The organism is Streptomyces sp. NPDC002467 (assembly GCF_042889825.1).
Taxonomy (GTDB): Bacteria; Actinomycetota; Actinomycetes; order Streptomycetales; family Streptomycetaceae; genus Streptomyces.
Window position 1 is genome coordinate 529324 of record NZ_JBIARJ010000001.1, and the last position, 109052, is coordinate 638375.

Genomic DNA, 109052 nt, shown 5'->3' on the forward strand with positions numbered 1-109052 from the left:
GGCCTCGCGGAACAGGGCCCGGTCATCGCTCGCCTCGGCCGCCCCGGCCAGTGCCTCGGCGTGCGCGTTGCGCGCGGAGCCGTTCGGCGCTTCCCGGTTCTCGGCCAGACCCCGCACGATGTCCTCGCGCGTCATGGTCGTCACTTCTGGTCCTCCTGGGCGTCGCGGGCGTCGGTGTCGTCGACGGCGGGGGCCGTCGGGTGGGTCGCCCACTCCAGGAGCCCGAGGAAGGCCCGGTTGAGCAGGGTCGAGTCGGCCGGGCGCAGCGGCCGCTGGGACATCAGCAGGGCCTGTCCGTACAGCGATTCGACGGCGGTGCCGGTCAGCGCCTCGTCGGGGAGGGCGGAGATCCTGCGGATCAGCGGGTTGTTGTGGTTGAGGACCAGGCGTGCGCGGGGTGCGGAGCCGCGCAGCGCGCCGAGGATGCCGCTCCACAGGGAGTCGGCGCTCTCCAGTGCGGCGGTCCGGTCGCGTTCCTGGCGGGCCTGGCGGTCGTCGAGGTAGAGCGCGGGGACGGCGACGGGCTGGAAGGCGCGCAGCACCACGTCACAGCCCTGGGGTTCCAGGCGGGTGCGGGCGGTGGCGAGGAAGGGGGCGAGGGCCAGTTCGGCGGAGGTCGGAACCGGGTCGAGCCGCTCGGTGACGGCTCCGGCGTCGAGTTCGGTGACCTTCAACTCCGGGCGTACGGAGGGCAGCAGGGCCAGCAGGTCGGCGTCGTAGGTGTAGCCGGCGTTGATGACGCCGAGGCCGTGGGCCGCGGCGATCGGGGCGATCTGGCGGAACTCCTCGACGGTGCGCGTGAAGTGGATGTCGGTGTGGGCGGCCGCGAATTCCTGGAGGCTCATCGAGCCGTCGCTGGTCTCGAACGGCAGCCACGGCAGCATCAGTCCGAGCAGTTCGGAGTCGTGCCGGGCCATGGACTTCACACCGAGGTGGTGGACGCGGAGGAAGGCGGCCAGGCGTTCCGGGTCGCTCGCCGCGAGCTCGGCGAGCCAGCCGCGCACGCGGGATCCGAGGGCCTCGCGTACGGCGGAGAGGGTCTCGTCGTCGTACAGGTTCTCGCGGGAGGCGGTGGGGCGCAGGGTGTCCGTGTCGAGGACGACGCGCACGAAGAACGCCCAGTCGGGCAGCAGGTTGTCGGCCCGGTCGGTCAGCAGCATGCCCTTGAGGTGGACGCGGTGTCCGGCCCGGTGGGCGGGGCTGGTCGGCTCGGGGAGCACGTACGCGACTCCGCGCACCCCGGCGACGGGCAGGTCGAGGTCGATGCTGTCGAGCGGGGTGAAACCGAAGAGCGCGGAGCAGTGTCCGGCGAGTGCGACGCGGCGGGCGGCAGGGGTGGGGAAGGGCCGGTCCCACACGGCGGGCAGGTCGGTGATCGGGCGCGGCTCGCCGCCCTGGCCGTCGTCGAAGGTGATGTCGTACGGGAGGAGGGAGCCGTAGTCGCGGGCCAGTTGCTCGACCTTGGCAGGTACGGTCCATTCCGCGGCGCCGGGGCGGGCTTCCAGAACCACGGTGGTGCCGGGCTCCGGGCGTGCCTCGTGGGGCAGTTCGCGGACCGTGTACGAGCCGTCGTCCGTGGCCAGCCATTCGACGGGTGCGGCGTGGGGGTCGCGGGCGGAGCGGGTGACGACGCGGATCCGGCGGGCGACGACGAAGCAGGCGAGGAGTCCGATGCCGAACTGGCCCAGGAACTCGCGGCGGGCGGCCTCCAGTCCGTGGTCGCCGCCGCGCTTGGAGCTGCGGCCGATGGTGGCGAGGAGGGAGTGGGCCTCGGCGGCCGTCAGGCCGATGCCGCTGTCCTCGATGGTCACCCGGCCGCCGGTGGCCGACAGCCGGATGCGGACCTGCGCGCCGGGGTCGAGGGCGTGGCGGGCGGTGACCGCGTCCACGGCGTTCTGCAGGAGTTCGCGGACGTAGACGCGCGGGCTGGAGTAGAGGTGGTGGGAGAGGAGGTCCACCAGGCCGCGCAGATCTACCTGAAAGCTGTGGGATTCGGTTTCGGTTTCGGATTCGGACGTCATGGTGCGTCACCTCGCGTGCGTGCATGGTTGGTTCGGTGATCGCGAGGTGCCCCCCCTCACGGATCCCGGAGTGGGACACACATTAGGGGGATGGTCCGACAATCTCAGCGTGAATTCCCTCGGCCCCCGCGTTACCGGAAGCGCAGGAAACGCGGGGGTACGGAGTCGACCAGCCACACGCCGTTGGCGCTGATCATGAAGACGTGGCCGGCCTCGCGCATGGCCGCGGCGTCCACGCCGAGCACCACCGGCCGGCCGCGCCGGGCGCCGACCCGGGTGGCGGTCTCCCGGTCGGGGGACAGGTGTACGTGGTGGCGGGCCATGGGGCGCAGGCCCTCGGCACGGATGGCGTCCAGGGCGGCGGCGACGGTGCCGTGGTAGAGGTACGCGGGCGGCTCGGCCTCCGGAAGATCGAGGTCCACGGGAACGGTGTGGCCCTGGCTGGCGCGGATCCGGGTGCCGTCGACGGCGAACCGCTTCTTGTCGTTGGCGGCGACGACGTGGTCGAGCTCGGCGCGGGTGAAAGGGAACCCGTGCGCGGTCGCCGCACGCAGAAGATCGTCGATCTCCACCCAGCCGTGCGGATCGAGCACCAGTCCGATCCGTTCCGGCTGATGGCGCAGGTGTTTCGAGACGTATTTGGAGACCTTGACCGTGCGTCTTTCATCCATACGCCCAGCGTGCCGGGTGGAGGACCTTCCGAAAAGGGATTTTCGTGGTACCCGGAGGCGCCGGACACCGCTATCGTTTTTCCAAGATACGGAATATCTTTTCCGCTGCCACTTCTGCCCAGGGGGAGAAAACATGACAGCCCGTACCTCTCTGCCACGCCGCGCAGCCGCCGAGATCATCGGAACCGCCGGTCTCCTCGTGGTCGTGATCGGTTCCGGAATCAAGGCCGCCCAGCTCAGCGCCGACACGGGCGTGGCCCTCATCGCCAACTCGCTGGCCTCGGCCATCGGCCTCGGGCTGATCATCACCCTCCTCGGGCCGCTGTCCGGCGCCCACCTCAACCCGGTGGTCACCCTGACCAGCTGGTGGGCCCGGCGCACGGGCGGCGACGGGCTCACCGGCCGGGACGCGCTCGTCTACACCGCGTCCCAGACCGCGGGGGCCATCAGCGGCGCCGTCCTCGCCGAGCTCATGTTCGGCAGGACCCCGGGCGCCTTCGCCACCCAGGTCCGCGACGGCGGGAACCTGCTCCTCGGCGAGGTGATCGCCACCGCCGGGCTCGTCCTGGTCATCCAGGGCCTGGGGCGCATCGGGCGCCCGAAGCTCATCCCGGCCGCGGTCGCCGCGTACATCGCCGCCGCGATCTGGTTCACCTCCTCCGGGTCCTTCGCCAACCCGGCCGGCACCATCGGGCGCTCCTTCAGCGACTCCTTCACGGGCATCGCGCCGGAGTCCCTCCCCGGGTTCGTGGCCGCCCAGCTGATCGGCGGGGTCCTGGGTCTCGCCCTCGCGAGCATCCTCTACGGGAGCGCGCGCACCACCAGGACGGTGCCGGCCGAGATCGCGCCGACCGCCACCTCCCCGGCCAAGGGCGAGTTCGAGACCATCGGTTGAGACGCCGGCTCCGTTGCCCACAGGCGAAGTGGACTTGTCCACAGCCGATTGGGCTGGTTTTGACGGCAAACGAGTGATCCGCCCTGTGGACTACTGAACGGGCGGACGCACATCCTTCCGTACGCCCTACGGCGTGCCCTGGCGCTCACCCCTGCGCGCCAGATCGTTCATCGTCCGGGCCTGCAGCTCCCGCTCGGTCGCCGCCCGGACGAACTCGGCGACGTGTTCCGCGCCGACCAGCTCCTGCACCGCCCGGACCGTCCCGGCCGGCAGCACCACCGGTGAGGGACCCGACGGCTGGGGCGTCCCGGACGCCCCCAAGTGCCGCTGGAGGTGCCGTGTGGCGAACAGCCGCATCGCCCGCGCCAGCTCCGCGTCCACCGTCTGCTGGGCCAGTGGCCGCAGCCGCCGCACCATCGTCGCCGCCTCCGCCGCGTCCGCGTCGGTCGGCGGGACCTGCCCGAGGTAGCGCGCGAAGACGTGCTCGGTGGTGAACTCCAGGAACCGCGAGGCGATGTGCTCGACCTGCCCGCGCAGTTCCCGCAGGTGCCCGGTGATCGCCGACAGCGGCACACCCGCCGCGTACAGCTCGGCGGCCACGGCAAGCTCCTGCGGGGAGGGCACCAGGAACTGGTCCGGGCGGCCCGGGATCCGCTCCAGCACCCCCAGCTCGCACGCCTCGCCCACGGCGTCGTCGTCGGGCCTTCCGCCGAACCGCTCGTTCAGCTCCTCCCGGGTGATCCGCGCGGCCTCCTCGTCGGTCCACGGCCCGTGCACCTCGGCGACCAGCCCCAGTACGCCGCCCAGCCCGCGCCCGGCGTCCCAGGCCTCCAGCAGTTCCTTGATGGAGGCCAGGGTGTAGCCGCGGTCCAACAGGTCCGCGATCTGGCGCAGCCGCGCCAGATGCGTGTCCCGGTAGACGTTGGAGCGGCCCCGCCGCTCCGGCTTCGGCAGCAGCCCGCGGTCCTGGTACGCACGGATCGTGCGCACCGTGGCCCCGCTGTGGTGCGCCAGATCCTCGATCCTGTACTCGGCTACCGCCTGATCGGACAATCCCGGCTCCCTACGACATCGCGGCTCGGCCGACCGCGCCCGCCGCGGCCCGGGCGGCGGGTGAGGCCGCAAGGTGCTCGACCGCCCTGCGCAGCGAGCCCTCCTGCGAGGGATGGTACGACCGCCGGATGTAGGGGGGTATGGCCGTGCCGAGCTCTCTCCTCGTGGGGAGCGGCCCGTTGGCCACCGCTCACAGCCGGGGCTCCAGCCTCGCGATCCGCCGCAGGGTGCGCGGCGCGAAGCGGGACATCCACAGGGCGCCCTTGGACTCCGGAGTCACCGGCACCACCGCCTCGTTGCGCACCACGGCCCGCAGGATCGCGTCGGCGACCTTCTCCGGCGGGAAGTTGCGCAGCCCGTACAGCCGCGAGGAGCGTTCCTGGCGGCGCTTCTCCTCGGCCGCGTCCACCCCGGCGAAGCGTGAGGTGGCGGTGATGTTGGTGTTGACGATGCCGGGGCAGATCGCCGAGACGCCGATCGACTTGGAGGCCAGTTCGGCGCGCAGGCACTCCGACAGCATCAGGACCGCGGCCTTCGACGTGCTGTAGGCGGGCAGGGTCCGCGAGGGGAGGTAGGCGGCGGCGGAGGCGGTGTTGACGATGTGTCCGCCCTGGCCGCGCTCGGCCATCTGCTTCCCGAATATCCGGCAGCCGTGGATGACCCCCCACAGATTGACGTCGAGGACCTTCTTCCAGTCCTCGGCGCTGGTGTCGAGGAAGGACCCGGACAGGCCGATCCCGGCGTTGTTGACCAGGACGTCCACGATCCCGTACTCGGCGGCGACCTTCGCGGCGAGCTTCTCCATCGCCTGCTCGTCGCTGACGTCCACGCACTCGCCCCAGGCCTCCGGGGCGCCGACGAGGCGGGCCATGTCGGCCGTGCGCGTCGCGCCCTCGCCGTCCCGGTCCACGGCCACCACGCGGGCCCCGGCCTCGGCGAAGGCGAAGGCGGTGGCCCGGCCGATGCCACTGGCCGCGCCGGTCACCAGCACCAGTTGGCCGCCGAAGCGATCGGCGTACTTGCCCGGGGCCTTCAGCTCCGGTGCGCGGGTCGCCGGTTCCTCCCGGGCCGTGACGAACTCGGTGACCCAGGCGGCCAGCTGGTCGGGGCGGGTCCGCGGAACCCAGTGCTTGGCGGGCAGCGTCCGGCGCAGCAGGTCCGGGGCCCACCGCTCCAGGTCGTCGTAGAGCCGCTCCGAGAGGAAGGCGTCCCCGGTCGGGGTGATCAGCTGCACCGGGGCGTGCGCGAAGGCGTCCGTGCGGGGCCGGCGCAGGCGGGGGCGTACGTTGTCCCGGTAGAGCCAGGCCCCGTGCGCCGCGTCCGAGGGCAGCGAGGCCGTCGGGTAGGAACCGGAGGGGATCTTCTCGACGCGCTCCAGCATCTTCGGCCACCGCTTGCCGAGGGGCCCGCGCCAGGCGAGCTCCGGCAGCACGGGCGTGTGCAGCATGTAGACGTACCAGGACTTGGCGCCCTGGCCGAGCAGCTGCGCCGCCCGGCGCGGGGTGGGCCGCGACATCCGCTTCTTGATCCAGTGCCCGAAGTGGTCGAGGGAGGGCCCCGACACCGAGGTGAAGGAGGCGATGCGGCCCTCGGTGCGGGCGACCGTCGCGAACTCCCAGCCCTGTACCGAGCCCCAGTCGTGGCCGACCAGGTGCACCGGCCGGTCGGGGCTGACCGCGTCCGCCACGGCCAGGAAGTCGTCGGTCAACTTCTCCAGGGTGAAGCCGCCGCGCAGCGGCTGCGGCGCGCTGGAGCGCCCGTGGCCTCGCACGTCGTACAGCACAACGTGGAAGCGTTCGGCGAGCCGCTCGGCCACCTCCGACCAGACCTCCTTGCTGTCCGGATAGCCGTGCACCAGCACCACGGTCGGCCGGTCGCTCTCGCCGAGCTCGACGACGCACAGTTCGATGCCGCCGGTACTCACCCGGCGCTCGCGCGCGCCGGCCAGTGCCGCCGCGCCCGCTCCGCCGGCGCCGTTCATACGGTTCATGCCGCTCATGCTGCCTTCTCCTCGGCCCAGCGCCGCACGTGCGGCAGATCGTCGTCCAGCCAGAACGCGCTCTCCTCGGGATCCCGGGAGTCGGTGACGACCAGGATCTCCTCGAACTTCGCCCCCGTGCCCCGGAAGCCCAGATGCGGCTCCACCGCCCACAGGCCGGGCTGCGGCGCGTGGTCGGAGAAGTGGTACGGGCTCCACAGCGGGGACCAGCCCTCACGGTGTCCGTGCAGGGCGTCACTGGCCAGCCCCTTGAGGGACTGCGTGCCGAAACCGAACGCGGTCGGCGACCAGCGCCGCTCCTTGACCCGGTCGATCTTGTGGGCGATGACGCCGAAGGGATACGCGCGGTGCCGGTTGGCGTACCCCTGCCGGGTCATCAGCCGCTCGACGTTCTCGTAGATCTCGCGCAGCGACCGGCGCTCGCGCACCTGCTCCAGGATCAGCACCCGGTGTTCGCGCAGGTCGGACATGAGCCGGTCCTGCACCGGATTGAGCCCGAGGCTGCCCGAGTACCCGATGTCGGCCGCGTACCCCTTGTAGACCGGGGCCATGTCGAGGATGAACGGCATCCCCGGCTCCAGCTTCCGGTTGGTGGGGAAGAACTGGAGCGGGATCTTGAAGTTCACGAACGCGGTGCGGTCACCGAACCAGGCGAACGGCAGGTGGAACCAGTCCCGTACGCCCCGCTCGCGCAGCCACTCGCGCTGCATGCGCGCGGCCTCGCGCTCGGTCACCCCGGGCCGCAGTTGGGCCGCGACGGCCTCCGCGCACTCGTAGGAGAGGCGTTGCACTTCCCTGAACCCGCGCAGGTCGGTGTCGAGCCGCGCGGTGCGTTGCTTGGTGTCCCCAGCCATGCCAGCAGTCCCGTCCCTGTAGCCGTACGCGCCCGTAAGTTGACACTGATGAATGTGACAATGGCTGGAGATCACGTCAAGGCCCGTGCACGGACCTGTGGACAAACTTGTCCGGGTCACATCAGCCTCCAGTACGGGTGCATACGCCGGAAGGCGGAGACCGGATACAGCTCAAGGTCTGACGATTCACGAGGCCCACGCCACTAACGTCGAACCCGTGACTGTCATCGCGACCGAAAGCCTGAGCAAGCGGTACCCCCGAGTGACCGCCCTCGACCGGCTCTCCCTGGACATCGGGCCCGGCGTGACCGGCCTCGTGGGCGCCAACGGAGCCGGCAAGTCCACGCTGATCAAGATCCTGCTGGGACTGTCCCCCGCCACCGAGGGCAGCGCCGCCGTGCTCGGCCTCGACGTCAATACGCATGGCAGCGCCATCCGTGAACGCGTCGGCTACATGCCCGAGCACGACTGCCTGCCGGCCGACGTGTCGGCCACCGAGTTCGTCGTCCACATGGCCCGCATGTCCGGGCTGCCACCGACCGCCGCCCGCGAGCGCACGGCCGACACCCTGCGCCACGTCGGGCTGTACGAGGAGCGCTACCGCCCCATCGGCGGCTACTCCACCGGCATGAAGCAGCGCGTCAAGCTCGCCCAGGCGCTGGTCCACGACCCCCAGCTGGTCCTCCTCGACGAGCCGACCAACGGCCTGGACCCGGTCGGCCGCGACGAGATGCTCGGCTTGATCCGGCGCGTCTACACCGACTTCGGCATCTCCGTCCTGGTCACCTCCCACCTCCTCGGCGAGCTGGAGCGGACCTGCGACCACGTCGTGGTCGTCGACGGCGGCAAGCTGCTGCGCTCCAGCTCCACCAGCGACTTCACCCAGACCACCACGACCCTCGCGGTCGAGGTCACCGACACCGACGCCCACCCGGACGGCACCGCCGCCCTGCGCAAGGCACTCGGGGCGGCCGGCCTCACCCTCCACGCGGGCGAGGAGCAGGGCCTGCCCGGCGCCGGCCACATCCTCCTCGTCGAGGCCACCGACGAGCGGGCGTACGACACCGTCCGCGACACCGTCGCCGACCTCGGCCTCGGCCTGGTCCGCATGGAGCAGCGCCGCCACCACATCGCGGAAGTCTTCCGCGACAACGACCAGCCCGCGCACCTCCTCCAGCAGAAGGGAGCCGGTTCCGATGGCGCCTGACACCTCGACCCAGATCCACAACATCGGCTACCGGTCCTATGACGGGCCCCGGCTCGGCCGCGGCTACGCCCGCAAGTCGCTGTACTCGCAGTCCCTGCGCGGCGCCTACGGACTGGGCCGCTCCGCCAAGTCCAAGGTCCTCCCGATGATCCTCTTCGCGGTGATGTGCGTTCCCGCGCTGATCCTCGTCGCGGTCGCGATCAACCTGCCCGGCTCCACCAGCCTGCCGATCAAGTACACGACGTACGCCGTGACCACGCAGGTGATCGTCTACCTCTACCTCGCCTCACAGGCCCCGCAGTCCGTCTCGCGGGACCTGCGCTTCAAGACGGTGCCGCTCTACTTCTCACGGCCCATCGAACGCGTCGACTACGTCGTGGCCAAGTTCGCCGCCATGGCCTCGGCCCTGTTCGTCCTCACGGCCACCCCACTGCTGATCATGTGGATCGGCTCGCTCCTGGCGAAGTTCGACTTCGCCGAACAGACCAAGGGATTCGGGCAGGGACTGGTGTCGGTTCTGCTGCTGTCGCTGCTCTTCGCAGGCCTCGGCCTCGTCATGGCCGCGCTCACCCCGCGCCGCGGTTTCGGCGTCGCCGCCGTCATCGCCCTGCTGCTCATTCCCTACGGTGCGGTCACCGCGGTGCAGGGCGTCGCCTACTCCACCGGGAACACCGGAGCCATCGAGTGGATGGGCCTGTTCTCCCCGATCACCCTCATCGACGGCTTCCAGACCGCCTTCCTCGGTGCCGACTCCGCCTTCCCCGGCGGTGAGGGTCCCTCGGCCGGTGCCGGTGTCGCCTACCTGCTCGTCATCCTCGCCCTCATCGCCGGCTCCTACGCCGCTCTGATGGCCCGCTACCGGAAGGCCGGGCTGTGACAGTCATCGACATCGACCACACCTCACGCTGGTTCGGGAACGTCGTCGCCGTCAACGACGTGACCATGCGCATCGGCCCGGGCGTCACCGGACTGCTCGGCCCCAACGGCGCCGGCAAGTCCACGCTCATCAACATGATGGGCGGCTTCCTCGCCCCCTCCACGGGCACCGTCACCCTCGACGGCGCACCGATCTGGCAGAACGAGCAGGTCTACAAGCACGTGGGCGTCGTACCCGAGCGCGAGGCCATGTACGACTTCCTCACCGGCCGTGAGTTCGTCGTCGCCAACGCCGAACTGCACGGCCTCGACGACGCGGCCGCCCAGCGGGCACTCGCCACCGTCGAGATGGAGTACGCCCAGGACCGCAAGATCTCCACGTACTCCAAGGGCATGCGCCAGCGCGTCAAGATGGCCTCCGCGCTCGTCCACGACCCGTCCGTGCTGCTCCTGGACGAGCCGTTCAACGGCATGGACCCGCGCCAGCGCATGCAGCTGATGGACCTCCTGCGGCGCATGGGCGACGAGGGACGCACCGTCCTGTTCTCCTCCCACATCCTGGAGGAGGTCGAGCAACTCGCCTCGCACATCGAGGTTGTCGTCGCCGGTCGGCACGCGGCCTCCGGCGACTTCCGCAAGATCCGCCGCCTCATGACGGACCGCCCGCACCGCTACCTGGTCCGCTCCTCCGACGACCGGGCCCTCGCCGCGGCCCTGATCGCCGACCCCTCCACCGCCGGCATCGAGGTCGACGTGAAGGAAGGCGCGCTGCGCATCCAGGCCGTCGACTTCGGCCGGTTCACCGAACTGCTGCCCCGGGTGGCCCGGGAACACGGCATCCGCCTCATGACGGTCTCGCCCTCCGACGAGTCCCTCGAGTCGGTCTTCTCCTACCTCGTCGCGGCCTGAAAGGAGCTGGCACCCATGTACGACCCCACCGTCGCCCGGCTCACCTACCGGGCCCTGCTCGGCCGACGCCGCGCAATGATCCTCTTCGCGCTGCCCGCCCTGCTGATCGTCATCGCGATCGCCGTGCGCGCCTTCGCCGGAGTGGACGACAAGGTCGCGGCCGACCTCCTCGGAAGCTTCGCCCTCGCCACCATGGTTCCGTTGATCGGCGTCATCGCCGGTACCGGTGCCATCGGACCCGAGATCGACGACGGCTCGATCGTCTACCTGCTCGCCAAGCCGGTGAAGCGCCCGACGATCATCATGACCAAGCTGACCGTGGCCATCGCCGTCACCATGGCCTTCTCCGCGATCCCCACCCTGATCGCCGGATTCATCCTCAACGGCAACGGCCAGCAGATCGCCGTCGCCTACACCATCGCCGCCCTCGTCGCCTCGATCGCCTACAGCGCGCTGTTCCTGCTGCTGGGCACCGTCAGCCGGCACGCGGTCGTCTTCGGCCTGGTCTACGCCCTGATCTGGGAGTCCCTCTTCGGTAGCCTGGTCTCCGGTGCCAAGACCCTCAGCGTCCAGCAGTGGGCCCTCGCCCTCGCGGAGAAGGTCGCCGGACCCGGCTACGTGGACGCCACCGTCGCCCTGCCCACCGCCGCGATCCTGCTCGCCGCGGTCACCGTGGGCGCCACCGTCTACGCCGGCCAGAAGCTGCGCCGCCTCACCCTGGCGGGCGAGGAGTAGACCCGCGAAAACGCTTCGTCCGCTGTGCCCCGCCCGGCCCATTCGGCCAGGCGGGGCACAGGTTTTGGGGCCATGATCGGGTCATGATGGAGCAGAGCGACCCGGAGCCGTCCAGGCCACTGAGGTCCTGGATACGTTCCTCCCCCGGAACGCACATATGGCTGCTCATCATCGCCGTCACCAGCATCGTCGTGGCGATCGCCCCCGACCGGGTCGAGCACGTCCTGCTCCACCGCAACAGCAGCAACATCCACCAGCTCGTCAAGTACCCGATTCGGGCGCTCCTCAGCAGCGCGTTCTGGATCGAGGACCCGGCCTCACTCGCCCTGTACGCCGTGCTCTTCGAGGTCTTCCACGCCCCCGTCGAACGCTGGCTCGGCACCCTGCGCTGGCTCGCGATCGTCGCGACCGCCCATGTCGTCGCCACCCTGATCAGCCAGAAGGTCCTGTTGACGGCCATCCAGGCCCACGAGGCTCCGCGCAGCATGACCCACGTCGTCGACATCGGCGTCAGCTACGGACTCGCGGCCTCCGTCGGAGTCCTCACGTACCGGATCCCCAGCCCCTGGCGATGGTTCTACCTCGCCGGAGCGGTCGCCTTCTTCGGGATCCCCCTCGTCACCGGCGGCAACTTCACCGACCTCGGCCACGCCATCTCGCTTGCTGTCGGGCTGCTTGCCTGGCCCCTCACCCGCCATGTCGTTTCACGTGAAACCGGGTCACGTTTCACGTGAAACCGGGTCACGTTTCACGTGAAACACGACCGGTCGCCCTCTGTGTCCGCGGCGAGCGATCAGTCGGCCTATGTGTCCGCGGCGAGCGGCTACTCGCCCTCCGTGTCCGCGGTGACCAGCCCGTGCTCCCACGCCCAAGCGGCGATCCCCACCCGGTTGCGCGCCCCGAGCTTCGACTGGACGTTCGCGATGTGGGTCTTCGCCGTCCCCGCGCTGATGAACAGCTCCGCCCCGATCTCCGCGTTCGTCAGCCCCCGCGCCACCAGTCGTACGATCTCCAACTCCCGCCCCGTCAGCGGATGGGCCGCGGGTCGGGCGACCGGACCCGCCTGGGTCAGCCGGCTCAGCAGCCGCACCGTGATCTGCGGACTGATCAGCGTGTCCCCGGCCATCGCCGCCCGTACGCCCTCGATCAGCAGCGCCGGGCCCGACCGCTTCAGCAGGAAGCCGCAGGCACCGTTGCGCAGCGCGGTCTGCACGTACTCGTCCAGGTCGAAGGTGGTCACCACCACCACCCGGGTCTGCGGGGCGAGCAGCCGCGTCACCTCCAGCCCGTCCAGGCGCGGCATCCGGATGTCCGCCAGCACCACGTCCGGCCGCAGCTCACGGGCCAGCGCCACCGCGCTCTCCCCGTCCCCCGCCTCGCCCACCACGGTCATGTCCGGCTGTGAGTCCAGGATCAGCCGGAAACCGCTGCGGATGTCCTCTTGATCGTCGGCTATCAGGATGCGTGTGGTCACGCCGCCATGATCACCCGAGAGGGTGCCCCTGTGTCGGGAAGACCGCACAAACCCGCCACCCGCCGTCCGGGTCCGGACCGGCCGACAGGGTCCCGCCGACCGCTTCCACCCGCCCGCGCAGCCCGGCCAGCCCGGTCCCGCCCCGCCTCCGGCCGGTCAGCAGCCCGCCCCCGCCGCGAGGGGTCGCGGAGTTGGCCACGCTGAGTTCCACGCCGCCCTCCGCCCGGCTCACGGCCACCCGCACCGCGACGGCCCCGGCCGCGTGCCGGCGTACGTTCGTCAGGGCCTCCACGGCCACCCGGTACGCGGTGGTGTCCGCCTCCCGTGAGAGCTCCCGTAGCGCCTCCGGGTCGGCCTCCAGTGTCCCGCCCTCGAACCGCTCCACGACCGACGGGAGTTCGGCGAGCCCCGGCACCGGGTCGGTCGGACCGCCCGAGGCCTCCCGGAGCGCGTGCACGGTCCGGTCCAGTGACTCCAGCGCGCTCAGCCCCGCCGCCTCGATGCGTTCGAGCGCCCGGACCGCGTGACCGGGATCCTGCGCGGCCACGAACCGGGCGGCCTGGGCCTGCACGACGATCGCGCTCACGTCGTGGGCCACGAAGTCGTGCAGATCGCGCGCCAGTTCGACCTGCTGGTCGCGGCGCGCGTCCCGTACGGCCCGCCGCATCAGTCTCCACTGGTGGCGCAGATGGCAGCCGAGGCCGACCGCACCGAAGGCGGGCACCGCCCAGAAGGCCGCGGCCCCGCACACCTCCAGCCACGAACCGTCCGCCCACACCATCGGGACCGGCCACAACGCCACGGCCGCCACGCCCAGGGCGCCCGCGAGGCTCCCGGACCGTACCGGGGACCACCGGGCCACCAGGGCCAGCAGCGGCAGCAGGACGGCCATCCACGCCAGCGTCCAGGTGTTCGGCAGCCCCACGGCCGAACCGGCCAGGGACAGCAGGCTCGCCACGGCCAGCGCGGGGGCGCAGAACGCTCTCGGTCGCAAGGTCACGCTCCGACCCTACGAGCCGACCCACCCCTTCGGAATCCGCCGATCGGCAGATCCCGCGGCGGCCGCCCGCTCCCACGTCATGCCGATCGGCAGATGGTTCCGACGGGCCGGCCCGACCAGGCTTGAGTCATCACCGACGGCCTTCCGAAAGGGACTTGGACGATGACCACGCTCTCCACCACACCCGCCGCACCCACCGAGCGCGTCCGCGCCACATCCACCGTTCCCGGCGTGAGCCGCCCGGTCGGCTGGGCCGCCCACGCGGCCGCCCTCACCCTCCTGCCCAGCGGACTGTGGAGGATCGCCATCGCGGTCGGCATCGACGTCGGCTGGGGACCGGGGAGCGGCCTGGAGGCCGAACTGTTCCCCGGCGTGTGGTCCTTCTACCTGGTCGGTCTCAGCATCTTCGCCGAATGTCTCGGCCTGCTCACCCTCGGCCTCGTCCAGCGCTGGGGCGAGGTGCTGCCCGGCTGGGTCCCGTGGCTCGGCAACCGCCGGATCCCGCCCCTCGCCGCGGTCGTCCCCGCGGCCCTCGGAGCGACCGCCGTGACCACGCTCGGCGTGCTCGGCCTGTTCACCTGGGGCTCCAACATGGCCGATGCGAACGCCCCCACCGGCGCCGACTGGTGGCTCATGACCCTCTGCTACGCGCCGTTGGTGCTCTGGGGCCCGCTGCTCGGGGTCGTCACCGCCGCCTACTGGCGCCGCCGCCGGCTCCTCGGCTGATGCGCCGAAATTCGCTGGTAAGGGGCTTCCGACAGGGGCACAGTTGGTCGTGCGGGGAGCAACAAAAGGTCCGGGACAGCCACTTCGAGCGCGCCTCACGGCGCGGGCTGTCCCGGACCTCTCGTACGTCCGTACCGGTTACGCGGCGCCCAGCAGGCGCTCCAGCACCACCGCGATGCCGTCCTCCTCGTTGGAGGTCGTCACCTCGTCGGCGACCGCCTTGAGTTCCGCGTGGGCGTTGGCCATGGCCACCCCGTGCGCGGCCCAGCCGAACATCGGGATGTCGTTGGGCATGTCGCCGAAGGCGATGGTGTCCGCCGCCTTCACTTTCAGCCGGCGGGCGGCGAGCGACAGCCCGGTGGCCTTGGTCAGCCCCAGCGGCAGGATCTCCACGATGCCCGGACCGGCCATCACGATGTCGACCAGGCTGCCCACGGTCTGCCGGGCCACCTGGACGAGCGCGTCGTCGCCCAGCCCGGGGTGTTGGATGTACAGCTTGTTCAGCGGGGCCGTCCACATGGCGGCGGTGTCCTCCAGGTAGAGGGCCGGGAGGCCCTCCTGCACCTGGTAGCCAGGCCCGAAGAGGACCTCGCCGTCGACCCCGTCTCGGCTGGCGGCCAGGGCCAGCGGACCGATCTCCGCCTCGATCTTCGACAGCGCCAGCCCGGCCAGCTGCCGGTCCAGCGTGACCGAGGTCAGCAGCCGGTGCGCACCGGCGTCGTAGACCTGCGCGCCCTGCCCGCACACGGCGATCCCCTTGTAGCCGAGGTCGTCCAGCACGTTCCGGGTCCAGGGCACGGCCCGGCCGGTGACGATGATGTGCGCCGCGCCCGCCGCGGTGGCCGCGGCGAGCGCTTCACGGGTGCGCTCCGAGACGGTGTCGTCGCCACGCAGCAGCGTGCCGTCGAGATCGGTCGCGACGAGTTTGTACGGGAACGGGACCGGGCTCACTTGTTGATCGGCTCCAGGACCTCGCGGCCGCCGAGGTACGGACGCAGCACCTCGGGCACCCGCACGGAACCGTCCGCCTGCTGGTGGTTCTCCAGGATCGCGACGATCGTGCGCGGTACGGCGCACAGCGTGCCGTTCAGCGTGGCCAGCGGCTGGGTCTTCTTGCCGTCCCGGTAGCGGATCGACAGTCGGCGGGCCTGGAACCCGTCGCAGTTCGAGGCGGAGGTCAGCTCGCGGTACTTGCCCTGCGTCGGGATCCACGCCTCGCAGTCGAACTTGCGGGAGGCGGAGGCGCCCAGGTCACCGGTGGCCACGTCGATCACCTGGAAGGGCAGCTCCAGGCTGGTCAGCCACTGCTTCTCCCACTCCAGGAGCCGCTGGTGCTCGGCCTCGGCGTCCTCCGGCGCGACGTACGAGAACATCTCGACCTTGTCGAACTGGTGGACGCGGAAGATGCCGCGGGTGTCCTTGCCGTACGTACCGGCCTCACGGCGGAAGCACGGCGAGAAGCCGGCGTACCGCAGCGGAAGCTTGTCCGCGTCGATGATCTCGTCCATGTGGTACGCGGCGAGCGGGACCTCGGAGGTGCCGACCAGGTAGTAGTCGTCCTTCTCCAGGTGGTACACGTTCTCCGCGGCCTGACCGAGGAAACCGGTGCCCTCCATGGCGCGCGGGCGGACCAGCGCCGGGGTCAGCATCGGGATGAAGCCCGCGGCGGTGGCCTGCGCGATCGCCGCGTTGACCAGGGCGAGCTCCAGCAGGGCGCCCACACCGGTCAGGTAGTAGAAGCGCGAGCCCGACACCTTCGCGCCGCGCTCGACGTCGATGGCGCCCAGCGACTCGCCGAGCTCCAGGTGGTCCTTGGGCTCGAAGCCCTCGGCGGCGAAGTCGCGGATGGTGCCGTGCGTCTCCCGGACGACGAAGTCCTCTTCGCCGCCGACGGGGACGTCCTCGTGGACGATGTTGCCGAGCTTGAGGAGCAACTGCTTCGCGACCTCGTCGGCCTCGTTCTGCTCGGCCTCGGCCGCCTTGACGTCCTGCTTGAGCTGCTCGGCCTTCTTGAGCAGCTCGGCACGCTCCTCGGGGGAGGCCTTGGGGATGAGCTTGCCCAGCGACTTCTGCTCATTGCGCAGTTCGTCGAAGCGCATGCCCGACGACCTGCGGCGCTCGTCGGCGGAGAGCAGTGCGTCGACGAGTTCGACGTCCTCCCCACGGGCGCGCTGCGAGGCGCGGACACGGTCAGGGTCTTCACGGAGCAGCCGGAGGTCAATCACCCCTCCAGGCTACCGGGCTGGGGTTCCTGGGATCACACCGATATCACGCTGCGTGTCGCTATGTCCTAATTGCGGCGAAAGGATAAGTCTTGGCGGGCGGCCGGAAGTGATCGTTCCCCGGCGGTCGATAAAAGCGGCCCATTCCCCGAAAAGGGACAGGGGTCGACCTGGCGGTCGACCCCTGAGCAGGGCCGGAGCCCTTCCTTGTCCACAGGAATTCACAGCCGGCCGATCTTATCCACAGGCTGTGCGCTGCGTCTGTGGACACGGGAATAGATCATTCCCGATCGGTGGGCGACCAAGGTGAATCAGGGTTCAAACCGCCCTCACACACTCATTCGGGTGGGAATGACTCGCCCCAAAGAGTTGATCGGTGATACGGGGGTGACGCCGTTCACCTTCCGCTCTCCAGCGCGAAACCTGAGCCCTGCGACCGATATGTCGACCTTGTCGTGCCGCTCTGTCGACTTGTCCCCAGGTTCACGCCTCGACCTGTGGATAACTCTGTGGACAGTGGACGGCGGGCTACGCGCGGCCGTCGAGGCAGCGAGTCAGCCAGTCGGAGGCGTCCGTGAAGTCACCGTCGGAGGTCCCCGGCCTGGGCGCGCCGACGTCACCCAGAGCGACACCCGCCCGTGGGTAGGAACCGAGGAAGCGGACCTGGGGACAGGTCCTCTTGAGCCCCATGAGCGCCTCCCCGACCCTCCGGTCGGAGATGTGTCCCTCGGCGTCGACGGCGAAGCAGTAGTTGCCGATGCCGGCACCGGTCGGGCGGGACTGGATCAGCATCAGATTGACCCCGCGCACGGCGAACTCCTGGAGGAGCTCCAGCAGCGCACCGGGACGGTCGTCGCCCATCCACAGCACGACGGAGGTCTTGTCGGCGCCCGTCGGGGCGGCCGGCCGGGCCGGGCGTCCGACGAGCACGAACCGGGTCTCGGCGTTCTCCGCGTCGTGGATCTCGGTGACGAGCGGTACGAGCCCGTAGGTGGCGGCCGCGAACTCGCCGGCGAAGGCCGCGTCGAAACGGCCCTCCTGGACGAGCCGGGCGCCGTCGGCGTTGGAGGCCGCCGATTCCCACACCGCGTCCGGCAGGTTCGCCCGCAGCCAGTTGCGCACCTGCGGCTGGGCCACCGGGTGCCCCGTGACGGTCTTGACGTCTGACAGCGCCGTACCGGGCCGCACGAGCAGCGCGAAGGCGATGGGCAGCAGCACTTCGCGGTAGATCATCAGGGGTTCGCCGGAGGCGAGCTCGTCAAGGGTGGCGGTGACCCCGCCCTCGACCGAGTTCTCGATCGGGACGAGGGCGGCGGCGGCCTCGCCGTTGCGCACGGCGTCCAGGGCCGCCGGAACGGACACCATCGGGACGAGCTCCCGGGTGGCGGCTTCCGGGAGCGTACGCAGGGCGGCTTCGGTGAAGGTGCCCTCGGGACCGAGATACGTGAAGCGGGTGGCCGACATGCGGTCAGCCTAATGCCGCGGTGCCCGCCCCCGTGGTGCCGTTCACCCTTCGAGCAGCCGCTGTCCCACGTACTCCCCGGAGCGCGGGCCGGGGGGCGCGGCGTACAGGCCGCTGGACTCGTGCCGGATGAACTCCGACAGCGCGTCGCCGCGGTCGAGCTTGCGCTGGACGGGTACGAATCCGCGCAGCGGATCGGCCTGCCAGCAGATGAAGAGGAGCCCCGCGTCGGGGGTGCCGTCGGCGGCGATCCCGTCGTGGAAGGAGAAGGGGCGCCGCAGCATGGCGGCCCCGCCGTTCTGCGCGGGGGCGGAGATCCGCGCATGGGCGTTGGACGGGATGACGGGTTTGCCGTCGGCCCCGAACTTGTTCAGGTCCAGCGGGGTGGTCTCGGTGCCGCCCGTCAGCGGGGCACCGGTGGCCTTGGTGCGGCCGATGACCTGCTCCTGCTGTGCGAGCGACTGCTTGTCCCAGTCGTCCAGGAGCATGCGGATGCGCCGGACGACGGCGTACGAGCCTCCCGCCATCCACGCGTGTTCCGCCGGTCCGGGGCCCGCGGCGGGAACGAAGATCCGCTTGTCGAAGTCGGGCTGCGCGGGCTTCGGGTTGCCCGTGCCGTCGATCTGGCCCATCAGGTTGCGGGCGGTCATCGGGGTGCCGGTGGCACCGGGAGACCGGTTGAAGCCGTTCATCTGCCAGCGGACTTTGGCGGCGTCCCCCGCGTCCTTCTGCAGGGCGCGCAGGGCGTGGAAGGCGACGAGTCCGTCGTTCGAGCCGATCTGGATCCACAGGTCGCCGTTGCTGCGCTGGGGGTCGAGCCGGTCGGAGGAGAAGTCCGGGAGCGGGTCGAGGGCCGTGGGGCGCCGGGCCGTGAGACCGGTCCGGTCGAAGAAGGAGTGGCCGAAGCCGAAGGTGACGGTGAGGGACGACGGGCCGGCGTCGAGGGCGATGCCGCTGTCGGAGTTCGGGGCGGTCTCGCCCGCCATCAGCCGCCGGGCCGTCTCGGACCAGCGCCGCAGCAGCGCCGCCGCCTCGGTACGGCCGGCGCCCGCGGCGAGGTCGAAGGCGAGGACGTGGCCCTTGGCCTGGAGGGGGGTGGTGATGCCGGCCTGGTGGTCCCCGTCGAAGGCGACCTGGGTGGCACCCAGGGAGGACAGGCTCCCGGATGCGCCCGCGGGGGAGCCGGGAGCGGAGTCGGTGAGCGCGGAGTGCGCGAGGGCGCCGCCCGCTGCGCCCAGCGCCAGCCCCGCGGCGCCTGCGGCACCGACGGTGCCCAGCAGCCGGCGCCGGGAGATCTCGATGTCGGAGTTGCTCTCGGTCACGCTGTTCAGCCGATCTTCACGTTCTTCTGGACGGTCGTCTGGTCGATGTCGGAGGTGCGGACGGTCACGTCGATGCGCCATTCGCCGGCGAGCGGCAGTTGGACTCCGGACGCGGTCCAGTGTCCCGGAGTGGCGTGGTCGGGGACGAGCGGCAGGGGGCCGATGTCCTTGGCGGGGAGGGTGAAGGCGATCTTGACCTCGGGGAGGTCGAGGGGCTTGCCGTCCTCGGAGTCGGCCCACAGGTGCAGGGTGTTGGCACCGACCCGGCCCGGGTCGAGCTCCAGCCGGACGGATCCCTTGCCGTTCGGACCGCCGGTGTCGAACGGCAGGGTGATCTTGACCGCCCGGTCGGGGACGGCGGGGGCGGCGGAACCGCGGGCTGCCTCCCGTTCTACGGTGCGCCCGGGCTCGGTGCTGGTGAGGACCGTGGTGACGGCGAGCAGGATCACGGCGACGGCGGCCTCTGCGAGGACGGAACGACGCAGGCCCACGCGGTCCGTGTCCGCGTTGCGGACCAGCTTCTCGCGGGCGTTCTCGCGGGCGGCTCGCTGGCGGGCGAGCTGGGCGGCCCGCTTGGGGTCGGCCGGGACGGTGACGGCCTCGGTTTCACGTGAAACATCGGTGGTCGCTGCGACGGCGGTGGCCGTTTCACGTGAAACGTCGGCGAGCCGGCCGGTCCACTTGCGGGACACGTAGGCGAGGGCGACGAGGACGGCGACCAGGCCGACCTTCAGGAGCAGCAGCCGGCCGTAGTCCGTTCCGGTCAGTGCGGACCAGCTGCCGATCTGGCGCCATGACTGGTAGACGCCGGTGACGGCCAGGGCCAGGACGCTGACGAAGGCGACCTTGGAGAAGCGCTGGACGGCGGCCCGCTCGATCCCGGGGACCTTGTGGAGGGCGATGAGCAGGGCGGCGAGACCGCCCAGCCAGGTGGCCGCGGCCAGCAGGTGAACGATGTCGACGGGCATGGCGAGGCCGGGCTGGATGCCGGTCGAAGCGTGCTCTGACAGGGCCCAGGTGGCGGCGATGCCGGCGGAGACGACCGTGCCGCCGATGGCCAGGCCGAAGGTGAGGTCGTCGGTGTCCCGGGTCCCCTCCGATTCTTCCGTCGAGTCCTCCGCGGTGTTTTCGGATTCCTTCTGGCGGCGGGCGTAGACGCCGAGGAGGACCGCGATGAAGAGGGCGGCCGCGCCCAGCAGGAGCAGCCGGGAGACGAGGGAGGCGCCGGTTTTGGTCGCCAGGACGGCCCGCAACCCGTCGAGGTCGAAGGCGTCGGCGAACTTCCCGGACCCGGTGTAGGGGGTGCGGAGCACGAGCATCACGAGGGTGGCGGCGGTCAGGGTGACCCAGGCCCGGACGACGAGCTTCTGGAGCGGCCGCTGCGCCGCACCCCGGCGCCAGCACAACAGGATGAAGGCGGCCGCACCGACGAGGACGGTGAAGCCGGCGTAGGCGGCGTAACGGGCGATCCCGTAGGCGATGCCCACCGGGCCTCCGCCCGCTTGCTGGGCGGCCGGCTTGACGGTGGTCGCGGAGGGGGCGCCGATGGAGAAGGTGAACGCACCGGAGATGGGGTGGCTGTCGGCGGAGACGGCCTGCCAGGCGACGGTGTACGTCCCGTTGGGCAGGCCGCTGCGCAGGGCGGTGCCGTAGCGGACGGTGTTTCCGCTGCACAGGTCGCGCAGTTCGCCGGTGTCCACGCGCTTGCCCTGGGGGTCCAGGATGCGGATGGAGTCGCCGCCCATGGCGACCTGCTCGGAGAAGGAGAGCGTGACCTGGGCGGGGGCCGTGGCGACCACCGCCCCGTCCTTGGGGTCGCTCGCGGTGAGTGCTGCGTGTGCCGTGGCCGGGGCGGCCGCGGTGAACAGGGTTGCCAGCAGGGCTGCGAGGACCAGCGTGAGCCGCGGCAGGAGAGCCGTGGCGCGGACGCGGGCCGCGGAGGGGGCGGGGGCGGTGGTCGTCATGGCGTGTCAGTCCCTCGGTGCGGGTCCGTCAGTGACCGTTGCTGTTCTGGGCGTTGTACGTCCGTTCCTTCACGTCCAGCTCGACCTTGACCGGGTCGGCCTTCTCGAAGTGCAGCTCGACCGTGACCTTGTCGCCGACCTTCGGGGTGTTCTTGAGGCCCATGAACATGACGTGGTTGCCGCCGCGCGCCAGAGCGAGTTCGCCGTTGGCAGGCACGTCCATCGAGTGGACCTGCTGCATCTTCTGGTCCTTCGTCTCGTGGATCTGGAGATCGTCGGAGAGCGGGGAGGTGACGCCGGTCAGCTTGTCGGCGGTCTTGGAGTCGTTCTTGATGACCATGAACGCGCCGGCCATCTTGTCGTTGACGGGCTCGGGCATGTACCCGCCGCTGACCGTCATCTTCGGCTTGCCGTCGGCGGAGTCGGCGGAGCCGCCTGAGTCGGAGGAGCAGCCTGATATGGCGAGCGCTGCCGTCAGGGAGAGGGCGGCGGCGAGGGTGCGGGTGGTGCGGGCGTTCACGGGTTCTCTCCCTTGATGATCTTCGGCAGGTCCTTGGTGTAGTCGTCGACGGTGGCGCCCTCGCCGTAGAGGACGTAGCCCTCGTCGGTCTTGGGCGAGAACGCGATGACCTGGGCGCCGTGCATGGAGACGACGCTGCCGTCGGCCTCCTTCTTGGCTGCCTCGATACCGATGCCGAGCGTGCGCGCGGCGGCCTGGATGGTGGCGAAGTCCCCGGTGAGTCCGACGAACGCCGGGTCCTGGGACTTGAGCCACGCGCCGAGGGATTCGGGAGTGTCCCGGTCGGGGTCGGTGGTGACGAACACGACCTGGAGCTTGTCCTGGTCGGCCTTGGGGAGTGCCTTCTTGGCGACGGCGATGTTGCTCATCGTCAGGGGGCACACGTCGGGGCAGTTGGTGTAGCCGAAGTAGATCAGCGTGGGTCGGCCCTTGGTCTGCTCGCGCAGGTTCCACGGCTTGCCGGTGGTGTCCGTGAGGACGAGTTCCGGCTTGGTGAAGGGTCGGTCGAGAACGGTCGCGGCCTTCGCGCTGCTCTGGCCGCCGGAGATCTGGGTGACCCCGCCGGGCTTGGTGGGCTCGCTGCCGCAGGCCGTCAGGGTGAGTGAGGCCGCCGCGAGGAGGGCGGCGACCGTCACACGTGTGGTGCGCATGGAAGAGGTGTCCCTGTGATCGGGGATGGTTCGGACGGGTCAGGAGGAGCGGCGGCGCGAGGCGACGCCGAAGGCGACACCGCCGAGCCCGACGAGGATGCCGGCGATGCCGAGGGCGCGCGCCGTGTTGTCGGCGCCGTGCTCGGAGCCCGCCTCGTCGTGGCCGTGGGCGTCCTTGTCCGTCTTCGCGTCCTTGGCGTTCTTGTCGTCGTGGTGGTCGTCCGCGCCCTTGGCGGCGGTCAGCTTCAGGACGGGCGCCGGGTTCTGCGGTTCCGCGGCGCCTTCCTTGGCCTCCTCGATCCAGCGGACGACCTCGCCGTTGTCGTAGGTCTGGATGGACTTGAAGACCATCTGGTCGGCGTTCTCGGGCAGCTTGCCGACGGAAACCGGGAACTGCTGGAACTTGCCGGCCTCGATCTTGCCGCCGGTCCAGGTCACCTTGGTGACGACCTCGTTGATCTGCTTGCCGTGGACGGTGAGCGGCTTGTCGAGCTTGGTCTTCTCGACGGTGGACGTCCAGCCGGGGATGTCCTGCGGCATGACGGAGGTCAGCGGCTGGTCGATCGGGAAGTTGACCTCCAGCTGGGTGGTGGAGGCGTTGTCGCGCTCGTTGGGGACCTTGAAGTTGAGGGTCGCGTAGCCACCCTTGGCGGCCTCTCCGATGGGCTGTACGCCGACGTGGGCGAAGGCGGTACCGGACAGGACGAGGACGGTACCGGCGGCGAGGGCGGCGGCGAAGGAGACGCGAGAGGTCTTCATGGCAGAAACACTCCACGGAAGCAGTGGTGACGTCGGCTCCGCGCACGGGTGCACGCGGAGTTCGCGGCACCGGTGTTCCCGTCGGGTGTCGGGGGAAGGCGGGTGCCGCGTCAGGCTGCGAGGGCGAGCGCCGTGGGCGGCCCGCGCCTGATCACCGTGTGCTGGAGTGCCTCACGGCCGGTGGCGGCGGTGGGGTCGGTCCCGGTCCGCGGGGCCTGCCGGGCCGGGGACGGCGCGACAGCGAGCCCGGTCCCGAGGGCCCGTACGAGGGCCAGCGCGACGCGCAGCGGTCGTACCGGGCCGCCTTCGGCGGAGAGCCGGGACAGTTCGAGGAGCCGGGAGAGCGCGGCATCGCCGCGGCCGAGCAGCCAGCCGGCGGCGAGCGCCGCCAGCAGGTGGCCGACGAGCATGCCCGGGGTGAGCAGCGCGGTGGCGGGTCCGCCGGTGGCGGCATGGGCCAGGTGCGCGTGCCCGACGTGGCCCTGTGCGGCGAGGTCCCCGGCCTGTACGGCCAGTGCCGCCGGGTCCAGGCCGGCGCTCTCCAGGACTTGCCGGGCGTCGGCCGGGCTGAGCGGTACGGAGTTGCCCCCGCACACCAGGCGGGCGGCGAGCGCGGCGAGCGAGGCGTCGCCGGTGGCGGCGCCGACCGGTGCCTGCTCGGCGGCGGCGCTGTGCTGGCCGAGGCCGAACAGCGTGTGCAGGGCCAGTTGTCCGGTGGCGAGCGCGGCGGTGATGCCGGGCAGTGTGCGGCGGCGTCCCGCGAGCGGGGCCGCGACCGCGAGGACGGCGACGAAGCCGACGCACAGCGACCACCAGGGCACGGTGGCGCAGGACGCCAGGGCGTGCCCGGCCCCGGACAGCACGACACAGACCGCGGTGAACACCGCGGCCCGGATCATCCGGAGGCCGGCTCCGGAGTGTGTCGTGTGGGGGGCAGTCATGGCCGGGCCATCATCGCACTGGGCTTGGGCGGTTCATACGGCAGGTCCGGAAGGTCCCTTGAGTCCGCTCTGGGGATGGCTCGAGGCCGGTCCGCGGAGGGGGCCGGGTGCCCGCATACACCGCTGCTCGGGAGAGTCGCCATCGGCCGAACGGGGGCATTGCGTGTCCGGGTGCCTGCGGAGCGCTTACGACCGCTCGCGGGCGGCAATACGTAACCGTATGAGCATCTGGTGGTCTCTCCACTTGAGGCGCGAAGCCGCGAGCGTGCCGCTCGCCAGGCGACTGCTGCTCGGGACGATGGAGACCGCGGGGGTGGACCCGGACATCTCCTTCGACCTCTCCGTGGCCCTGGGCGAGGCGTGTGCGAACGCGGTGGAGCACGGAGGGCACGGCGATCTTCCGCACGAGGCCGAGGCGTACCACGTCACGGCCTATCTGGATGGGGACCGCTGTCGCATCGAGGTGAGCGATTCGGGGCCGGGTTTTCCCGCCGCGACGGTGGCCCGTCGCAGACCCTCCCTGGCCGAGAGCGGCCGGGGTTTGCACCTGATCGCGGAGCTGGCCGACCACGTCCGTTTTCGCAACCGGCCGGGCCGGGGTGCGGTGGTCAGCTTCGACAAGATGCTGAAGTGGCGCGACGACTCGCTGCTCAAGGTCTCCTAGGCCGTTTCGGAGAGGCCGGTCCCGGGCTCGGCTCGGTGCGTGACGTGCCGGTGGGCGGGACCCCGTACGGGATCCCGCCCACCAGGACGTGCGGAAGGGGGGCGTCAGCCCTTGAGGCGTGCCATCCAGGCCTCGACCTCGACCGAGGTGCGGGGGAGCCCGGCCGACAGGTTCCGGTTGCCTTCCTCGGTGACGAGGATGTCGTCCTCGATCCGGACGCCGATGCCGCGGTACTCCTCGGGCACGGTCAGGTCGTCGGCCTGGAAGTACAGGCCGGGCTCGACGGTCAGGCACACGCCCGGCTCCAGCGTGCCGTCGACGTACGCCTCGGTGCGTGCGGCGGCGCAGTCGTGGACGTCCATGCCGAGCATGTGGCCGGTGCCGTGGAGGGTCCAGCGGCGCTGCAGGCCGAGCTCCAGGACGCGCTCGACCGGGCCCTCCAGCAGGCCCCACTCGACGAGCTTCTCGGCCAGCACGTGCTGGGAGGCGTCATGGAAGTCGCGGAACTTCGCGCCCGGCTTGACGGCGGCGATGCCGGCTTCCTGGGACTCGTAGACCGCGTCGTAGATCTTGCGCTGGATGTCGGTGTACGTGCCGTTGATCGGCAGCGTGCGCGTGACGTCGGCGGTGTAGAGGGAGTGGGTCTCCACGCCGGCGTCGAGCAGCAGCAGGTCGCCGGAGCGGACGTCGCCGTCGTTGCGGACCCAGTGCAGGGTGCAGGCGTGCGGGCCGGCGGCGCAGATGGAGCCGTAGCCGACGTCGTTGCCCTCGACGCGGGCGCGCAGGAAGAAGGTGCCCTCGATGTAGCGCTCGGAGGTGGCCTCCGCCTTGTCGAGGACCTTCACGACGTCCTCGAAGCCGCGGACGGTGGAGTCGACGGCCTTCTGCAGCTCGCCGATCTCGAACTCGTCCTTCACGGCGCGGGCCTCGGAGAGGTAGACGCGCAGTTCCTCGTCGCGCTCCTTGGTCACCTTGTCGGTGAGGGCGGACTCGATGACGGCGTCGTGGCCGCGTACGTTGCGGACCGGGCCCTCGGCCTCGGTCAGGGCCTCGGCGAGCTCGCGCACGTCCTTGGCCGGGATGCCCAGGAGCTGCTCGGCCTCGGCGAGCGAGTGGCGGCGGCCGACCCACAGCTCGCCCTGGCCGGAGAGCCAGAACTCGCCGTTCTCGCGGTTGGAGCGGGGGAGCAGGTAGATCGTGGCGGTGTGCCCGGTCTCTCCCGAGGGCTCCAGGACGAGGACGCCGTTCTCGGTCTGGTCGCCGGTGAGGTAGGCGTACTCGGTCGAGGCACGGAAGGGGTACTCCGTGTCGTTCGAGCGGGTCTTCAGACGGCCGGCGGGGACGACGAGGCGCTCGCCGGGGAAGCGGGCGGACAGCGCGGCGCGGCGGGCGGCGGTGTGCGCGGCTTGGGCGATGGGCTCCAGCCCGTGCAGCTCGGTGTCGGCCCAGCCGGTGCGCATGCTTTCCGCGAGTTCGTCGCTGACGCCCGGGTACAGACCGTTCTTGCGCTGCTTGTGCGTCTTCTTGGGCTGCTCTTCTTCCGGGGTCTCCGGGGTGAGCTCGTCAGCCACGTCTTCTCCTCAGCTACGACAGACACGGACCTGGGTGTGGACCCCATCCATCGTATGTGTGAGCGGAAGGCCCCCGGAGACTCTGTGCCATATCGCACAAATGGCAGCAAATACCCAATGCTCGCAAATAGCGACATTCGGGTCAGTCGGCGGGGGCGCCCGTCACGGAGCGCTCCGGATCATTCGAAGCGAGCGGCGAGCAGTACGACGTCCTCGGGTGCGTCCTCCAGCTCCGTTCCGGGCAGCAGGGTCCGCAGGATGTGGTCGCAGATCGCTCCCGGATCCTCCCGGGCGATCCGGGGGACCCCGGCGGCCGCGGCATGCAGCCGGGCGTAGGCGCGGTCCATCGGGTCACCGGTACGGCGCAGCAGTCCGTCCGTGTACAGCAGCACCGTTTCTCCGGCGGCGGGCTCGATCTCCACGCTCGGCGCCTCCCAGCAGGAGAGCATGCCGAGCGGTGCGGAGAGGGAGGTCTCGACGTACTCGGTGCGGCGCTCGCCGATGAGGAGCGGCGGGGTGTGCCCGGCGCCGGCCAGGATGATCTTGCTCGGCTGCCCCCCGCCGGGTCCGCCCGCAGGCTCGCAGTACGCGAAGAGCGCGGTCGCCGAGCGTGCGGGCTCGGTCAGGCGCAGCAGCAGCTCCAGGTCGGACAGGACCGCGACCGGGTCCTCGCCCTCCATGACGGCGTACGCGCGCAGGGAGGCGCGCAGCCGTCCCATGGCGGCGATGGCGCTCGGTCCGGAGCCGGTGACGGAGCCGACGGCCAGTCCGAGGGCGCCTTCCGGCAGCGGCAGGGCGTCGTACCAGTCGCCTCCGCCGAACGGTCCCGTGTGGTGGCGGGCCGCGAGCTGGACGCCGGGGATCCGGGGCAGCCGGCTGGGCAGCAGTTCCTCGGCGACGGTGGCCAGGCGGGAGCGGGAGCGCTCGACGTCCAGCATCCTGGCCAGGTGCTCGGCGGCGTGCCGCACGTAGAGCCCGACGAGGTCGCGCTGGCGGTCGTTCGGCTCGGCCTGCTCGTCGTAGAGCCAGACGGCCGCTCCGAGCAGGCCGGTCGCCTCGGCGGTCAGCGGCAGCGCGTAGCTGGCGGCGTAACCGAGGCGGGCGGCGACCTCGCGGTGGCGGGGGTCGAGGGGGGTGGCGAAGCCCCCGGTGCCGGCGGGCGCGTCCGGTTCGGGGAGCACCTCGGAGCCGCCGTGGGCGTCGGGCAGTCCGTCGAGGATCCGCCCGTACGAGGTCGCGCTGCGCGGCACTGTCTCGATGTGGCCGAGGTCGGCGTGGCCCAGGCCGAGGCCGATCGTGGTGGTGGGGCCGAGTCCGTCGGAGGGCTCCAGGACGACCAGCCCGCGGCGGGCTCCGACGAGGGAGGCTCCGGCCCTCAGGAACTCGTGGAGCGAGGCGTCGAGACCGCTGGTGCGGGCGATGCGCTCGGTGAGTTCGTGGAGCGTGGTGAGGTCCGAGACCATGCCCGCGAGCCGGTCCTGGATGAGGCTGCCCGGGGCGGCCGCGGCGGGCGGCGCTGCCTGGGCGGGGGTGGTCCGCGCGGGTGTCGGCGCAGCAGTGTGCGGTGACGCGGTAACTGCTGGATCGATTCCAGCCACTTTCGGCAGATGCGGAGCGTTCACGGCGTCCGCCTTTCCACCTGGTGCGATTCGCCATATAGCATCGCAAACCCCCAGATCGTGCTGCGTCGCCATCAAGGAATCCACATCTACACGCACACACGGATCCATGTCCAGCATTGCCCAGGTGGGAATCCTGGTGTCCGTGGGACGGCAACTCGCTGTCCGGCCAAGGCTAGAACTTGGCTGGAAAAAGCTGGAACCGGACGGTTTTTACGATCGACTGGACGGGCCCGGCGAGGGGTCCGGGTACGTAACCGGTAGCGCCCGGGGCCAGTTGGAACCGCTCGGCGCAGGTCGCCGTCCTTAGCGGCGGCAGCCGGTCTCGCTGCCGGCGCGGGTCGAGCTCCAAGCTCGCCGGACGTTTGATGGACCCGTAAGACGACTGCACGAGCCGTGTGAACCTGCTTCTGGTGGACAGTGACGCGAAACGTGTACGTGTGGTGAGACACCCGTTACGTGGTGTGATGTGGCCCTCGGCGTTCAACGGAAAGGAACGAGCGCTCATGCGCGAGATCCTCGGAAGGCGTCTCCAGCGGCTCCGCGACCGCTTTCGATCCCTGCGACCCGACCCCGGACGGACCGCCGCCCCGCCGGCCCTCCTCGACGCGGCGCTCCACTGCGCCACCGTCCGGCAGTGGCCCGTCCTGCCCGGCGTCGGCCGGTCCGCCGCGGACGGTTCGCGCTGTGCCTGTCCCGACCCCGACTGCGTCGTTCCCGGTGCGCATCCCTTCGACCCGGGGCTGCTCGCCGCCACCACCGACCCCCGGATGGTGGCCTGGTGGTGGACGCGGCGGCCCGCCGCTCCCGTGCTCCTGGCCACGGGCGGGACGGCCCCGTGCGCGGTGAGCCTGCCGGCCGGCGCGGCGGCGCGTGCGCTCGTACGGCTGGACGCGCAAGGGCTGCGGCTGGGGCCGGTCGTGGCCACGCAGACGCGTTGGTCGGTGTTGGTGGCGCCGTATTCGCTGGAGCGGCTGGGCGAACTGCTCTACGCCAAGGACCACGTGCCCTCCTCGCTTCGCTTCCACGGCGAGGGCGGGTACTTGCTGCTGCCGCCCTCGGCCGCGTCCAGCGGTGGACCGGTGCGCTGGGAGCGGGAGCCGGGCGCGGGTGGCGATCTGCATCTGCCCGAAGTCGAGGCGGTCGTGGACGCGCTGGTCGAGGCGAGCAGCGGTGCACCCGGCGGCGGCAGCAGACTTGCGTACTGATCACTCGTACGGGTGTCGGCGGGGCGGGTTTCCACGGGAATTGGGCGCGGGCATCTCCGGGCCCCATTCCCGCATCGCTATCTTCGGCGAATGAATCTCCGCCTGATCGGTATCGGCGCCGGTGTGTTGATCATCCTGTCCCTCCCACTCGCGGGAGCGATCGCCGGGCCGGATTTTGCCGGTCAGGACGACGGAAAAGGCGGCGGCCTGTTCTCGACGCTGGGCCTTTCGGACTCCTCGAAGGGGTCTTCCCGTTCTCACGGGTCTTCCGCGGGGGCTCCGCGCGACGCGGCACCCGGTGCCGCCGGGCAGCAGCCCGGGCCGTCCGTCGCGCCGCGTTCCGACGCGCGCTGCGGTCCCGAACTGTCCTCGCCGCACGGGGTGGAGGCGCAGACCTGCGTCCTGGTGGGCGAGGGGCAGACGTGGGGCCGTAGTTACTACCGGAACACGAGTGGTCGTGCACTGGATGCCGTGCTGACGGTGATGGGTCCGGCGGGGCGCACCGTGCAGATCCGCTGCGTGGTCGGCGCGGGGGACGAACCGGGGCTGTGCGAAACGCCGAGGGAGACCTCTTCCGGGGCGCCGGACGGCTACTCGGCCGTTGCGGAATTTGCACTTCCGGATGACGAAGGGAAGCTGTTGCTGCGGTCCGGGAGCAACTCACCGGCACCGGGTGACGGTTGAGCACCGCCTGAAAAACAAGGGCCCGGTCGCTGGCGACGGGGGATGCACCAGCGACCGGGCTACAAGAACGGTAACAAGAGATCGCCTGTTCGCAAATTCGATCTCCGATATTCAGACACCGATTTGCAGACGATTAGCGGGAGTTGTGACTCCTGTCACCGGGTCCGCGCGGGGCGCGGGGGCGGGCGGAGCGTCAGCTGAGGGTCACCTGACGGTTGGTGAGCCCGCCGCGCGCGCGGCGCTCCTCCGTGGTCAGCGGTGCGTCCGTGGCCAGGGCCCCGGCCAGCCGCTCCGCGAACTCCGCCGCGGGCTTCTCCACGTCGTCCGCCGTGACACCGGTGGGCAGGTCCCAGACGGGGACCATCAGGCCGTGCGCGCGGAAGGACCCGACGAGCTTCGTGCCCTCGCCGAGCGAGGAGGTGCCGGCCGCGTGCAGCCGCGCGAGGGCGTCGAGCAGCTTCTCCTCGGCGTGCGGCATGACCCAGCGCAGGTGGTTCTTGTCCGGGGTCTCGCACCAGTAGGCCGCGTCCACACCGGTCAGCTTGACGGTGGGAATGGCGGCGGCGTTGGCGCGCTCCAGCGAGGCGGCGATCTCCGGGGAGGCGTTCTGAGCGCTCTCCGATTCCGGAATCCAGAATTCGAAGCCGGTGTGCACAACCGGCTCGAAACCGCCGTCGGCGTCCAGGAGATCCTGAAGTCGCGGACCCTCGGCGGGAACCCGGCGGGCCGGCACGGGAGTACCCGGTTCGGCGGCGAGCGCGCGCTCCAGCGTGTCGGCCAGGTCGCGGCCGAGGTCCCCGCTGGAGGATTCGTTCTGCAGGCCGAGGAGGACGGAACCGTCCTCGCGGCGCAGGGCCGGCCAGGCCATGGGCAGTACGGTCACCAGCGTCACGGAGGGAACGCCCTCGGGCAGCCCGCCCTTGAGTGTCAGCGGCACGGTGGCCGCGGGCACGAGTTCGCGCAGCGCGACCCAGTCGCACTCGCCCGGCAGGCCCTCGAAGGGGCGCCGTACGTGTTCGGTGACGGCGTGCGCGGCGGCTGCGCCGTGGCATGCCTTGTAGCGGCGCCCGGATCCGCAGGGGCAGGGCTCGCGGGCGCCCACCACGGGGATTTCGCCGTTGTCGAGCTGCGGCTTTGCAGTCTTGGCTGCGGGGCGCTTCTTGGCCATCGTGGGTGTCTCCCGGTTGCGGCGGTACGGCGTCGTGTCTGGGCGCGAGCCTAGCCGTTCGTACCGCCGGAACCGGTGGGTGCGGCCGGGAGCACGGTCGGCGTGCGCTCCCGGACGGCCGCTTGTCTCTTCCCGCGTGGTCCAGTTGTCTTCGAGCGGTGTTCTGTTGGTTTTCGGTTGTGTCGATCTGTTGTCGTGTTGCTTCGTGTCGTGTCGTCTGTCGTGTCGTATGTCGTATGTCGCGCTGTGCGTCGTGCCGTGTGCCGCCTTCAGAGATCGAGATCGTCGAAGGCGGTGCCGAAGTCGATCGCCGGGGCCGCAACGCGCGTAGCGAAATCCTCGTGCCGGGGCCCGCAGGCAACGATCACCCACACGGTGACCTCACCCGCCGCTCCGTCCCGGACACCCCAGTCCTGGGCGAGGGCGCTGATGATGTTCAGCCCCCGGCCGCCGCGCGCGGTGACCGAGGGCGTGGCCGGAACGGGGCGAGTGGGACCGCCCCCGTCCGTGACCTCGACCGTCAGTCGCCCCGCTGTGTCGAAGCGCCATGCGGCGCGTATCTCCCCGTCCCCGACTTCCCGAGCGCCCAGCGGCCTGCCGTGTCGGCATGCGTTGCTGAGCAGTTCGGAAAGGATCAGTACGGCATCGTCCACGACCGATTCGGACACCCCGCTGATGCGCAGTTGCTCACGCATCCGGTGTCTCGCCTCGCCCACGCCCGCAGGACCATGGCGTACATCCATGTACGACGACGTGGGCACTTCCTGTGCCACCACCAACGCCACCCCCGGAACCTCCTTAGCCCCACGCATGGTCTGGATGCCCCAATGGCCTGGACCGGAAACCGCCGGCGCGGGGCCCTCTGACGCATTCGCACCGGCCGAATGCGGAGCGGATGCGCCGGTGCACACCCTGTTACGAATGGGGTGTGGGTGGCGAGTGGGCAAATGGGGACGTCAGCGGCCCAGTTGGGACAGAACCTGACGGGGTCTGTTCGTGATGATTGCTTCCACGCCGAGATCAGCGCAGAGCTGAACGTCTTCGGGATCGTTCACGGTCCATACGTGTACGGAGTGGCCCGCGTTCTGCAGCTTGCGGATGTAGCCGGGGTGGTTGCGTACGATCCGCATCCCCGGCCCCGCGATGTGGACGCCGACCGGCAGCCGCCCGTCCCGCATGCGGGGCGAGATGAACTGCATCAGGTACACGGTCGGGATCGTCGGGGCCGCCGCCCTCACCCGGTGCAGGGAGCGTGCCGAGAAGCTCATGACGCGGACCGGGTGCGGCCCCTCCAAGGGTGGGGTGTCCAGGCCGAAGCGCTTCAGGAGGAAGAGGAGGCGCTCCTCCACCTGTCCGGCCCAGCGGGTCGGGTGTTTCGTCTCGATCGCCAGCTGGACGGGCCGGCCGGCGTCGGAAACGAGTTCCAGGAGCCGCTCCAGGGTGAGGACGGAGGTCCGCTCGGGGTCCGCGTCCCAGTCGGGGGACTCCTCTCGGTCCTTCCAGGAGCCGAAGTCGAGGGCGGCGAGGTCGGCGAGCTCCAGGGCGGAGACGGCGCCGCGGCCGTTGGAGGTGCGGTTCACCCGGCGGTCGTGCACCAGGACCAGATGGCCGTCGGCGGTCAGCCGGACGTCGCATTCGAGGGCGTCCGCGCCGTCGTCGATGGCCCTGCGGTAGGCGGCCAGCGTGTGCTCGGGCGCGTCCTCCGAGGCTCCCCGGTGGGCGACGACCTGGATGGGGTGCGGCGTTGCGTGGGTCACCGGGTCATGGTGCCACCGCGGGAGCCCCCGGCGTCGAGGTCCAGTCCTGCGAATGTGTCGAAAATGTCGGATATAAAGAATGGGGAGAGACGCACAGGTCCGGCTTACAGTGCTCTGACGGGTGATGGGAAAGGCTTTGCCCAGGAACTTGTGTGGCCAGTCGAACGTTCAGTCGGACCGACTGACACGAGATGTGCCGAAGATTTCTGAAGCCGTGTGTGACGAGGAGAGAGCGCTGTGAGCACCGAGAACGAGGGCACCGCGGCCCCCAAGCAGCCCGCGGCGCCGTCCGCACCACCTGCTCAGGCCTCCGAGACCCAGGCGGCGGAGTCCGCGGCGGCCCCGCGGCCCGCCGACGCGCCGCCGGCGGCCCCGGCCACCGAGCCCGTCCCGGAGACTTCCGCGGCCGTGCCCGCCGCCGAGCCGGTGACCCAGCAGCTTCCGCCCACCGCCCCGGCGCCGGGCACCGAGCACACCCAGCAGCTTCCGCCCACCCCGCCGGCCGAGGCCCCGTCGCACCCCGCCCCCGGCTACGGCCAGGCCCCCGCGACCCCCGCGCCGGGCTACGAGCAGGCCCCCGCCGCCCCCGCCCCGGCCGCGCACGGCGCCGAGGTCTGGCCGCCGGCGCCGCCGGCCGTGCCTGCGTACGGCATGGGCGGCGGCCAGGGCGGCCACGGCGGCTGGGGTGCTCCCCCGATGGCGGACGGCGCCCCGCAGGGCAAGCCCAAGGGCAGGGGCGGCCTGATCGCGGGCGTGCTCGTGGCGGCCCTCATCGCGGGCGGCATCGGCGGCGGCGTCGGCTACTGGGCCGCGGACCGCAGCAACAACGGCACCGGCTCGACCACGATCTCCGCAGGCAACACCCCGAAGGACGTCAAGCGCGAGGCCGGTTCGATCGCGGGCCTGGCCGCCGCCGCGCTGCCGAGCGTCGTCACCATCGAGGCCTCGGCCGGCGACGGCGAGGGCGGTACCGGCACCGGCTTCGTCTACGACCAGCAGGGCCACATCCTCACGAACAACCACGTGGTGGCCTCCGCCGCCAACGGCGGCAAGCTCTCCGCGACCTTCTCCGACGGCAAGAAGTACGAGGCCGAGGTCGTCGGCCGGGCCCAGGGCTACGACGTGGCCGTCCTCAAGCTGAAGAACCCGCCGGCCGGCCTCAAGCCGCTTGCCCTCGGCGACTCCGAGAACGTCGCGGTCGGCGACCCGACCATCGCGATCGGCGCCCCCTTCGGTCTGTCGAACACGGTCACCACCGGCATCGTCAGCGCCAAGAACCGTCCCGTCGCCTCCGGTGACGGCTCCGGCGGCAAGAACTCGTACATGAGCGCGCTCCAGACCGACGCCTCGATCAACCCGGGCAACTCCGGCGGTCCGCTGCTCGACGGGCGCGGCGCCGTCATCGGCATCAACTCCGCCATCCAGTCGGCCGGCAACGGCGGCTTCGGCGGCGGCCAGGCCGGTTCCATCGGCCTCGGCTTCGCCATCCCGATCAACCAGGCGAAGAACGTCGCCGAGTCCCTGATCAAGACGGGCAAGCCGGTCTACCCGGTGATCTCGGTCTCCGTGGACCTTCAGGCCAAGGCCGAGGGCGCCAAGATCTCCGAGCAGGGCGCGGCCGCCAACGAACTGGTGGACCCGAACGGCCCCGCCGGCAAGGCGGGCCTCAAGCCCGGCGACATCATCACCGCGTTCGGCGGCAAGCCCGTCGACAGCGGTCCGACCCTGATCAGCATGATCTGGACGTACAAGCCCGGCGACACCGTGAAGCTCACCTACCTGCGCGGCGGCAAGCCGACCACGGTGGACATCACGCTCGGGTCGCGGGTCGGCGACAAGTAGGCCGGAGGGCCCGCTGTCGCAGCCGCGGCAGCGGCCCGATGGATCTCCTGGGCCTGCTGTGCTTCTCAGGTCTGATGGGCCTGATGGAGAGGGGCCGTAGGCGGAATTCCGGCTACGGCCCCTCCCAACGTCCGCTTATGCTTCGCTGGTGTTCGATTCCCGGCACATACGGACGTTCCACCAAGTGGTCGCCTCCGGTTCCTATTCGGCGGCCGCGCGCGTCCTGGGGTACACCCAGCCCGCCATCACCCAGCAGATGAAGGCGCTGGAACGCGCCGTCGGAACCCCGCTGTTCACCCGCGTCGGCCGCAGGATGCAGCTCACCGAGGCCGGCGAGTCCCTGTCCCGGCACGCGGAGACGATCCTCGGCAGCCTGTCCGCCGCCGAGGCCCAGCTGAAGGCGTACGCGCGTCTGCGCACCGGGCGCGTACGGCTCTGCGGCTTCCCCAGCGCCAACGCCACCCTGGTCCCGGAGGCCCTGAGCGGGCTGGCCAAGGACCACCCGGGCGTGCAGGTCGAACTGCTGGAGGGGGAGCCCCCTGAGTCGCTGCGCCGACTGGAGCGCGGGGAGTGCGACATCACCCTGGCCTTCACCTATCCCGGGCTGCACGAGGAGATCCCGGAGGAGGTGACCGAGGTCAGGCTGCTGGAGGACCAGCTGACCGTGTTGCTCCCCACCGGCCATCCGCTGGCCCGGCGCAGGGCCGTGCACCTGGCCGACCTCGCCGAGGAGCGGTGGATCGCCGGCTGTCCGCGCTGCCGGGCCAACCTGCTGCACGAGTGCGCGGAGCTGGGCTTCGTACCGGACGTCCGCTTCGCGACCGACGACAACCTGGTGGTGCAGAGCCTGGTCGCGCAGGGCCTGGGCGTGGCGATGATGCCCGCGCTGGTCCTGCCGTCCCTCTCGCTCAGCAAGGTCTGCGGGCGGGCGCTGGAGCCGGCCGCACGCCGCCACATCTCCGCCTACGTGTACCGGGACCACCTGCGCATCCCGGCGACGGCCGTGGTCCTCGACGCACTCAAGCAGGTGGCGGCGAACCGCGTGGGCTGCTGACCCGACCTCGCCCAACCCATAAGCAGCGCTTGGGATTTCGGGTCGGAACTGTCGTTGGACGTGATGGATCGGCGGCAGGACGCTGCCAGCATGACCACCACCACGCCGGCCCGCACCACCATGAGGATGGCCGCCCTCGTCAGCGAGATCCGCACGGTCGTCGAGCGGGGGCTGGCCCCGGACCTGACCGCCTACCTGGTCGGCGAGCGAGTGGCCCCGCATCTGGGCGCCCCCGATCTGCTGACGCCCGCGCAGTGCGAGGGCGACCCGGAGCGGTACCGGCAGCACATCCTGCACGCAGAGTCCGACGGCAGCTTCTCGGTGGTGGCGCTGGTGTGGCTGCCCGGTCAGGAGACCTGTATCCACGACCACGTGTCGTGGTGCGTGGCCGGGGTGCACCAGGGCGAGGAGAGCGAGCGCCGCTTCCGGCTGGCGCCGGGCGCCGGTCCCGCGCGACTGGTGGCCACCGAGGACGTGGTCAACGTACAGGGCGAGGTCTGCGGGTTCGCGCCGCCCGGTGACATCCACAAGGTGCGCAACTCCTGTGCCACGAAGGCGATATCCCTGCACGTGTACGGAGCGGACGTGTCCCGACTGGGCACCAGCATCCGCCGCGTCTACCAGCTCCCGGTCGACTGATGGCCCTCCTTCACCGTCCTCAGCGGGTGGCGGTCGGGCATGTTTCACGTGAAACGTCCACCTCCTGGCCCGGGTTGGCGATGGCTGCGGGCGGAGCGTCGGCGGCATGGTGCGTGCACCGGCTTCTGCCCGCCGTGCCCATGCTGACCGCGTCCGTGGTGTTGGGCATCGCGGTGGCCCATCTCCCCGGGCTGCGGTCCTTCGCACGCGGCACCGCCCGCCCGGGCCTGTCCCTGGCCGGTCGTCGCCTCATGCGCATCGGCATCGTCCTGCTCGGGCTCGGCCTGGGCCTCGACCAGGTGCTGAGGCTGGGCTGGGGGACCGTCGCGATGGTGGCCGGGGTGGTCGCGGCCACCTTCTTCGGCACGCTCTGGCTGGGCCGGCGCCTCGGACTCCCGGGTGACCAGCCGTTGTTGATCGCCACCGGTTACTCGATCTGCGGGGCCTCGGCGATCGGAGCGGTGAGCGAGGTGTCGGGCAGCGACGAGGAGGACGTGGCCGCCTCGGTGGCCCTGGTCACCCTGTGCGGGACCCTCGCGATCGCTGTCCTGCCCCTGCTCCAGGGGCCGTTGGGGCTCTCGGACCCCGCCTTCGGCAGGTGGGTCGGCGCGAGCGTCCACGACGTCGGCCAGGTGGTGGCCACCGCACAGACCGCAGGTCCGGGCGCCCTCGGCGAGGCGGTGCTGGTCAAGCTGATGCGGGTGGCACTGCTCGCACCGCTGGTGGCGGCCGTGGCCTTCTCCGTACGGGCCCGGCGGCGTGGGGTGCGTACGTCCTCGGGGCGCAGGCCAGCTCCGGTGCCGCTGTTCGTGGCCGGTTTCCTGGCGGCGGCAGCGCTGCGTGCGACCGGCGTGCTGCCGGAGGCGGCGCTGGACTGGGCGCACACGGCGCAGGAGGCCCTGCTCGCTGCGGCCCTGTTCGGCCTGGGGACCGCGGTGCACCTGCCGACGCTGGCCCGGACCGGCGGGCGGGCCGCCGTCCTGGGGCTCGGGGCATGGCTGGTGGTCGCCGGCGTCTCGTACGGAGGGGTGCTCCTCACCGTGTAACGGAGGGGAGTTGGCCATTTCTGGCCGGAACCGACCGAACGTTCCGACTGCCCGCTGACATTGCGACCCGCCCGTGCCACCCTCCTCCCGGCAACTCGAACAACCGATCCGCACCGACCGCTCTTCACCCCCACCCTGCCCCGGCGGCCACCCCGCCCTCGGGCACGGCAGAAGGAGTCATGCGTGAATCGTCATCGAACGGCCTTATCCATCCTGCTCTCGACGGGCGCCCTCATCGCGGGCGTCCTGACGGTCGCCACCCCCTCCGTCGCGGCTGAGGGTCCCGCGTCCTTCCGCCAGCAGCACACCGAGGGCTTCTGGACCGCCGAACGGATGCGGGCGGCCACTGCGCTGGACATCACGGCGGCCCCCGGCAGGGCCCGCACCCCCGTCGCCACCTCGGCCGCCCCTACGAGCATCGCCCCGACCGCGGCCTCCGCCTCGTCCGCGGCATCGCCCACGGCATTCCCGCAGGCGGGCGGCGCCTGGACGGGTGGCGGCGCGGTCGTGAAGACCTCCGGCCGGGTCTTCTTCACCATGGGAGACCGGACCGCCTCCTGCTCGGGTGACTCGATCACCAGCGCCAACGGCAGCACGGTCATCACGGCCGGCCACTGCGTGAAGTACCAGGGCGCCTGGCACACGAACTGGGTCTTCGTCCCCGCGTACAACAACGGCAATGCGCCCTACGGCCAGTGGTCGGCCACCAAGACCTTCGCCACCGACCAGTGGGCCGCGAGCGAGGACATGAACATGGACGTCGGCCTTGCGGTGGTCGCCCCGCAGAACGGCCAGACGCTCAGCCAGGTCGTCGGAGCCCAGGGCATCCTCTTCAACGGCGGCTACAACAAGAAGATGTACTCGTTCGGCTTCCCCGCGGCCGCCCCGTACGACGGCACGAAGCTGGTCTACTGCAGCGGCAACAGCGGCAAGGACTTCCTGCTCACCAAGGACCACAGCCTGTCCTGCAACATGACCGGCGGCTCCAGCGGCGGCCCCTGGTTCCAGGACTTCAACGAGGCCACCGGCCTGGGCACGCAGGTCTCGGTGAACAGCTTCGGCTACAACTTCCTGCCGAACCGCATGTACGGCCCGTACTTCGGCAACGAGGCCAAGGCGGCCTACGACAAGGCCCAGACGTCCTGACCGGCGGACCCGCCCGGCCCGGGACCGCCCCCCGCCGATAACGCAGCCCCCTACACCCCTGACAGCCGGTACTCTGGTGCCCGCTCCGCCGCTGATCGGCAGGGGCGAGGGTGGGTTGCCCGAGCGGCCTAAGGGAACGGTCTTGAAAACCGTCGTGGCGCGAGTCACCGTGGGTTCAAATCCCACACCCACCGCCAGGTCAGAGAAATAGCAGGTCAGAGGGCGGGCACCCGATCGGGGTGCCCGCCCTCTCCGCTCGTCCGGTCTCACCTTGATGCACCCGTATCCCGGTGTCGACCGGAGCGTATGGGCCGTCTGTGGGCCAGGGGCACGGTGCTAGACCTGCGCACTCCCGGCGTCGCGCCGCCGCGACACGTAGCGGAGCAGGGCCCAGATCGCCGCGGCGTTGACCAGGGCGCTGACCAGGACCGCGCCGTAGAAGCCGAATTCGGACCACATGTCGAGGTTGGGTTCGACGGACGTGTCCGGTGCCACCCAGTCCGAGGGGTACGGGGCGGACTCCGGTACGAACTCCGTGGGCAGCGGCTCGGGAGGCGGCTGAGAGCCTTCGTAGGTGGGCCCCATGACCGGGGCCGACTCGTCCAAGGCGCCTGCGGCGGGTCCGAAGGTGCTCAGCAGGAGGAGGCTGACCGGTGCCGTGGCGAGGATCGGCCAGACTCCGAAGAGCCCGATGTCGCCCGTCCGGCCGCCGACCGCGACGTAGACCAACATCGCGACCACCAGGGCCAGGTATCCACCGGGCACCCACATCTCGGGCTTCGACCAGCGCCGCACCATGACGTTCCCCGTTCCGTTCCGCTTCGTTCGACCTGCGCCCAGTCTCGAAGCTGCCGGGGACCGCCACCTGAGTACGCCTACTCATCCTGCTCGGCTCTGGATACCTGGTCAGAGCCGTGCACGGCAGCACGCCGGGCTCAGCCGAAGCCGGCGACCAAGCGGACGGCATCGTCGCCGTGGATGGCGGCCAAGGTGCGCATGACCGACCAGATGGGCTCCCATTCGCTGTCCACGGCGTCCTTGCGGCGTAGGCGGCCGATGCGGAAGAGGCGGTCGCCGTCGTGCCACTCCGTGCCCTCGGGGTGGCTGCGGCCCGCGCGGTGCAGGGCGCGCGGGTCGGTGATGCCGGACAGCTCGGCGAAGCGGGTGAGGTTCGTGTTGCGCCCGTACATCTCCCAGGCGCCCTCGGCATCGCGGCGGTATTCGAGGACGCAGTCGTCGACCTCGGTCGCGGGCTCGTCCCAGTCCGTTGCGGAGAGCTCCGCCCAGGTGATCCAGGAGTCGCCGTAACGCCCGTCGCCGAACTGGGCGCGGACCTCCTCCGAGGCGTCCGGGGGCAGGCCGCGGTCCGCGGCGAGGGGGCGGAAGGTGTTGTCGCGTACGCCGAAGAGGCACCCGAAGGCCAGGTAGGAGCGGCCGTTGTACAGGTGCATGGTGTCGATCGCCATGTGCCACTCGCGGTCGTCCTCGTCCCACCAGCGGTCCCACCGGGCCTCTACGTACCCGAACATGTCCGTTCCCATGGCCCGGATTGTTCGGGGTGCGGGGCGGGGTGCGCGAGCGGTTTTCCGGGTGTTCGCGGGGCACGAGAGAGGGCTTTGCGCCTTTTGGGTGGTGTTTGTCAGAAGATCGGCGTGCGTGGTGGGAGTCGTGCGGTTGCATCCGCATCATGACGAATGTATGCAGATCCGCCCGTCGGAACATCGCGAAATGAGGGAACCCGTCATGGCTCAGCGCAGTGTCATCTCGTCGATCTGGACTTCCGTCCTCGCCGCCCTCGTGGCGCTCCTCGCCTCCCTCGGGCTCGTCGGCAAGACCGCCCCGGCCCTCGCCTCCGCTGCCGCTCCCGCCGCCCCGGCCACCAAGCTCGGCACCGTGCGCCGGGCGGGTGTCCAGGCCCCGCGGAGCTGGCGGGAGATGATGCGGGGCGGTTCGCTCCCGCCGACCATCAAGCAGCGGATCCGCGCCGAGGCGCACGGCAAGTCCCCGTCCGTCCGCCGATCCACCACCGCCGCTGCCTTGGGTGCCGCCTTTGCTGTCGCACGCGCTGCCACGTTCGCACCCGCTGCCGCATCTGCCACGTCTGCCGCATCCGCAGCCACATCCGCCGCCGTACCCGCTGCGGCGTCTGACGCCCCCGCGGCTCGTGACGGGCTCGCGCTCGCGGCGTAGAGAGGTATCCCGTACGGCGCAGTCACCCCGGCGGGCGCCGGGGGCGTGCAGGGGGCGTGAATCTTGGTATTGCAGGGCCGCAGGGCCGGGAGACGGTGGGGTTCCCGGGCGACGCGGCCCTTTTCGGCATGTCCGGGCGGGCTTTTTTGGCTGAACGCTTCATCCCTTGTGCGGCAAGGGTTTCGGCAGGTTCCGGGGTGCTGACCTGCGGCGCAGGGGGCGTGAATTGGGTTTATCCGGAGTTGGTCATGCTTGCGGGGGAATCGCAGACTCCGGGGTGGTTCGCCGGGGATTCGGTGGGCAACTCTGGTCTCGCGACGTCGTCACCACACGGAACGACCGAGGCGGTCGGCCAACTGCCTTGGAATAAAGCCCACTTCGGTTTTCTGGAGGATTCACACATGGCAAGCATCCGTACCGCCCGCGCCATCGCCGCCGTCGCCGCTCTTCCGCTCGCCGTCGCCCTCTTCGGCGGCGTGGCATCGGCCGACAACGGCGCCCTCGCGAACGACGGATCGAATGCGAGCGTCGCCGGCATCGTCGGCAGCGGCGTCGGTGGTGACAACAACGGCAACTCCTCCACCTCGCAGCAGGTGGCCACCGGCTCCGGAGCGTCCAACCAGAACAACACCGCGCAGGTCAACGGCTCGGCCTTCACCGCGATCCACCAGTCCAACGTGGCGGTCGACTTCCACCCCTGGTGGTAGCCGTGGCCTGAGCCGCACCGACTGTTGAGGGCGCCCGTACGACCGGACCGGCTGGGGTCCGGTAGTGCGGGCGCCCTCGCGTGCGCCTTCCCGCGTGTGCCTTCCCGTGTGTGCCTTCCCGTGCGTGCCGGAGCGGCTCGCCTCCCGACCTTGACACCGACAGTGAATCTGACGGACAGTCAGGTTCACTCGATGTTGTGATGCCGGGAGGCCAGCGCCGTGCACCTCGCCCCGACCGAAGGCCAGTTGCGGCTCCGCGCCGAACTGCGTGAGTACTTCCAGGACCTGCTGCCGGACGGGGTCCCGGAGGACCCGGCCCGCCAGCGCGCACTGCTGCGCCGCATCGGCGCCGACGACCTGCTCGGACTCGGCTGGCCCGCCGAATACGGAGGCCAGGGCCGGGGCCCCGACGAGCAGTTCGTCTTCTTCGACGAGGCCTACCGGGCCGGCGCGCCCGTCTCCATGGTCACGCTCAACACCGTCGGTCCGACCCTGATGAAGTACGGGACCCAGGAGCAGAAGGAGTACTTCCTGCCCCGCATCCTCAAGGGCGAGATCGTCTTCGCCATCGGCTACTCCGAGCCGGAGGCGGGCACCGACCTCGCCTCGCTGCGCACCCGGGCCGTCCGCGACGGCGACGACTGGGTGATCGACGGGCAGAAGATCTTCACCTCCAACGCCCAGAACGCGGACTGGATCTGGCTCGCCTGCCGCACCGACCCCGACGCCCCCAAGCACAAGGGCATCTCGATCATCCTGGTGCCCACCGGCGACCCGGGGTTCTCCTGGACCCCCATCGAGACGGTCGGGGGGCTCACCACCACGGCGACGTACTACGACTCCGTCCGCGTGCCCGCCGGCAACCTCGTCGGCCCCGAGCACGGCGGCTGGGGTCTGATCACCAACCAGCTCAACCACGAGCGCGTGGCCCTCGCCGCCATCGGCATGCAGGCAGAGGACTTCTACACGTACGCGCTCGACCACGCCCGCACCCCCGACCCGGTCACCGGCGAGAGGCCCGCGGACCTGCCCTGGGTGCAGTCCCGGCTCGCCGAGGCGCACGCGCGACTGGCCGCCGTACGCCTCCTGAACTGGCGCCTCGTCCAGGACGTGGGGGCGGGCACCCTCGCCCCCGGCGACGCCAGCGGAGTGAAGTTCCTCGGCACCGAGTCCACCGTCGAGGTGTACCGGATGTGCCAGGAAGTGGTGGGCGAGGAGGCGCTCGTACGCGGTCCCGAGGCCTTCGCGGGCGGCGAGCTGGAGCGGATGAACCGCGCCGCGCAGATCAACACCTTCGGCGGCGGAGTCAGTGAGGTACAGCGGGAGATCGTCGCCATGATGCGGCTCGGCATGAAGGGGAGGAAGCGATGACGGCGCAGGCGGCCGACACGGACGGGGAGGCAGCCCGGTTCCACGCGCTGCTGGCGGCCTTCGAAGGGCAGCCGGCCGCCACCGCGGGCCGGGGCAAGGACGCGGTCAACGAGCCGATGATCCGCCACTGGTGCGAGGCGATGGGAGACGCCAATCCGGCCTACACCGGCCCGGACGCCATCGCGCCGCCCACCATGCTCCAGGCCTGGACCATGGGCGGGCTCTCCGGCCACTCGGACCGCTCCTCCTGCTACGACGACCTCTTCGCCCTCCTCGACGGCGCCGGCTTCACCTCGGTGGTCGCCACCGACTGCGAGCAGGAGTACCTGCGCCCGCTGCGCCCCGGGGACGCCATCACCTTCGACGCGGTCATCGAGTCCGTGTCCCCGCGCAAGACGACCAAGCTGGGCACCGGTCACTTCGTGACCACGCGCATGGACGTCCACGCGAACGGGGAACCCGCGGGCACCCACCGCTTCCGGATCCTCAAGTACGCGCCCGCCGGCACCCGGGCGAAGAAGAAGGCCCCGGCCCTGCGCCCCCGGCCGGTGATCAACCGCGACAACCAGGGCTTCTGGGACGGGGTCGCGGAGCACCGGCTCCTGATCCAGCGCTGCACCTCCTGCGAGACCCTCCGCTTCCCTTGGCTGCCCGGCTGCAACGTCTGCGCGAGCCAGGACTGGGACACCGTCGAGGCCTCCGGCTCCGGGACCGTCTTCTCGTACGTGGTCATGCACCACCCGCCCTTCCCTGCCTTCGACCCTCCGTACGCGGTCGCGCTCGTCGAGCTCGCCGAAGGGGTCCGGATGATCAGCAACATCACCGGCGTCCCGTACGACAAGGTCCGCATCGGAATGCCCGTCCGGCTGGAGTTCCTGCGCGTCGACGACGGCCTCGAACTCCCCGTCTTCCGCGGGAGTGAAGGCTGATGGACTTCCACCCCACCGAGGAACAGGCCGCCGCGGCCGGCCTCGCCGCCCGGATATTCGGCGACCTCGCCACCCACGAACGCCTCGGTGCCGCCGGCACCGGCAGCGACGCCGAGCTCTGGAAGGCCCTCACCACGGCCGGGATGGCCGCCGCCGTCGAGGAGGTCGGCCTGCTCGGACTGGTCCTGATCCTGGAGGAGCAGGGCCGCACCACCGCACAGGTCCCCTACGCCGCCACCTGCGCGTACGGGATCCTCCCGGTGGCCGCGCACGGCACCGCCGAGCAGCGCGCCCGCCTGCTCCCCGCCCTCGGGACCGGCGAGGCCGTCGCCACCGGTGCCTTCCCGGCGCGCGGTCGGATCACCTCCGAGGACGGGCGGCTCACCGGTACCGCCCCGGCCGTGCCCTGGTTGCGCGATGCCACCCACGTACTGGTCCCGGACGCGGACCGGGCCCTGTGGCTCGTACCGACGGACGCGCCCGGGGTGAGCACCTCACCGGTGGAGACCACCGCCCCCTGGTCGGCGGGCCGGCTGACGTTGACCGGGGCCGAGGGAGAGCGCCTCGGGGACGAGGACGCGTACGAAGCGACCCTCGCCGCCGCCCGGACGGCCTTCGCCGGGCTCCAGGCGGGCGTCTGCGCGGGCTCGCTCGCCCGGGCCGTGGAGTACACCTCCACCCGCGAGCAGTTCGGCCGTCCGCTCTCCACCAACCAGGCGGTCCTGCTGCGCGCGGCCGACGCCCACATGGACACCGAGGCGATCCGGGTCACCGCGTACGAGGCGGCCTGGCGCGTCGACCAGGGCCTTCCGGCGCGCGAACACGCGCTGACGGCGGCCTGGTGGGCCTCGGAGGCGGGCAAACGCGTCGTGCACGCGGGCCAGCACCTGCACGGCGGCATGGGCGCCGACCTGGACCACCCCGTCCACCGGCACTTCCTCTGGGGGCGCCAGCTGGACGCGTACCTGGGCTGCGGCAGCGAGCTGCTGGCCGAACTGGGCGCCGTGCTGGCGCAGGAGGGCTGAGCCATGGGAACCGTCGCCATGAGAGTCGGCGAGGAACTGCCACCGCTGGAGATCCCGGTCACCCGCACCCTGATCGTCGCGGGCGCGATCGCCTCCCGCGACTACCAGGACGTGCACCACGACGCGGCGCTGGCCCAGGAGAAGGGCTCCCCGGACATCTTCATGAACATCCTGACCACGAACGGCCTGGTCGGCCGGTACGTCACCGACCACCTCGGGCCGCGGGCCGTCCTGCGCAAGGTCGCCATCCGCCTCGGCGCCCCCAACTACCCGGGGGACACGATGACCCTCACGGGCACCGTAACCGCCGTCTCCGGGAACACCGTCGAGATCCGAGTCCTCGGAGCCAACGGCATCGGGCACCACGTGTCGGGGACGGTCACCGCGGAGGTGCCGGCATGAGCGTCCGCACCCGCGACGAGCTCGGTGGCAAGGCCGCCATCGCCGGCATCGGAGCGACCGAGTTCTCCAAGGACTCGGGCCGCAGTGAGCTCAAGCTCGCCGTCGAGGCCGTACGGAACGCCCTCGACGACGCCGGGCTCACCTCCGCAGACGTCGACGGCATGGTCACCTTCACGATGGACACCAGCCCCGAGATCACCGTCGCGCAGGCGGCCGGCATCGGGGACCTGTCCTTCTTCTCCCGCATCCATTACGGCGGCGGCGCGGCCTGCGCCACCGTCCAGCAGGCCGCCCTCGCCGTCGCCACCGGGGTCGCCGAGGTCGTGGTCTGCTACCGGGCCTTCAACGAGCGCTCCGGACGTCGCTTCGGCTCCGGCGTCCAGCAGCGCGAACCCTCGGCGGAGGGCGCCGCGCTCGGCTGGTCGCTGCCCTGGGGGCTGCTGACCCCCGCCTCCTGGGTGGCCATGACCGCCCAGCGCTACCTGCACGCCTACAACCTCACACCCGAGGCCTTCGGGCACGTCGCGGTGACCGACCGCCGGCACGCCGCGAACAACCCCGCCGCCTACTTCCACGGCAAGCCCATCACCCTCGCCGACCACGCCGCGTCGCGTTGGATCGTCGAGCCGTTGCGGCTGCTGGACTGCTGCCAGGAGACCGACGGCGGACAGGCCATCGTCGTGACCACGCCCGAGCGGGCCCGGGACCTGCGGCACGCGCCCGCGGTGATCACCGCCGCCGCGCAGGGCGCCGGACGCCGGCAGGAGGGCATGACCTCCTTCTACCGCGACGACCTGACCGGGCTGCCGGAGATGGACGTGGTCGCGCGCCAGCTGTGGCGCACCAGCGGACTGCGGCCCTCGGACATCGACGTCGGGATCCTCTACGACCACTTCACCCCCTTCGTGCTGATGCAGCTGGAGGAGTTCGGCTTCTGCAAGCCCGGCGAGGCCGCCGATTTCGTGGCCGCGGACGCGCTGCCGATCAACACCCACGGCGGCCAGCTCGGGGAGGCGTACCTGCACGGGATGAACGGCATCGCCGAGGCCGTCCGCCAGCTGCGCGGCACCTCGGTGAACCAGGTGGCGGGGGCGGAGCACGTACTCGTCACGGCCGGTACGGGGGTCCCGACCTCCGGGCTGATCCTGGGAGCCGACGGCTGACGGCCGGAAGCCGCCGTTGGAGGCCGACCGTCCGAAGCCACCGCCGACGGCTCGACGCTCGGGTCTGACGGATTCGTGCCGGTTGGGCCCCACCTCCTCCACCTTCAGGAGGTGGGGTCTTCCCCACTCCTACAACCTGAGACGGACCCCGCTTCGGCACTTGCGGCCGATCCCATGACGGGCGGGCGCTCCTAGCGTGGACACATGACCACGCCTGTGTGCACGCTCGCCTCGAACCCGACGCCGTACCCGTCGTTCTCGGCGTACGTCCGGACCCGCGGCACGGTCCTGATGCGCACGGCGCGCTCCCTCACCGCCAACCCGTGCGACGCCGAGGACCTGCTCCAGACGGCCCTGGCCAAGACGTACATGGCCTGGGACCGCATCGAGGACCACCGCGCGCTGGACGGCTACGTCCGGCGGGCCCTGGTCAACACCCGCACCTCCCAGTGGCGCAAGCGCAAGGTGGACGAGTTCTGCTGCGACGAGCTCCCCGAGACCGAGGACGCCCCGGCCGCCGACCCCGCGGAGGCGCAGGCCCTGCGGGACGCGATGTGGCGCGCGGTGACACGGCTGCCCGACCGGCAGCGGGCCATGGTCGTACTGCGCTACTACGAGGACCTCAGCGAGGTGCAGACCGCCGAGCTCCTGGGCGTTTCGGTCGGCACGGTCAAGAGCGCCGTCTCCCGGGCGCTGGGCAAGCTCCGCGAGGACCCGGAGCTCACCACGGTTCGCTGACACCCTGGTCGCCACGCTCGGCCCGGCCGTGTTTCACGTGAAACATCACCCCGTGGTGGCTCCGAAGAAAGCTACCGAGACGTAGTGACATACCAAGTGGTACGTGCGCAGAATTCTCCCACCCGTCGAGACGAGTGACAGCGCCCATCGGGAGGACGCCCGTGCTCAGCACCATGCAAGAAGTACCGCTCACCATCAGCCGGATTCTGGAGCATGGTCGGAGGGTGCACGGCAGGTCCACCGTGACGACGTGGACGGGCGAGGCCGAGCCGCACCGCCGGACGTTCGCCGAGATCGGCGACCGCGCCGCCCAGCTCGCCCATGCCCTGCGCGACGAACTGGGCGTCGAGCCCGGAAGTGTCCTGGCGACGCTGATGTGGAACAACGCCGAGCACGTCGAGGCGTACTTCGCGATCCCGTCCATGGGCGCGGTCCTGCACACCCTCAATCTGCGGCTCCCTCCCGAGCAGCTGGTCTTCATCGTCAACCACGCCGAGGACCGGGTCGTGCTGGTCAACGGCACCCTGCTGCCGCTCCTCGCGCCGCTGCTGCCGCACCTGCCGACGGTCGAGCACGTCGTCGTCTCCGGCATCGGCGACCGCTCGGTGCTCGAAGGACTGAACGTCCGCGTGCACGAGTACGAGGAGCTGATCGCGGGCCGCCCGGTCACCTACGACTGGCCCGAGCTGGACGAACGCCAGGCCGCGGCCATGTGTTACACCTCCGGCACCACGGGCGACCCCAAGGGCGTCGCCTACTCGCACCGCTCGATCTACCTGCACTCCATGCAGGTCAACATGGCCGAGTCGATGGGGCTGACCGACGCGGACACCACTCTCATCGTGGTCCCGCAGTTCCACGTGAACGCGTGGGGCCTGCCGCACGCCACCTTCATGACCGGCATCAACATGCTGATGCCGGACCGGTTCCTCCAGCCCGCCCCGCTCGCCGAGATGATCGAGCGGCAGAAGCCCTCGCACGCGGCGGCCGTCCCCACCATCTGGCAGGGCCTGCTCGCCGAGGTCACCGCCAATCCGCGCGACCTGACGTCGATGAAGCAGGTCACCATCGGCGGCGCGGCCTGCCCGCCCGCCCTGATGGAGGCCTACGACAAGCTCGGTGTCCGGCTCTGCCACGCGTGGGGCATGACCGAGACCTCCCCGCTCGGCACGATGGCGCACCCGCCGGCCGGCCTGGGCGCCGAGGAGGAGTGGCCGTACCGGATCACCCAGGGCCGTTTCCCGGCGGGCGTCGAGGCCCGCCTGGTCGGCCCGGCCGGCGACCACCTGCCCTGGGACGGAGAGTCCGCGGGCGAACTGGAGGTGCGCGGCACCTGGATCGCGGGCGCCTACTTCGGCGGCGCCAACGGCGAACCGTACCGACCCGAGGACAAGTTCAGTGCGGACGGCTGGCTCAAGACCGGGGACGTCGGCGTCATCAGCCACGACGGCTACCTCACCCTCACCGACCGGGCCAAGGACGTCATCAAGTCCGGCGGCGAGTGGATCTCCAGCGTGGAGCTGGAGAACGCCCTGATGGCGCACCCCGAGGTCGCCGAGGCCGCCGTGGTCGCCGTCCCCGACGACAAGTGGGGCGAGCGCCCGCTGGCCACCATCGTGCTCAAGGCGGGCGCCACCGTGGACTACGCGGGCCTGCGCGAGTTCCTCGGTCGGTCGGTCGCCAAGTGGCAGCTGCCGGAGCGCTGGACGGTCATCACGGAGGTGCCCAAGACCAGCGTCGGCAAGTTCGACAAGAAGGTGATCCGCAGGCAGTACGCGGACGGCGAGCTCGACGTCACGAAGCTCGACTGACCGGAAGCGGGGCGGCCGGGGCCCGGGCGGCCGGAGGCGGGCTCACCCCTTGGTGAGCCACGGTCGCAGCAGCCTGCTGACGGTGGGCATGGCCACGTAGGTCATCAGGGTGCTGAACACGACGGTGAAGGCGGCCGTGCGCAGCACGAACGGCAGATCCACCAGGAACGGCCCGAGCACCGCGTTGCCGACGAGCGAGATCGGGAAGATGGCCAGCCCCGAGCTGATCGCCATCTTCCACCGCGGCGGCGCGGGCCGGGTCGTGCCCGGCTTGGCGAACCAGGTCTCCATGCCGTGCAGTTCCCGGCGGGCTATCTCCTGGTGGTGGTGACCCAGGCAGTTGGAGAACCACTGGGCCCGCTCCGGCGAGTCCTGCCAGCGCTGGAACGCGGCCTCGTTGCGGAAGCGGTGCACCAGGAACCACGGCCCGCCCTCGGTCGCCGGGCGGAACAGCCCGTACCCCAGGTGGTCCGGGAAGCTCGCGGCCGTGTCCAGGATCCCGTGGGCCCAGGCCTCGAAGGTCTCCTCGTACCCGGGCTCCACCTGACGGGCTATGAGCAGGTTCACCTCCCCGTTGTCCGCGGGGACGGTCTGCTCGGTCGTGTCGATGATGGCCATCGGGCCAGGATGGCTAGTTGGTGCCGATCTTCGCCAGTAGGTCCACGATGCGGCCCTGTACGTCGTCCGTGGTGGCCCGCTCGGCGAGGAAGAGCACGCTCTCCCCCGAACCCAGCTTCGGCAGCTCCGCCGCTTCGATGCCCGTCGCCGTGTAGACGACCAGCGGGGTGCGGTTCAACTGCCCGTTGGCGCGCAGCCAGTCCACGATCCCGGCCCGGCGGCGACGTACCTGCATCAGGTCCATGACGACCAGGTTGGGCCTCATCTGCGTCGCCAGTTCCACCGCGTCGGTGTCGGCGCCCGCCCGGGCGACCTGGAGGCCACGCCGTTCCAGGGCCGTGGTGAGCGCCGTGGCGATCTCGTCGCGCTCCTCGATCAGCAGGACCCGCGAGGGGTGCTGCTCGCTGTCGCGCGGCGCCAGCGCCTTGAGCAGGACGGCCGGATCGGCTCCGTACGCGGCCTCGCGCGCGGCGTGCCCCAGCCCGGCCGTGACCAGTACGGGCACCTCGGCCGCCACCGCGGCCTGCCGCAGGGACTGCAGGGCGGTACGGGTGATCGGCCCGGTCAGCGGATCCACGAACAGCGCGGCGGGGAACGCGGCGATCTGCGCGTCCACCTCCTCGCGGGAGTGCACGATCACCGGGCGGTAGCCGCGGTCGCTGAGCGCCTGCTGCGTCTGCACGTCGGGCGCGGGCCACACCAGGAGCCGGCGGGGGTTGTCCAGCGGCTCGGGCGGAAGCTCGTCGTCCACGGGTACGGGCGCGGGCCGGTTGACCACCTCGACGGCGCCGCCCGGACCGTCCAGCGGCTCGGGGCCCTCGTCGGCACCGGCCTCGGGCGCGCCTATGGCGAAGGCCCGGCCCTGCGGAGCGGGCTCGGCGAGCCGGCGCCGGCGGCCGGAACCGGAGGTGCCGGTGCCGGGGGCGGTCGCGCTCGGGTCGACGGAGATGCCCTGGCCGAGGGTGCCGAGGGCACGGACGTTGATCGCCGCCTGCCCCGTCTGGCCCTCTGCGGGGGTCTCCTTCGGCTGCCGGGCCCCGGGGAGCGCGACCTGGCCCGACTCGCCGTCCTCGGGCGCCGTCCGCGCCGCCGGGACCGGCCATGCCGGGGTGCCGGGCAGCGCGCGCCGCCGCCCGGTCGGGGGTACCGGTTCCTCGGCGGGGGGCGCGGCCGCGGCCTCGGGTTCGGCGGCGGGCGCGCTCAGCACCCGGCGTCCCCGCCGCCCGCCCGGAGCGTCGGAGTCCGCTTCGGCGGGAGCGGGGGCCGAGCCGGCCATCGCGGGGGCCTGCGTCGGTCCGGCGGGCAGGGCGAAGCCGCCCTCGGGGGCGATCGGCCGCGCGGGAGCGGGGCTCAGGCCGGTGGCGGGTACGGGACCGCCGGGCTGCACGGGACCGGCCGGCCCCAGCGCGCGGCGCCGTCCGGCGGGGTGCTGGGTCACGGGTACGGAGGGCACGGCCGGCAGCGCGGGCATACCGGTGCCCTGCGGCGGCACGGGTCCGGCGATCCCACCGGGTGCGACGACGCCGCCCTGAGCGGCGATGCCTCCGGGCGCGACGACCGCGCCGGGCCCGTTCGGGCCGGCGATGCCGCCGGGCGGCACGACGCCACCCTGGCCCGCGATCCCGCCGGGCGGTACGACCCCGCCCTGGCCGGCGATGCCTCCGGGCGGTACGACGCCGCCGGGCCCCCCGGGCCCGCCCGGGGTCGTGCCGTCCTCGCCGCTGCCGTCTCCGGCGCGGCCGCGCCGGCGCCCGGTGCCCAGACCCGCCGGGTTCACCGGGGACTGCGCGAGCTCCGGGCCCGCCTCCGGGCCCGCCTCCGGCGCGGGCGCCTCGGCTCCCCGCCGCCGCCCGGACGGCAGCGCCAGCGCGCCCCCGCCCTGGCCGGACTGCGCGGCTCCGGGGCCCGCGGCCTCGTCCTCCAGGAAGGCGTCCACACCGCGTCGGCCGCGGCGCCCGCCGGAGACCTTCCCCGGGGCCGCGCCCGCACCCGCGTCGTCCCCGGCCGGACCCGCCGCGGGATCCGGCTCCTCAGCCGGCTCCGGCAGGGTCACCGTCCCGGCTCCCGAGCCCAGCGGCAACTCCAGTACGTACGCCCCGCCGGGCGCACCGGGCACCTCGACGGTCTGCAGCACACCGCCGTGCGCGGCCACGATGCCCCGCACGATCGGCTCGTGCACCGGGTTCCCGCCCTCGTACGGCCCGCGCACCTCGATCCGTACGACATCGCCCCGCTGTGCTGCGGCGACGACGATCGTCGAGTCGCTGTAGCCGCTGCCCTGGCGGGTCTTGCCGGTGGCGTCCACCCCGGCGACGTCCGCGACCAGGTGCGCGAGCGCGGTCGCGACCCGCTCGGCGTCCACCTCGGCCTCGATGGTCGGCGCGTGGACGGCGAACTGCGCGCGGCCCGGTCCGATCAGCTCGACCGCGCCGTCGACGCCGGCCGTGACGACGCCGTTGATCAGGACCTTCTTCTTGCGGAGCTTGTCGCTGCCGGCGTCCAGGCGCTGGAAGCCGAGCACGTTGTCCACGAGCGTGGTCATCCGCGAGTACCCGGCGGCCAAGTGGTGCAGCAGCTGGTTGGCCTCGGGCCACAGCTGTCCCGCGTCATCGGCGGCGAGCGTGGCCAGCTCCCCGCGGAGCTCGTCCAGCGGTCCGCGCAGCGAGTCGCCGAGGACGGCCAGCAGCTGCGCGTGCCGCGCCGCGAGGGCGTCGTACGGCCGCCGGTCGGTGAAGGTCATGACGGCGCCGACGAGCTGCTCGCCGTCCCGCACGGGAGAGGTCGTCAGGTCGACGGCGACCGGCTGACCGGCCTTGTTCCACAGCACCTGTCCGCGCACCCGGTGCTTGCGGCCGCTGCGCAGGGTGTCGGCGAGCGGGGACTCGTCGAAGGGGAAGGGTGAGCCGTCGGCTCGTGAGTGCTGCACCAGGCCGTGCAGTTCGCGGTTGCCGAGGTCGGTGGCCCGGTAGCCGAGGATCTGGGCGGCGGCCGGATTGACCAGCACCACCCGTCCGTCGGTGTCGGTGCCGACGACGCCCTCGGCGGCGGCGCGCAGGATCATCTCGGTCTGCCGCTGGGAGCGGGCCAGCTCGGCCTCGGTGTCCACGGTCTGCGAGAGGTCCCGTACGACGAGCATCAGCAGCTCGTCACCGGTGTAGGAGGGTTGCGGCTCGCGGTAGGCGTCGCGGCCGTCGAGGTGGGCAGCGGTGACCTCGACGGGGAACTCGGAGCCGTCGGTGCGGCGCGCGATCATCCGCTTGGGCGTGGCGCGGCCGCCCTCGTCCTCGCCGGGCCGGCGCATGGAGCCGGGGATCAGTTTGGAGTCGAACTCGGGCAGGAGGCCGAGCACGCCCCGGCCGACGAGCCCGGTTCCGGGGCTCTCCATGACCTCAAGGGCGATCGAATTGGCGTTGACGACCGTGCCGTTGGTGTTGACGAGCAACAGCGCGTCCGGAAGAGCGTCGAGTATTGCTGCGAGGCGAGCAGCGCCTCGGGATGGCCTGCTGCTCACGACGAGCTTCCTCCCTGACCACAACTACCGGCATGTCACGGGAGGAGTCTAAGCGCACAGCCCCGTGGTGGGACGGCCGAAGTTCGGTGCATATCGCCCGCCCCGTGCATTTTTCCAGGTCAGGAACGCCCAGTCGGAAGCAGAGGTTCCAACTCGTCCCAACGGCTGATTTCGCAGCCGTCCGTGCGCCGGAAGGTCGCGTCGACTTTGCGCCCCTGCCAGGTTCCGGTGATCCGCGCGGTGGCCGGGCCGCCGTACTTCATGCTGCAGATCTGCCGCTTGGAGACGGGAGCGAAGGGGTCCTTCCCCTCGGAGGCGAGCTTCTGCAGCTTCGCGCAGGCCTGCTCCCGCCAGGGGTGGTCGCCGCCCACGGGGTCGCACTCGAGCAGGTACTCCCGGTCCAGCCTGTGGTTGCCGGTGTCGGCCATGGCGATGGTGAGGCTGTCGGGCCCGTTCAGCAGCCGCCCGAGGGGCAGTGGTGGCAGCGGCCCGGCGGCCGCGGCGGCCAGGGCGGAAGTGACGGCGAAGGCGGCGAGACGCAGCATGGGGCACTCCAGGTCGTCCGTACGTCGTACGCCTGCCCAACGACGGCGGCGCTCCTACGTTCCGTCCCGACGCTTTTGGCGCTTGGTCTTAAGGCTTTGCTCTCGGGCCGCCGCTCCTAGTACCGTGGGAGCGGATTGGTGAGGGGCCCTGCGCCTGTGTCATCATCTGCACGCACCCTCGTACGCGGGGGTGAGCTGGAGGCGTCGCCTAGTCCGGTCTATGGCGCCGCACTGCTAATGCGGTTTGGGGCTTACACCCCATCGAGGGTTCAAATCCCTCCGCCTCCGCACCTCATCGAAGCCCCGGTCCTGACGGACCGGGGCTTCGATGCTTTTCCGGGTCGATTCGATGCGGATCGACGCCGAAGGAGCCGGGCGGGCGCTCGATGGACCGCGATGGACCCAGGCGGACTCGGATGGCGCCCGATCGGTGCCGATCAACCGGCACGGCTGCCCCTCCACCTCTTCGGGTCAACTCATCCGGACGATCTACATCCGGAGCGTTTCCGCAGGTCAGAGGTGGTTTGGCTAATGGATTTCGCGTCCCGGCGAGGTCCATGTATTGTTGTTCTCGCAAGGCCAACGGGGCGAAAAACCCCGGGAAGCCCAAGCACTCGTAGCTTAACGGATAGAGCATCTGACTACGGATCAGAAGGTTGCAGGTTCGAATCCTGCCGAGTGCACAGCAGGCCAGAGGCCCCGGACGAAAGTCCGGGGCCTCTCGCGTTATGCCCGTACGGCAGCGAAGTGCGGCAACCCGCCGGCCTCCTCCTTGGTGGGGAGGGATCCCCCAGAGGTACTCAGGGATGGGATGGCTCTGGAGAGGGACGCGGGTTGCGGGCCGGGCTCGATACGGTTCTGGAGATCGTTCGAAGCTATTGGCGGGGGGCTCTCATGGGACTGTTCGGGAATGCGCACACGGTCGACCCGGTGTCGGCGCAGCGGGACTACGCGCGGCTGATGGGGCAGGGCGAGCAGGTGCACGCCGCGTACCTGCTGATCCGGGACACGATCCTGTTCACCGACCGGCGGCTGGTGCTCGTCGACAAGCAGGGGCTCACGGGGAAGAAGGTGGAGTACCACTCCATCCCCTACCGGAGCATCACGCACTTCGCGGTGGAGACGGCGGGGCACTTCGATCTCGACGCCGAGCTGAAGATCTGGATATCCGGCAGCTCGACGCCGATCGAGAAGACCTTCACCAAGGGCGTCGACATCTACGAGGTGCAGGCGATCCTCACGCAGTTCGTCGCCCGCTAGCCGGCGCCGTCACAGGACGCGGGGGAGGCCGGTCACGGACATCACCATCGAGTAGAGCGAGGTGGTGGCCGTGATGAAGACGCGGTTGTTCTTGGGGCCGCCGAAGGCGAGGTTCGAGACCGGCTCGGGGACGCGGACGCGGCCGATCAGGGTGCCGTCCGGGGCGTAGCACTGGACGCCGTTCTCCATCGCGGCCGCCCACAGCCGGCCCTCGTCGTCGAAGCGGATGTTGTCGACGCCGGGGCAGCCGGCGAAGACCCGGTCGTCCTTGAGGGTGCCGTCGTCGGAGACCTTGAAGGCGCGGATGTGGCCGGCGCGGGTGTCGGCGGCGTACAGCTCGCTCTCGTCGGCGGAGAAGACGAGGCCGTTGGGGCCGAGGAATCCGTCGGCCACCATGCTGACGGAGCCGGTCGTGGGGTCGGCGCGGTAGAGGTTGCAGGCGCCGATCTCGCTCGGTGCGCGGTGGCCTTCGTAGTCGCTGGTGATGCCGAAGTCCGGGTCGGAGAACCAGATGGAGCCGTCCGAGCGCACGACCGCGTCGTTGGGGCTGTTGAGCCGCTTGCCGTCGTAGCGGTCGGCGATGACGGTGAGGCGGCCGTCCGGTTCGGTGCGGGTGACGCGACGGTTTCCCTGCTCACAGGTGATCAGACGGCCTTCGCAGTCGAGGGTGTTGCCGTTGGAGTGGCCGGCCGGGGAGCGGAAGACGGAGACCGCACCCGTGGCCTCGTCCCAGCGCAGCATCCGGTCGTTCGGGATGTCGCTCCACACCAGTTGTCGCCAGGCCGGCAGGTAGAGCGGGCCTTCGGCCCAGCGACAGTCGTCGTAGAGCCGCTCCAGTCGAGCGTCGCCGTTGGTGCAGCGCCCGGTCTTGAAGCGGTCATCCAGGATCTCGTACAAGGTGAGGTCGGCTATGGCAGACATCATTCCCCCTGAGGGCAGATTGCCGAATTATGTTCGGCGTGATGTTGAGATTGCAGGATCCGGTACTGTCTTCGCAAGGGCCGACGGGCCCATGAGAGGAACTTCGCGTGGACGACATCGACCGGGCGCTCGTCCTGCGCCTGCAGCAGGACGCGGGGCAGTCGTATGCCGCTCTCGGTACGGCGGTCGGGCTCTCGGCGGGGGCGACCCACGAGCGGGTCCGCAAGCTGCGCGAGCGCGGGGTGATCCGGCGGACCACCATCGACGTGGACCCGGCCGCGGTCGGCAGCGGGGTCCTGGCCTATGTGATGGTCGACTCCAACGCGTGGATGGGTGAATCCGCCGCCGACTTCGAGGCGATCCCCGAGATCCAGGAGGCGCACATCATCGCGGGCAGCGCTTCGGTGTTGGTCAAGGTGCGCACGGCCTCGACGGAGGGGTTGCAGGACGTCCTGCGGCGGCTCTACGGGATCGAGGGGGTCAGCGGAACGCACGCCACCGTCGTCCTGGAGACCTTCTTCGAGCGGCCGCTCCCCCTGTGACCTGGTGGTGCACCGGGATCCGGTGGGGCGGGGGCCGGCCGGCCATCGGGTGGTACGGCGAAGGGCGCGGCGAGCGGGTGAGCGGGCTCGTCCACGGGCAGAGCCTGGCCTTCGTGGCGCGCGGGGAACGGCACTGCCTCGGTGTGCGGCGGGCCGGGAAGCGGACGGCGTGCCCCACCGCCGCCGGCGTGCCGGGGCGGGCGGGGAACGCGCAGTGCCCCGAGTGCGCCCGGCTCGACCGGTCGTTCTCAGTGGCGGCCGACACCAATGCGGCCGATCCGCGCACCTACCGGGTCTACCTGGCCTGGTTCGGGCCCGGCCTGGTCAAGGTCGGCATCACCGCCGAAGAGCGCGGTTCCGTCCGGCTGCTGGAGCAGGGGGCCGTGACCTGGGCGTGGCTGGGGCGGGGGCCGCTGATGGCCGCACGGCGCACCGAGGAATTGCTGAGGGCGGCGCTCGGGGTACCGGACCGGATCGCGTACGCGCGCAAGCGCGGGGTGCGGGCGCACCTGCCGCCTGTGTCCGAACGGACACTGGCTGTCGCCGAGTTGCATGCGCGGGCGACGGAGCTGGCTGGCTGGCCGGACTCGTTGGAGCGGCTCGCGTGCGAAGTCGTCGACCATGCTGGGGTGTTCGGGCTGGACGGGTGGGCCGGGTTGCCCGTACCGGCCCGGGTGGTCACGGCGATGGTGCCCGGCGGGGCCGTCGGGGGCACGCTCGTGGGCGCGGCCGGGCCGGATCTGCACCTCGCGGACGGGCTCGTCGTGGACACCCGGTTGCTGGCCGGCTGGGAACTCGTCGCTCCGGAGGCCGAAGCGGGCGCTCGGGCCGTTGTGCCGGTGGCGGAGATCCCGGCTCCCGTCGATCCCGCCGCCGGGCAGGACGGGTTGTTCTGAGGGAAGCGGCTTCGGGTGGCCTGGGGGCTTGGTCAAAACTTGGATCCCTTTGGGCTCCCGGGGCTGATTGTGGTGGACATGGCGGGGGAGCCCGGCCGAGGGTGGTGGGCATGAGCATTCAGCCGGTACAGGCCTTTGAACCGCCTTATGTCATGTCCGTTTTCACGAGCGTCCGCACCGAGGAAAGCAGTGGATACGCCGAGACCCTCGCCCGGATGGAGGAGCTCGTCCGCGCCAATCCCGGCTTCCTCGGGTACGAGTCGGCACGCACTCCGGGCGGGCTCGGGATCACCGTCGCGTACTTCCGCGACCACGAGTCGATGGCGACCTGGCGCCGGGAGCTGGAACACCAGGCGGCCATGAAGCAGGGTCGCGCCGACTGGTACGAGAGCTACACCCTGCACATCGGGACCGTCGAGCGGAGCCACGGCTTTGACCGCGACGCCTGAGGCGGTCAGGGCCTTCCGGGAACGGCTCGGGCTGCCCGGACTGGTCGACGTCCACACGCACTTCATGCCCGAGCGGGTCCTGGACAAGGTGTGGGACTACTTCGACGCGGTCGGCCCGCTGACCGGTGTCGAGTGGCCCATCGTCTACCGGCACGAGGAGCAGCAGCGGGTCGCGCTGCTGCGGGAGTTCGGCGTCCGGGCCTTCACCGCCATGCTGTACCCGCACAAGCCGGCCATGGGTGCCTGGCTCAACTCCTGGGCCGCCGACTTCGCCGCCCGTACCCCCGACTGCCTGCACACCGCGACGTTCTTCCCGGAGGAGGGCGTGGGCCCGTACGTCCGACAGGCCGTCGAGGCGGGGGCGCGGATCTTCAAGGCGCACATCCAGGTCGGCGGGTACGACCCGAACGACGACCGGCTGGAGCCGGTGTGGGGGCTGCTGGCCGAGGCCGGGATCCCCACGGTGATCCACTGCGGCTCCGGGCCCGTCCCGGGCAAGTACACCGGGCCCGAGCCGATCGCCCGGCTGCTGGCCCGCCACCCGCGGCTGCCGCTGATCATCGCCCACATGGGCATGCCCGAGTACGCGGACTTCCTCGACCTCGCCGACCGGTACGGAGAGGTCCGCCTGGACACCACGATGGCCTTCACCGACTTCGCGGAGCAGTTCAGCGGCTTCCCCGCCGGTGACCTCGGGCGGCTCGCGGACCTCGGTGACCGGATCCTGTTCGGCACCGACTTCCCGAACATCCCGCACCCGTACGAGCACCAGCTCTTCGCCCTCGAACGGCTCGGCCTGGGCGACGACTGGCTGCGGGCCGTCTGTCATGACAACGCCGCCCGGCTGTTCGGTCTCGGGCGCTGAGCGCGGCCCCTGAGCGCGGTCCCTGATCCGTTTCTCAGGGAATTCACAGGAAGGGGCAAGAAGGCTCTCAGAGGCTCGGGACAACGTAGGGGTATGACTGCGACGACCAGCTTCCACGCGTCCACGTCCGCCAACACCCCCACGACCCTGGTGCGGCCCGACGGCGGGCCCTGTCGGGTGCTCGTCGTCGACGACGAGGCCTCGCTCTCCGAGCTGCTGTCCATGGCCCTGCGTTACGAGGGCTGCGAGGTCCGCAGCGCGGGCGACGGGGCGGGCGCGGTCCGGGCGGCGAAGGAGTTCCGGCCGGACGTGGTGGTCCTCGACATCATGCTCCCCGATATGGACGGACTGGCCGTCCTCGGGCGGCTGCGCAGGGAGATCCCCCAGGTCCCCGTACTGTTCCTGACCGCCAAGGACTCCGTCGAGGACCGCATCGCCGGTCTCACCGCCGGGGGCGACGACTACGTCACCAAGCCCTTCAGCCTGGAGGAGGTCGTGGCCCGGTTGCGCGGGCTGGTCCGGCGCTCTGGCGCGGCCCAGGCGGCGCGCGGGGGTTCGGTGCTGGCCGTCGGCGATCTGCGGCTCGACGAGGACAGCCACGAAGTGGTGCGGGACGGGCGGGAGATCCATCTGACCGCCACCGAGTTCGAGCTGCTGCGCTACCTGATGCGCAACCCGCGCCGAGTGCTCAGCAAGGCGCAGATCCTTGACCGCGTGTGGTCCTACGACTTCGGCGGCCAGGCCAACGTGGTCGAGCTGTACATCTCCTACCTGCGCCGGAAGCTGGAGAGCGGCCCCGGCCTCGCACCGATGATCCACACCCGGCGGGGCGCCGGCTACCTGATCAAGCCGGCCGAGTAGTGGCCGTCCGCCCCGAGCGGCCGCGCCCTCGGCCACGGCGGCGCCGGCCCTGGTCGCTGCGGACCCGGCTGGTCGTCTCGGCGGTGGCGCTGATCGCCGTCGTGGGGGCGGCCATCGGGACGGTCACCACCCTGGCGCTGCGTTCGTACCTGGTCGACAAGCTCGACCAGCAGCTGCGGATCTCCGTCGACATGGCCACGCGTCCCGGGCTGGGGAAGACGATCAGAGACGGGAGGTCGGTGGTCGGCGGCCCCGGTACGCCGCTGGGCAGTGTCGGGTTCCGCGTCGACTCCGACGGCAAGGTGTTCGAGGCCGACCGCAGCGTGCGCCGCGAAGACCCCGAGCTGGGCGACCGCCAGCCCCTCACCGAGACCCAGACCGCCGTCCTCGCCAAGGCCGCCCGCCCGTCCGGCCTGGGCCGCACCGAGCCGGTGAACCTGGACGTGCCTGGGCTCGGGGAGTACCGGGTGCTGGCCGCGCCCGACGGGAGCGCCGTCCTCGGCTTCCCGCTCACGGAGGTCGACTCCACCGTCCGGACCCTGGTCGTGGTGGAGGTCTGCGTCACGCTGGCCGGGCTGATCGCCGCCTCCCTCGCCGGGCAGGTCCTGGTCGGGGTCGCCCTGCGCCCGTTGCGCCGGGTCGCCGCGACGGCCACCCGGGTCTCCGAACTCCCCCTGCACAGTGGCGAACCCGCCCTGCACGAGCGGGTTCCCGACGCCGATCCCCGCACCGAGGTGGGTCAGGTCGGCGCGGCCTTCAACCGGATGCTGGGGCACGTCTCCTCCGCACTCACCGCACGCCAGCAGAGCGAGATGCGGGTGCGGCAGTTCGTCGCCGACGCCAGCCACGAGCTGCGCACCCCCCTCGCCTCCATCCGCGGGTACGCCGAACTGACCCGACGCGGCCGGGAGGAGCCGGGCCCCGACACCCGGCACGCGCTGGGCCGGATCGAGTCCGAGGCCACCCGGATGACCGGCCTGGTCGAGGACCTGCTGCTGCTGGCCAGGCTCGACGCCGGCCGCCCGCTCGACGCCGGGGACACCGTCACCGACCTGGCGCCACTCGTGATCGACGCCGTCAGCGACGCCCGCGCGGCCGGTTCCGAGCACCATTGGCGGCTGAACCTGCCGGAGGAGCCCGCGCCCGTACGGGGCGACCCGGCACGGATCCAGCAGGTGCTGGTCAACCTGCTCGCCAACGCGCGTACGCACACCCCGCCCGGAACGACCGTGACCGCCCATGTTTCACGTGAAACAACCGAGGGCGCGGTCCGATTGCGGGTCGAGGACGACGGGCCCGGCATCCCGCCCGAACTGCTCCCCCACGTCTTCGAGCGCTTCGCCCGCGGCGACGCCTCGCGTTCCCGCGCGGCCGGCTCCACCGGGCTGGGCCTCGCCATCGTCCAGGCCGTCGTCACCGCCCACGGTGGGCAGGTCGACGTGGCGAGCGAACCCGGGCGGACCTGCTTCGAAGTCCTTCTGCCGCACGCCTCCGAGGGGGCGGTCACGGACTCACAGTCGGGGCACAGGCTCAGCACACATCGGTGACAGGGCACCCGGCGAATGTCGGACCATGCCAACCGACACCTCTCCCGGGGCCCTGCCGGCGCGGGCGCCCCTCGCGCCCGTTCCCGGCCGGCCCGTCCTCGACGTGGTGATCCCGGTGTTCAACGAGGAGAAGGACCTCGGCCCCTGTGTGCGCAGGCTGCACGAGCACCTCACCCGCACCTTCCCCTACCCCTTCCGGATCACGGTCGCCGACAACGCGAGCACCGACCGCACCCCCGAGGTCGCGGCGGCGCTGGCCGAAAGCCTGGACGGCGTACGGAGCGCACGGCTGGAGGAGAAGGGCCGGGGAAGGGCCCTGCGCACCGTCTGGTCGGCCTCCGACGCCCCCGTCCTCGCGTACATGGACGTGGACCTCTCCACCGACCTCAACGCGCTGCTGCCGCTGGTCGCCCCCCTGATCTCCGGCCACTCCGACCTCGCCATCGGCACCCGCCTCGCCCGCTCCTCGCGGGTGGTGCGGGGAGCGAAGAGGGAGTTCGTCTCCCGCGCCTACAACCTCCTCCTGCGTTCCTCCCTCGCCGCCCGCTTCAGCGATGCCCAGTGCGGGTTCAAGGCCATCCGGCGGGAGGTCGCCGAGCGGCTGCTGCCGCTGGTGGAGGATTCGGGCTGGTTCTTCGACACCGAGATGCTCGTACTCGCGGAGCGGGCCGGACTGCGGATCCACGAGGTCCCGGTGGACTGGGTCGACGACCCCGACTCCACCGTCCACATCGTCCGGACCGCCACCGAGGACCTCAAGGGCGTCTGGCGGATCGGCAGGGCGCTCGCCGTCGGCGCGCTCCCGCTGGACCGGCTCGCCCGCCCCTTCGGCGACGACCCGCGCGACCGCGCGGCTCTGCCCGGGGTGGAGGGCGGGCTGGCCCGCCAGCTCCTGGGCTTCTGCGCCGTCGGGGTCCTGTCCACCCTGCTCTACCTGCTCCTGTACTCGGCGTTCCGGGTCGGGACCGGGTCGCAGCTCGCCAACGGCGCGGCCCTGCTGCTCTCCGCCGTCGCGAACACGGCCGCCAACCGGAGGCTCACCTTCGGCGTGCGCGGCCGGGACCGGGCCGTACGCCACCAGGCCCAGGGCCTGGTGGTGTTCGCCATCGGGCTCGCGCTGACCAGCGGCTCCCTCGCCGCCCTCGGAGCTGCCACCGCCGATCCCGCGCACAGCACCGAGCTGGCCGTGCTGATCACCGCGAACCTCGCCGCCACCGTGCTGCGCTTCCTGCTCTTCCGTGCCTGGGTCTTCCCCGAGCGCCGCGACACCCCCGTGAAGGACGACATTCGATGACCACGGCCGCACCTCCGCTCCACCCCGTCCCCGAGGCCCGGCCGCACACCGGCCGGCACGCCGTCGACAGGCCCCGCTGGGAGCGGCCCGCCTTCGCCGGGCTGCTGATCGCCACAGCCGTCCTGCTGCTGTGGGACCTGGGCTCCTCCGGCTACGCCAACTCCTTCTATTCCGCGGCCGTGCAGGCGGGCAGCGAGAGCTGGAAGGCCTTCTTCTTCGGGTCCTCGGACGCCGGCAACTCGATCACCGTCGACAAGCCCCCGGCCTCGCTGTGGCCGATGATGCTGTCCGTCCGGCTGTTCGGGCTCGGCTCCTGGCAGATCCTCGTCCCGCAGGCCCTGATGGGCGTCGGTACGACGGCCGTGCTGTACGCCGCGGTGCGCCGGCAGTTCGGTCCGGGTGCGGCGCTGCTCAGCGGTGCGGCCTTCGCGCTCACGCCCGTCGCCGCGCTGATGTTCCGCTTCAACAACCCCGACGCGCTGCTGACCCTGCTGCTGACCGTCACCGTGTACTGCGTACTGCGCGCCCTCGACGGGGCCCGTACCAAGTGGCTGGTCTGGGCGGGTGTCGCCGTCGGCTTCGCCTTCCTGACGAAGACGCTGCAGGCCTTCGTCATCCTGCCGCCGCTCGCCGTGGTGTACGCGGTCTGCGCGCCGACCCGGCTGCGCAGGAGGCTGGGCCAGCTGCTGCTCTCCGGGCTCGCGATGGTGGTGGCCGGCGGTTGGTGGGTGGCCATCGTCGAGCTGTGGCCCGCGTCCTCCCGCCCGTACATCGGCGGTTCGCAGAACAACTCCTTCCTGGAACTGACCCTCGGCTACAACGGTCTGGGCCGGATCAACGGCAACGAGACCGGCAGTGTCGGCGGCGGCACGCGGACGGGCGGGGCCGGCGGCGCCGGAGGCTACGGCCTGTTCGAGGGCGGGCCGGGCATGAGGGGCGGAGGCGGCGGGGGCTGGGGCGAGACCGGCATCGACCGGCTCTTCTCCGGCAACATCGGCGGTCAGATCTCCTGGCTGCTGCCGGCGGCCCTGGTGCTGCTGGTCGTCGGACTCGTGGTCACGTGGCGGGCCCGCCGGGCCGCCGATTCGCTGGAGGGCATGGCCCGGGCGGCGTTCCTGGTCTGGGGCGGTGCGCTGCTGATCACCGCGGTGGTGTTCAGCTTCATGCAGGGCATCTTCCACGAGTACTACACGGTGGCGCTGGCGCCGTTCGTGGCCGCGTTGGTCGGCATGGGCGTGGCCGTGCTGTGGGAGGAACGGGGCGGCAAGGCGGCCGTGTTCACCCTGTCCGGGGTGCTGGCGCTGACGGCGGTCTGGTCGTGGGTGCTGCTGGGCCGGGCCACCGGATACCTGCCGTGGCTGCGCTGGACGGTGCTGGTGGTGGGGCTGCTCGTCGCGGCGGCGCTGCCGTTCGCCGGGGTACTGGGGCGCAGGGGCCTGCAGGCGGTGGCGGCGGTCGGCCTGGGCGCGGCGCTGGCGGGGCCGTTCGCGTACTGCCTGACGACCGTGAGCACCGGGCACACGGGGTCGATCGTGACGGCAGGGCCTGCGGTGGCGGGCGGTCGGGGCGGACCGGGCGGCATGCGGTTCGGCCAGGCCGGTGGACCGGCGGCCGGAGGCTCCGGCGGCGGTCAGGGCGGCGGCCTGCCGGGCGGAATGCCCGGCGGAATGCCGCAGGGCGGCCCCGGCGGTCAGGGTGGCATGCCCCAGGGAGGCGTTCCCCAGGGCGGCATGTCGCAGGGCCAGGGCCAAGGCCAGGGCCAGGGCCAGGGCCAGGGTCAAGGGCAAGGCCAGGGCAGGGGCCAGGGGTTCGAGCGCTTCGGCGGCGGTCAGGGTGGTCCCGGCGGCCTGCTGAACGGCGCCCGGGTCGGCGCCGAGGCGAAGGCGGCCCTGCGGGCCGACGCCGGCAAGTACACCTGGGCGGCGGCAGCGGTCGGCTCGCAGAACGCGGCGAGCTACCAGCTGGCATCGGGCGAGCCGGTGATGGCGCTCGGCGGCTTCAACGGCAGCGATCCCTCGCCGACGCTGGAGCAGTTCAAGAAGTACGTGGCGGAAGGGAAGATCCACTACTTCATCGCGCAGGCAGGAGCCGGTGGCGGCAACGGCGCGGCCGGCGAGGCGGGCGGTGGCCGCGCCGGTGGCGGTGGCCCGGGCGGGGGTACCAGCACCGCGATCGAGAGTTGGGTCAAGGCCGGCTTCAAGACCTCCACGGTCGGCGGCGCCACCTTCTACGACCTGACGGCCCCGGTGTCCGGAACCTCCTGATCCGACCCCACCGGAGCAACACCCCCTAGCATCGAGAGGGCGGACCGGGCATTCCGGACTGATCCACCTGTCATGAGGAGGGTGCCTCCATGATGACCGCGGCCGATTCCGGTGAGATCCGGTCCAGTGTCTGGCTGGCCGACAGGTCCGCCGCACCCGCAAGACGCCGTAGCGAGGCACCCTCCGGGCTGGACCGGGAACGGATCACCGCCGCCACCGTGCGGCTGCTCGACGCCGACGGTCTGGCCCGGTTCTCGATGCGGCGGCTGGCCGCCGGGCTCGGGGTCACCGCGATGTCCCTGTACTGGTACGTGGACACCAAGCACGATCTGCTCGAACTCGCCCTGGACAGTGCCCTGGGCGAGCTCGCGCCCCCGACCGGGCCGGACGGGTCCGACGGCTGGCCCGGTCGGCTGAGGGCGCTGGCCCGCGGCTACCGGCGGGTCCTGGCGGACCACCCCTGGGTGGCTCCGCTCACCGCCGCCTACCCGAACATCGGCCCGCACGCCCGGGCCTTCGACGCCGACCTCCAGCGGCTGCTGGACGCGACCGGTCTGGCGGACGCCTCCCGGACCGGCGCCCACCTGGCCGTCACGCAGTTCCTGCACGGGTGCGGGGGCACGATCCGGCGGGCGCCCGAGGGCGACTTCTGCCTGGCGCTCGACGTGCTGATCGCGGGCATCGAGGCGAAGTCCACCCCCTAGGCACCGCGCGGGCGGCTCGACCAGGCCACAGCCCGGTCGAGCCGCCCGCTCAAGCCGCCCGCAGAGGCCCGCCCTTCCGGGCCGGCCGCTCAGGCCCGCAGCGAGGCCGTCTCCGCGGGGGAGGTCCCGCCCTCGGCGTTCGACTCGCCGGAAGCCGCGGCCGGGGCGTGGGCCGCCGGCTTCGACTTCAGCGCGACCTCCTTGATGAACACCACCAGCACCAGCGAGAGCAGCGCGAACGGGGCGGCGTAGAGGAAGACGTCGCCGACGCCGTGTCCGTACGAGGACTCCACGACCGTGCGGATCGGCGCGGGCAGCTTGTCGAGGTCGGGGATCCCGCCACCGGCGGTGCCGCCGTGGCCCATGGCGGCGGCGGCCTTCGGGCCGAGCGCGGCGATCCCGTCCTGGACGTAGTGCGTGACCCGGTTGGCCATGACCGCACCCAGCGCCGAGACGCCCATCGCACCGCCGAGCGAGCGGAAGAACGTCACGACCGAGCTGGCCGCGCCCAGGTCCTCGGGGGCCACCTGGTTCTGCGTGGCGAGGACCAGGTTCTGCATCATCATGCCGAGGCCGAGGCCGGTCAGCGCCATGTAGATCGCGATGTGCCAGTAGGGGGTGTCGTAGCGCAGGGTGCCGAGCAGACCCAGTCCGGCCGTCAGCAGCACGCCGCCGGAGACCAGCCAGGCCTTCCACTTGCCGGTCTTGGTGATCACCTGACCGGAAACGGTGGAGGAGACGAAGAGCCCGCCGATCATCGGAATCGTGAGGATTCCGGACATCGTGGGGGACTCGCCACGGGCCAACTGGAAGAACTGGCTGAAAAACACGGTCCCCGAGAACATCGCGATGCCCACGAAGAGGGATGCGGCCGAGGCGAGGCTGATGGTCTTGTTGCGGAACAGCCGCAGCGGGATGATCGGGTCGCTCGCGCGGGACTCGACGAGGACGAAGAGCAGGCCGAGCAGAACGGCGCCGCCGGTCATCGTCCAGGTCTGCCAGGACATCCACTCGTAGGAGCTGCCGGCCTGCGTGACCCAGATCAGCAGCAGCGAGACGGCGCCGCTGATCAGGAAGGCGCCCAGCCAGTCGACCTTCACGTCACGCCGGACGACGGGCAGGTGCAGCGTCCGCTGGAGCACGATCAGCGCGATCACCGCGAAGGGCACGCCGACGTAGAAGCACCAGCGCCAGCCCAGCCAGTCGGTGTCGGTGATGACGCCGCCGAGCAGCGGTCCGCCGACGGTGGCGACGGCGAACACCGCGCCGAGGTAGCCGCTGTACCGGCCGCGCTCGCGCGGGGAGATCATCGCGGCCATGACGATCTGGGCGAGCGCGGACAGGCCGCCGACGCCGATGCCCTGGACCACGCGGCAGGCGATGAGCGTGCCGGTGTTCTGGGACAGACCCGCGACGACGGAGCCGAGTACGTAGATCACCAGGGATATCTGGACCAGCAGCTTCTTGCTGAAGAGGTCGGACAGCTTGCCCCACAGCGGGGTCGCGGCCGTCATCGACAGCAGGGCGGCGGTCACGACCCAGGTGTACGAGGACTGGGTGCCGCCGAGGTCGCTGATGATCTGGGGCAGGGCGTTGGAGACGATCGTCGAGGACAGGATCGCCACGAACATGCCGAGCATCAGCCCGGACAACGCCTTCATGATCTGCGGGTGGGTCATGGACGGGGTGTCGGGGGCGGTGCCGGAGGCGGTGGTGGACGTGCCGCCTGTCGGCTTCTCCGTCGTGGCCATGTGTTTCCTTTGGTCTAGAAGCTCGATCGGAGTCGGGCCAGCAGGGTGTTGAGTACGTCGATGTCCTCGGCCGACCAGTCGGCCAGTGCCTTTTCCAGCGCTGCCGTGTACCGGGCTCCGAGCTCGGCGAGGAGCGCGTGTCCGGACGGGGTGAGCCGCAGGATCCGGCAGCGCCCGTCCCCCGGGTCGGTCTCCCGCGCGATCCAGCCACGTTCGGCGACGTGCGTGACGTGCCGGCTGGTCACGGAGATGTCGACGGCCATGAGCTCGGTGAGCCGGCTCAGCCGCATCTCGCCGTGCCGGTCGAGGACGGTGAGGACGGCGGCCGCGCCCGGCGGGCAGTCGGGGGGCAGGACGCGGGCGAGGTCGCGCTTGACCGCGCCGATCCCGGTGAGCCGGCGGGCCAGCTCCTCGTACCGAGTGGTGGTGGTCACCGCACGCCCTCCCCATCTTGTTGCTTCAAGCAACCATAGAAGCGGATGGTTGCTACAGGCAAATGAATTCGGAGGGTGGAGCGGTAAAGGAATCGGAAAACCCGCTAGGGTCCTGACCCATGGCTGCGAACCACACCCCACAGGGCCCCGAGGGCGACTACGACCCCGCGGGCAGCACTCAGATGTTCCGGGCCTTCGTGGAGGAGGCCGCGCCGGTCTCGCCGACGGGGGCGGGCTCACGGCGGCAGCGCCGCGAGGCGCAGGCGCAGGAGCGGTCCGGGACCCCGGTCGCGAAGATCGCACTGGTGATCGCGCTCGTCGTCGTCATCGGCGCGGTGGCCTGGGCCGTCCTGCGCTGACCGCACTGACCGCACTGACCGCACTGACGGCACTGACCGCACTGACGGGGCTGACGGCGCGGGAGGCACCGGCGGCCCGAGGCCTCAGTTCCAGGTGGCCGTGACCTTCTGGGTCTCCACGTGCATGCCCAGCGGCACCCGCCAGGCCTCCACGCACACCGTGTAGCCCTGGGTCTTCGAGCTGCCGCCCGCGATGGGCGCGGGCAGGGCCTGGGTCGTGGTGATCGTGGCCCAGTCGACGCCGAGGGCGCCGATGACGTGGGTCGCGAAGCTCACCGTGCCCGAACGTGCCGCCGTGGTGCCGGTGTTGGTGAAGGTCACGGTGACCCGCTCGCACCAGCGGTCGCCGGCGGCCGACCGGGTCGGCGTGGACAGCGTCAGCTTCGCGGGGGTCGTGGGCGGCGCCGGAGGCGTCGTGCCGGGCTTCGTCGGCGTGCCGCCGCCCGAGCCCGGAGTGCCGGCGCCAGAGCCCGGCGTGCCGCCCGTCCCGGACGGGGCGCCGGGGGTGGTGCCGGGAGAACCCTGGCCCGGTGAAGCGCCGGGGGCGTTCGCGGAGCCTCCGGGAGCGGCGGGTGCCGCCCCGCCCGGGGTGGAGCCGCCGGGCGACCCGGACCCCGCCGGGCCGGTCGACGTACCGGCCGACGTACTGGCCGAAGCGGACGAGCCGCCCGCCGGCGACGGGCCGCCGAGCTGCTGGAACTCCACGGCGCCCTGGGGAGCCACGTTCTCGCCGGCCCCCCGCTCGGGGCCCGGGGCGGCGGCGCCCACGGCGACGTAGCCGTCCCGGGCCGGGCCCCCGCAGCCGGTGAGGGCGGCGACGGCGGTGCAGCACAGGGCGAGGAGGGCGGCCGGGGCGGCCGTACGGGATCCCGTTCGCATCGCGCCAGTTTTACTGACGCTCCGTCAATTGGGAACCCGTACGGCTCACTCGGAGCCGGACCGACACCGCGTCACTCTCCGATGAGACCCGCGCGCAGCTGCGCCAGCGTGCGCGTCAGCAGCCGGGAGACGTGCATCTGGGAGATGCCGACCTCCTCGCCGATCTGCGACTGGGTCATGTTCGCGAAGAACCTCAGCATGATGATCTGCCGTTCCCTGGGCGGGAGTTTGGCGAGCAGCGGCTTGAGGGATTCGCGGTACTCGACGCCTTCGAGCGCGGTGTCCTCGTAGCCGAGGCGGTCCGCGAGCGAGCCCTCGCCGCCCTCGTCCTCGGGTGAGGGCGAGTCGAGCGAGGAGGCGGTGTACGCGTTGCCGACGGCGAGGCCGTCGACGACGTCCTCCTCCGAGACCCCGAGCACGGCGGCGAGCTCCGGCACGGTCGGCGACCGGTCCAGCTTCTGCGCGAGTTCGTCGCTGGCCTTGGTCAGCGCGAGGCGCAGCTCCTGGAGCCGGCGCGGAACGCGCACGGACCACGAGGTGTCCCGAAAGAATCGTTTGATCTCGCCCACGACGGTCGGCATCGCGAACGTCGGGAACTCCACCCCGCGTTCGCAGTCGAACCGGTCGATCGCCTTGATCAGGCCGATGGTGCCGACCTGGACGATGTCCTCCATCGGCTCGTTGCGGCTGCGGAAGCGGGCCGCCGCGTACCGCACGAGCGGCAGGTTCAGCTCGATCAGGGTGTCGCGTACGTACGCCCGTTCGGGGCTGTCCAGGTCCAGGGTGGCAAGTCGCTGGAAGAGGGAGCGGGAGAGAGTGCGGGTGTCGATGGCTTCCGAGCGGTTGGACACTGCCGGCGGCGCCGCGCTCTTGACGAGCGTGAGCACCTTGGAGCTGCCCTGGTCTACGGACATGCCACCCCCTTGAGGTCGCGGACGGACGCGTACTGCGCGCCCGTCGGAGGAACGCAGCCTCCACCTGAATACCGGAGGCGGGGCTGCGGCAAACGCGGTTCCAGCAGAATGTCACATGTCGGCAACGCGCTGTAGCGCCATATCGACATATGTCTCCAGCGACAGAACAGGTCAGAAGGGGATCGGCCGGTTCTGTCGGGAAAACGGGTGGATGATCTCCACCCGTTCCGGTTACGCCTCGATCCTGTTTGCGGATCGCAGTCGGGCGAAGCTGCGGGCGAGCAGCCGGGAGACGTGCATCTGCGAAACGCCCAGCTCGGCACTGATCTGGGACTGCGTCAGATTGTTGTAGTACCGCAGGAGCAGGATGCGTTGTTCGCGCTCGGGCAGTTGTACGAGGAGATGGCGTACGAGGTCGCGGTGCTCGACCCCGGCCAGCTCGGGGTCCTCGTACCCGAGGCGGTCGAGCAGCCCGGGCATCCCGTCGCCCTCCTGTGCGGCCTCCAGCGAGGTCGCGTGGTAGCTGCGCCCCGCCTCGATGCAGGAGAGCACCTCGTCCTCGGTGATGCGCAGCCGCTCGGCGATCTCGGGGGTGGTCGGGGTGCGGCCGTGGAGGGTGGTGAGGTCCTCGGTGGCGGCGTTGACCTGAACCCACAGCTCGTGGAGGCGGCGCGGGACGTGCACGGTCCGGACGTTGTCGCGGAAGTACCGCTTGATCTCGCCCACGACGGTCGGCATCGCGAAGGTCGGGAACTGTACGCCCCGGTCCGGGTCGAAGCGGTCGATGGCGTTGATCAGGCCGATGGTGCCGACCTGGACCACGTCCTCCATCGGCTCGTTGCGGCTGCGGAAGCGTGCGGCCGCGTAGCGGACGAGGGGGAGGTTGGCCTCGATGAGGGCCCCGCGCACCCGGTTGTGCTCGCTGGTGCCCGGTTCCAGGGCCTTCAGCTGCCCGAAGAGGACCTGGGTGAGGGCCCGGGTGTCCGCGCCCCGGCTCTGCGTCCGCTGGGCGCCGGGAGCGGGCGGGGGCGTGGCCGTGGCCGTGAGAGTGGCCGTGGGCGTCACCGGGTTGGTCGTCGAGCCGGACGCCGGGGTCGGCGCCGGGGGCTCGTCCTGCTGGGGCGGGACCTGGGGGTCCTGGAGGGCCTGGTGGGCCTGGTGGGCCTGATGAGCCTGGTGGGCCTCTTGCTGGGGGTGGGGGTCCTGCTGGGGTGGCACCTGAGGCGCTGTACTGGCCGGCACGGTCACGCCACCCCTTCAGTCAACTTCAGTCAACGCATCCGTCAAAAGCGGTCATAGCATCACAAGAGATGTGCACTGTGTGCAAGCACCGTATATCGCCGTGTTGAGGGCAAGTTGGGCATATCGTGGCATTCCATCCGGCTGCGGGTACGCAAAAAACCCCCACCCGTCGGAGTGGGGGGCCGGAAGTCCGGGAACCGCTTCAGCCTACGGGTCAGCGCACCAGTTCGGTCATGAACTCGCCGATGCCGGAGGCCGCGTCCGATATCCCCTGGAAGCCGATTTCCACGATCTCGGCCGCCCTCTTCGGCTGGGTGATGATGACGAAGAGGACGAAGACGGTCAGGGCGCTCGTGATGAGCTTCTTGGTGTCCACGGGCGCGCGGCCTCCCCAACCGGTCCTTTGTGAGTCGGGTGAGTCTAACCGGTCAGGATTGGGCACTCACCTGTCCTTTAAGGACCAATGACCCGGTGGGACGGGTCCTTTGCCGCTGGGGCGACCTTCGCACGGGGCGCATGCTTGTTGTGAGCCCACCGGTTCTGGCAGGAAACCGGTGGGTGAGGGACAGGGCCTCACTGCGGGGTCCGAGCCGCAAGCTTCCCCCCTGACTGCGGCCCGGGTCGGCAGGTTCCGTCCTCAACGGGGGAAGTGGCTTGTCCCCCCGATGCCACTTCCCCCGTCCCATACGTCGAAGGTCCCGACCCCCGCGGTCGGGGCCTTCTTCGTGTGCGCCCGTCTTCTTCCCGCCGTTCCGCGCGTCCTACTCGATGCCGCCGGCGAGGTCCGTGATGGGCTGTACGGGGGCGATGACGGGCGCCAGCTGGTTCGGCAGCTCCATGAGCTGGTTGAGCTGGTTCGCGCCCTCGCTGAGCTTCGCGCCGATCTCCTGGACCGAGGCGGGCGTCGCGCCGGCCGGCATGCCGGGGGCCGCCGTCGGCAGGTCGGGGAGGGAGAGGGGCGAGATCGGGGCGTCGGCGGCGGAGGCGGCGGGAGCGGCGAGGCCCGCGGCGGCCCCCGCGAGGGCGATGGCGGCGAGCATGCGCTGGGTCTTGGTCATGCCGTGACAACGGCCGAGGGGGCGGGCGGTCACGCCGGTGTCCTCCGGACAGGCGGGCGGTTGCTCCGGGGGGTGCGGGTCGTGGGCCGGTGCGGCACCGCTGCCGGGACTCCGCCCCGGACCCGCGCCTCACACGCCGGCGGGGCTGGATTCACCCGGATACGCCGAGAGCCCCGTCCCTTGCGGGACGGGGCTCTCGATCGGAGCGGTAGTGGAGGGATTTGAACCCCCGATGGGTTGCCCCATACTCGCTTTCGAGGCGAGCTCCTTCGGCCACTCGGACACACTACCGAGATGGATCCTAGCCTACGGAGAGGCATCCTCTGAAATCGGCGTCCGGCGAGCCTGTGAAACCGGGCGAAACCCGCATCAAAGGGTGCGGAAGAAGTCCGTCAGCTGCCGAGCGCACTCCTCCGCGAGGACGCCCCGGACCACCTCCGGCCGGTGGTTGAGCCTGCGGTCCCGTACGAGGTCCCAGAGCGAGCCCGCGGCGCCCGCCTTGTCGTCGTCCGCGCCGTAGACGACCCGGGCGACGCGTGACTGCACGAGCGCGCCCGCGCACATCACGCACGGTTCCAGGGTCACCACGAGGGTGCACCCCGGAAGGCGCCATTCCCCGAGCGCGGCGGCCGCCCGCCGCAGCGCGACCACTTCGGCGTGCGCGGTCGGGTCGCCGGTCGCCTCGCGCTCGTTGTGGCCCGTGGCGAGGAGCTCCCCCGCCGGGCCGAGCACGACGGCGCCGACCGGCACGTCGCCGGCCGGCACCGCCAGGGCGGCCTCCTGGAGCGCGAGGCGCATGGAGTCCCGCCAGGGATCCCGTACGGGATCCGGAGTGTGCGCGTCGTGCATGTGGATCACTAGCGGACGGCCTCCAGGACCTCGGTGGCGCCGAGGGACTCGGCGATCTCCGAGAGAGCGTCCCCGTCGAGGGTCATCAGCTGCTTGTTGGTCACCCCGAGGTCGTCCAGCAGCCGGGGGTCACCGAGCGGACCGGCCGGAACCGGCTCCGAGCCGCTCCCACCCGCCTCGCCCTCGTCGGCGTCCTCGTCCGCGTAGGCGGACACGGAGTCCTCCTCGCCGTCCTCGGTGCCGTCCAGGTCGAGCTCGTCGAGTTCGTCGTCCTCCTCGTCGTTGCCCAGCAGCTCTTTGGTCAGCATCGAGCCGTAGGAGCTGCGGGCGGCCGCGGCGGCGTTCGATACGAAGTACCGCGGGTCCTCCTCGCCGTCCACGCGGACGACGCCGAACCAGGCGTCCTCCTGCTCGATGAGGGCGACCACCGTGTCGTCGTCGACAGCGGCGGAACGGGCGAGATCGATCAGATCACTGAGGGACTCGACGTCGTCGAGTTCCATGTCGCTCGCTTCCCACCCGTCTTCGGTGCGCGCGAGCAGTGCGGCGAAGTACACCGTGACTCTCCCACTGGTCTTAGGCGTGCCGGTTGGAGGTCCCCCCGGCCGGAGGTTGGGGCGGAACGGCTGTGGTGCGTCGTGCGGTGCTGCATCGCCGTCCGTGCCCCGCCCAATCGGCATCGTGGCAGAAACGGCGGCTTTGCGAGAGGTCTTCCGCGGTTGCGTCGTGCCGTGGCGCCTCCCGGCCGGGGTCGTACAGGCTTTGCGGGGCGGCGTGTCGGGCGGCCGGTGCGGCGCCGCTGCCGGGGCTCTGCCCCGGACCCCGCGCCTCAAACGCCGGCGGGGCTGCGTGGGCCGGCGGGGGCGGACGGGTCGGATGGAGCGGCGGGCTGGGTCGGCACTACCAGCGGAAGGTGCGCATGCGCATCTGTTGGCGCATGCGGGCCGCGCGGGCGCGACGGGGCTGGACCCGGTCGCGCAGGGCGCGGGCCTCCATCAGGTCGCGCAGGAACTGCGCTCGGCGCGCTCGGCGCTGTGCGGCGGTCTCCGGCGGTTCCGCCGTGTTGTCGCTCGGCTGCGTGTCGGGCATCGGCCACCACCCCGTGCTGGTCGGTCGTCCCCCTCGCACCCACTTTCCCCCGAACAGCCGGTTTGATGCCACCCAAGTGCAGGTCAAGCGGGTCAGCGGGGTCGGGGGGAGGGCCGGGAGCGCGGTCAGGAGTCGTCCGTCAGGGTCGGTACGACGGCCACCGGCCCGTGGGCGTGGTGGAGCACCGCGTGCGCCACCGAGCCGATCTGGAGGGACAGCGCGGTGCGCCTCGGGTGGTGGCGGCCGACCACGATCAGGGCCGCCGACCGGGAGGCCGTGACGAGCCGGCCCGCCGGGTCGCCGGGCACGGCCGTCTGCTCGACCCGGACGTCCGGGTACAGGGTCCGGAAGGGCGCCAGCCGCTCCGTCTGGGAGCGCAGCATCTCCAGCTCGGCCGGTACGGCGTCCTCCCCCTCCTCCGGCAGCCCCTCGGGCGGGATCACCACGAAGGGGGCGTCCACCACCATGGTCGGCACGGGCGGGATGACGTACGCGGAGACCACCTGGACGGCGGTCCCCCGCGCGGCGGCCTCCGCGAAGGCGAAGGCCAGTACGTCGTCGGGGGTCTCGGAGGCGTGCAGGCCGAGCACCACCCGCCCCGCCGACTCCTCCGTCTCGGCCCCCGCCGCGCGTTCCGCGTGCGGGACCACCACGACCGCGCAGGGCGCCGTGGAGGCCACGGCGCGGCTGTTGGAGCCCAGCAGCAGGCTGGCGAAGCCCCCGCGCCCCCGGGAGCCCATGACCAGCATCATGGCCTCCGCGCCGATGACGCGCAGGGCCTCGGGCACGGAGCCCTCCAGCGACTCGTACCGCACCCCCGCGGGCAGCTTGCCGCCGCTGCCGCCGAGCAGGGCCCGGATCCGGTCGCTCACCGGGTCGGCGTACTCCTCGGGCTCCGAGCCGTCGCGAAGTGCGGAACGGCGGCCCGCATACAACTGGGCGTGGTCGGGCAGGACATGGGCGATCAGCAGCTCCGTCCCGTGCCGGACGGCCGCCGCCCGTGCCCATTCCAGGGCCTTGAGGCTGTGTTCGGATCCGTCGACGGCTGCGATCACGGGTGCGTGCGTCATCAGTCCAGCGTGCGGGGCGTACGGGTGGTCCGCATCCGGGGCCGTCCGGGGGCGGGGCCGGGGGTGGCGTGCGAAGGCGGCGCGCGAAGGCGGCGCGGGAGGGCGGCGCGGGAGGGCGGCGCGGGAGGGCGGCGCGGGAGGGCGGCGCGGGAGGGCGGCGTGCGGGGGCGGCGTGCGGGGCGCGAACGGGCCCGCTCAGCGCGTAGCCTTTTGTGTGTGGGTCGCGTCTCGCGGCCGTTTTTGCAGGTCGCAGGCCGAATCTTGGAGGATGTTGTGCGTTTGCAGGTAGTCGATCACCCCTTGGTGGCGCACAAGCTCACGACCCTGCGCGACAAGCGCACCGACTCGCCCACGTTCCGTCGGCTCGCCGACGAGCTCGTGACCCTGCTCGCGTACGAGGCCACGCGCGACGTGCGGACCGAGCAGGCCGACATCGAGACCCCGGTGGGCCCCACGACCGGCGTGAAGCTCTCGTACCCGCGCCCGCTGGTCGTGCCGATCCTGCGCGCCGGCCTCGGCATGCTCGACGGCATGGTGCGGCTGCTGCCGACGGCCGAGGTGGGCTTCCTGGGCATGGTCCGCAACGAGGAGACCCTGGAGGCCTCCACGTACGCGACGCGCATGCCGGAGGACCTCTCGGGCCGCCAGGTCTACGTGGTCGACCCGATGCTCGCCACCGGCGGCACGCTGGTCGCGGCGATCCAGGAGCTGATCAAGCGCGGCGCCGACGACGTGACGGCCGTGGTGCTGCTGGCCGCGCCGGAGGGCGTGGAGATCATGGAGCGCGAGCTGGCGGGCACGCCGGTGACCGTGGTGACGGCCGCGGTGGACGAGCGGCTCAACGAGCACGGCTACATCGTTCCGGGGCTGGGCGACGCGGGCGACCGCATGTACGGCTCGGCCGAGTAGCCCTCCCGGAACGGTCAGGGGTTCAGCACTTGACGGGCGCGGGCGCGGGGTTGGCCAGCAGGGCCAGCGCCTTGTCCGCCTCCGCCTTCGCGGTGAGCTCGGTGAAGGCGTCGCCCAGGATCAGGTCGATGTCCGCGCCTTCGCGGGTGTCGGTCTGCTGGGTGGCGCCGGCGAGCTGCGCGCCGAGTACCGAGTAGGCGGCTTTGTCGGTCGACGGGGAGCCCAGCAGTATCCCGGCGCCGGTGACCTTCTTGTCGAAGTCGGCGGGGGCGTTGCCGACCTTGCCGATGACGAATCCGCGTTTTTGCAGTTCGTCGCCGACGGCCTTGGCGAGGCCGGCCCGCGGGGTCGCGTTGTAGACGTTGACGGTGATCTCGCCGGGCTGCGGGAGGGCGACCGCCGGTTTCGGGGAGGCGGCCGCGGGGGCGCCCTTGGCGGCGGCGGCCGCCGCCTTCTTCTTGCAGTCCTCGGCGGCCGCGGCCGCGTTCCGTTTGGCGGTGTCGCCCTGGAACACGTCGATGAGCTGCAGGGCTCCATAGCCGAGCAGGGCGAGCGCGAGGACCGAGCCGAGCACGGCGAAGACGATCCGACGACGGCTCCGCTTACGGCTCATGCGAGGGTAGGCGGCTCCCGTGACGCGGTACTTTCCGCCCATGCCGGGGGGAGTGAGCATGCTCATGGGCGCAGCGTAGTGCCGCCCGGGGGCGATGCCCACTCAATGATCTGCTGATAGGTCAATCGAGACCCGAAAGGCGCAATCCGCCGCGAAGCGGTCAGTCCATTTCGAGGACGCGCGCGTGCAGCACCTGGCGCTGCTGGAGGGCCGCGCGCACGGCGCGGTGCAGCCCGTCCTCCAGGTAGAGGTCGCCCCGCCACTTCACGACGTGGGCGAACAGGTCGCCGTAGAAGGTGGAGTCCTCGGCGAGCAGCGTTTCCAGGTCCAGCTGGCCCTTGGTCGTCACCAACTGGTCGAGCCGGACCGGGCGCGGCGCGACGTCCGCCCACTGCCGGGTGGTTTCCCTGCCGTGGTCGGGGTACGGCCGTCCGCTTCCGATGCGCTTGAAGATCACACGGAAAGCCTACCGGGCCCGCGCCTGCGGGCGCAGCCTCGCGACGTTGGTGCAAAAGTGTCAGACGGGGCTATTTCGGGAGTGATGCATGAGTGAGAGCACCGACGCCGCCGCCTCGACGGACCATGCCGAGCAGACCGGACCGGCCGCGGAGATCGCCGCCGGATACGCCTTCACCGGGCCGGCGCTCGACCTCGGAGCCCTGCTCTGGGACGGTTCCTGCCTGCCGGAACGGCAGATCCGCATCCCCCTGTCGATGCTCAACCGGCACGGTCTGGTCGCGGGCGCCACCGGCACCGGCAAGACCAAGACGCTCCAGCTGATCGCCGAGCAGTTGTCCGCCCAAGGCGTACCCGTCTTCCTCGCGGACATCAAGGGAGACGTCTCGGGGATCTCCGTGCCGGGCGCGGCGGGCGAGAAGGTCGCCGAACGGGCCCGTGAGGTGGGCCAGGACTGGGAGCCCAGCGGATGCCCGAGCGAGTTCTACTCCCTCGGCGGCATCGGGCCCGGGATCCCGATCCGCTCCACCGTCACCGGCTTCGGCCCGGTCCTGCTGTCGAAGGTGCTCCGGCTCAACCAGACGCAGGAGCAGTCGCTCGGCCTGATCTTCCACTACGCCGACTCCAAGGGTCTGGAGCTGATCGACCTCAAGGATCTGCGCGCCGTCGTCGCCTTCCTCGTCTCCGACAAGGGGAAACCCGAACTGAAGGGGATCGGCGGGCTGTCCACCGTGACCGCCGGGGTGATCCTGCGGGCCCTGACCGCCTTCGAGCAGCAGGGCGCCTCGGAGTTCTTCGGCGAGCCGGAGTTCGACACGAGCGAGTTCCTCCGCACGGCCGCCGACGGCCGCGGCACGGTCTCCCTGTTGGAACTCCCGGCCGTCCAGGACAAACCGCAGCTCTTCTCCACCTTCCTGATGTGGCTGCTGGCCGACCTCTACACCGACCTGCCGGAGGTCGGCGACCTGGAGAAGCCCAAGCTCGTCTTCTTCTTCGACGAGGCGCACCTGCTCTTCAACGGCGCCTCGAAGGCCTTCCTCGAATCCATCACCCAGACCGTCCGCCTCATCCGCTCCAAGGGTGTCGGCGTGTTCTTCGTGACCCAGACGCCCAAGGACGTACCGGCCGACGTGCTCGCCCAGCTCGGCAACCGCGTACAGCACGCGCTGCGCGCCTTCACCCCCGACGACGCGAAGGCGCTGAAGGCGACGGTGAGGACCTTCCCCAACTCCCCGTATGACCTTGAGGAACTGCTCACGGGGCTGGGCACCGGCGAGGCCGTCGTCACGGTGCTCAGCGAGAAGGGCGCCCCCACCCCGGTGGCCGCGACCCGATTGCGCGCTCCGCAGTCGCTGATGGGCCCGATCGACGCGGGCGGGTTGGATCAGGCCGTGAAGTCCTCGCTGCTGTGGTCGCGTTACGCGGAACCGGTCGACCGCGAGTCCGCGTACGAGAAGATCAGCGCCGAACAGGCCGCCGCCGAGGCCGAGGCGGAGGCGGCAGCGGCCGCCGCGGAGGCGGAGAAGCAGGCGAAGGAGGCCGAGAAGGAAGCGGCCCGGGGTGCGCGGGGCGCTCCCGAACCGGAACCGTCACTGGCCGAACAGGTCGTGGGCAGCGGCCTGTTCCGCTCGCTGGCCCGGTCGGTCGGGACCCAGCTCGGCCGGGAGATCTCCCGCTCGATCTTCGGTACGGCCCGGCGGCGGCGGTGAGCGGGGTGCGGCGCGGGACGTCGGTTCGAGGCGGAGTCGAGCGAACCGATTGCCGCCGTACGGCCGCTCGCTGACAGACTCGCCGCATGTGGACCGAACTCACCGACACCACCTCCAGCAAGGTCAACCGGGCCCTGCTCGAAGCCCGCCGGGCCATAGGCAGTCCCACGATGGGGCTGGTGCTGACCCTCGTCGTCGTCACCGACGAGGAGAACGCCTACGACGCCGTGCGCGCGGCCTCGGAGGCCTCGCGGGAGCACCCGTGCCGCATCATCGCGGTGATCAAGCGGGTGTCGCGCGGCCCGCTCACGCTCCGGGCGACCCGGATGGACGCCGAGCTGCGGGTCGGCACCGACGCCGGCACCGGGGAGATCGTGATGCTGCGCCTGCACGGGGCGCTGACCGAGCACACCGCCTCGGTCGTGCTGCCGCTGCTGGTGCCGGACGCGCCCGTGGTGGCGTGGTGGCCGGCCGACGCCCCCGCCGACCTGGCCGGGGACCCGCTGGGCGCGCTGGCGCAGCGCCGGATCACCGACGCGGCGGCCGCCACCGACCCGGTGGCCGTGCTCGACGAGCGGGCCGCGGGCTACCACCCGGGCGACACCGACCTGGCCTGGACGAGGCTGACCCAGTGGCGGGCGCTGCTGGCCGCCGCGCTCGACCAGAAGCCGCTGCCGGTGACGGGGGCGACGGTGGAGAGCGAGGCCGACAACGTGAGCGCCGAGCTGCTGGCCCGCTGGCTGGAGGACCGGCTCGGCGTCCCGGTGGAGCGGGTGGAGAGCCCCGGCCCGGTGATCACCCGGGTGACCATGCGCACCACCGGCGGCGAGATCCGGGTGGACCGCCCCGCGGGCGCGCTGGCCACGCTGGTGCTGCCGGGGAGCGTCGACCGCAAGGTGGCCCTGAAGATCCGCAGCAACGCCGAACTGATCTCGGAGGAGCTGCGGCGCCTCGACGCCGACGTGGTCTACGGCTCGGCGCTGCGGCGGCGGCCGCTCCAGGCGGCGCTCTCCGCGTAGTGGTTGTCGTACGCCGTCGAGCTGTCCTTGATGTCCTGCACGGTGGCCTCGCCCGCGTTGACCCGGCCGAGGAGCCGGTAGTAGTCGAAGCGGCCCATGCCGGGGGTGAAGCCGACGAAGACGCTCGCGGTGTGCCCGGCGGTCGGGGCGAAGGCGTGCTTCACGCCCGGCGGGATCGCGATGAAGTCGCCGGCTTCGAGGGTCTGGATCTCGTCGCCGACGAGGACGTCGAGCCGGCCCGCGGTGACGTGGAAGAACTCGGTGGCCTTGGTGTGGAAGTGCACCGGGGCCCCGGCGGCGCCCTCGTCGAAGGTGGCGGTGTTGCAGGTGAGTTCGGCGGTGTCCGTGAGCAGCGTGATGAGGCTGCCCGGGGCGTCGTGGACGGCTTCGGCGGTGGCGGCGCGGGTGGCGGTGATCTCTGTCATGTCCCCCAATCTACGGTCCGGATAGACCGGCCACAGGGGTCAATCGGTGGCCTTTCAGACCGGTCAATTCCCGTGTGATTTCCGCCGGCCACATCCAGCCCCGCCGGCGGGAGCAGCCATCTCGGCCCCGCCGGCGTTTGAGGCGCGGGGGTCCGGGGCGGAGCCCCGGGAGGCCGGGCGGCACCCGAAGTGCCGCGTCACCGGACCCGGTTCACGCGCCGTCCCGCGAGGCCTTGGCGGCGGCCTTCATCTCCTGCTTGTGCGCCCGTACCTTGGCCAGCGACTCCGGCCCCGTGATGTCCGCCGCCGACCGGTAGACGTTCGCCTGCCCGTAGCCGCCCGCCGCCTCCCGCCAGCCCTTCGGCCGCACCCCCAGCCGCTTGCCCAGCAGCGCCAGGAAGATCTGCGCCTTCTGCTCCCCGAAGCCCGGCAGCGCCTTCAGCCGCTTCAGCAGCTCCGCGCCCGTCCCCGCGTCGGCCCAGACGGCCGCCGCGTCCCCTTCGTAGTGCTCGACGAGGTACGCGCACAGCTGCTGGACGCGCTTCGCCATCGAGCCCGGATAGCGGTGCACGGCCGGTTTTTCCGAGAGCAGGGCGGCGAAGGCCTCGGGGTCGTAGGCGGCGATCTCGTGCGCGTCCAGATCGTCGGAGCCCAGCCGCTGGGCGATCGTCCACGGCCCGGAGAACGCCCACTCCATCGGCACCTGCTGGTCCAGCAGCATCCCGACCAGCGCGGCGAGCGGGCTCCGCGAGAGCAGCGCGTCGGCCTCTGGCTGCTGCGCGAGCCGGATGGTGATCTCGTTGTCCATGGCTCCAGGGTCCCCCGCGGACGCGCTTCCCGCGCGGTTGTCGGACCCCGCCCCTAGCGTGGTTCGTGCAGTCGAACAGTCGAAGAGCAAGCCGAGGAGTCGATCGATCATGGTTGAGTTCACCGAAGGCGCGCCGTGCTGGGTGGACGCGATGTTCGCCGATGTGGAGGGCGCCAAGTCCTTCTACGGCGACGTACTGGGCTGGACCTTCGGGGATGCCAGCAGCGAGTACGGCAATTACACGCAGGCGTACTCCGACGGAAAGGCCGTGGCCGCCGTCGTCCCGCCGATGCCGGGGGTCGAAGCGCCCTCGCAGTGGTGTCTGTACTTCGCCTCGCCCGATGCGGCGGCCACCGCCGCGAAGGTCACGTCGGCCGGCGGCGAGGTGCTGATGGGCCCGATGCAGGTCGGCCCGTTCGGCACGATGCTGGTCGCGAAGGAGCCGAGCGGGGCGGTCTTCGGCGTCTGGCAGCCGGGTGACCACAAGGGCTTCGAGAAGACGGGCGAGAACGGGTCGTTCGCCTGGGCCGAGGTCTTCACGCGGGACGCGGCCAAGGCGGACGCGTTCCTGCCGAAGGTCTTCCCGTACGGCGTCCAGCAGATGGATCCGGGCGAATCCGGGATGGACTACAAGATCTTCAGCGTCGGCGGCCCCGAGAACCCGGTCATGGGCCGGATGCCCATGGGCGAGGAGTTCCCGCCCGAGATTCCGTCCTACGTCCAGGTCTACTTCGCCGTCCCGAACTGCGACGAAGCGGTCGCGAAGACCCAGGCGCTCGGCGGAAAGCTGCACTTCGGGCCGATGGACAGCCCGTTCGGCCGCTTCGCGGCGGTGACCGACCCGCAAGGAGCGGCCTTCGCGGTGATCGACACGGCGACGACGGTCGGTGAGATGCCGAAGTTCGAGTGACCCGGGTCGGGAGGGTCCCGGCTCCCGTACGCATGCCCGTGCCCCTGCCGGGGATTCACGCCAGGGGCACGGGGGTGTGGGGGTGTCGGCCTCAGCCGCGGGTGCCGTCCAGGACGAGGGGGGCGTAGGCGAACCACCCGCGGTCCGCGGGCCGGCCCGGCACCGCCGCGGGCTGGAGCGGGGCGGGCGCGAGGAGCACGTGGCCGTACGGGGGCCACGGGTAGGCGCCGCCGCTCCGCGGGGCGGCGGCCTGCGCGGGGGCGCAGGTGATGAGGGCCGTGCTGAAGGCGAGTACCGCGGCGGCGGCGACGTTCTTGATCACGGGTGGAGGAATATCGGCCGGCGGGCGCCGCCGAACAGGTTTCTGATCCCGCCTTCACCCGTATGCCGGAGCCGGTTCACCGCAGAAACGAACCTTCACCGTCAGCCGCGGATCAGCGACATCAGCAACGCGTGGGTTTCGGCGTCCGCGGCCACCACGAGTCCACGGCCCGACTCCCCGACCGGGCCGCCGTCGATCCCGGTGACCACGCAGCCCGCGGCCCGGCACAGGGCGATGCCCGCGGCGAAGTGGACGCTCCCGGAGAGGTCCCCGCCGTCGGTGACGTACGCGGCGCGCTTGCCCGCGGCGACCCATGCCAGCGCCAGCGTCGTGGACACGACGCGCGGCCGGAAACGCTCGACGAACCCGGGGTGGGCCAGCAGGTCGACGGCCCGGAAGCCGGGAGCGCCGGGGAACGGCGGGTCGAGGTTCACGTCCACCAGTCGGGTGGCGGAGGAGGGCTCCAGCGGTGCGTCCGCGACCCCCTCCCGACGCACCCAGGCGGTCTTGCCGTCGGTCGCGAACACCTCGCCGGCGAACGGGTCGGCCACGGCCGCGGCGCCGTCGCGCAGTGCCACGTTGACGGCCACCAGCATGTTGCCGACGGCGTAGTTCAGCGTGCCGCACAGGGGATCCACCAGCCACTGCCGACCGACCCCGTCGCCACCCCGCTGCCCGCCCTCCTCGCCCAGCACCGCGTCGTCCGGACGCGCGGCCCGTACGACACCGAGGATCGCCTCCTCGGCCTCGACGTCGGCGGCGGTGGCGAAGTCCCCGGCGCCCTTGTCGATGCGGTCGAGCCGCCGGCCGTACATCCTCCGGACCACGTCCGCGCCGGCCTGCGCCGCGGCTGTCGCGACGGCGGTGTCGTCGAGCTTCGCGTATGAGTCGATCATGCTCGGCAGGCTATCCGCGGCACGCGGTCAAGCGGCGTGGAAGCCGTCGATCTGCGCGCAGTCTCCACACGTGCCGGGCGCGGGGCTGCGGAAGGCGCGTTCGCACGTGGGGCAGGTCTGGAACGGGTCCGGCGGCACGTAGCCGTGCGCGCGGTGCACCGGCCCCAGCAGCGGCGGCAGTTGGGCCGAGAGGCGGTGTGCGATCAGTCCGGCCGGATTGCGGGGCTGCGCGGGGAGGTTGGCCGTCAGCGCGCACACCACCGCGTCCGCGGACGCCCCGCGCTCCAGCCAACTCTCGACGCCGGGAGCGAGCCGGCGGATGTCCCGCTCGCCGAGCAGCAGACGGTGGTCGACGCGTCGCAGGCGCGCGAGCAGCTCGCTCGCGGCCCGGTGCCGGGCGGGGGACACGTCACTGGGCGCCGGAACGGGCGGTGCGGGGGTCGGGGCAGGGGCTTCGGACCGGGGTTCGGACGTGGGTTCCGGCGCGGGTTCCGGCTGCGGCTCGGGCCGGATGTCCGCCTCGGGCGCCACGGGTGCGGGCGCGGGTACGGGCACGGGCACGGGCTCCACGCGAGGACGGGAACGCGGCTCGGATGCCGGGGGCGGCGGGGGCGGCGGCTCGGGGCGTCGCACCTCGGGGGCGGCTCCCGGGCGGTTGTGGGACACCGTACGGGTGATGATTCGCCCACCGGGCAGATGTTCCCGCGTTCGGCTGAGATAGCCCGCGCACTCCAACTCCCGAAGGGCGGAGGCGATCCGGATCTCACCCTCGGTGAACCGTCCGGCCAGGTCCTTGATGCCGATCCGCGTCCCGCCGGGCACCGACTGGATGTACACGGCCAGCCCGATGGCGGTGAGCGACAACTCGCGGTGCTGGGCGAGGTGGTTGCCGACGACGGTGAAGTGCGAGGTGTGCTTGACGTGTGCGTGGCGTACTCCGGACGGGAACACCGGGCGCGCGTTAAAGTGCTCGGAAGCCATGGGGAAGGGAAGTTCCTCGTAGGTCAGGCCCTCGTTCGGGATTGCCGTCCCGGCGGGGGCCGTCTCATGTCTGGGGTGGTCGGGCAGAGCATATGCCGGCCAACCGCCGCCAAATCCAGCTGAGTTGGCATATGTCACCCGTGTGAGTGAGCGGCCGATTCCGGGAGGCTGGAGGGGTCTGGCGGGGTTCTTTCTCTCGTTATTGCGGAGCAAGAGAAAAATCGTGGATCCCCGCATCGCGTCGGCCCACGAACCGGTGGACCCGCTCCCCCGCCCCTGAGACCCAGGTCACATTTCCAACCTGTCACAGCCTCCCGGGCAGCGGTGTCTCAAGGGTCGTAGCCACCGGGAACGGCAGAGGAGAAGACCATGGGTCCCCGACTGAACATCTTCGGCAACGAGACCGCGGGCAAGGTCATGAAGCACTTCATGGCGGCGGGCGCGGCGATCAAGGGTTCCGCGCTGCCGGCCGCCACGCAGGAGCTGGTGGCGCTGCGGGCGAGCCAGATCAACGGGTGCGGTTTCTGCGTCGACATGCACACCAAGGACGCGACCGCCGCCGGTGAGAGCGCGGTGCGCCTCCACCTGGTCGCGGCCTGGCGCGAGGCGACGGTCTTCACCGAGGCCGAGCGGGCCGCGCTGGAGCTGACCGAGGAGGGCACCCGCATCGCGGACGGCGCCGGAGGCGTGCCGGACGAGGTGTGGGAGAACGCGGCCAAGCACTACGACGAGGACCAGCTGGCCGCGCTGATGATCCTCATCGCCATGATGAACACCTACAACCGGCTGAACGTCATGCTCCAGATGCCCGCCGGCGACTACCAGCCGGGCCAGTTCCACTGACCGGTCCCGTCACCGGCCGGACCGGTACAGGTCGCGGAGCAGTGCGATCTCCGCTCCGTGGTGGAGGAGTTCCTGGTTGACCCACCATGCGATCTCGATGAAGGGCTCCTCCGCGTCGCCGCCGTGCGGGTACGTGCAGTACCCGACGGTGTCCAGCGCGGCCTCGTCGACGCTCAGCAGGGCGTTGTGCCACGCCGTGGCGGCGGTGTCGAAGCCGGTCACCGCCCCCGCGGCGGTGCCCTTCGCCCGGTAGTCGTCCCGGGTCAGGGTGCGGGTGCCCGCCGTGTGGTCGGCGCGGAGCGTCAGCATCTCGGTGACGTGGCTCAGGCGCCACGCGATCGTGGTGAACGGCGGCGGCCACGGGTGCGGGTACGCCGCGGCGTCGCGCCCCCAGTCGCCGGCGCCGGCGAGGAACGCGGCGCGGGAGCCGGGCCCGTCCGCGTGCCGTCGTATGGACCAGCAGTCCGGGACCGGCTCCCAGAGGTACTCCTCGTCCGTGATGGGCCCGACCTTGGTGTCCGTGCCGTCGCCGCTGTCCATGACGGGCCCCGACAGGCGGTCGGCGAGGCGGGTCCGGGCGAAGTCGAACTGGGCGAGCAGCGGGACCAGGCGGGGCGGGGTCACGGGAGGGCTCCTGTCAGACGTCGAAGGGCTGGAAGTGCACGAGGGCGGCCTTGCCGTCGCCCTCGTACTGCGCGGTGATGTCGATCGCCATCGCCCCGCCGACGGCCGCCGGGCCGAGCTTGACGTGGGCGCAGGCGTCGACGGTGTCGGGGTGGCAGTCCGTGCCGACAGTGGTGCCGGGGTAGGCGGTGGCCATCCAGGCCTCGAAGTCGGCCCGCGCGATGCGGAATTCGACGTCGTAGGAGGTGTCGCGCGAGGCCAGAGCCGCGCACGTCGCGTCGTGCGCGCCGGTCGGCAGCCCGGGCCGGTCCGCGAAGTGCATGGCCTGGGCGCAGGACACGGGCTCCCGGGCGCCGAGGTCGTCGTCGGTCAGGACGCCGACGGCCTTCCAGGCCAGCCAGCCCGTGCCCGCGAGTACCGCGGCCCACACCGCGACGAGTGCCCAGGTCTGTTTCACGCCGGGGAGACTAGTCGCTGATCGGTTCGGGACGTACGGGTTTTCGCGGCCGGGGCGGGGGTCCGCGCGGGTCCAACGGCAGGCACCAGCCGACCGGGTGGTTCCGGTTGGCGGATGAGAGGGAGTGAATACGTGTCGGTGCGGAGGGGCATACGGTCGAACTCGTGCGGTTCTCATCCGATCCGCACGAAGTCGCTACGTAAGAGGTCGAACCACTCATGAGCCTGAGCATCCGCAATCAGATCGCCGGCACCGTCACCGCCGTCACCGCAGGTGAGGCCATGGCGACGGTCAAGGTCCGGCTGGACGGCGGTCAGGACGTCACCGCCGCCATCACCGTCGACGCCGTCAAGGACCTCGGCCTCTCCGAGGGGGACGCCGTCAAGGCGCTCGTCAAGGCCACCGAAGTCGCCCTCGCCACCGCGCCGGTGGACGGGATCTCCATTCGCAACCAGATCGCCGGGACGGTCACGGACGTGTCCGCCGGGCCCGCCATGGCGTCCGTGAAGGTCGACGTGAACGGCGGCTCCCTGACCGCGGCCATCACCGCCGACGCCGTCGAGGCGCTCGGGCTGGCCGCCGGGTCGTCCGTCACCGTCCTGATCAAGTCCACCGAGATCTCGCTCGCGACCGCCTGACGGCCTACGCGCCCAGGTTCGGCGGGGAGAGCGCGCCGAACCAGACGTGGGTGACCGCGCTGACGTAGCGCGCCCCGCACCGGTCCGTCGGGACCACCAGCTGGCAGCCCGGTCCATCGAGGTCCTCCCCGTCGAGCCGGGTGGCCAGCAGGACCGGACCGTCGGCGAAGTCGGCGTCCAGTTCGGCCCAGGACAGCACGCTGTGGTGCCCGTCCCCGCCGCTGATCGCCAGCATGAAGCGGCTCCGGTCCTTGCGCCGCCGCGCGTCGAAGGCCGGGCCCGCGTCCAGGATCACGTCGTGGAGCAGCGCGCCCTCGAACACGTGGTGCTGAGGCCCGTTCGTCGCGCAGTCGAACGTGACCGCCGCGCGGTGCTGACGCCATTCACGCAGGTCGGCGACGCTGAGGGTCGCCGGGTGGTCCAGATCGCCGTGCAGGATGAGTTTGGCCATGGGTACGTCATGCCCGGCACGCCCTCACCCAGAACCCCATATGCGATGTTGATGGGTTGATACAAGTCGCAACTGCGCGTGTTTCAGTCATTCGCACCTTGCATTTTCGCATCCTCCATCCTCTGCCACACCACGTCGCGGAGCACCGGCATCTCCGTGAACCGGACCCCCGTCGCGTCACGCAGCGCATTGGCGAACGCCGGCCCCACCGGGTTGAACGGGCTCTCGCTCATCGACTTCGCGCCCAGCGGCCCGATCGAGTCCGAGGTCTCCGTGAAGTGGACCTCGGTGCGCGGGACGTCCGCGTACTGCGGGAGCCGGTAGCGGCGGAAGGCGGCCGTCGTGACCTCTCCGCGCTCGTCGATCCGTACGGTCTCGAAGAGGGTGGCGCCCAGGGCCTGTGCGACGCCGCCCTCCACCTGGCCGAGGCACTGCATCGGGTTCATCACCTTGCCGGCGTCCGCCGAGTGCACGCTGCGCAGGATCTTCATCTCGCCGGTGTCGGGGTCCACGGCCAGCCGGAACCACTGGGCGTTGAAGGCCACCGAGCGCGGAGTGCCGCCGAAGTGCCCCTCGGCGCCGATCTCGCTCGCCCTCCCCTTGGCGTGGGCGGCCTCGTACAGCTCCTTGAGGGTGACGGTCCGGCCCGCGCAGTCGAAGGACTCGGGGCCGAGCACGCACAGGTGCCGGGCGACGCCCGTGTGCGCGGAGGCGAAGGTCTTCATGCGCTCGGCGAGCGAGGTCGCGGCGAGCATCACCGCCTTGCCCGCCACCACGGTGCCGGCCGATCCGAAGGCGCCGGTGTCGTGCCGGACCACGTCGGTGTCGGCCTGGCGGACGGTCAGCCGGTCGGCCGTGGTGTTCAGCATGTCCCCGGCGAGCTGCTTGTGGACGGTGGTGGTGCCGTTGCCGAACTCGGCGGTGCCGACGGCGATGTCGTACGTACCGTCCTGGAGCAGGGTGACGGTCGCGTCGGCGTAGTGGCCGCGCGGGGGGCTCGTGGCGATCATCGACACGGCGGTGCCCTGGCCGGTCACCCAGCCCGGGGGCACGTCCTCGTGGCTGGTGTCCTCGGCGATGGCCTTGCGCACCACGGCGAGGCACTCGGCCAGGCCGTAGCTGGCGATGAACAGGTCGTCGTCGTGGCCGATCGGGGTGTGCATGTGGTCGAGCGGCCCGATGATGTTCTTCTCGCGGAACTCCAGCGGGTCCATGCCGAGGCGCCGCGCGACCTCGTCCATCGCCGATTCGAGGGCGAAGGTGGTCTGGCCGAGTCCGTAGCCGCGGAAGGCGCCCGACGGGACGACGTTGGTGTAGACGGAGTACGCCTCGACCTTCTTGTGCGGGGCGTTGTAGATGACGAAGGACTCTCCGGCGCTGTGGTACATCACGCCCGGGCCGTGGTTCCCGTACGCGCCGGTGTTGGACACGATCCGCATGGAGATGGCGGTGAGCCTGCCGTCGGCGCGGGCGCCCAGCTTGATCCGGACGGTGAACGGGTGTCGGGTGCCGGCGCCGTAGAACTGCTCGGCGCGGGTGAACTCCAGCTTCACCGGGCGGCGCAGCTTCAGCGCGGCCAGCACCACGATGTCCTCGGTGAACATCTCCTGCTTGCCGCCGAAGCCGCCGCCGACCCGGCCCGCGACCACCCGCACGTCGTCCTCGCTCATCCCGTACAGGGCGCACAGGGCCCGCCGGGTCAGGAACGGGGTCTGGGTGGAGGACCGTACGGTGATGCGCTCGCCGGTGCCGTCCTCCTTCGGCTCGAAGTAGGCGACGCAGCCGTGGGTCTCCAGGCTGGCGTGCTGGACGCGCTGCGTCCGGAACGTCTCCTCGTAGACGACGGCTGCCTCGGCGAAGCCCTGCTCCACGTCGCCGATCTCGCCGTGCACCTCGCCGGCCACGTTGTTCTCGACGCGGGCGATACGGGCCTCCGGTCCCTTGCCCGCGTGGATGACGGGCGCGCCGGGGGCCATGGCCTCCTCCGGGTCGATGACGTAGGGGAGTTCCTCGTACGTGACCCGGACGCGGCGGCAGCCCTCCTCCGCGGCCCCCTCGCTGTCGGCGACGACGGCGGCCACGCGCTGCCCGATGAAGCGGACGACGTCGTCCAGCAGGCGGGTGTCGTCCGGGTCCTCGTGGGGGTGCTCGTGGCGGGCGCTGGAGTAGAGGACGTCGGGGACGTCCTCGTGGGTGAACACGGCCCGCACCCCCGGGACGGCCAGGGCCTCGGAGGTGTCGATCGCGGTGATCCGGGCGTGCGGGTGCGGGGAGCGCAGCAGCTTCATGTGCAGCAGCCCGGGCACTTCGATGTCGAAGGTGTAGCGGGCGGTGCCGGTGACCACCTGGGGTGCGGCGGGCGCGCCCAGGTTGCGGCCGACGGCCTTGCCCGCCTCGGGTTCCTCGACGTGCTTCACGCCGCGTACGGCGTCCTCGATGGCGCGGTAGCCGGTGCAGCGGCAGATGTTGCCCTTGAAGGCGCGCGCGAGGTCGTCGAGCTTGCCGTCGCAGTGGGGGGTGCCCTTCTCTGCCTCCAGCGCGGCGGTGGTCATGACGAACCCGTTGGTGCAGAAGCCGCACTGGAAGCCCTGCGCCTCCAGGAACCTGCGCTGCACCGGGTGGAGTTCGCCGTCGGGGTGGGCCAGGCCCTCCAGGGTGGTGACCGAGCGGCCCTCGGCGCGGACGGCCGGGTAGAGGCAGGAGTGCACGGGCTGTCCGTCGACGTGGACGGTGCAGGCGCCGCAGTCGCCCTGGTCGCAGCCCTTCTTCACGCCGAACCAGCCTCGCTCGCGGACGTAGGTGCGCAGGCACTGGCCGGCGCGCGGCTCGTCCTGGAAGCGCCGCTTGTTGATCTCGATCTCGTAGCTCATCAGGAAGCCTCCTCCAGGGTGAGCCGGGTGTGCCGGGTGGGTCGGGTGAGTTCGACGCGGATCTGCTCCGCGAGGTGCAGGGCCATGTGGCGCCGCCAGGCGGGTGCCCCGTGGATGTCGTCGAACCACTCGTCGGGGCGGACGGTGTCGTCGATCGCGGCCCGCAGCTCGCCGGCGGTCGGCCACAAGGGGAACCAGAAGCGGAAGGGGCGGATGGTGGCGGCCGTGACGGTGAGGGTGAAGGAGCCGTCCTGGGGGTCCGCCGCGCCGATGATCAGGGCGGCGGAGCGGCCCAGTCCGTAGAGGGAGGCCTGGCGGAAGGCCGTACGGCACTCCAGCGAGCGCGCCGGGATGCGGACCGAGCGCAGCAGTTCGCCCTCGCGCAGGTCCTTCACGCCCGCGCCGCGGATGAACTCGGTGACGGCGAGGCGGCGGGTGGCGCCGTCCTGTCCTTGGAGCAGGACGGTGCCGTCGAGGCCGGCGGCGAGGGAGATGATCGGGCCGGCGGGCAGGCCGTTGCAGAGGTTGCCGCCGACGGTCGCTATGTTCCAGATCTTGAAGCTGGCCAGGAAGGCCCGGCAGCACTGCTCGATCAGTGGGGCGGCGGGGGCGGACAGGCTGCGGCCGAAGCGGGAGAGCTCGGTGATGGTGCAGGTCGCGGCGATGTCGAGGGAGCCGTCGGGCTGCCAGGTCAGGGGCGGCCAGCCCATCCGGGAGAGGTCGACGAGCCGGCGGATGTGCGGCTGCGGCTCGGAGAAGAGGTACGTGCCCCCGCCGAGCCAGGCGTCGCCGGGGCGCCAGGGCTCGCGGCGGCGTCCGTCACGTACGTCGAGCACCGTGTTCAGATCCATTTCGCGCCACCGACCCTTCCCGAGCGTTCCCGATTCCGGGCGTCTTTCGCCAGTGAAGCAACGCAATCGGGGGCGGGACGACTGGTCCCGGGCACGGAATCGAAGGGGTCCGGGAGAGTTCTCCATGGATAATCATCCAAGAGGCTGATTGCAAGGATCACCTTGCATTTACGATGAGAGTCCCCGTATTCACCTGGCGAATGTGGATCACCGTCCACCGCAAGGAGTCCCTGTCATGCACGTCCTCGACCTGCTCCAGTCCGACGATCTCGGCCTCACCCTGCTCTGGGGCGAGGACACCCTTCTCGGCCACGAGGTCAGCGGGGTCACCTCGACCGACCTGGAGGACCCGGGCCGCTTCCTGGGGCCCGGGGACCTCGTCCTCAGCGGGCTGGTCTGGTGGGCCGACGGCGAGCAGGCGAAGGCGGATCGTTTCGTCGGGGCCCTCGCCGACGCCGGAGCCAGCGCCCTGCTCGCGGGCGAGGAGACCCACGGGCGGGTCCCCGAGGAGGTCGTCGCCGCCTGCCGGGCCCGCAGGGTGCCCATCGTGGCCGTCCCCGCGCAGACCAGCTTCCGGGCGGTGACCGAGGCGGTGTACCTGCGCCAGTGGGGCGACCTCAGCCGCCGCCCGACCCGCAACCCGGTCTTCGCGCTGCCCGAGAACGTGCGCGGCGACCTCAGCCGCCTCGTCGAGAGCGGCGCCGGCCCGGCGGAGCTGCTCGAACGGGCCTGCGGGTACCTGGGCCGGGTGAGCGGCTACCTGCTCACCGCGAGCGGGCGCACGGTGGCCCGTACGCCCTCCGCGCCCGCGATCCCCGCACGGCGGGCGGTGGCCTCGGGCGCGCGGGCGGGGCTCTGGCTGCGGGTCGAGGCGGAGAGCAGCCCGTACGACGCCTGGCAGCTGCACGTACCCGACCCGGACGCGGCGCCGCCGCGCGTGCTCCACGAGATCGCCGAGGTGCTGGCCCGCCACCGCGACGGCCGGCGCCGCACGGACGAGGCGCGCCGCGCGGTGGGCGAGGAGCTGGCCGGGCTGCTCTCCGCCGAACCGGCCCCGGAACCGGCCGCGCTGGAAGAGGCGCTCGCCGCGGCCGGCCTGCCGCCCGGCGGCCCGTACCGCGTGCTGGCGACGACCTCCGGCGACGCCCTGGCCGAGGCCCTGGAGCACCTGGGCGGGGTCCCGTACGCGGTGGGCCGCTCGGTCGCCGTGCTGTACGAGGACCCGGGCGCGGGGACGGACCTCGTGAGCGGGCTGCGCGCGGTGTGGCCGCTGCTGCGGGCCTGCGCGCCGCCGGAGACCGAACTGCACCTGGGCGTGGGGGCGCCGGCCACCGGGGCGGAGGCGCTACGCGCGTCGCTGATCCAGGCCCGCTTCGCCCTGACCGCGGCGGACGCGACGGTTCCGGTGCGCGGGACGGAGCAGTTGGACACCCTCGGCGAACTCCTCGCCGGGGTGCCGACGGAGGTGCGGACGCTGTTCGCGAGCCGGACGCTGGGCGAACTCGGCGACGGGATGCTCCGCGAGACCCTGGAGGTCTTCCTGGCGAACAACTGCTCGTGGGCGCGCACGGCGGAGGCGATGCACCTGCACGTGAACACCGTGCACTACCGGATCGAGCGGGTGGAGTCCCTGACGGGCCGTGACCTCTCCCGGCTGGACCACAAACTGGACCTGTACGCGGCCCTGCGCTGCGGGTGAGCCCGCCCCGGGAGACCGATCGCGCACGCGGCCCCCGGGGTGGTGGCCCCGGCGCCCGGCCTCAGCGGCCGAGCGCCGCCGGCCGGCCCTCCGCGCGGAACGGCGCGAAGCCCCGGTTGTCCTTGCAACCGAGCTTTTCGTACGTGTTGACCTTGGTCACCGGGTCGGTGCCGGTCAGGTGGATCTTGCAGGCCTGCTTGATGAACCGGCCCTCGACCCCGCCGGGGAAGTCGATCTCCTTGTTCCACAGGTACGGGGAGCTGTAGTCGTTGGCCCAGGCGGTGGAGTTCACGTCGATGCCGCCGGGCGCCTCGATCTCGTACACCCAGCCCGTCTTGGCACTGCCGTAGGTGGCGAACTTCTCGGCCACCCACTTCTCGCAGCTGGTGCTGAGGTGGGCGCTGGTCTGGCCGCCGCCCTTGACGATGTACTCGGCCAGCGGGGTCAACTGGTCGCCGCGCGGGGTGAAGCCGGTGCGGAAGAGCTCCTCGACGTTCTCCCGGGTGTCGCCCCGCCACAGGGTGTTGTCGTCGACGCGCCAGTGCCAGTTCTCGGACTTCGCCGTGGCCTCGACGGCGCGGGCGATGAACGGGTTGGTGGTCGTGCTGAACCAGTCCCACGCGTCGAACTCGGCGACCGGGCCGCAGGGGCCGGTGTCGGGGGCGGGCGCCGGGAGCGAGCGCACGGGCGCGGCGGGCACGGCCGTGGCGGGCGACGCGAGGGCGGCGGGCGACGCGAGGGCGGCGGCGGAGGAGGCGAGCGTGGCGGCGGCGAGGACCCGCAGAGCGGCCTTCAGCATGGTGAGAGCCCATCAGTTGATCAACGTGACGGGCCCTTTTATAGCGAGATGTCCGGCCCGGGATCGAGGCCGGCGGGAGGTGATCACTCGGACGAGTGGCCCCCGTGCTCCGCCCCCGCTACCTGCGCAGGAGCACGATCACCGAGCCCCACATCGTCAGCAGGACGTTGCCGAGGGCGCACGGGAGCGTCGTCCCCAGGGCGGGGATCCGGCTGCGGGCGCGTTCCGCGAGGGCGCCGAGCGCGGCCGTGGTGGTCTGGGCCCCCGCGAGGGCACCGAGGAGGATCGGCAGGGGCAGCCGCTGGACGAAGTGGCCGTATGCGAAGCCCGCGACCAGCGGGATCGTGGTGACCAGGGCGCCCCAGAGCAGCAGTGGCCAGCCGGCCTCGCGCAGGCCGGGGACGAAGCTGGGGCCGGCGTTGAGGCCCACGATGGCGACGAGGCAGCCGGTGACGGCGCCGAGGGTGAAGGTGCGGTAGCGCAGCCGGCCGAGCAGGAACCCGACGGCGATCGTCAGGAAGACCAGCAGCTCGGGATGGGGACGGAAGACGTCGTCCCCGAGCCACTCCATCTGCCTCCCGCTTCCTGACGCTTCCCGCAGCCTCCCGCCGCCGCTCGGGAGAACGCTGGGCGGGGCGGGTCGGGGCGGCACGCCGGAGCGTCCGTACGGCCGTACGGACGTCCGCGCCCACGCCGCGCCTACGCGGAAGGCGCGGGCCCCTCCAGGTCAAGCGCCATGCGTTCGAGCACGCCGACGGCGATGCGGTACTCCGCGTCGGAGATGTTCCGGGTCGCCAGGGCCCGGAAGGCGTCGACCCGCTCGGCGACCTCCGCCAGACGGGTGCGCCCGTCCTCGGTGAGGGCCAGTCGGCCCGGCGCGGGGCGGACCGCCCAGCCGTCGCGGACGACGGTTCCGACGGCCTCGGTCAGCGCGTCGGCGGTGGCGTTGGCGGCGAGGAGGTCCCGTACGGAGGCCTCGGTGGCCCCCGGGTCGTCCGCGACGACGTTCAGGACCTGCCAGGCGAGCCGGGTGAGGCCGAAGTCGGCCAGGGCGGCGTTCATGCGACCGGTGAGGGCCCGGTCGGTGCGGTTGAGCCAGTAGCCGATGGGCTTCATGCCGTTTCCTGTTCCGGGTCGATTCGGGTGGATTCGTGCGTTTCAGTGCCCGGAGAAGTGGGCGGCGTTCTCCTCGGCCCACTGGCGGAAGGTGCGCCCGGGGCGGCCGAGGAGGGTGGCGGTGGTGTCGGCGATGGCGGCGGGGCCGTGGCAGGCGGCCTCCCACAGGTCGAGGAGCGAGCCGACCATGGGGGCGGGCATGTGGGCGCCCATCTGCCGTTCGGCCTCGGCGCGGGTGATGTGCTCGACGGGGATCGGGCGGCCGACGACGTCGGAGAGGACGGCGAGCTGCTCGCGGAAGGTGAGCGACTCGGGGCCGGTGAGGGTGAGGGGGCGGCCGGTCGGGAGGCCGCCGGTCAGCACCTCGGTGGCGATGTCGGCGATGTCCTCGGGGTGGATGGGCGCGATGTGCGCGTCGGGGTAGGCGAGCCGGACGGGCTCGGACCGGCCGATGGACCGGGCCCAGGCGAGGGCGTTGCCGGCGAAGGCGTCCGGGCGCAGGAAGGTGCGGGTCAGGCCGGAGTCGGCGAGGGCGCGCTCGACCTTGAGGCTGTGGCCCGAGAGCGGGTCGTTCTCGGCGTCCGGGCCGGTCACGGAGGACGAGGAGAGCAGGACGACGTGCTCCACGCCGGCGGCCTCGGCGGCCTTGACCAGCTCGTGGATGCCGGCGGGCTGCGGGTAGAGGAAGACCTGACGGACACCGCGGAGCGCGGCTTCGTACTCCTCGGGGGGTCCCGGGCGGTCCAGGGCGAGCGGGACCACCTCGACGCCGTCGGGGACGGTCGGCCCGGCGGGGTCGGCGCTGGCGGCGCGGACGGCGAGACCGGCGGCGTGCAGCCGGTCGAGGACGGCCCGGCCGACCTTGCCGCGGGCGCCGGTGATGAGGACGGTCATGAAAACCTCCAAGACGTTTCGTTGCTTGCGGACATATGCATGCTTGCATGCACACGTTTTCACGTCAACACATGTCTTCAAGAGGTCACATGGGTAGGCTGCGGCCATGACGAAGCACGAGCCGGAAACGGCGGAAGAGCTGCTGAACGCCGTCGGCCCGGCGTTCGGGAAGCTGCGACGCTCCTCGCTCCTGGAGGTCGAGAACCCGATCTCCCAGAAGGACCTCAGCCGCACCCTGGTCCTCAACGTGGTCCTGGAGGCCGGGGCCGCGGAGGGTGAAGGCGGCGAAGCCCGCGAGGTCACCGTCGGCGGCGTGGCCGCACACCTGGGCGCCGACCCCTCCGTGGCCAGCCGCATGGTGTCCGACTGCATCTCCGCCGGCTACCTGATCCGCGCCGCCTCCCAGCGGGACGGCCGCCGCACGGTCCTCCACCTCAGCCCCGAGGGCGAGGAGTTGATGGCCCGCTTCCGCCGCCACCAGCGCGCGGCCTACGACTACATCACCGCCGACTGGTCGGAGCGGGACCGCCTCGACCTGGCCCGCCTGATGCTGAAGTACGTCGCCTCACAGGAAGCGCTCAGGCGCCGCTGACGTCCGGTGCGGCGGGACGCGGGGCGCCGTGGAACACCTGGTCGGCGTGCCAGGAGCGATGGGCCGCCGCGACGGGGCTGACGCCCGGTTGAGGGCCTGTGACGGGCCGGCCCGCCAGGGCCGTGACGTGGTCGCGAGCGGCGGCGCCGCGCCCGACGAAGCGCTGCGACACCAGGATGCGGTGGCCGTCGCCGACGCCGAGGACGCCCTTGTCGAACAGCTTGTGGTGCAGCGAGCACAGGCACAGGCCGTTGTCGACCTCGTCGGGACCGCCGAACGCCCACCAGCGCACGTGCGCGGCCTCCAGCCCGACGGGCACGGACCCGATCCGCCCGTCGTAGCCGCAGAAGGCGCACTGGTACTCGTAGGCCGTGAGCACGAGCTCCCGCATCCGGCGGTCCCGCCGCCTGCGCGCGGGCACGAGCCGCCCGGCCTCCTCCGGCTCCGGCTCCAGGCCGATCGACTCGCACAGTTCGCCGTGGAGGGAAGGCGGAAAGTGCAGGTCCAGCAGTACGCGCACCATCCGGCCGAGCAGTGACGGCTCCCGCCGCAGGGCCACCCGCAGCTCCGGCACCAGCCGCCCCGAGGCCCCCGCCGCCCGCAGCTCCCGCACCCCGCTCCCGGGACTGCCCGCTCCGCGGTCGGTGCGCACCTCCCACACCCCGTCGCCGACCAGGTGGTGGAACGGATAGGCGGGCGTCGTCCTGTTGGGCGGCCCGTACTCGGTCAGCAGCCGCTGCAGGTCCTCCTCGACCGCGCTGTAGACCAACTCGCCTTCGGGGTCCTGCCGGAACCGGCCGAGGGCGTAGAGGAGCAGCAACGGCTTGTGCGGGGCACGAGCCCCGCCCCGGGCCCACTGCCTCAACGTCGCGGTCCGCTCCAGCCAGTCCATGACGGGCGATCGTAGTGGTGCCGCACGAACGGGTGGGCGGAGGGACGGGACCACGGAACGACGAAGGACCCGACCGCTGTGCGGTCGGGTCCTTCGTTTGCCCTTGCGGGCGAGTGCGGAGGATACGAGATTCGAACCGGCCGGCCAGGTCAGGACAGGCCGTACAACTTCAGCCCGACGTGATCGACGATCCAGCGGTATGCCTCGCCGTCGATCGCGAAGTAGATGCGGCCCACCCGGTCCTTGCTGGTGTGGTCATCGAGCTTGATGTGGGGCTGCCGATCCCAGGTCCTCTTGTCGAAGGTGAACTCGTGCAGCCCCCTGATCCGCAGAGGTTCGTCTTCAGGCGCATAGGTCAAGGCGGTTTGGTTGCCGATCCAGGAGACCAAGGATTCACCGACCTTGCTCTTCTTTCCCCTCCACGCCTTGGCGAGAGCGGCCAGCGAGTCCAGTGCCTCCCTCATACGCTCGAAGTCCTTGTACGAACATTTGCGCCACTGTGTCTTTGCGTTTGGTGTGAAGACGAGCGCTCCCCCGGATTCCTGGGTCCACCGGTCCCAGTCACTGGAGAAGTCGCGGCTGACGGAGGCCAGGTGCTGTGCTGCCACCTCGGCCGGCTCAGCAGGCGAAGGCGCCGCCTCGGCGTCGAGGCGGGCCTCCAGGTTGGCAACGTCGATCTCCAGTCTTCCGACCTTGCTCTCAAGCACCTCGTTTTCCGCGAGAAGTTTGAGGATCTGACTCCGCTCCTCCGCCAGCTTTGCCTTCAGGAGCACGATCTGTTCGGTCTCGGCTTCCCCTGCCAGGCTTTCGAGGATGGAGTTCGTCTCGGCTGACCGGACTGCGTCCCAGTGGCGGTCCCTGCCCCGTGCGACAACGCTGAGAGGGGCGAGAAGCCGCATCATCGTGCGCAGGAGCGCTTCATGGTCGCCGCAGAGTTCGCTCGGTCCCCACCAGGGATTGCGGGCTTCCAGCGTGGGCCAGTACAGACGTGCGCCGTCCCTGGGCAGCAGGCTTCGGTCCACGCCTGTGTTGAAGGAATCGAAGGCCAGCCAACCCGAAACCACCACCACATGGGCTAGACCTGCAAGACGGCGTGCGGCTTTGCGCGCGAAGGCATCCGAAGGCCCCATCATGCGGATTGATGAGACGGCGAGGACTGGAAGCCGCCTCCGTGGGCTGCCCAGGCGCTCCAGTACCGCGGGAACCTGAGCGGCGAGGACCGGTGTCGCGGCTGCGGCGATCTTGTCGGAATCCTCCGTGCGATGGAGTTCGGGATCAGCCATGATCCTGTTGAGCGCGCGAGGCGGTTTCAGGTCCTCCACTGTCGCAGGCGCGAGCACGCCACCACTCTTCCGCCCCATTGCGACACGGAAGCGGGTCTTCTCGTCGTATTGGGATGCAGTCAGCTGACATACGAACCGGCCGCCTCGAGGCAGGTCCTGTTCGATTTCCATCCGCAAGGCCCGCACATCGTTGCTGACAGTGACAGGGGACCAGGTCACCTGCTGGTCGGGTCTGCCAGGGCCGTGTCCGGGTACCGTGATCTGGCCGCTGTGGACCATGAGATCCGTGGCTGACAGCCCGGTCGATCCTGGGTCGAGGTGTTCTTCCATATGCGACAGGAGTCGATCGAAGGCGGCTGGGGCGCCACCCTCACCCGCCACGCCTACCTCGAAGCCGACGACGTACAGCTGCTGCATTGAGCCCCCTTACACCGTTCGAGGTTCAGGGCGACGAGTCCTGCCCTCCGCGCCAGAACCGGGGCAGCATACTGTCACGGCAACACCCTTATGGCGCAGGCGTGTTCGGTTTGCGAGGTCAGTGCCTGCCCCTCATCCGGCAGCCCGAGCGAACGAAACCGGTCAACAGTTGAACGGCTCCCTGCTCGCTGCGCTGTCTGACTAGGCTTGATCGCGCTACGCAGTCGATCGAGACCTCTGACAGATACGCCGGGGTAACAGTGGCCAATCCTTTCGCGCCGCCGCCGAAGAACGCACAAGGGCCACCCTGGGGTGCGTTGGACGAGTACCTGTGGCACACGTGCGACATCCTCGCCGATCTCCTCGAAGGCCGAATGGCCGACCGCCCACTCGTCGCCACGACCGCCCGGCTCGTTCAGGGAGACCGCGCCCTTGCCGTCGGGCCCGGGCAGCGTTCGACCTGGCGAGCCTTGGGGAACGGGAGATACCAACACAGCAACGTGGTCGCGGCCGGTAGTCCGGCCTTCGTCATCGGCAGTTTGCTGGGTTCCGCGCTCGGCAACTCCTCTCGGCGTCGTCAAGCGGAGCGCGACGCACAACCGCGGTGGGTGCTGGACGGCGCGGGGGAGTTGACCATCACCCTGCGGAGGTTGTTCTTCGCCCATCCGGTGGCTGAGCTTGACCTCGACTGGAGGGCACTCGGCACGATCGATCTCGTAGCCCCGGATGTGTTCCAGACGAGTTTCGTCGACACCCGCGGGCAACACTCGACGATCCGTGTACATACGCCATGGGCATCGCTCATCTTCGTCGTCGCTGCTGTTACGGCGTTCCCGGCTCACCCTCGTCTACTCGGGCGAGGGTGGCTGCCAGCAGACTTCGAGTGGCGATGCGCAAGCATCGGGCGCCCATGTCGCCCAGCTGCCCAGCTTGCGTCGGATGGACGCCGGCAATGATCGGGAGCATCGGGAGCATCGGGACGATGGAAGAAGGAGGCCTGTGAGCAAGCGCGATCTCGACCGGCTGCCGGCTGGTCACTGGGCGGGTCGCCGAAGACCGGGCTTCACTCGTCCAACGTCGAAGGGCCCCGCTGCAAGCAGCGGGGCCCTTCGACAACGTGCCCGGTGAGGCACTGGCGGAGGATACGAGATTCGAACTCGTGAGGGGTTGCCCCCAACACGCTTTCCAAGTCTGTTTGCCCAGGTCAGAGCTGCATCCGGGCTGGTTCGCCTGTGTTCATGGGCGTGCGCCGAGGTGGCGAGGGCCGCAGCGTGGACGCTGGTGAACGGCCATGCACCGAGGTGAATGAGACGGAAACTGAGACGGAGCTGACCTGGCGCGGCAATGATTGGTGATCCAAGTGGAGGGGCCTACGGGTGTGGGAGAGGGCGGGCCGTGACTGCTGAGAAGCCGATCGTGGTGAAGAAGATCCGCCCAGACGCCTACGGGGCCTTGACTGAGGCATTGACCACGATCAACTGGAACAAGCGTGAGTACCAGGATGACGTCCGGCGTCGGCTTCGCGACCACCCAGAGCTCTTTGCCCGTCTGAACTTCACGACCACGAAGCGTGAGACGTCGGCCCAGCTCGTCAACCTGCTCATGGCGCATGAAGATCGCTACCGAGAGCTCGCGGTGGAGATGATGACGGACATCTCCCGTATGGATGAGTTTCCGAACCTGACCAAGCAGGTCGATGCTGAGGACCATCTCGCGCGGGCGCGCGCGGCAGTAGCCAGCTTGGCCAAGTGGGTGAGCCGGCACGCCGATATTGCCGAGGAGCGGGACCGGTTCTCCGCGGAGTTGGAGGCTCGTCGAGAGCAGGTAACCAAGACTCGCGACTTCGCGGAGGTGCTGCGAGAGCTCACTCAGGAGTTCCTGAGGTTGAGTGGTATGGAGAATCGGCAGCAGGCGGGCCTTGAGTTCGAGCCCTTCCTGCATCGCCTGTTCACCTTGTTTGATCTTGAGCCGACCCTCGCGTACAAGCTGAAGGGCGAGCAGATCGACGGTGCGATCTACCACGAGACCAACCACTACATTGTGGAAGCCAAGTGGCTAGCCACCACTGTCGAGGCAGAACACATGACCAACTTCGACGGCAAGGTCAAGCGCAAAGGAAAGAACGCTCTGGGGCTGCTGGTCAGCGTGAACGGCTTCTCCGCAGGCGGCAGGGATATTTTCAAACGTGGGACATCGTTCATCACGATGGACGGCCCCGATTTGTTCTGCGTGCTTGAGGGGCGGATCCGCCTAGATGACTTGATCGCCCGCAAGCTTCAGCACGCGAGTCGTACGGGCGACTGCTACTGCCCGGCATCAAGCATGGATCTTTAGCAGATCGGTACGACGGAGGCGGCTCGAAACCTGGGTCTAGCAGCCGAAACGATGGCCCCGGTGCTCGCGAGCGCCGGGGCCATCGTGGTCGTTGTCGTTCGTTCTTAGTGGTCCTTGGCTACCTCTGCACGGCCCACAGGCGGCCCGGCCTTCCGCTATCGGCGTCCCAACTTCTTCAGCTTCTCTGCGGCTGCCTTCTTCTTCCGGACTTCCGCATCATGGGCGGACCACTTCCCCTGATGCTGCCAGCAGCGAGACGTTCGACCCATCACGTCCCGCTTACACGGTTTGTTCTTCTCTGTGCGCCATCCACACTTGGGGCCAGTCATTGCGTCACCACCGATCACAGCGTCGGGCATCTGGACGTCGGCATGCTCCTGCTCCGCCCGCCTTCGGGGAAGGCGCAGACGCGGCGGACGGATGCACACGCGATGCCGCTCCTGCGCCGCATTGGGAAAGCAACCGGCTCCTTCGGTCCTGTTTCGCCTAGGCGGCAACATGCGAAGCTGGAGCGCGACGCGGCCAGGCACCGCCCGCCACGTGGCGGAAGAAGGAGGAATGCGTGACGAACCCCAGCCCCCGCGGGACGTACTTGACGATCTCGGAGGCCCTGCGGGCGAGGATCGCCGAGGGGGCCTACCCCGACGGCCTGCCGTCCGAGGCGGAGATCGGCCGGGAGTTCGGCGTGGCACGGACGACCGTCCGTCGTGCGCTTCGCACGCTAGAGGAGACCGGCGACGTGACCACCGTCGCCGGGGTCGGCCGCCAGACTGGCAGTGGTGCACAGATGGCGCCGTACAAGCGGATCATGACGGACCTCTTGGAGCGCATTCGGACAGGTGACCTGCCCGCCGGCGCTCAGCTCCCAAGCGAGGCAGAACTGGCCGAGACCTACGGAGTCGCCCGGGGAACCGTCCGTCGTGCCGTGCACGAACTGGAAGGCGCAGGGCACGTTCAAGCTCGGCACGGCGTCGGGCGGTTCGTGAGCCCAACGTCCTAACTCTCGACAGCGTTGGAGGCACTTACATGCAGTTGGCCAAGTGGGCTCACGACCTCGCGGAGTCCTTGCTCGCCGAGAGCCTGCCAAAGCGGTGGGCTCATTCACAGCGCGTCTACTCGCAGGCCCTGACGTTGGCTCCGGCTCTGGGTGAGGAGGCAGAGCTATTGGCCGCAGCAGCCATCGCGCACGACGTCGGGTACGCACGGGCGGCCGTGGACACCGGGCAGCACATGATCGATGGCGCGCGCTACCTGCGTGACGTGGTGGGTGCCGACCCTCGGCTGTGCAGCATCGTGGCCTTCCACACGTCTTCCCCGTGGGAAGCATCCGAGCTGGGGTTGGACGGTGCCCTGGCGGAGTTCGGCCCCGCAGATCCTGATCTCGTGGACGCGATCACCTACTGCGATCTGACCAGCAGCCCCGTAGGCGCACTCGTGGATCCAGCCGATCGGTTGACCGAGGTACTGGACCGGTACGGCCCCGATCACGTCGTGTTCCGGGCCGTCTCCGCGGCTCGACCGGAACTGCTGGCCCGCGTGGCTCGGGTGCGCCAGCGCAGCGTCGAGACCGAGCAGGCCAAGCTCAGCTGATTCGCGGATCCGGCGAGTCGCGGAAGCCTTCCTCCAGCCGCTGGCGGGTAGTGGGCGAGACGTCGAGGGACTCGACTTCGGCCCGAGGGATCCACCGCACCTCCAGGGATTCCGCACTCACCCTGATTTCACCGCTGACCGGCCGGGCCCGGAAGCAGAGCGAGAACTCCTGGCGTACCTCGCCGTCCGCAAACGCGATGACGTGCCCTGGGTCGCTGAAGATGCCCACCAGGCTGACGACCTCCACCTGGATCCCGGTTTCTTCAAGGACCTCCCGGACCACCGTTCCCGCGATGTTCTCTCCGACCTCCTGAACACCGCCCGGCATGCCCCAACGGCCGTTGTCTGAACGCCGCTCCAGCAGCACATCGCCCGCATCGTTGACGACGAATGCCGTCACCGCGGGCACGATGCTGTTGGCTTTGGGCGCGTTGGGATCGTTGAAGTAATCAGTGCGGCGGCTCATGCTCACCCTTCAATCGGGACAGCTTCGGACCAAACCTTCTCGAAGCTTTGCTGATACGTGGAGACCAGCTCAGCACCAGCGACCTTCCGCAGGTGGAGGACCGGTGTCAGGGGTGCGCTCACCCCGTACACCTGCGTATTCACCAGCCACTCGTCATCCGACCAGTAGAGCGAGTTGTGCAGCGTCGACCGGTGAGTGCGGAACTCGATCCCCGGAACCGGATAGAGGGGGCGATAGAGCTTCATCACCTCCCGTACCTTGTAGGCCACTCCCTCGCCGATTTCCTCTTCCTCGCCCCGGCGCCGGATCTCCGGGCTTTCCGGGTCGCCAAGCAGGATCCGGGCCCGGACACCGCCAGCTGCTTTCGACCTGAGCAACTGAGTCCAGCGAGGATTCTCGGCGAGAAATACACCCGCGTGGACCAGCACGCCAATCTCGCGTTCGGCCCGCCCAAACAGCTGGAGCCACAGGTCCGCCGGCACGTACGAGCGGTGCGGATAGACCTTCAAGACCTCGGCGTCGGCAGCGTCCTTACGCTGCCCCTCTGGCAGGCCATGCGGCCAGAGATACCCCTCGTCTTCCCGCAGGAAGGCCGAGATGGCGAGTCGGTGCCGCCTGTAGGGCGCCCGGCCCTTTGTGATCCAGCGCTCCACAGTCTTGGGATCGACCCCAAGATGCTCCGCCAGGGAATCCGCCGTGACGCCTCGCGTCAGCATCGCGGACCTTAACCGCTCGTTCGCCATCCGACCCCCAGGGACGTCTAGGGACGCGTTCGCCCATCAGAACGCTATCGAGGACGTCCCAAGTCGTCCAGGGACGCGGTGACTTCGTCCCACCCTTCGACGGCACTCTGATGACACATCGCAAGGCGGACTGGCTGAGGCGCAGAGCTTGACAGCCTCAACCAGAACCGCCACTGTGAGATACACGTTCAAGCATGTATCTCATGCTTCGAGTGCGGCTACTTCGCGCTGACCTGCATGGATGCCTGCAACGAGCTGTGTGCGCAAGGCAAGGGGCCCGGAACAACGTGGGCTCACAGCTGAGGGCGGGGACGCTGCAATCCCGCTAAAGGCCAGGGGACAGGGCTTCGGCCCGACTGGCGAGGTGGCCCGGTGACCGCGAGCAACGGCCGGCGTGTGGGGACGAGTTCCCCCTTGCAGTGAGTGCCCTGTGCCCGTCCGTTTCTGGAGGTTCGAAGTGATCCGCTTAAGACCCTTGGCCGCAGCTGCGCTGGACCAGCGTTGCGGCGTTGCCCATCGCGTCGCCTGATCTGCCGCGCATGCCGCGGCGGTTGCCTCCCCCGCCCGTCCGGCCTGCGGCCGTACGGGCGGGGTCGCAGGGAGCCGGGTACATCCGCTCCACCCGCAACGCAGTGCAGCCCCCGGCGTTCCCGCGCCGAGGGCTGCTGAGTCCCGTTCCTCTGTCGAAGGAGCAGGACCCATGAAGTCCATCGAGGCACTTCAGGACGTTGTTACGCCGTGGTCCGTCGGTCTGGAGCCGTCGGACGCGGAGCTGGATGCGATCGAGTACGAGATGCCGCTGGTCCTGGCGGAGGTCGAGTTGCTCGACGCGCTGATCGCCAGGCTCGACCGGGCGCCGTCCGAGCTGGACGAGCGGCGGTTCCGCCGGGCCCGCCGCAAGGTGCTCGCCGAACGGCGCACCCTGGCCAACCAGGCCGCCGCCGCGGCGAGCACGCGGGGCGGTGCCGCATGACGCTCTACGCCGGCCTCACCACTGACGAGTTCGGCAGGTGGGAGGTCTACGTCGCCACCGACGCAGCCTGCCAGGACTGGCCGGCGCACTCTTTCGGTCGCACCTCGCCGATTCCCGCCCTCGAAGAACGCGCCGCCGCTCTGGCCTCTCTGGGCTACGGGAACCTCGACGGCGGGCAGTGGGAGTGGATGGAGGTGGGAGCCGGGGACACCGATGACGCGGTCCGCCTCCTCGCCTCGGTCGATGTCCGCCCGATCGGGGGCAACCGGTGACCGGCCGCCCGCTGACGGGAGCCCAGAAAGCTGTCCTCGGACTCGCGTTCGCCCCGATGCTCGCCACGGGCGGCGCTGGCGGGTACGGGACGTACTCAAACATCAAGGGCGTCTACAACTCCGGCACCGCGCTCGGCGCGGTCGCGGCCGGTGAAGGCGCCACCGCGGTCCTCGCCCTGGTGTTGCTGGGGCTGACCATGCTGGGGCAGTCCTCCCCGGCCGTGGTCCGAGCCGGTCTGTGGGCCCTGCCGGCTGCCGCATCCGCCATGTCCGCCGTCGCCGCCCCGGACGGGCCGCGCACGGTCATCTACGCGATCACCCCGCTGGGCATGTCAGTGTCCGCGGAGGGCATGGCGTTCCTGGCCCGCCGGATCGTGGTCCACGTCGACGGCCGGGACGCCGAGTCCGAGGCGCGGGCGGCGGCCGTGGTCCAGGCCCTGGCCTATCACCGCGCCCGCGCCGCCAACCACCCCGACAAGAGGACCCGGAAGCGTTCGGACCGGGCATCGTGGCGCCTGGCCCGCAAGGTCGGCACCGCGGACACCACGCTCGGGGCCCGGCTGCTGGATGTCCAGCGGGAGCGGATCACCACCGGCGCGGACGTCGCCCTCGGCGACATGTTCGCCATCACCGTCACACGCCCGGTCAAGCCCGTCACGGGCGAGCGTGACGCCGTCACGGCACCCGTGACGCCCGCCCTCACCCCGTCCCCCGAACCCCATGCCCTCGCGGCTGCCGAGCCCTGCGAAGGCGAGCCCGTCACGGGGGACCGTGACGGAGAAGACACGCAGGTCACACCCACCCTCCCGACTGCCGTGGAGGAGCCCGTCATGGGTGCCGTCACGGCCGTGACGCTGGAAGAGGTCGCAGCCGTGACGGGCGTGCCCACACCCCACCCGGGCGAGGCCCTCTTGGACAAGCAGCTCGTCGTCGTGCTGCGGCACCTGCGGTACTCGGCTGATCCTCCACTGTCCTACCGGCAGGCCGTCACGGCCTTCCGTGACGCCGGGTTCGTCGGTGGGGAGCAGCGTGTCCGGAAGGCCTGGGGCGCGCTGATGTCACAGGAAGAGAGCAGCGCATGAGCCTCCGTGCCTTCAGCTTCGGGGGTGGCTGGCAGTCCATGGCTGCCATGGTCCTCGCCGCTCGCGGCGAGATCGACTACCGGACGTTCCTGATGGCCAACGTCGGGGACGACTCCGAGAACCCGGCCACCATGGCCTACCTCGACCTCTACGCCCGCCCCTACGCGCAGAAGCACGGTCTTGAGCTGGTCCTGCTGGACCGGGTCATGGTCCGCTCCAAGGAGACCCGCACGCTGTACGGGGAACTCACCCGAGAGGGCTCGAAGTCGTTGAAGATCCCGGTGCGGATGAGCAACGGAGCCCCCGGCACCCGCTCCTGCACCGCCGACTACAAGATCAAGGTCATCGGCCGGGAGCTGAAGCGTCGCGGTGCCACCAAGGAGCATCCGGCCACGGTCGGGATCGGCATCAGCCTGGACGAGATCGGCCGGGCCAACAAACGCCGATGCGAGCCGTACGAGCAGATCGAGTACCCGCTGCTGGAACGCGGGATCCGGCGCATCGACTGCGCCCGCATCATCCGCTCCGCCGGCCTCCCCGTCCCGCCCAAGTCATCCTGCTGGTTCTGCCCGTTCCACCGGCCCGAGACCTGGCACGACATGCGCCGTCAGCAGCCCGAACTTTTCGAGAAGGCGTGCCAACTCGAAGACCTGCTGAACGAACGCCGCGACGCGCTGGGCAAGGACCACGTCTACCTGACCCGCTTCGGCCGCCCCTTGCGGGCCGCGATCCATCCGGGCGTGGACACCCTGCCGTTCGACGAAACCGACCCCGGATGTGACTCCGGCTGGTGCATGACCTGACCGGTCGCGAGCTGCCCAATCATGCGTGGGGCCCGGCGCTCTCCGCCGCCCCATGACCTTGGCCAAGGCAAACACCGCCCGTCGGACCCGTCCCGAGTGCCGGTCCGATGCCGGATACGTGATCCCGGCCTCGCTCGGTATGTGCGTGCCGTGTGCCTATCCCGAACAACAGTGTGCTGCCTGAATCTCCCGTCTTCTCCTGAAGGAGTTCTGCTGTGTCTCGCCGCATACGGCCGTCGGCCGCATCCACCGTACGGATCCCGCGCCAGCGCGGGGGCCGGCCGGTCATCGTCGTTCTGAGCTCCGAGCAGGCGCCGAGCCTGTCCTCCCGCGCCGCCCTGGCCCTGGGCCGCTGGGTGTGGAAGCACCGCCGCCACTGGGCGCCCACCGGCCTCGCCGCCAGCCTGCTGGTGGTGACCGGGGTGGTGCACCTGATCGAGCCCCGCACCGCGTGGGCCCTGGCCCCGCTCGCCCTCACCCCGCTCGGGGTGTGGGCGTGGATCGCCCGGCGCCGCCCGGCCACCTCCCGCGCCGCGAAGACGTGGCGGGCCCTGATCGTCGCCGCCGTGATGGCGGCGGCCGGGTGGATTGCGGTGGCCGTCTGGTTCGGCCCCGCCCGTCCGGCCGTGGCCCTGGCCTGGGCTGTTCTGACTCTTGCCGTGCAGGTCGCCTGGCTCGTCGCCGGCAGCCTGACCACCACCGTGAAGGAGAGCCGCTGATGGCCACGAACAGCCAGGGCTGGAGCGGGGGCGCCCCCGGCGCCGGATGGACCTCGGTCGGCAACCAGCGGACCGGCAACCAGCGGTCTCGGTCGGCGCCGCGGCCGGGCGCGAACGGGTCGCAGACCAAGGTGAACAACAAGACGTTCTCGCCCGGGTTCACCCTCAACGTCAACGCCGGCGGCCGCGGCGGACGTGCGGGCGGCGGCGGTCGCGGAGGCGGCGGTTTCGCCGGGAACAACGGGTCCGGCGGGGGCGGGGGCGGGCGTCAGGCACAGTCCCTGCTGCCTGCGCCGGAGTTCAGCTCTCCGGCGCAGGTCCGCCAGTACTGCAACAGCATCCGCGCCGCCGGGGTCGCTCTGTCGATCGAGGTCGCGATGGGAGCGGAGATCCTCAAGGCCACCCTCGTCCAGGTCCCCGACCCCGACGGGCGGATCGGGGGTTCGCGGCTCCGGGCGGCGAAGGTCGCCCGGAAGATGCAGCGCGCCGCCGACGCCCTGCGCGACGCGGCCAAGAACGCCGCCGCCACGTACGCGCTGTTCCAGCAGGAGTACGAGGAAGAGATCAACCGCGTCCGCCACCGCGCCCGCCCTGCCCAACAGCCGCGCATGGACTGGGGCCAACTCTAGAAAGGAGAACCATCCGATGGCCGAGCACAAGAACAGCGTTGAGCAGCAGTACGAGGACCAACTCCGCGGCGCCGCCGACGGCGCCGGCATCACCGCGTACGTCCTGCACCGGGCCAAGCCCCACCTGCCGCCCTGGCTCGCCGCTGGCGGGCTCGGCCTCGCCGGAGCGCTCGGGAGTTTGCAGTGGCAGGGCAGCGCGGCGGCCGGGGTCGGCCTGACTCTGGCCTCGGTCGCCCTGACCGGGGTGACCTGGTGGGCGGGTAAGGCGACGGGGCAGCAGCGTCGTCTGCACTCGGCCATCACCGTTGCCGCAGGTTCCGCGTGGCTGACCGGCGCGTGCCTGGCCGGTCCGCTCACGGGCCCGCTGCCGGACCTGTACCTGATGGGCGGCCCGGCGCTCGCCCTGTCGTGGAACATCCGCATGGTCCTGCGCCGCAACGTCGACGGCGCCCCGGCCGGCAGCACCGACAAGGGACTGCTGGAAAAGGTCGGCCTGGCACGCGCCCAGATCGGGGCGACATCGGTGGAGCCGAACCGGGTCACCGCGAAGATGATGCTGGAGGCCGGGGAGCAGACCAACGAGGACGTGGCCAAGGTCCTGCCCCGGCTCGCATCCGCCCTCGACCTGCCCACCTCCGCCGTCCGCTACCTGGGCGACCCCAGTTCCGCGCGCCGCGGGGAACTGGTCATCGTCCCCGAGGACATGCTCGCGCAGGTCGCGGACTGGCCCGGCCCGTCCAGCCTGGGCGGCAGCATTGCCGAGCCGCTGGTCATCGGCCGCTACGACGACGGCTCACCCCTCGTCCTGTGGCTGCCCGGCGACCCGGAAAGCAAGCGCAACAGCACGCACGTCCTGATCGCGGGCGGCACCGGATCCGGGAAGGGCGAGACGGCCCTCAACCTGATGATGGAGATCCTCGCCCGCCGCGATGTCCTGCTCTGGTTGTCGGACCCGAAGATGTTCCAGGACTTCCGCCCGCTTCTGCCCGGCATGGACTGGGCTGCCGAGGGCGGACCGGACACCGAGGTCATGGTGGAGGCCATCAAGGCC

The 109052-nt window shown here is 71.2% G+C and carries 112 protein-coding genes, 4 tRNA genes and 2 pseudogenes (2 of these 118 only partly in view); 57 read left to right on the forward strand and 61 right to left on the reverse strand.

Features of this window, described 5'->3' with window-relative positions; all coding sequences use genetic code 11:
* The 3 genes from ACFYYJ_RS02465 to ACFYYJ_RS02475 form a co-directional block, all read right to left on the reverse strand.
* Positions 1-144, reverse strand: the beginning of a protein-coding gene (locus ACFYYJ_RS02465) for a tetratricopeptide repeat protein (protein WP_389127830.1). The gene continues 2877 nt to the left of window position 1, outside the view; the window shows 144 of its 3021 coding nt (coding positions 1-144); its start codon is at positions 142-144; its stop codon lies off the left edge, out of view.
* Positions 141-2021, reverse strand: coding sequence for an HSP90 family protein (locus ACFYYJ_RS02470; protein ID WP_385357544.1), 1881 nt, complete (start codon positions 2019-2021; stop codon positions 141-143). The genes ACFYYJ_RS02465 and ACFYYJ_RS02470 overlap by 4 nt, the downstream gene beginning before the upstream one ends.
* Before the next feature lie 131 nt (positions 2022-2152).
* Positions 2153-2692 (reverse strand): RNA 2'-phosphotransferase, encoded by a 540-nt coding sequence (locus ACFYYJ_RS02475; protein ID WP_385125731.1) that lies wholly within the window; start codon positions 2690-2692, stop codon positions 2153-2155.
* A 133-nt stretch (positions 2693-2825) separates the two neighbouring features.
* Between ACFYYJ_RS02475 and ACFYYJ_RS02480 the strand changes: the two genes are divergently transcribed.
* Positions 2826-3587 carry an aquaporin gene (locus ACFYYJ_RS02480; RefSeq protein WP_389127833.1) on the forward strand — a complete coding sequence of 254 codons (762 nt, stop codon included), beginning with the start codon at positions 2826-2828 and terminating at the stop codon, positions 3585-3587.
* Positions 3588-3713: 126 nt separating this feature from the next.
* On the opposite strand, the gene ACFYYJ_RS02485 is transcribed toward ACFYYJ_RS02480, so the two are convergent.
* From ACFYYJ_RS02485 to ACFYYJ_RS02500, 4 genes and pseudogenes are all read right to left on the reverse strand, one after another.
* Positions 3714-4640, reverse strand: coding sequence for a MerR family transcriptional regulator (locus ACFYYJ_RS02485; RefSeq protein ID WP_389127835.1), 927 nt, complete (start codon positions 4638-4640; stop codon positions 3714-3716).
* A gap of 10 nt (positions 4641-4650) precedes the next feature.
* A pseudogene (locus ACFYYJ_RS02490) lies at positions 4651-4830 on the reverse strand (metal-dependent hydrolase); the annotation flags it as partial.
* Positions 4831-6639, reverse strand: coding sequence for an SDR family oxidoreductase (locus ACFYYJ_RS02495; protein ID WP_389127837.1), 1809 nt, complete (start codon positions 6637-6639; stop codon positions 4831-4833).
* Complete coding sequence (locus ACFYYJ_RS02500) at positions 6636-7493, reverse strand: M24 family metallopeptidase (protein WP_384591037.1); 858 nt, start codon at positions 7491-7493, stop codon at positions 6636-6638. The genes ACFYYJ_RS02495 and ACFYYJ_RS02500 overlap by 4 nt, the downstream gene beginning before the upstream one ends.
* A 217-nt stretch (positions 7494-7710) precedes the next feature.
* On the opposite strand from ACFYYJ_RS02500, the gene ACFYYJ_RS02505 reads away from it, so the two are divergent.
* The 5 genes from ACFYYJ_RS02505 to ACFYYJ_RS02525 all read left to right on the forward strand — a co-directional run bounded on the left by ACFYYJ_RS02505 (position 7711) and on the right by ACFYYJ_RS02525 (position 11954).
* Positions 7711-8700, forward strand: a complete 990-nt coding sequence (locus tag ACFYYJ_RS02505) for an ABC transporter ATP-binding protein (RefSeq protein WP_389127840.1) — start codon at positions 7711-7713, stop codon at positions 8698-8700.
* Entirely contained in the window at positions 8690-9577 is an 888-nt protein-coding gene (locus tag ACFYYJ_RS02510) for an ABC transporter permease (RefSeq protein ID WP_385125721.1), read from the forward strand. The genes ACFYYJ_RS02505 and ACFYYJ_RS02510 overlap by 11 nt, the downstream gene beginning before the upstream one ends.
* A complete protein-coding gene (locus tag ACFYYJ_RS02515) occupies positions 9574-10485 on the forward strand; it encodes an ABC transporter ATP-binding protein (protein ID WP_385125719.1) in 912 nt (303 codons plus the stop codon). The genes ACFYYJ_RS02510 and ACFYYJ_RS02515 overlap by 4 nt, the downstream gene beginning before the upstream one ends.
* Positions 10486-10500: 15 nt before the next feature.
* Complete coding sequence (locus ACFYYJ_RS02520; RefSeq protein WP_385125717.1) at positions 10501-11220, forward strand: ABC transporter permease; 720 nt, start codon at positions 10501-10503, stop codon at positions 11218-11220.
* An 83-nt stretch (positions 11221-11303) separates the two neighbouring features.
* Positions 11304-11954: a rhomboid-like protein gene (locus ACFYYJ_RS02525; protein ID WP_385125715.1), complete on the forward strand. Its 651-nt coding sequence runs from the start codon at positions 11304-11306 to the stop codon at positions 11952-11954.
* A gap of 89 nt (positions 11955-12043) precedes the next feature.
* Here the strand turns inward: ACFYYJ_RS02525 and ACFYYJ_RS02530 are convergent, their stop codons facing one another.
* Positions 12044-12694: a response regulator gene (locus tag ACFYYJ_RS02530; protein ID WP_385125713.1), complete on the reverse strand. Its 651-nt coding sequence runs from the start codon at positions 12692-12694 to the stop codon at positions 12044-12046.
* A gap of 10 nt (positions 12695-12704) precedes the next feature.
* Positions 12705-13694 (reverse strand): sensor histidine kinase, encoded by a 990-nt coding sequence (locus ACFYYJ_RS02535; protein WP_389127845.1) that lies wholly within the window; start codon positions 13692-13694, stop codon positions 12705-12707.
* Positions 13695-13856: 162 nt separating this feature from the next.
* Between ACFYYJ_RS02535 and ACFYYJ_RS02540 the strand changes: the two genes are divergently transcribed.
* Complete coding sequence (locus tag ACFYYJ_RS02540; protein WP_389127847.1) at positions 13857-14420, forward strand: hypothetical protein; 564 nt, start codon at positions 13857-13859, stop codon at positions 14418-14420.
* Between the two features lie 138 nt (positions 14421-14558).
* Here the strand turns inward: ACFYYJ_RS02540 and ACFYYJ_RS02545 are convergent, their stop codons facing one another.
* The 9 genes from ACFYYJ_RS02545 to ACFYYJ_RS02585 form a co-directional block, all read right to left on the reverse strand.
* A complete protein-coding gene (locus ACFYYJ_RS02545) occupies positions 14559-15371 on the reverse strand; it encodes an HAD family hydrolase (RefSeq protein WP_385357523.1) in 813 nt (270 codons plus the stop codon).
* Complete coding sequence (gene serS / locus ACFYYJ_RS02550; protein ID WP_385125705.1) at positions 15368-16645, reverse strand: serine--tRNA ligase; 1278 nt, start codon at positions 16643-16645, stop codon at positions 15368-15370. Before serS ends, ACFYYJ_RS02545 begins: the two co-directional genes overlap by 4 nt.
* Positions 16646-17170: 525 nt before the next feature.
* Positions 17171-18106 carry a prephenate dehydratase gene (pheA, locus tag ACFYYJ_RS02555; protein ID WP_384751482.1) on the reverse strand — a complete coding sequence of 312 codons (936 nt, stop codon included), beginning with the start codon at positions 18104-18106 and terminating at the stop codon, positions 17171-17173.
* Between the two features lie 42 nt (positions 18107-18148).
* Positions 18149-19507, reverse strand: coding sequence for an iron uptake transporter deferrochelatase/peroxidase subunit (efeB, locus tag ACFYYJ_RS02560; protein ID WP_389127850.1), 1359 nt, complete (start codon positions 19505-19507; stop codon positions 18149-18151).
* Positions 19432-21390 (reverse strand): copper resistance CopC/CopD family protein, encoded by a 1959-nt coding sequence (locus tag ACFYYJ_RS02565; RefSeq protein WP_389127852.1) that lies wholly within the window; start codon positions 21388-21390, stop codon positions 19432-19434. The genes efeB and ACFYYJ_RS02565 overlap by 76 nt, the downstream gene beginning before the upstream one ends.
* A gap of 28 nt (positions 21391-21418) precedes the next feature.
* Positions 21419-21910 carry a copper chaperone PCu(A)C gene (locus tag ACFYYJ_RS02570; RefSeq protein ID WP_389127854.1) on the reverse strand — a complete coding sequence of 164 codons (492 nt, stop codon included), beginning with the start codon at positions 21908-21910 and terminating at the stop codon, positions 21419-21421.
* The gene (locus tag ACFYYJ_RS02575) at positions 21907-22560 is read right to left on the reverse strand and encodes an SCO family protein (RefSeq protein ID WP_385125697.1); all 654 of its coding nucleotides are present in this window, start codon (positions 22558-22560) and stop codon (positions 21907-21909) included. Before ACFYYJ_RS02575 ends, ACFYYJ_RS02570 begins: the two co-directional genes overlap by 4 nt.
* A 39-nt stretch (positions 22561-22599) precedes the next feature.
* On the reverse strand, positions 22600-23319 hold the full coding sequence (locus ACFYYJ_RS02580; RefSeq protein WP_385125695.1) for a YcnI family protein: 720 nt from the start codon (positions 23317-23319) through the stop codon (positions 22600-22602).
* A gap of 110 nt (positions 23320-23429) precedes the next feature.
* Positions 23430-24260, reverse strand: a complete 831-nt coding sequence (locus tag ACFYYJ_RS02585) for a hypothetical protein (protein WP_389127856.1) — start codon at positions 24258-24260, stop codon at positions 23430-23432.
* A 220-nt stretch (positions 24261-24480) separates the two neighbouring features.
* Here ACFYYJ_RS02585 and ACFYYJ_RS02590 point away from each other — a divergent pair, with 220 nt between their 5' ends.
* Complete coding sequence (locus tag ACFYYJ_RS02590) at positions 24481-24924, forward strand: ATP-binding protein (protein ID WP_389127858.1); 444 nt, start codon at positions 24481-24483, stop codon at positions 24922-24924.
* Positions 24925-25028: 104 nt separating this feature from the next.
* On the opposite strand, the gene ACFYYJ_RS02595 is transcribed toward ACFYYJ_RS02590, so the two are convergent.
* A complete protein-coding gene (locus ACFYYJ_RS02595; protein WP_385125689.1) occupies positions 25029-26495 on the reverse strand; it encodes an aminopeptidase P family protein in 1467 nt (488 codons plus the stop codon).
* Positions 26496-26674: 179 nt separating this feature from the next.
* Positions 26675-28234 carry a PP2C family protein-serine/threonine phosphatase gene (locus ACFYYJ_RS02600; protein WP_389127861.1) on the reverse strand — a complete coding sequence of 520 codons (1560 nt, stop codon included), beginning with the start codon at positions 28232-28234 and terminating at the stop codon, positions 26675-26677.
* A gap of 386 nt (positions 28235-28620) precedes the next feature.
* Here ACFYYJ_RS02600 and ACFYYJ_RS02605 point away from each other — a divergent pair, with 386 nt between their 5' ends.
* Entirely contained in the window at positions 28621-29322 is a 702-nt protein-coding gene (locus ACFYYJ_RS02605) for a bifunctional DNA primase/polymerase (RefSeq protein ID WP_385357505.1), read from the forward strand.
* Positions 29323-29412: 90 nt separating this feature from the next.
* On the forward strand, positions 29413-30006 hold the full coding sequence (locus tag ACFYYJ_RS02610; protein ID WP_385125683.1) for a hypothetical protein: 594 nt from the start codon (positions 29413-29415) through the stop codon (positions 30004-30006).
* A 193-nt stretch (positions 30007-30199) separates the two neighbouring features.
* Here ACFYYJ_RS02610 and ACFYYJ_RS02615 read toward each other — a convergent pair whose 3' ends face one another.
* The 3 genes and pseudogenes from ACFYYJ_RS02615 to ACFYYJ_RS02625 form a co-directional block, all read right to left on the reverse strand.
* The gene (locus ACFYYJ_RS02615) at positions 30200-31174 is read right to left on the reverse strand and encodes a DUF5926 family protein (RefSeq protein WP_385125680.1); all 975 of its coding nucleotides are present in this window, start codon (positions 31172-31174) and stop codon (positions 30200-30202) included.
* 269 nt (positions 31175-31443) lie between these two features.
* A pseudogene (locus tag ACFYYJ_RS02620) lies at positions 31444-32045 on the reverse strand (ATP-binding protein).
* A gap of 85 nt (positions 32046-32130) precedes the next feature.
* Complete coding sequence (locus ACFYYJ_RS02625) at positions 32131-32931, reverse strand: glycerophosphodiester phosphodiesterase (RefSeq protein WP_385125677.1); 801 nt, start codon at positions 32929-32931, stop codon at positions 32131-32133.
* Between the two features lie 237 nt (positions 32932-33168).
* Between ACFYYJ_RS02625 and ACFYYJ_RS02630 the strand changes: the two genes are divergently transcribed.
* From ACFYYJ_RS02630 to ACFYYJ_RS02655, 6 genes are all read left to right on the forward strand, one after another.
* On the forward strand, positions 33169-34773 hold the full coding sequence (locus ACFYYJ_RS02630) for a trypsin-like peptidase domain-containing protein (protein ID WP_389127864.1): 1605 nt from the start codon (positions 33169-33171) through the stop codon (positions 34771-34773).
* Between the two features lie 148 nt (positions 34774-34921).
* Positions 34922-35827, forward strand: coding sequence for a LysR family transcriptional regulator (locus ACFYYJ_RS02635; RefSeq protein WP_384587505.1), 906 nt, complete (start codon positions 34922-34924; stop codon positions 35825-35827).
* 90 nt (positions 35828-35917) lie between these two features.
* Entirely contained in the window at positions 35918-36466 is a 549-nt protein-coding gene (locus ACFYYJ_RS02640; protein ID WP_389127866.1) for a cysteine dioxygenase, read from the forward strand.
* Positions 36466-37512, forward strand: a complete 1047-nt coding sequence (locus ACFYYJ_RS02645) for a YeiH family protein (protein ID WP_389127868.1) — start codon at positions 36466-36468, stop codon at positions 37510-37512. The genes ACFYYJ_RS02640 and ACFYYJ_RS02645 overlap by 1 nt, the downstream gene beginning before the upstream one ends.
* 183 nt (positions 37513-37695) lie before the next feature.
* Complete coding sequence (locus ACFYYJ_RS02650) at positions 37696-38658, forward strand: trypsin-like serine peptidase (protein ID WP_389127870.1); 963 nt, start codon at positions 37696-37698, stop codon at positions 38656-38658.
* 109 nt (positions 38659-38767) lie between these two features.
* A tRNA-Ser gene (locus ACFYYJ_RS02655) sits at positions 38768-38855 on the forward strand.
* Positions 38856-38994: 139 nt separating this feature from the next.
* Here ACFYYJ_RS02655 and ACFYYJ_RS02660 read toward each other — a convergent pair.
* Positions 38995-39456 carry an SCO4225 family membrane protein gene (locus tag ACFYYJ_RS02660; protein ID WP_389127872.1) on the reverse strand — a complete coding sequence of 154 codons (462 nt, stop codon included), beginning with the start codon at positions 39454-39456 and terminating at the stop codon, positions 38995-38997.
* A 137-nt stretch (positions 39457-39593) separates the two neighbouring features.
* Positions 39594-40199 (reverse strand): hypothetical protein, encoded by a 606-nt coding sequence (locus tag ACFYYJ_RS02665; RefSeq protein WP_389127874.1) that lies wholly within the window; start codon positions 40197-40199, stop codon positions 39594-39596.
* Between the two features lie 202 nt (positions 40200-40401).
* Between ACFYYJ_RS02665 and ACFYYJ_RS02670 the strand changes: the two genes are divergently transcribed.
* The 9 genes from ACFYYJ_RS02670 (at position 40402) to ACFYYJ_RS02710 (ending at position 48994) form a co-directional block, all read left to right on the forward strand.
* Entirely contained in the window at positions 40402-40848 is a 447-nt protein-coding gene (locus ACFYYJ_RS02670; protein WP_389127876.1) for a DUF6344 domain-containing protein, read from the forward strand.
* 401 nt (positions 40849-41249) lie between these two features.
* Positions 41250-41555 (forward strand): hypothetical protein, encoded by a 306-nt coding sequence (locus ACFYYJ_RS02675; protein ID WP_385125663.1) that lies wholly within the window; start codon positions 41250-41252, stop codon positions 41553-41555.
* Between the two features lie 219 nt (positions 41556-41774).
* Positions 41775-42926, forward strand: coding sequence for an acyl-CoA dehydrogenase family protein (locus tag ACFYYJ_RS02680; RefSeq protein ID WP_385357482.1), 1152 nt, complete (start codon positions 41775-41777; stop codon positions 42924-42926).
* Complete coding sequence (locus ACFYYJ_RS02685) at positions 42923-43855, forward strand: bifunctional MaoC family dehydratase N-terminal/OB-fold nucleic acid binding domain-containing protein (RefSeq protein WP_385357480.1); 933 nt, start codon at positions 42923-42925, stop codon at positions 43853-43855. The genes ACFYYJ_RS02680 and ACFYYJ_RS02685 overlap by 4 nt, the downstream gene beginning before the upstream one ends.
* A complete protein-coding gene (locus ACFYYJ_RS02690) occupies positions 43855-44880 on the forward strand; it encodes an acyl-CoA dehydrogenase family protein (protein WP_389127879.1) in 1026 nt (341 codons plus the stop codon). The genes ACFYYJ_RS02685 and ACFYYJ_RS02690 overlap by 1 nt, the downstream gene beginning before the upstream one ends.
* A gap of 18 nt (positions 44881-44898) precedes the next feature.
* Positions 44899-45282, forward strand: a complete 384-nt coding sequence (locus ACFYYJ_RS02695) for a MaoC family dehydratase (protein ID WP_384587591.1) — start codon at positions 44899-44901, stop codon at positions 45280-45282.
* Positions 45279-46445, forward strand: coding sequence for a lipid-transfer protein (locus tag ACFYYJ_RS02700; RefSeq protein WP_389127881.1), 1167 nt, complete (start codon positions 45279-45281; stop codon positions 46443-46445). The genes ACFYYJ_RS02695 and ACFYYJ_RS02700 overlap by 4 nt, the downstream gene beginning before the upstream one ends.
* 204 nt (positions 46446-46649) lie before the next feature.
* Positions 46650-47183 (forward strand): SigE family RNA polymerase sigma factor, encoded by a 534-nt coding sequence (locus ACFYYJ_RS02705; RefSeq protein ID WP_385125657.1) that lies wholly within the window; start codon positions 46650-46652, stop codon positions 47181-47183.
* A gap of 161 nt (positions 47184-47344) precedes the next feature.
* Complete coding sequence (locus tag ACFYYJ_RS02710) at positions 47345-48994, forward strand: long-chain fatty acid--CoA ligase (protein ID WP_389127883.1); 1650 nt, start codon at positions 47345-47347, stop codon at positions 48992-48994.
* Between the two features lie 42 nt (positions 48995-49036).
* Here the strand turns inward: ACFYYJ_RS02710 and ACFYYJ_RS02715 are convergent, their stop codons facing one another.
* The 3 genes from ACFYYJ_RS02715 to ACFYYJ_RS02725 form a co-directional block, all read right to left on the reverse strand.
* Entirely contained in the window at positions 49037-49612 is a 576-nt protein-coding gene (locus ACFYYJ_RS02715; protein WP_385125654.1) for an antibiotic biosynthesis monooxygenase, read from the reverse strand.
* A 13-nt stretch (positions 49613-49625) separates the two neighbouring features.
* Positions 49626-53123: a PAS domain-containing protein gene (locus ACFYYJ_RS02720; RefSeq protein WP_389127885.1), complete on the reverse strand. Its 3498-nt coding sequence runs from the start codon at positions 53121-53123 to the stop codon at positions 49626-49628.
* A 119-nt stretch (positions 53124-53242) separates the two neighbouring features.
* Entirely contained in the window at positions 53243-53668 is a 426-nt protein-coding gene (locus ACFYYJ_RS02725) for an SSI family serine proteinase inhibitor (RefSeq protein WP_385125650.1), read from the reverse strand.
* 197 nt (positions 53669-53865) lie between these two features.
* On the opposite strand from ACFYYJ_RS02725, the gene ACFYYJ_RS02730 reads away from it, so the two are divergent.
* The 3 genes from ACFYYJ_RS02730 (at position 53866) to ACFYYJ_RS02740 (ending at position 54928) form a co-directional block, all read left to right on the forward strand.
* Positions 53866-53956: transfer RNA gene (locus ACFYYJ_RS02730), tRNA-Ser, on the forward strand.
* A 322-nt stretch (positions 53957-54278) separates the two neighbouring features.
* Positions 54279-54351: transfer RNA gene (locus ACFYYJ_RS02735), tRNA-Arg, on the forward strand.
* A gap of 211 nt (positions 54352-54562) precedes the next feature.
* Positions 54563-54928 carry a PH domain-containing protein gene (locus tag ACFYYJ_RS02740; protein WP_376659289.1) on the forward strand — a complete coding sequence of 122 codons (366 nt, stop codon included), beginning with the start codon at positions 54563-54565 and terminating at the stop codon, positions 54926-54928.
* Between the two features lie 9 nt (positions 54929-54937).
* On the opposite strand, the gene ACFYYJ_RS02745 is transcribed toward ACFYYJ_RS02740, so the two are convergent.
* Positions 54938-55849: an SMP-30/gluconolactonase/LRE family protein gene (locus ACFYYJ_RS02745; protein WP_389127888.1), complete on the reverse strand. Its 912-nt coding sequence runs from the start codon at positions 55847-55849 to the stop codon at positions 54938-54940.
* Positions 55850-55956: 107 nt separating this feature from the next.
* Here ACFYYJ_RS02745 and ACFYYJ_RS02750 point away from each other — a divergent pair, with 107 nt between their 5' ends.
* The 9 genes from ACFYYJ_RS02750 to ACFYYJ_RS02790 all read left to right on the forward strand — a co-directional run bounded on the left by ACFYYJ_RS02750 (position 55957) and on the right by ACFYYJ_RS02790 (position 65271).
* On the forward strand, positions 55957-56391 hold the full coding sequence (locus ACFYYJ_RS02750) for an Lrp/AsnC family transcriptional regulator (RefSeq protein WP_385125646.1): 435 nt from the start codon (positions 55957-55959) through the stop codon (positions 56389-56391).
* Entirely contained in the window at positions 56388-57287 is a 900-nt protein-coding gene (locus ACFYYJ_RS02755; RefSeq protein WP_389127890.1) for a DUF2797 domain-containing protein, read from the forward strand. The genes ACFYYJ_RS02750 and ACFYYJ_RS02755 overlap by 4 nt, the downstream gene beginning before the upstream one ends.
* A gap of 110 nt (positions 57288-57397) precedes the next feature.
* A complete protein-coding gene (locus ACFYYJ_RS02760; RefSeq protein ID WP_385357437.1) occupies positions 57398-57736 on the forward strand; it encodes an antibiotic biosynthesis monooxygenase family protein in 339 nt (112 codons plus the stop codon).
* On the forward strand, positions 57720-58601 hold the full coding sequence (locus tag ACFYYJ_RS02765; RefSeq protein ID WP_389127892.1) for an amidohydrolase family protein: 882 nt from the start codon (positions 57720-57722) through the stop codon (positions 58599-58601). Before ACFYYJ_RS02760 ends, ACFYYJ_RS02765 begins: the two co-directional genes overlap by 17 nt.
* Positions 58602-58694: 93 nt before the next feature.
* Positions 58695-59462 carry a response regulator transcription factor gene (locus ACFYYJ_RS02770; protein ID WP_385125639.1) on the forward strand — a complete coding sequence of 256 codons (768 nt, stop codon included), beginning with the start codon at positions 58695-58697 and terminating at the stop codon, positions 59460-59462.
* Positions 59462-61009, forward strand: a complete 1548-nt coding sequence (locus ACFYYJ_RS02775; RefSeq protein WP_389127894.1) for an ATP-binding protein — start codon at positions 59462-59464, stop codon at positions 61007-61009. Before ACFYYJ_RS02770 ends, ACFYYJ_RS02775 begins: the two co-directional genes overlap by 1 nt.
* Positions 61010-61034: 25 nt before the next feature.
* Positions 61035-62303 (forward strand): glycosyltransferase, encoded by a 1269-nt coding sequence (locus ACFYYJ_RS02780; protein WP_389127896.1) that lies wholly within the window; start codon positions 61035-61037, stop codon positions 62301-62303.
* Positions 62300-64567: an ArnT family glycosyltransferase gene (locus tag ACFYYJ_RS02785; RefSeq protein WP_389127898.1), complete on the forward strand. Its 2268-nt coding sequence runs from the start codon at positions 62300-62302 to the stop codon at positions 64565-64567. The genes ACFYYJ_RS02780 and ACFYYJ_RS02785 overlap by 4 nt, the downstream gene beginning before the upstream one ends.
* 92 nt (positions 64568-64659) lie before the next feature.
* Entirely contained in the window at positions 64660-65271 is a 612-nt protein-coding gene (locus ACFYYJ_RS02790) for a TetR/AcrR family transcriptional regulator (RefSeq protein WP_389127900.1), read from the forward strand.
* An 89-nt stretch (positions 65272-65360) separates the two neighbouring features.
* Here the strand turns inward: ACFYYJ_RS02790 and ACFYYJ_RS02795 are convergent, their stop codons facing one another.
* Both ACFYYJ_RS02795 and ACFYYJ_RS02800 read right to left on the reverse strand, forming a co-directional pair.
* Complete coding sequence (locus ACFYYJ_RS02795; RefSeq protein ID WP_385125631.1) at positions 65361-67022, reverse strand: MDR family MFS transporter; 1662 nt, start codon at positions 67020-67022, stop codon at positions 65361-65363.
* Between the two features lie 14 nt (positions 67023-67036).
* Entirely contained in the window at positions 67037-67456 is a 420-nt protein-coding gene (locus ACFYYJ_RS02800) for a MarR family winged helix-turn-helix transcriptional regulator (protein WP_384748505.1), read from the reverse strand.
* Positions 67457-67575: 119 nt separating this feature from the next.
* On the opposite strand from ACFYYJ_RS02800, the gene ACFYYJ_RS02805 reads away from it, so the two are divergent.
* Positions 67576-67815, forward strand: a complete 240-nt coding sequence (locus ACFYYJ_RS02805; RefSeq protein WP_385125627.1) for a hypothetical protein — start codon at positions 67576-67578, stop codon at positions 67813-67815.
* Positions 67816-67899: 84 nt separating this feature from the next.
* On the opposite strand, the gene ACFYYJ_RS02810 is transcribed toward ACFYYJ_RS02805, so the two are convergent.
* From ACFYYJ_RS02810 to ACFYYJ_RS02855, 10 genes are all read right to left on the reverse strand, one after another.
* Entirely contained in the window at positions 67900-68694 is a 795-nt protein-coding gene (locus tag ACFYYJ_RS02810; protein WP_389127903.1) for a hypothetical protein, read from the reverse strand.
* 71 nt (positions 68695-68765) lie between these two features.
* Positions 68766-69608 carry an RNA polymerase sigma factor SigF gene (locus ACFYYJ_RS02815; protein WP_384586467.1) on the reverse strand — a complete coding sequence of 281 codons (843 nt, stop codon included), beginning with the start codon at positions 69606-69608 and terminating at the stop codon, positions 68766-68768.
* 231 nt (positions 69609-69839) lie between these two features.
* Positions 69840-70673 carry an RNA polymerase sigma factor SigF gene (locus ACFYYJ_RS02820; RefSeq protein ID WP_389128062.1) on the reverse strand — a complete coding sequence of 278 codons (834 nt, stop codon included), beginning with the start codon at positions 70671-70673 and terminating at the stop codon, positions 69840-69842.
* A 391-nt stretch (positions 70674-71064) separates the two neighbouring features.
* The gene (locus ACFYYJ_RS02825) at positions 71065-71226 is read right to left on the reverse strand and encodes a hypothetical protein (protein ID WP_365172386.1); all 162 of its coding nucleotides are present in this window, start codon (positions 71224-71226) and stop codon (positions 71065-71067) included.
* A 385-nt stretch (positions 71227-71611) separates the two neighbouring features.
* Positions 71612-71941: a hypothetical protein gene (locus tag ACFYYJ_RS02830; protein WP_385357419.1), complete on the reverse strand. Its 330-nt coding sequence runs from the start codon at positions 71939-71941 to the stop codon at positions 71612-71614.
* Positions 71942-72114: 173 nt separating this feature from the next.
* A tRNA-Ser gene (locus ACFYYJ_RS02835) sits at positions 72115-72199 on the reverse strand.
* 78 nt (positions 72200-72277) lie between these two features.
* Entirely contained in the window at positions 72278-72757 is a 480-nt protein-coding gene (gene tadA, locus ACFYYJ_RS02840; RefSeq protein WP_385125739.1) for a tRNA adenosine(34) deaminase TadA, read from the reverse strand.
* Between the two features lie 8 nt (positions 72758-72765).
* On the reverse strand, positions 72766-73314 hold the full coding sequence (locus ACFYYJ_RS02845) for a hypothetical protein (protein ID WP_385125622.1): 549 nt from the start codon (positions 73312-73314) through the stop codon (positions 72766-72768).
* A 343-nt stretch (positions 73315-73657) separates the two neighbouring features.
* Positions 73658-73846 carry a hypothetical protein gene (locus ACFYYJ_RS02850; protein ID WP_385125620.1) on the reverse strand — a complete coding sequence of 63 codons (189 nt, stop codon included), beginning with the start codon at positions 73844-73846 and terminating at the stop codon, positions 73658-73660.
* 125 nt (positions 73847-73971) lie between these two features.
* Positions 73972-74916 carry a universal stress protein gene (locus tag ACFYYJ_RS02855; RefSeq protein ID WP_389127906.1) on the reverse strand — a complete coding sequence of 315 codons (945 nt, stop codon included), beginning with the start codon at positions 74914-74916 and terminating at the stop codon, positions 73972-73974.
* A gap of 273 nt (positions 74917-75189) precedes the next feature.
* Between ACFYYJ_RS02855 and upp the strand changes: the two genes are divergently transcribed.
* A complete protein-coding gene (upp, locus tag ACFYYJ_RS02860) occupies positions 75190-75825 on the forward strand; it encodes a uracil phosphoribosyltransferase (protein ID WP_376659269.1) in 636 nt (211 codons plus the stop codon).
* 22 nt (positions 75826-75847) lie between these two features.
* Here upp and ACFYYJ_RS02865 read toward each other — a convergent pair whose 3' ends face one another.
* Both ACFYYJ_RS02865 and ACFYYJ_RS02870 read right to left on the reverse strand, forming a co-directional pair.
* Positions 75848-76504: a LytR C-terminal domain-containing protein gene (locus ACFYYJ_RS02865; protein ID WP_385357414.1), complete on the reverse strand. Its 657-nt coding sequence runs from the start codon at positions 76502-76504 to the stop codon at positions 75848-75850.
* A gap of 94 nt (positions 76505-76598) precedes the next feature.
* The gene (locus ACFYYJ_RS02870; protein ID WP_030010424.1) at positions 76599-76895 is read right to left on the reverse strand and encodes a type II toxin-antitoxin system VapB family antitoxin; all 297 of its coding nucleotides are present in this window, start codon (positions 76893-76895) and stop codon (positions 76599-76601) included.
* Positions 76896-76983: 88 nt separating this feature from the next.
* Between ACFYYJ_RS02870 and ACFYYJ_RS02875 the strand changes: the two genes are divergently transcribed.
* Both ACFYYJ_RS02875 and opcA read left to right on the forward strand, forming a co-directional pair.
* Complete coding sequence (locus ACFYYJ_RS02875; protein ID WP_389127909.1) at positions 76984-78603, forward strand: helicase HerA-like domain-containing protein; 1620 nt, start codon at positions 76984-76986, stop codon at positions 78601-78603.
* Between the two features lie 86 nt (positions 78604-78689).
* The gene (gene opcA, locus ACFYYJ_RS02880; RefSeq protein ID WP_389127911.1) at positions 78690-79622 is read left to right on the forward strand and encodes a glucose-6-phosphate dehydrogenase assembly protein OpcA; all 933 of its coding nucleotides are present in this window, start codon (positions 78690-78692) and stop codon (positions 79620-79622) included.
* Here the strand turns inward: opcA and ACFYYJ_RS02885 are convergent.
* Both ACFYYJ_RS02885 and ACFYYJ_RS02890 read right to left on the reverse strand, forming a co-directional pair.
* The gene (locus ACFYYJ_RS02885) at positions 79571-80047 is read right to left on the reverse strand and encodes a cupin domain-containing protein (RefSeq protein ID WP_385357409.1); all 477 of its coding nucleotides are present in this window, start codon (positions 80045-80047) and stop codon (positions 79571-79573) included. The genes opcA and ACFYYJ_RS02885 overlap by 52 nt on opposite strands.
* A gap of 211 nt (positions 80048-80258) precedes the next feature.
* Positions 80259-80855 (reverse strand): HhH-GPD-type base excision DNA repair protein, encoded by a 597-nt coding sequence (locus ACFYYJ_RS02890; protein WP_385125610.1) that lies wholly within the window; start codon positions 80853-80855, stop codon positions 80259-80261.
* 109 nt (positions 80856-80964) lie between these two features.
* Here ACFYYJ_RS02890 and ACFYYJ_RS02895 point away from each other — a divergent pair, with 109 nt between their 5' ends.
* Positions 80965-81765, forward strand: coding sequence for a VOC family protein (locus tag ACFYYJ_RS02895; RefSeq protein WP_389127913.1), 801 nt, complete (start codon positions 80965-80967; stop codon positions 81763-81765).
* Positions 81766-81856: 91 nt separating this feature from the next.
* Here the strand turns inward: ACFYYJ_RS02895 and ACFYYJ_RS02900 are convergent, their stop codons facing one another.
* From ACFYYJ_RS02900 to ACFYYJ_RS02910, 3 genes are all read right to left on the reverse strand, one after another.
* Entirely contained in the window at positions 81857-82087 is a 231-nt protein-coding gene (locus ACFYYJ_RS02900) for a hypothetical protein (protein ID WP_389127915.1), read from the reverse strand.
* A gap of 101 nt (positions 82088-82188) precedes the next feature.
* Positions 82189-82983 carry an inositol monophosphatase family protein gene (locus ACFYYJ_RS02905; RefSeq protein WP_385357403.1) on the reverse strand — a complete coding sequence of 265 codons (795 nt, stop codon included), beginning with the start codon at positions 82981-82983 and terminating at the stop codon, positions 82189-82191.
* 27 nt (positions 82984-83010) lie between these two features.
* Positions 83011-83964 carry a helix-turn-helix domain-containing protein gene (locus tag ACFYYJ_RS02910; RefSeq protein WP_389127917.1) on the reverse strand — a complete coding sequence of 318 codons (954 nt, stop codon included), beginning with the start codon at positions 83962-83964 and terminating at the stop codon, positions 83011-83013.
* A 369-nt stretch (positions 83965-84333) separates the two neighbouring features.
* On the opposite strand from ACFYYJ_RS02910, the gene ACFYYJ_RS02915 reads away from it, so the two are divergent.
* On the forward strand, positions 84334-84807 hold the full coding sequence (locus ACFYYJ_RS02915) for a carboxymuconolactone decarboxylase family protein (RefSeq protein WP_385125601.1): 474 nt from the start codon (positions 84334-84336) through the stop codon (positions 84805-84807).
* 9 nt (positions 84808-84816) lie between these two features.
* Here ACFYYJ_RS02915 and ACFYYJ_RS02920 read toward each other — a convergent pair whose 3' ends face one another.
* Both ACFYYJ_RS02920 and ACFYYJ_RS02925 read right to left on the reverse strand, forming a co-directional pair.
* A complete protein-coding gene (locus ACFYYJ_RS02920) occupies positions 84817-85431 on the reverse strand; it encodes a DinB family protein (RefSeq protein ID WP_389127920.1) in 615 nt (204 codons plus the stop codon).
* A 13-nt stretch (positions 85432-85444) separates the two neighbouring features.
* A complete protein-coding gene (locus ACFYYJ_RS02925; RefSeq protein WP_389127922.1) occupies positions 85445-85888 on the reverse strand; it encodes a hypothetical protein in 444 nt (147 codons plus the stop codon).
* A 218-nt stretch (positions 85889-86106) separates the two neighbouring features.
* Here ACFYYJ_RS02925 and ACFYYJ_RS02930 point away from each other — a divergent pair, with 218 nt between their 5' ends.
* Positions 86107-86526, forward strand: coding sequence for a molybdopterin-binding protein (locus ACFYYJ_RS02930; protein ID WP_385125597.1), 420 nt, complete (start codon positions 86107-86109; stop codon positions 86524-86526).
* Between the two features lie 4 nt (positions 86527-86530).
* Here ACFYYJ_RS02930 and ACFYYJ_RS02935 read toward each other — a convergent pair whose 3' ends face one another.
* From ACFYYJ_RS02935 to ACFYYJ_RS02945, 3 genes are all read right to left on the reverse strand, one after another.
* Entirely contained in the window at positions 86531-86977 is a 447-nt protein-coding gene (locus ACFYYJ_RS02935) for a molybdopterin-dependent oxidoreductase (protein WP_385357391.1), read from the reverse strand.
* An 83-nt stretch (positions 86978-87060) separates the two neighbouring features.
* Positions 87061-89847: a molybdopterin-dependent oxidoreductase gene (locus ACFYYJ_RS02940; RefSeq protein WP_389127925.1), complete on the reverse strand. Its 2787-nt coding sequence runs from the start codon at positions 89845-89847 to the stop codon at positions 87061-87063.
* Complete coding sequence (locus ACFYYJ_RS02945) at positions 89847-90698, reverse strand: FAD binding domain-containing protein (protein WP_389127927.1); 852 nt, start codon at positions 90696-90698, stop codon at positions 89847-89849. The genes ACFYYJ_RS02940 and ACFYYJ_RS02945 overlap by 1 nt, the downstream gene beginning before the upstream one ends.
* A 235-nt stretch (positions 90699-90933) precedes the next feature.
* On the opposite strand from ACFYYJ_RS02945, the gene ACFYYJ_RS02950 reads away from it, so the two are divergent.
* The gene (locus tag ACFYYJ_RS02950; protein ID WP_389127929.1) at positions 90934-92397 is read left to right on the forward strand and encodes a PucR family transcriptional regulator; all 1464 of its coding nucleotides are present in this window, start codon (positions 90934-90936) and stop codon (positions 92395-92397) included.
* A gap of 61 nt (positions 92398-92458) precedes the next feature.
* Here ACFYYJ_RS02950 and ACFYYJ_RS02955 read toward each other — a convergent pair whose 3' ends face one another.
* The 4 genes from ACFYYJ_RS02955 to ACFYYJ_RS02970 all read right to left on the reverse strand — a co-directional run bounded on the left by ACFYYJ_RS02955 (position 92459) and on the right by ACFYYJ_RS02970 (position 95206).
* Positions 92459-93196: a hypothetical protein gene (locus tag ACFYYJ_RS02955; protein WP_389127931.1), complete on the reverse strand. Its 738-nt coding sequence runs from the start codon at positions 93194-93196 to the stop codon at positions 92459-92461.
* A gap of 118 nt (positions 93197-93314) precedes the next feature.
* Complete coding sequence (locus ACFYYJ_RS02960; protein ID WP_389127933.1) at positions 93315-93767, reverse strand: hypothetical protein; 453 nt, start codon at positions 93765-93767, stop codon at positions 93315-93317.
* A gap of 128 nt (positions 93768-93895) precedes the next feature.
* On the reverse strand, positions 93896-94312 hold the full coding sequence (locus ACFYYJ_RS02965; protein ID WP_389127935.1) for a MarR family winged helix-turn-helix transcriptional regulator: 417 nt from the start codon (positions 94310-94312) through the stop codon (positions 93896-93898).
* Between the two features lie 42 nt (positions 94313-94354).
* On the reverse strand, positions 94355-95206 hold the full coding sequence (locus tag ACFYYJ_RS02970; protein WP_385357375.1) for an NAD(P)H-binding protein: 852 nt from the start codon (positions 95204-95206) through the stop codon (positions 94355-94357).
* A 106-nt stretch (positions 95207-95312) separates the two neighbouring features.
* On the opposite strand from ACFYYJ_RS02970, the gene ACFYYJ_RS02975 reads away from it, so the two are divergent.
* Positions 95313-95798, forward strand: a complete 486-nt coding sequence (locus ACFYYJ_RS02975) for a MarR family winged helix-turn-helix transcriptional regulator (RefSeq protein WP_385125587.1) — start codon at positions 95313-95315, stop codon at positions 95796-95798.
* On the opposite strand, the gene ACFYYJ_RS02980 is transcribed toward ACFYYJ_RS02975, so the two are convergent.
* Together ACFYYJ_RS02980 and ACFYYJ_RS02985 are read right to left on the reverse strand one after the other, a co-directional pair.
* Entirely contained in the window at positions 95785-96690 is a 906-nt protein-coding gene (locus ACFYYJ_RS02980; RefSeq protein WP_385357373.1) for a phosphorothioated DNA-binding restriction endonuclease, read from the reverse strand. The genes ACFYYJ_RS02975 and ACFYYJ_RS02980 overlap by 14 nt on opposite strands.
* A 149-nt stretch (positions 96691-96839) precedes the next feature.
* On the reverse strand, positions 96840-98390 hold the full coding sequence (locus ACFYYJ_RS02985) for a hypothetical protein (protein WP_389127938.1): 1551 nt from the start codon (positions 98388-98390) through the stop codon (positions 96840-96842).
* 317 nt (positions 98391-98707) lie between these two features.
* Between ACFYYJ_RS02985 and ACFYYJ_RS02990 the strand changes: the two genes are divergently transcribed.
* From ACFYYJ_RS02990 to ACFYYJ_RS03005, 4 genes are all read left to right on the forward strand, one after another.
* Positions 98708-99346 (forward strand): hypothetical protein, encoded by a 639-nt coding sequence (locus tag ACFYYJ_RS02990; protein ID WP_389127940.1) that lies wholly within the window; start codon positions 98708-98710, stop codon positions 99344-99346.
* A 439-nt stretch (positions 99347-99785) separates the two neighbouring features.
* Positions 99786-100724 (forward strand): restriction endonuclease, encoded by a 939-nt coding sequence (locus ACFYYJ_RS02995; protein WP_389127942.1) that lies wholly within the window; start codon positions 99786-99788, stop codon positions 100722-100724.
* A gap of 562 nt (positions 100725-101286) precedes the next feature.
* The gene (locus ACFYYJ_RS03000) at positions 101287-101724 is read left to right on the forward strand and encodes a GntR family transcriptional regulator (RefSeq protein WP_389127944.1); all 438 of its coding nucleotides are present in this window, start codon (positions 101287-101289) and stop codon (positions 101722-101724) included.
* A gap of 26 nt (positions 101725-101750) precedes the next feature.
* Positions 101751-102314 carry an HD domain-containing protein gene (locus ACFYYJ_RS03005; RefSeq protein ID WP_389127945.1) on the forward strand — a complete coding sequence of 188 codons (564 nt, stop codon included), beginning with the start codon at positions 101751-101753 and terminating at the stop codon, positions 102312-102314.
* On the opposite strand, the gene ACFYYJ_RS03010 is transcribed toward ACFYYJ_RS03005, so the two are convergent.
* Positions 102307-102780 carry an NUDIX domain-containing protein gene (locus ACFYYJ_RS03010; protein WP_389127947.1) on the reverse strand — a complete coding sequence of 158 codons (474 nt, stop codon included), beginning with the start codon at positions 102778-102780 and terminating at the stop codon, positions 102307-102309. The two genes, ACFYYJ_RS03005 and ACFYYJ_RS03010, sit on opposite strands and share 8 nt — an antisense overlap.
* A 2-nt stretch (positions 102781-102782) precedes the next feature.
* Positions 102783-103523, reverse strand: coding sequence for a helix-turn-helix domain-containing protein (locus ACFYYJ_RS03015; protein ID WP_389127949.1), 741 nt, complete (start codon positions 103521-103523; stop codon positions 102783-102785).
* Between the two features lie 700 nt (positions 103524-104223).
* Here ACFYYJ_RS03015 and ACFYYJ_RS03020 point away from each other — a divergent pair.
* From ACFYYJ_RS03020 to traB, 7 genes are all read left to right on the forward strand, one after another.
* A complete protein-coding gene (locus ACFYYJ_RS03020; RefSeq protein ID WP_389127951.1) occupies positions 104224-104496 on the forward strand; it encodes a DUF6284 family protein in 273 nt (90 codons plus the stop codon).
* A complete protein-coding gene (locus ACFYYJ_RS03025) occupies positions 104493-104768 on the forward strand; it encodes a DUF6303 family protein (protein ID WP_389127953.1) in 276 nt (91 codons plus the stop codon). Before ACFYYJ_RS03020 ends, ACFYYJ_RS03025 begins: the two co-directional genes overlap by 4 nt.
* Positions 104765-105850 carry a hypothetical protein gene (locus ACFYYJ_RS03030; protein WP_389127955.1) on the forward strand — a complete coding sequence of 362 codons (1086 nt, stop codon included), beginning with the start codon at positions 104765-104767 and terminating at the stop codon, positions 105848-105850. Before ACFYYJ_RS03025 ends, ACFYYJ_RS03030 begins: the two co-directional genes overlap by 4 nt.
* A complete protein-coding gene (locus ACFYYJ_RS03035; RefSeq protein WP_389127957.1) occupies positions 105847-106653 on the forward strand; it encodes a phosphoadenosine phosphosulfate reductase in 807 nt (268 codons plus the stop codon). Before ACFYYJ_RS03030 ends, ACFYYJ_RS03035 begins: the two co-directional genes overlap by 4 nt.
* A 215-nt stretch (positions 106654-106868) precedes the next feature.
* The gene (locus ACFYYJ_RS03040) at positions 106869-107372 is read left to right on the forward strand and encodes a hypothetical protein (protein ID WP_389127959.1); all 504 of its coding nucleotides are present in this window, start codon (positions 106869-106871) and stop codon (positions 107370-107372) included.
* A complete protein-coding gene (gene traA / locus ACFYYJ_RS03045; RefSeq protein ID WP_389127961.1) occupies positions 107372-108001 on the forward strand; it encodes a plasmid transfer protein TraA in 630 nt (209 codons plus the stop codon). The genes ACFYYJ_RS03040 and traA overlap by 1 nt, the downstream gene beginning before the upstream one ends.
* 16 nt (positions 108002-108017) lie before the next feature.
* Positions 108018-109052: the 5' portion of a plasmid transfer protein TraB gene (gene traB, locus ACFYYJ_RS03050; protein WP_389127963.1), read on the forward strand. The gene runs 1008 nt beyond the window's last position; only the first 1035 of its 2043 coding nucleotides appear in the window; the start codon lies at positions 108018-108020; its stop codon lies off the right edge, out of view.

What these genes read in the sequence shown, in the direction of transcription:
- ACFYYJ_RS02575 (WP_385125697.1), bottom strand. Translation starts at nt 22,560, where the DNA reads ATGCGCACCACACGTGTGACGGTCGCCGCCCTCCTCGCGGCGGCCTCA.
- ACFYYJ_RS02610 (WP_385125683.1), top strand. Translation starts at nt 29,413, where the DNA reads ATGAATCTCCGCCTGATCGGTATCGGCGCCGGTGTGTTGATCATCCTG.
- ACFYYJ_RS02955 (WP_389127931.1), bottom strand. Translation starts at nt 93,196, where the DNA reads ATGCTGAAGGCCGCTCTGCGGGTCCTCGCCGCCGCCACGCTCGCCTCC.
- ACFYYJ_RS03005 (WP_389127945.1), top strand. Translation starts at nt 101,751, where the DNA reads ATGCAGTTGGCCAAGTGGGCTCACGACCTCGCGGAGTCCTTGCTCGCC.
- ACFYYJ_RS02945 (WP_389127927.1), bottom strand. Translation starts at nt 90,698, where the DNA reads ATGGATCTGAACACGGTGCTCGACGTACGTGACGGACGCCGCCGCGAG.
- ACFYYJ_RS02525 (WP_385125715.1), top strand. Translation starts at nt 11,304, where the DNA reads ATGATGGAGCAGAGCGACCCGGAGCCGTCCAGGCCACTGAGGTCCTGG.
- ACFYYJ_RS02665 (WP_389127874.1), bottom strand. Translation starts at nt 40,199, where the DNA reads ATGGGAACGGACATGTTCGGGTACGTAGAGGCCCGGTGGGACCGCTGG.
- ACFYYJ_RS02895 (WP_389127913.1), top strand. Translation starts at nt 80,965, where the DNA reads ATGGTTGAGTTCACCGAAGGCGCGCCGTGCTGGGTGGACGCGATGTTC.
- ACFYYJ_RS02645 (WP_389127868.1), top strand. Translation starts at nt 36,466, where the DNA reads ATGGCCCTCCTTCACCGTCCTCAGCGGGTGGCGGTCGGGCATGTTTCA.
- ACFYYJ_RS02590 (WP_389127858.1), top strand. Translation starts at nt 24,481, where the DNA reads ATGAGCATCTGGTGGTCTCTCCACTTGAGGCGCGAAGCCGCGAGCGTG.
- ACFYYJ_RS02980 (WP_385357373.1), bottom strand. Translation starts at nt 96,690, where the DNA reads ATGGACTGGCTGGAGCGGACCGCGACGTTGAGGCAGTGGGCCCGGGGC.
- ACFYYJ_RS02795 (WP_385125631.1), bottom strand. Translation starts at nt 67,022, where the DNA reads ATGGCCACGACGGAGAAGCCGACAGGCGGCACGTCCACCACCGCCTCC.
- ACFYYJ_RS02470 (WP_385357544.1), bottom strand. Translation starts at nt 2,021, where the DNA reads ATGACGTCCGAATCCGAAACCGAAACCGAATCCCACAGCTTTCAGGTA.
- ACFYYJ_RS02605 (WP_385357505.1), top strand. Translation starts at nt 28,621, where the DNA reads ATGCGCGAGATCCTCGGAAGGCGTCTCCAGCGGCTCCGCGACCGCTTT.
- tadA (WP_385125739.1), bottom strand. Translation starts at nt 72,757, where the DNA reads ATGCACGACGCGCACACTCCGGATCCCGTACGGGATCCCTGGCGGGAC.
- ACFYYJ_RS02940 (WP_389127925.1), bottom strand. Translation starts at nt 89,847, where the DNA reads ATGAGCTACGAGATCGAGATCAACAAGCGGCGCTTCCAGGACGAGCCG.
- ACFYYJ_RS03035 (WP_389127957.1), top strand. Translation starts at nt 105,847, where the DNA reads ATGAGCCTCCGTGCCTTCAGCTTCGGGGGTGGCTGGCAGTCCATGGCT.
- ACFYYJ_RS02930 (WP_385125597.1), top strand. Translation starts at nt 86,107, where the DNA reads ATGAGCCTGAGCATCCGCAATCAGATCGCCGGCACCGTCACCGCCGTC.
- ACFYYJ_RS02815 (WP_384586467.1), bottom strand. Translation starts at nt 69,608, where the DNA reads ATGTCCGTAGACCAGGGCAGCTCCAAGGTGCTCACGCTCGTCAAGAGC.
- ACFYYJ_RS02805 (WP_385125627.1), top strand. Translation starts at nt 67,576, where the DNA reads ATGGCTGCGAACCACACCCCACAGGGCCCCGAGGGCGACTACGACCCC.
- ACFYYJ_RS02670 (WP_389127876.1), top strand. Translation starts at nt 40,402, where the DNA reads ATGGCTCAGCGCAGTGTCATCTCGTCGATCTGGACTTCCGTCCTCGCC.
- ACFYYJ_RS02700 (WP_389127881.1), top strand. Translation starts at nt 45,279, where the DNA reads ATGAGCGTCCGCACCCGCGACGAGCTCGGTGGCAAGGCCGCCATCGCC.
- ACFYYJ_RS02520 (WP_385125717.1), top strand. Translation starts at nt 10,501, where the DNA reads ATGTACGACCCCACCGTCGCCCGGCTCACCTACCGGGCCCTGCTCGGC.
- ACFYYJ_RS02960 (WP_389127933.1), bottom strand. Translation starts at nt 93,767, where the DNA reads ATGGAGTGGCTCGGGGACGACGTCTTCCGTCCCCATCCCGAGCTGCTG.
- ACFYYJ_RS02885 (WP_385357409.1), bottom strand. Translation starts at nt 80,047, where the DNA reads ATGACAGAGATCACCGCCACCCGCGCCGCCACCGCCGAAGCCGTCCAC.
- ACFYYJ_RS02905 (WP_385357403.1), bottom strand. Translation starts at nt 82,983, where the DNA reads ATGATCGACTCATACGCGAAGCTCGACGACACCGCCGTCGCGACAGCC.
- ACFYYJ_RS02790 (WP_389127900.1), top strand. Translation starts at nt 64,660, where the DNA reads ATGACCGCGGCCGATTCCGGTGAGATCCGGTCCAGTGTCTGGCTGGCC.
- ACFYYJ_RS02850 (WP_385125620.1), bottom strand. Translation starts at nt 73,846, where the DNA reads ATGCCCGACACGCAGCCGAGCGACAACACGGCGGAACCGCCGGAGACC.
- ACFYYJ_RS02565 (WP_389127852.1), bottom strand. Translation starts at nt 21,390, where the DNA reads ATGACGACCACCGCCCCCGCCCCCTCCGCGGCCCGCGTCCGCGCCACG.
- ACFYYJ_RS03025 (WP_389127953.1), top strand. Translation starts at nt 104,493, where the DNA reads ATGACGCTCTACGCCGGCCTCACCACTGACGAGTTCGGCAGGTGGGAG.
- ACFYYJ_RS02580 (WP_385125695.1), bottom strand. Translation starts at nt 23,319, where the DNA reads ATGAAGACCTCTCGCGTCTCCTTCGCCGCCGCCCTCGCCGCCGGTACC.
- ACFYYJ_RS03015 (WP_389127949.1), bottom strand. Translation starts at nt 103,523, where the DNA reads ATGGCGAACGAGCGGTTAAGGTCCGCGATGCTGACGCGAGGCGTCACG.
- ACFYYJ_RS02965 (WP_389127935.1), bottom strand. Translation starts at nt 94,312, where the DNA reads ATGAAGCCCATCGGCTACTGGCTCAACCGCACCGACCGGGCCCTCACC.
- traA (WP_389127961.1), top strand. Translation starts at nt 107,372, where the DNA reads ATGGCCACGAACAGCCAGGGCTGGAGCGGGGGCGCCCCCGGCGCCGGA.
- ACFYYJ_RS02875 (WP_389127909.1), top strand. Translation starts at nt 76,984, where the DNA reads ATGAGTGAGAGCACCGACGCCGCCGCCTCGACGGACCATGCCGAGCAG.
- ACFYYJ_RS02865 (WP_385357414.1), bottom strand. Translation starts at nt 76,504, where the DNA reads ATGAGCATGCTCACTCCCCCCGGCATGGGCGGAAAGTACCGCGTCACG.
- ACFYYJ_RS02685 (WP_385357480.1), top strand. Translation starts at nt 42,923, where the DNA reads ATGACGGCGCAGGCGGCCGACACGGACGGGGAGGCAGCCCGGTTCCAC.
- ACFYYJ_RS02475 (WP_385125731.1), bottom strand. Translation starts at nt 2,692, where the DNA reads ATGGATGAAAGACGCACGGTCAAGGTCTCCAAATACGTCTCGAAACAC.
- ACFYYJ_RS02715 (WP_385125654.1), bottom strand. Translation starts at nt 49,612, where the DNA reads ATGGCCATCATCGACACGACCGAGCAGACCGTCCCCGCGGACAACGGG.
- ACFYYJ_RS02785 (WP_389127898.1), top strand. Translation starts at nt 62,300, where the DNA reads ATGACCACGGCCGCACCTCCGCTCCACCCCGTCCCCGAGGCCCGGCCG.
- ACFYYJ_RS02740 (WP_376659289.1), top strand. Translation starts at nt 54,563, where the DNA reads ATGGGACTGTTCGGGAATGCGCACACGGTCGACCCGGTGTCGGCGCAG.
- ACFYYJ_RS02770 (WP_385125639.1), top strand. Translation starts at nt 58,695, where the DNA reads ATGACTGCGACGACCAGCTTCCACGCGTCCACGTCCGCCAACACCCCC.
- opcA (WP_389127911.1), top strand. Translation starts at nt 78,690, where the DNA reads ATGTGGACCGAACTCACCGACACCACCTCCAGCAAGGTCAACCGGGCC.
- ACFYYJ_RS03010 (WP_389127947.1), bottom strand. Translation starts at nt 102,780, where the DNA reads ATGAGCCGCCGCACTGATTACTTCAACGATCCCAACGCGCCCAAAGCC.
- ACFYYJ_RS02600 (WP_389127861.1), bottom strand. Translation starts at nt 28,234, where the DNA reads ATGCTGGACATGGATCCGTGTGTGCGTGTAGATGTGGATTCCTTGATG.
- ACFYYJ_RS02910 (WP_389127917.1), bottom strand. Translation starts at nt 83,964, where the DNA reads ATGGCTTCCGAGCACTTTAACGCGCGCCCGGTGTTCCCGTCCGGAGTA.
- ACFYYJ_RS02725 (WP_385125650.1), bottom strand. Translation starts at nt 53,668, where the DNA reads ATGCTGCGTCTCGCCGCCTTCGCCGTCACTTCCGCCCTGGCCGCCGCG.
- ACFYYJ_RS02745 (WP_389127888.1), bottom strand. Translation starts at nt 55,849, where the DNA reads ATGTCTGCCATAGCCGACCTCACCTTGTACGAGATCCTGGATGACCGC.
- ACFYYJ_RS02690 (WP_389127879.1), top strand. Translation starts at nt 43,855, where the DNA reads ATGGACTTCCACCCCACCGAGGAACAGGCCGCCGCGGCCGGCCTCGCC.
- ACFYYJ_RS02540 (WP_389127847.1), top strand. Translation starts at nt 13,857, where the DNA reads ATGACCACGCTCTCCACCACACCCGCCGCACCCACCGAGCGCGTCCGC.
- ACFYYJ_RS02640 (WP_389127866.1), top strand. Translation starts at nt 35,918, where the DNA reads ATGACCACCACCACGCCGGCCCGCACCACCATGAGGATGGCCGCCCTC.
- ACFYYJ_RS03020 (WP_389127951.1), top strand. Translation starts at nt 104,224, where the DNA reads ATGAAGTCCATCGAGGCACTTCAGGACGTTGTTACGCCGTGGTCCGTC.
- ACFYYJ_RS02675 (WP_385125663.1), top strand. Translation starts at nt 41,250, where the DNA reads ATGGCAAGCATCCGTACCGCCCGCGCCATCGCCGCCGTCGCCGCTCTT.
- ACFYYJ_RS02705 (WP_385125657.1), top strand. Translation starts at nt 46,650, where the DNA reads ATGACCACGCCTGTGTGCACGCTCGCCTCGAACCCGACGCCGTACCCG.
- ACFYYJ_RS02695 (WP_384587591.1), top strand. Translation starts at nt 44,899, where the DNA reads ATGAGAGTCGGCGAGGAACTGCCACCGCTGGAGATCCCGGTCACCCGC.
- ACFYYJ_RS02780 (WP_389127896.1), top strand. Translation starts at nt 61,035, where the DNA reads ATGCCAACCGACACCTCTCCCGGGGCCCTGCCGGCGCGGGCGCCCCTC.
- pheA (WP_384751482.1), bottom strand. Translation starts at nt 18,106, where the DNA reads ATGTCGGCCACCCGCTTCACGTATCTCGGTCCCGAGGGCACCTTCACC.
- ACFYYJ_RS02495 (WP_389127837.1), bottom strand. Translation starts at nt 6,639, where the DNA reads ATGAGCGGCATGAACCGTATGAACGGCGCCGGCGGAGCGGGCGCGGCG.
- ACFYYJ_RS02970 (WP_385357375.1), bottom strand. Translation starts at nt 95,206, where the DNA reads ATGACCGTCCTCATCACCGGCGCCCGCGGCAAGGTCGGCCGGGCCGTC.
- ACFYYJ_RS02500 (WP_384591037.1), bottom strand. Translation starts at nt 7,493, where the DNA reads ATGGCTGGGGACACCAAGCAACGCACCGCGCGGCTCGACACCGACCTG.
- efeB (WP_389127850.1), bottom strand. Translation starts at nt 19,507, where the DNA reads ATGGCGCATCGACGTGACCGTCCGCACCTCCGACATCGACCAGACGAC.
- ACFYYJ_RS02480 (WP_389127833.1), top strand. Translation starts at nt 2,826, where the DNA reads ATGACAGCCCGTACCTCTCTGCCACGCCGCGCAGCCGCCGAGATCATC.
- ACFYYJ_RS02855 (WP_389127906.1), bottom strand. Translation starts at nt 74,916, where the DNA reads ATGACGCACGCACCCGTGATCGCAGCCGTCGACGGATCCGAACACAGC.
- ACFYYJ_RS02915 (WP_385125601.1), top strand. Translation starts at nt 84,334, where the DNA reads ATGGGTCCCCGACTGAACATCTTCGGCAACGAGACCGCGGGCAAGGTC.
- ACFYYJ_RS02585 (WP_389127856.1), bottom strand. Translation starts at nt 24,260, where the DNA reads ATGACTGCCCCCCACACGACACACTCCGGAGCCGGCCTCCGGATGATC.
- ACFYYJ_RS02760 (WP_385357437.1), top strand. Translation starts at nt 57,398, where the DNA reads ATGAGCATTCAGCCGGTACAGGCCTTTGAACCGCCTTATGTCATGTCC.
- ACFYYJ_RS02510 (WP_385125721.1), top strand. Translation starts at nt 8,690, where the DNA reads ATGGCGCCTGACACCTCGACCCAGATCCACAACATCGGCTACCGGTCC.
- ACFYYJ_RS02985 (WP_389127938.1), bottom strand. Translation starts at nt 98,390, where the DNA reads ATGCAGCAGCTGTACGTCGTCGGCTTCGAGGTAGGCGTGGCGGGTGAG.
- ACFYYJ_RS02975 (WP_385125587.1), top strand. Translation starts at nt 95,313, where the DNA reads ATGACGAAGCACGAGCCGGAAACGGCGGAAGAGCTGCTGAACGCCGTC.
- ACFYYJ_RS02890 (WP_385125610.1), bottom strand. Translation starts at nt 80,855, where the DNA reads ATGGACAACGAGATCACCATCCGGCTCGCGCAGCAGCCAGAGGCCGAC.
- ACFYYJ_RS02615 (WP_385125680.1), bottom strand. Translation starts at nt 31,174, where the DNA reads ATGGCCAAGAAGCGCCCCGCAGCCAAGACTGCAAAGCCGCAGCTCGAC.
- ACFYYJ_RS02660 (WP_389127872.1), bottom strand. Translation starts at nt 39,456, where the DNA reads ATGGTGCGGCGCTGGTCGAAGCCCGAGATGTGGGTGCCCGGTGGATAC.
- ACFYYJ_RS02950 (WP_389127929.1), top strand. Translation starts at nt 90,934, where the DNA reads ATGCACGTCCTCGACCTGCTCCAGTCCGACGATCTCGGCCTCACCCTG.
- ACFYYJ_RS02935 (WP_385357391.1), bottom strand. Translation starts at nt 86,977, where the DNA reads ATGGCCAAACTCATCCTGCACGGCGATCTGGACCACCCGGCGACCCTC.
- ACFYYJ_RS02810 (WP_389127903.1), bottom strand. Translation starts at nt 68,694, where the DNA reads ATGCGAACGGGATCCCGTACGGCCGCCCCGGCCGCCCTCCTCGCCCTG.